The organism is Streptomyces sp. NPDC017890 (assembly GCF_044328675.1).
In the GTDB taxonomy this organism is placed as follows: Bacteria; Actinomycetota; Actinomycetes; order Streptomycetales; family Streptomycetaceae; genus Streptomyces.
This window is the reverse complement of record NZ_JBIRHU010000015.1, coordinates 114,587-217,766: the sequence shown is the minus strand read 5'-3', so window position 1 is coordinate 217,766 and position 103,180 is coordinate 114,587. Positions and strand designations below refer to the sequence as shown.

Genomic DNA, 103,180 nt, shown 5'->3' with positions numbered 1-103,180 from the left:
GTGGGTGGCGGTGGGGGGGGGGGGGGGGGTGCGGGGGGGGGGGGGGGGGGGGGGGTGCCCCCCCCCCCCCCCCCCCCCCCCCCCCCCCCCCCCCACGGCTCGGCTCAGACGTTGGTGAGGCAGAGCAGGAACTCTTCCCCGTCGCCCGTCTCCGCGTAAAAGCCGGTGGCGCCCTCGACCTTGCTACACGCGGACTCAGCGGTGAACTGCGTGTGGTGACCCTTGATCTTCTCAACGACCTTGGCCTCGGCGTCCGCGGAGGAGCAGTCCACCACCTCCATACGGTCTGAAGACGACGATGCGGACTTCAGGCAGTCACCCACGCCGGCCTGGTCGGCGTCGTCCCTGCTGGCGATAAAGCCGCCGACCGCCACACCGACGACGATCACAGCGATGACTATGTTCTTGATCGTTTTGAAGGTCAGCTTGCGGCGGGCCGGCTGCGGGGGAACCGGGGCGTACGGTGCGCCCTGTGGCGGGAACCCAGGCTGGCCGGCCTGCTGTGGGAAGCCCGGCTGGCCCTGCGCATAGGGATTCTGTCCCTGCGGCTGTTGCGGAGCCTGCGGCTGGCCCTGCGCGAACGGGTTGCCCTGGGGCGGCGGAGTGGTCACTGGGTCCCCCTGAAACTTAGGTACGTGTCGCGAACATGTCGCGAATAAGATGCACGTAAGCTATCGCCACGCACTGACATCTCCGTACTCGAGAGAGGCTTCGTGGCACTGATGTGACACTTACTGCCTCTCAAAGCGGGTTATAGCAGCAGTAACCGCTCCGTAGATCACAGTGACTGTCACCACCAGCGGCACCGAACGTCCGTCCGGCGGCAGCATCAGCGCGGCCACCCCGGCGGCGCCGACGAAGGCGACGTTGAACAGCACGTCGTAGACGGAAAAGATCCGGCCACGGAAGGCGTCGTCGACCGAGGACTGCACGACCGTGTCGGTCGCGATCTTCGCCCCCTGTGTCGTCAGGCCCAGCGCGAACGCCGCGGCGAGCAGCGGCACGGTGGTGAACGGCAGACCGAGTGCCGGCACCAGCACCGTGGCGGACGCCGCGCACACGGCCATCCAGCGGCCGGGCCCGAGCCGCCCCGCCGCCCACGGAGTGACCACCGCGGCCGCGAAGAATCCCGCGCCGGAGACGCCCAGCGCCAGCCCCAGCAGGGCGAGACCCTCGTCCGTGTCCGAGGTCAGGGCGTACCGGCACAGCATCAGCAGCATCACCAGCAGGGCTCCGTAGCAGAACCTCATCAGCGTCATGCCCGCCAGCGACCAAGCCGCTTCCCGGCGTGCGGGGGCCGCGAGGTGCCGTACTCCTGCCGCCAGGTCGCGTGCGGTGCCCACGAGCGCCGACGCCAGTCGGGGCGGCACGCGTGCGGGGTCGGGGCCCAGCAGCTCCTCGGCGATGCGCAGCGATGCCAGCGCTCCGCACAGGTACAGGGCGGCTCCGAGCAGCACCACGGCGGCATCGGAGTCCGCGAACACGAGGCGTACGACGAAGGCGAGGCCGCCGCCCGCCGTCGCGGCGAGGGTGCCGGCGGTCGGGGAGAGCGAGTTGGCGATCACCAGACGCTCGGCGTCGACCACGCGCGGCAGCGCGGCGGACAGGCCCGCGAGGACGAAGCGGTTGACGGCGGTGACGCAGAGGGCCGAGACGTAGAAGAGCCAGTCCGGGACGGAGGCGAAGATCAGCACGGCCGTCACCGAGGCCAGCGCGGCGCGCAGCAGGTTGCCGTACAGGAAGACCTGACGGCGGCGCCAGCGGTCCAGCAGGACGCCGGCGAAGGGGCCCACCAGGGAGTACGGGAGCAGAAGGACCGCCATCGCGGAGGCGATCGCGGCGGGCGAGGTTTGTTTCTCCGGGGAGAAGACGACGTAGGTGGCGAGCGCGACCTGGTAGACGCCGTCGGCGCCCTGGGAGAGCAGGCGTACGGCGAGCAGGCGCCTAAAGCCCTTCAGGCGCAGCAGGACGCGCAGGTCACGGACGACGGCCATGGGGCACAGCCTCACATACGGGAAAGGTCCCCGGATCATGCGACCCGGGGACCTCCGACGGACCGGAGTCCGCGCTTGTCAGCGCTCGACCTCGCCGGCGATGAACTTCTCGACGTTGGCGCGGGCCTCGTCGTCGAAGTACTGGACCGGGGGGGACTTCATGAAGTAGCTCGACGCCGACAGGATCGGGCCGCCGATGCCGCGGTCCTTGGCGATCTTCGCGGCGCGCAGGGCGTCGATGATGACACCGGCCGAGTTCGGGGAGTCCCAGACCTCGAGCTTGTACTCCAGGTTCAGCGGGACGTCACCGAACGCGCGGCCCTCCAGGCGCACGTAGGCCCACTTGCGGTCGTCCAGCCAGGCCACGTAGTCGGACGGGCCGATGTGGACGTTCTTCTCGCCCATGTCCCGGTCGGGGATCTGGGAGGTGACGGCCTGCGTCTTGGAGATCTTCTTCGACTCGAGGCGGTCCCGCTCGAGCATGTTCTTGAAGTCCATGTTGCCGCCGACGTTCAGCTGCATCGTGCGGTCCAGGATCACACCCCGGTCCTCGAACAGCTTCGCCATGACGCGGTGCGTGATGGTGGCGCCGACCTGCGACTTGATGTCGTCGCCCACGATCGGGACGCCCGCCTCGGTGAACTTGTCCGCCCACTCCTTGGTGCCGGCGATGAAGACCGGGAGGGCGTTGACGAAGGCGACCTTGGCGTCGATGGCGCACTGGGCGTAGTACTTCGCCGCGTCCTCGGAGCCGACGGGCAGGTAGCAGACGAGGACGTCGACCTGCTTGTCCTTGAGGACCTGGACGATGTCGGCCGGCTCCTCGGCGGACTCCTCGATGGTCTCGCGGTAGTACTTGCCGAGACCGTCGAGGGTGTGGCCGCGCTGGACCTGGACGCCGCTGTTCGGCACGTCGCAGATCTTGATGGTGTTGTTCTCCGAGGCGCCGATGGCGTCCGCGAGGTCCAGGCCCACCTTCTTGGCGTCCACGTCGAAGGCGGCGACGAACTCGATGTCACGGACGTGGTACTCGCCGAACTGGACGTGCATCAGGCCCGGGACCTTGGCCGCCGGGTCGGCGTCCTTGTAGTACTCGACGCCCTGCACCAGCGATGCGGCGCAGTTGCCCACACCGACGATGGCTACGCGAACCGAACCCATTCCGGTTGCTCCCTGTGTGTACGAGTGAGGCCCTGACTGGGCGCTCACGTGGCGGTGTCGCCGGGCGTATCCGGCCGGGGGTCGTCCCCGGACCGGGGCAGGCCGCCCGTCGCTCCAGATGTCTTGTCCTGTTGAGCGGTCCCCTCCGAAGCGGAACCCCGCAGGTCCCGCCCCGCCCGCTCGCTCTCGATGAGCTCGTTCAGCCAGCGCACCTCGCGCTCCACGGACTCCATTCCGTGGCGCTGGAGCTCAAGCGTGTAGTCGTCGAGCCGTTCCCGGGTGCGGGCCAGGGAGGCCCGCATCTTCTCCAGGCGCTCCTCCAGCCGACTGCGCCGGCCCTCGAGCACGCGCATGCGCACGTCGCGCGACGTCTGTCCGAAGAACGCGAAGCGAGCGGCGAAGGTCTCGTCCTCGTACGCGTCCGGGCCCGTCTGCGAGAGGAGCTGCTCGAAGTGTTCCTTACCGTCGGCCGTCAACCGGTAGACGATCTTGGCGCGGCGTCCCGTGAGGGAGGCGGCGGCCTCACCGACGTTCCCCGGTTCCTCGATCAACCAGCCGTTGGCGACCAGCGTCTTGAGGCAGGGGTAGAGCGTCCCGTAGCTGAACGCCCGGAACACACCCAGTGACGTGTTGAGCCGTTTGCGCAGCTCATAGCCGTGCATCGGGGATTCGCGGAGCAGGCCGAGTACAGCGAACTCGAGGATGCCGGATCGCCGGCTCATCGTCGCCTCCTCTCGTCCTTATGCCGCGCTGATGTATCGACTCGATACATCAGCACGATAGAACGAGCTTCCTCGTGCGACAAGAGGGGGACTGGTGAACGGGATCACATCGGGGATTCATCGAGAGCAAGTTGCCTGATTTGAGGTGAACTTCGAGTCTCGGGGGTTTTGACGGTGCGTAGTCTGTGCGCCATGCAGACCACCGGGAACCGAGTGACGTCTGGGGGCGTCCCTGTCCCTGGTGCAGTACGGGTGAATGCGGGAGGGGCCGCATCCGTACTTCGGGGGGACCGGAAAACAGCCGCCTTTACCAGGCGCGCAAGGGTGCGCCTGCCCGAGGAGTAGTCGTTCGATGAGCGAGCACCGTCGCAAACCGCCGCCGCCGCAGGGAGGCGGACGTGCCGCGGCCCGACGCGGCCAGTCCGGCTCGTCCTCCGGCCGCCGTGCGGCACCGCGAGGCGCCACAGGGTCTCCGTCCGGCTCGTACGGTCCGGAGGACGAGGGACGTCCGTACGGGAGCCGCGCCGAAGCACGGCGCGCGGCACAACGCAGTGGGGGCAGTCGCCGCAGATCGGCCGAGCCGCCGCACGGAGGCCGGCGGGCAGCTCCCGGCGGCCCAGGAGGGGTCGGCCGGGGCCGCGCGGCGGTGTCCGGCAAGAAGAGGGTGATCGATTACCCGCGCAGCGACAAGGACGGATGGCACCGGTGGGTGCCCTCCTGGAAACTCGTCTCTGGGTTGTGTGTCGCGTTCTTCGGCACCATGGTGGCCGCCGCGGGCATCGCCTACGCCATGGTGGGCGTGCCCAACATCGACGAGACCGCCACGGCACAGAACAACGTCTACTACTGGGCCGACGGCAGCCAGATGGTCGCCACGGGCGGTGAGCGCAACCGGCAGAGCGTCGACCTCGCGCAGATTCCCAAGGCGATGCGCAACGCCGTCATCTCCCAGGAGAACAAGACCTTCTACTCCGACAGCGGCATCGATCCCAAGGGCATCGCCCGCGCCGTGTTCAACATGGCCAAGGGCGGCGATACGCAGGGTGGCTCCACCATCACCCAGCAGTACGTGAAGAACGCGATGCTGAACGACCAGTCGCAGACGATCTCCCGCAAGGTCAAGGAGATCTTCGTCTCGATCAAGGTCGGTGCCGAGGAGCCGAAGGACAAGATTCTCGAGGGCTACCTGAACTCCGCGTACTACGGCCGCGGTGCCTACGGGGTCCAGGCCGCCGCGCGGGCGTACTTCAACGTGGACGCCGTCGACCTCAACCCCGGCCAGTGCGCTTTCCTGTCGTCGGTGCTCAAGGGCGCCACGTACTACGACCCGTCCGGCTCGACCTCGATCGACCCGGCCGCGACTCCCGAGGCCAACAGCGAGCGCGCCCAGCGGCAGATGCAGGACACCCTCGACAAGATGGTGGAGTACGGGCATCTGAGCCAGCAGGAGCGAGCCAAGTACACCGAACTTCCGGCCGTGCAGAATCCGCGGTCGAACTCGCAGCTGGGCGGCCAGATCGGCTACCTCGTCGACCTGGCCAAGGCTTCGGTCATCAAGACCGGCAAGGTCACGGACAAGCAGCTGGAGAGGGGCGGCTACTCGATCCACACGACCTTCGAGAAGAAGAAGGTCGAGAGCCTCGAGGCCGCGGTGCAGAAGGTCTACACGGAGAAGATCGACCCCAAGAAGCGCCCCGACAAGGACACGCACGTTCAGTTCGGCGGCGCGTCCGTGGATCCCGAAACCGGTGCCATCAAGGCTGTCTACGGTGGACAGGACGCGACCAAGCACTTCACCAACAACGCCGACGTGACCGGTGCCCAGGTCGGTTCGACGTTCAAGCCCTTCGTGCTCGCGGCGGCGATGAACTGGGGCGTGCGCGATCCCGACCTCGGGCCGACCCAGTCCCAGGACGAACGGACGATCGTCTCCCCGAAGAGCCTCTACAGCGGCAAGAACGACCTCAAGATCAAGGAATACGACGGGACGGTCTGGAAGGACGATAAGGGCGGGCAGTGGCTGCAGCGCAATGACGGCGAAGAGTCACTGGGTGATCCGCCGGACTACAAGATCGACCTCCGCGAGGCCATGCGGCTGTCGTCGAACTCCGCCTTCGTGCAGCTCGGCATGGACGTCGGCCTCGACAAGGTGAAGGAGGCCGCCATCGACGCGGGCCTCCTCGAGGACAGCCTGGCAGGCGCCGGCTACCCGTCGTTCTCCATCGGCGTCTCGTCCCCGAGTGCCATCCGTATGGCGGACGCGTACGCCACCTTCGCGGCCAGTGGCAAGCAGAGCGAGCCTTACTCCGTGACCAAGGTGACGAACAAGACCGGCACGGTCTACACGCACACGGTCAAGACCGAGCGGGTCTTCACGGCTCAGATCGCAGACAACGTCACGGACATTCTGAAAACCGTCGTCGACGAGGGGACGGGCAAGAACGCCCGGCTGCCCGGCCGCGAGGTGGCGGGCAAGACCGGTACCACGGACGGCAACAAGTCCGCCTGGTTCGTCGGCTACACGCCGCAGCTCTCGACCGCGATCAGCATGTTCCGCTACCCGGACGACGAGTCGGTCAAGGAGCGGAAGTTCCTGGAGATGTACGGAACGGGCGGCGAGAAAGAGATCCACGGTGCGTCGTTCCCGTCCCGCATCTGGAAGGACTACATGGAGGACGCGCTGAAGGACACGAAGCCGGCGAAGTTCCCGAAGCCGGAGCCCATCGGCGAGGTCGTCAACGACACCCCGCCGCCCAGCCCGTCTCCCTCCCCCTCGCCCTCTGCCTCCGAGACAGAGGAGGCGAGCCCCTCGCCGAGCCCGTCGCCCAGCGACACGCAGACCGGCCCCTCACCGTCCGCGCCGACTTCGACGTGCGGTATCTGGGACTGGAACTGCAACAACGGGAATGACGGCGGGAATGACAACGCCGGCAATGACGCGGGCGGTTCGGACGGAAGTGAGTCACCGTCTCCGTCAGCCAGTGAGACGGAGGAAGACGGCAACGGAAACGGGAACGGGAACGGGAACAGTCAGGGAAACACCATCTGGGGTTCGAGCGGTTAGCCGCGGAGTAGCCCGGCATGGGCGTTTCACGTGAAACGCCCGTAAGTTTCACGTGAAACAGGGGCCGCCGCATCCACGAGGGTGCGGCGGCCCCGGCGTATTCCCAGGCGCGTACGGCAGGATGTGCCCCATGCCCAGTGCAGAATCGACGCCAGCGAGCGTGCACGAGCCGGACCCGGTGTCGCCGACCAAGGAGGACACGGTCGCCGCGACCGGCAGCGAGCTGATCGGCGGCCCTCTCGGCCGACGTGCCCTGCTCGGGACGTCCTGGTGGACTCCTGTGCGGGTGATCGCACTCGTCGCGATCGGCATGTTCGCCCTCGGCCTGGTCCAGAAGGCGCCCTGTTACAACGGTGCCTGGTTCTTCGGTGCCAGCTCCCAGTACACACATGCGTGCTACTCGGACATCCCGCACCTCTATCAGGGGCGAGGGTTCGTCGACGGGCTGGTGCCGTACTTCGACAAGCTCCCGGGCGACATGGAGTACCTCGAATACCCGGTACTGACCGGCGTGTTCATGGAGGTCGCATCATGGCTCACACCGGGCAGCGGCACCATCCAGGACCAAGAGCAGTGGTACTGGATGGTCAACGCCGGGATGCTCATGGTCTGCGCGGTCGTCATCGCCGTGTGCGTGACCCGTACGCACGCCAGGCGCCCCTGGGACGGCCTGCTGGTGGCCCTCGCACCGGCCTTCGCGCTGACCGCGACCGTCAACTGGGACCTGCTGGCGGTCGCTCTGACGTCCGCCGCGATCCTGATGTGGTCGCGGGGGCGTTCGGTGGCCTTCGGAATTCTGCTGGGGCTGGCCACGGCCGCGAAGCTCTATCCCTTCCTGATCCTCGGCCCGCTGCTCGTGCTGTGCTGGCGCGCGGGCAAATGGCGGGACTTCGGAAAGGCCCTGGGAGGGGCGGCCGTCGCCTGGCTCGTGGTGAACCTGCCGGTGATGCTCTTCGCGTTCGACGGCTGGTCGAAGTTCTACACGTTCAGCCAGGAACGCGGCGTCGACTTCGGCTCCTTCTGGCTGATCCTGGTCCAGAACTCCGACAGCCCGCCCAGCACCGAGACCGTCAACACGCTGGCCACGCTCCTGATGGTGCTGTGCTGCGGCGGCGTCGCGGCGCTCGCCCTGACCGCCCCCAGGCGTCCGCGATTCGCTCAGCTCGCCTTCCTGATCGTCGCGGCGTTCATCCTCACCAACAAGGTCTACTCACCGCAGTACGTGCTGTGGCTGGTTCCGCTGGCCGCACTGGCCCGGCCGAAGTGGCGTGACTTCCTGATCTGGCAGTCGTGCGAGGTGGCCTACTTCCTGGGCATCTGGATGTACCTCGCGTACACGACCAGTGGCGACGCCCACAAAGGCCTGCCGACGGCCGGCTACCACTGGGCCATCGGCATACACCTGCTGGGCACGCTGTTCCTCTGTGTCATGGTCGTGCGCGACATCCTGATGCCGGACCGGGACCCGGTCCGGCGAACGGGCGACGACGACCCCTCGGGCGGTGTGCTCGACGGTGCGGAGGACGCCTTCGTCCTGGGGTCCGAGTCTCACTCACCGCAGCACACGGATCACTACGAGACGTCCCGGGTGCAGTGGGGTGCGGGGCAGCAGGCGGACGGTTCGCTCTGAGCGAACAGGCTCCTGGGGCGTCCCTGACGCCGTAGGCCATGGAGAAGGCCGTACACGGGAGATCGTGTACGGCCTTCTCGCTGTTGCCGGCTTCGACACCGGCCCATCCGTCAGCGGTCGAGGATCCGGTCGAACTGCGTAGTGGTGTGCCGCAGGTGGGCCACCAGCTCGTCACCGACCTTGGGCTCCGGCGCGTCCGAGGGCACGAACAGGATGGAGACCTGCATGTGCGGCGGCTCCGCGAACCAGCGCTGCTTGCCACCCCAGACGAACGGCGCGAGATTGCGGTTGACCGTGGCGAGTCCGGCCCGGGCGACGCCCTTGGCGCGCGGCATGACGCCGTGCAGCGCCTTCGGGGCCTCCAGACCCACACCGTGCGACGTACCGCCCGCCACGACCACCAGGAAGCCGTCGGAGGCAGCCTTCTGCTGCCGGTAGCCGAAGCGCTCGCCCTTGGCGACGCGCGTGACGTCCAGGACCGCACCGCGATACTCGGTGGCCTCGTGGTCCCCCAGCCACAGGCGGGTACCGATCCGGGCGCGGAAGCGGGTCTGCGGGAACTGCTGCTGGAGCCGGGCCAGTTCGTCCGCCTTGAGGTGGCTCACGAACATCGTGTGCAGCGGCAGCCGGGCCGCGCGCAACCGGTCCATCCAGCCGATGACCTCCTCGACGGCGTCCGAGCCGTCGGTGCGGTCCAGTGGCAGATGAATGGCGAAGCCTTCCAGCCGGACGTTCTCTATGGCGGCGTGCAGCTGCGGCAGGTCCTGCTCGCTGATGCCGTGCCGCTTCATCGAGGACATCACCTCGATGACCACGCGCGCGCCCACGAGGCCGTACACGCCGTCGATGGACGACACCGAGCGCACGACGCGGTCGGGCAGCGGTACGGGCTCCTCGCCGCGCCGGTACGGCGTCAGGACCAGCAGGTCACCGCCGAAGAAGTCCTTGATCCGGGCCGCCTCGTACGTCGTGCCGACGGCCAGCACGTCCGAACCCAGACGCGTGGCCTCGTCGGCCAGCCGCTCGTGGCCGAAGCCGTAGCCGTTGCCCTTGCAGACCGGGACCAGCCCGGGGAACTGCTCCTGCACGTGCTTGTGGTGCGCCCGCCAGCGCGCGGTGTCGACGTAGAGCGTGAGCGCCATGGCCGGACCTGGAACCTTTCTCGTGGCTGCGGTGTGCTGCGATGTGTCGAGGGGAAAGCCTGGGTGGAGCTGTGGAAGCTGTCACCGACGCTACTGGAGCCAGAGCGCCGGGCAGGGGCATCAGCGGCGCGACATGTAGATGTCGAGGGCCTTGTGGAGCAGCTTGTTGAGTGGGAAGTCCCACTCGCCGAGGTACTCGGCCGCCTGCCCGCCCGTGCCGACCTTGAACTGGATCAGGCCGAAGAGGTGGTCGCTCTCGTCCAGGGAGTCGGAGATGCCGCGCAGGTCGTAGACGGTTGCGCCCAGGGCGTAGGCGTCGCGCAGCATGGCCCACTGCATCGCGTTCGAGGGCCGGACCTCGCGACCGATGTTGTCGGAGGCACCGTAGGAGTACCAGACGTGCCCGCCGACGACCAGCATGGTGGCCGCCGACAGGTTCACCCCGTTGTGCCGGGCGAAGTAGAGCCGCATGCGGTTGGGGTCCTCATTGTTGAGGGCCGCCCACATGCGCTGGAAGTACGACAGCGGACGCGGCCGGAAGCGGTCACGCACGGCCGTGATCTCGTACAGGCGCTGCCACTCCTCGAGGTCGTGGTAGCCGCCCTGGACGACCTCGACGCCGGCCTTCTCGGCCTTCTTGATGTTGCGGCGCCAGAGCTGGTTGAAGTTCTTGTGGACCTCTTCCAGGGAACGGTTGGCCAGCGGAACCTGGAAGACGTAGCGGGGCTGCACGTCACCGAAGCCGGCGCCGCCGTCCTCGCCCTGCTGCCAGCCCATGCGGCGCAGCTTGTCGGCAACCTCGAAGGCGCGCGGCTCGATGTGGTCGGCCTCTATGTCGCGCAGGCGCTTGACGTCGGGGTCCTGGATGCCCTTCTTGATGGACGTGGCGTCCCAGCGCCGGATGATCACCGGCGGGCCCATCTTCACCGAGAAGGCGCCCTGCTGCTTGAGGTGAGCCAGCATGGGCTCCATCCAGTCCTGGAGGTTCGGCGCGAACCAGTTGATGACCGGGCCCTCGGGGAGGTAGGCGAGATAGCGCTTGATCTTGGGCAGCTGCCGGTACAGGACGAGACCGGCGCCGACCAGCTCACCGGTGCGGTCGTCGAACCAGCCGAGGTTCTCCGAGCGCCATTCCGCCTTCACGTCTGCCCATGCCGGGACCTGCATGTGACTCGCCGCCGGCAGACTCTGGATGTAGGCCAGATGCTGCTCGCGGCTGATGGTCCTCAGGGTCAGGCTCATTCGGGGCGCTCCTCGGGCTGGTGTGTCCCCATGGGTACAGGGGCTCCGGCTCTCGCGCGAAGCCTACTGCGCCCTGTGAGCGCCCCGTCCGGCGTACGGCTGGAAGGCGGAGGGAAGGGGGCGTCCGGTGGGCGGGCGGCGGCCCGGAGCCCGGTTTGGGGGCTCAGCCGAAGAGCCCGCCGTGGTAGATGCCGAAGTACAGGCCGAGCGCGGCCGCTCCGAGGCCCACCACCAGGCCGAAGCGCTCTCGTGTCGTCTCGGAGATGAGCTGGCCGTATCCGCCGGCCAGGACCCCGAGCAGCCCCGCCCAGGAGGTCAGGACGTGGAGCCCCCGGAAGTTCGCGGTGGCGAGGGCGAGGATTCCGAGCACCAGGGTCACGGCGAGCAGCGTGTCCTGGAGGGGGTGCGGTTTGCCGTCGGTGGCCAGCAGCCCGGTCCGGGGCTTGGCGGGTCGCATGATCTGTGCCATGGGGAACCTCCTGCCATAGGCAGTGTGTCTTCGCCCTTTACATCCGCTGAGTACCGATTGTGTCCCCTCGCAGCCGGATTTCAACCGCAAGCGGGTGGGCGGGTAGTCTGTATCTTCTGCACTGGTGTCTGCTGCCGCCCACCGGCCGGTCCACCTTCTCGGAGGAGGCCCGATTGTCAGTGGGTCCTGGTTTACTCGTTGATACCGGTGCCAACGCATCGCAACCCTCCTGCCACGGAACGACCGTGGCCGCTGAGTCCAAAGGAGGTGGGTTCCACATGCGTCACTACGAGGTGATGGTCATCCTCGACCCCGATCTCGAGGAGCGTGCTGTCTCCCCGCTGATCGAGAACTTCCTCTCTGTCGTCCGTGACGGCGGCGGAAAGGTCGAGAAGGTCGACACCTGGGGCCGTCGTCGTCTCTCGTACGAGATCAAGAAGAAGCCTGAGGGCATCTACTCGGTCATCGACCTGCAGGCCGAGCCTGCGGTCGTCAAGGAGCTCGACCGCCAGATGAACCTGAACGAGTCGGTCCTCCGGACCAAGGTCCTCCGTCCCGAGATGCACTGAGCTCCCGCTCAGCCGATCCCGGGATTCGAGTAGCAGCACAAGCAGCCAGCAGCAAACCCGCCGAGAGGTTCCCCCATGGCAGGCGAGACCGTCATCACGGTCATCGGCAATCTTGTCGACGACCCCGAGCTGCGCTTCACCCCGTCCGGTGCGGCCGTCGCGAAGTTCCGTGTCGCGTCGACTCCCCGCACCTTCGACCGCCAGACGAACGAGTGGAAGGACGGCGAAAGCCTCTTCCTCACCTGCTCGGTCTGGCGTCAGGCGGCGGAGAACGTCGCCGAGTCGCTCCAGCGAGGCATGCGCGTCATCGTGCAGGGCCGGCTGAAGCAGCGGTCTTACGAGGACCGTGAGGGCGTCAAGCGCACGGTCTACGAGCTGGACGTCGACGAGGTCGGCGCCAGCCTGCGCAGTGCCACGGCCAAGGTCACCAAGACCTCGGGCCAGGGCCGCGGAGGCCAGGGCGGTTACGGCGGTGGTGGCGGCCAGGGTGGCGGCGGCTGGGGCGGCGGCCCCGGCGGTGGCCAGCAGGGCGGCGGCGCTCCGGCCGACGACCCCTGGGCGACCGGCGCTCCCGCCGGTGGCCAGCAGGGTGGTGGCGGCCAGGGTGGCGGCGGCTGGGGCGGCGGCTCCGGCGGCGGTGGCGGCTACTCGGACGAGCCCCCCTTCTAAGCGGGCTCCACTCACACTTCTTGATCACACAGGAGAAACACCATGGCTAAGCCGCCTGTGCGCAAGCCGAAGAAGAAGGTCTGCGCATTCTGCAAGGACAAGGTCACGTACGTGGACTACAAGGACACGAACATGCTGCGGAAGTTCATTTCCGACCGCGGCAAGATCCGTGCCCGCCGCGTGACCGGCAACTGCACTCAGCACCAGCGTGACGTCGCCACGGCCGTGAAGAACAGCCGTGAGATGGCGCTGCTGCCCTACACCTCCACCGCGCGATAAGGGAAGGGTGACCGACTCATGAAGATCATCCTCACCCACGAGGTCTCCGGCCTCGGTGCCGCGGGCGACGTCGTCGACGTCAAGGACGGCTACGCTCGCAACTACCTGATCCCGCGGAAGTTCGCCATCCGCTGGACCAAGGGCGGCGAGAAGGACGTCGAGCAGATCCGTCGTGCTCGCAAGATCCACGAGATCCAGACCATCGAGCAGGCCAACCAGGTCAAGGGTCAGCTCGAGGGCGTGAAGGTTCGTCTGGCCGTCCGCTCCGGCGAGGCCGGTCGTCTCTTCGGCTCCGTCACCCCGGCCGACGTCGCTTCGGCGATCAAGGCTGCTGGTGGCCCCGACGTCGACAAGCGTCGCATCGAGCTGGGCTCGCCGATCAAGACCCTGGGCGCCCACGAGACGTCCGTGCGCCTGCACCCCGAGGTTGCCGCCAAGGTCAGCATCGAGGTTGTCGCTGCCTGAGCGTAGCTCTCGCTGAAGCGATGAGATGGGGCCGCATCTCCCGGTCGGGAGTTGCGGCCCCATCTTCATGGCCGTGAGACGCCAGGGTGCCTCGGGGGTGGTTTCACGTGAAACATCGTGTTTCACGTGAAACGGTCAGCGCGTCGCTCCTGTGACGATCCAGCGACCCGATCGCGTACGCAGCCACAGCGTCACCAGGCGCATCGTCATCATCAGGGTCATGGCCGCCCACAGGGCGGTGAGCCCGCCACCCAACGCCGGAACGAAAAGCGCCGCGGGAGTGAAGACAGCCAGGGTGATCAGCATCGCCCCTGCGAGGTACGGGCCATCTCCCGCACCCATGAGGACGCCGTCCAGGACGTAGACCACTCCGCAGATCGGCTGCGATACGGCCACGATCACTAGGGCGGGGAGGGCGGTGTCCTTGACCGCGGAGTCGCCGGTGAACAAGGGCAGGAACACCGGCCGTGAAAGCACCACGAGGACTCCGAGAACGACCCCAACCGCGACGCCCCACTCCACCATCCTGCGGCAGGCGTCGCGGGCACCTTGGGCATCGCCGGCTCCCAGGTAACGCCCGATGATGGCCTGCCCGGCGATGGCTATGGCGTCGAGGGCGAAGGCGAGCAGACTCCACAGGGACAGGATGATCTGATGGGCCGCGATGTCGGCGTCACCGAGCCGGGCCGCCACAGCCGTGGCGATCATGAGAATCGCCCGCAGCGAGAGAGTACGCACCAGCAGCGGCACCCCGGCCTGGGCGGAGGCCCTGATGCCGACAACGTCCGGACGCAGCGAGGCACCATGGCGGCGTGCCCCGCGGACCACCACCCAGAGGTACACGGCGGCCATGCCGCACTGGGCGATGACGGTGCCCCAGGCGGAGCCCGCGATGCCGAGGCCGGCGCCGTAGACGAGTACGACGTTGAGGACGGCGTTGGCGACGAAGCCGGCGATGGCCACGTAGAGGGGGGTCCGGGTGTCCTGCAGACCTCGCAGGACGCCGGTCGAGGCCAGCACGACGAGCATGGCGGGGATACCGAGGGCGGAGATCCGCAGATACGTGACGGCATACGGGGCCGCGGTGTCGGAGGCGCCGAAGAGCTCTACGAGGGAGGGTGCCGTGGGCAGGACGATGGCGATGACGGCGGCACCGAGCAGCAACGCCAGCCAGATGCCGTCCATGCCCTGGCGGATCGCGGACTGCAGGTCGCCCGCCCCGACGCGCCGGGACACGGCCGCCGTGGTGGCGTAGGCGAGGAAAACGAAGACGCTGACGGCTGTGGTGAGCAGGGCCGAGGCGATGCCTAGTCCGGCGAGTTGTGCGGTGCCGAGGTGGCCGACGATCGCACTGTCGGCCATGACGAAGAGGGGCTCGGCGACGAGCGCGCCGAAGGCCGGGACGGCCAGTGCGATGATCTCTCGGTCGTGTCGGCGCCGGGCGGTCCGGGAGCGCGCGGGGGCCTGTGTCATGAGCACCAATCTAATCGTCCACAGGTAAGAGATGCAAAGGTTTGTCACCCCTTACGTCTCGTCTCGCCGTGTGTACTTCTGGGCACGGTTCGAAGCGATCTTGACCTGAGTGGGAAAGTTTTTCTTCTGCACAGGGCGTGGATGGTGAAGGGGCAGGTCAGAGGTGTTTCGCAGATGAGAGCGAGGGCTTGTTCACAGGGCTGTCCACCGGGTCGTGCACAGGTTTCGAGGAGTTCTCCACAGCATCTGGCCGGTCGTCCACATGGCCTGTGGATAACCAGATTGGCTGACGGTGCCCGCAGGCCTACGGTAGTCCGGCGCCTGCTCCGTCCGTCGGCTCCTGAACCGTCACAAAACCGACGCGTCAGAACCGGAGTTGGGCGTCTTATTTGTCAGTGCCGTGCCGTAGAAATGAGGGCACGGCGAGGTCCGCTCGGCGGACGGGAGGAGGTGGCTCGGTGAGCATTTCCGAGCCCTTGGACGATCCGTGGGCCGACAGCGGTCCCAGTGATCGTCTGCCCGCTTCCCGCCGCCGCGGTGATGGGGGCCGCAGCCGCGAGGAGCAGCACGAACGCGGCCCGGACAATGCCGGGTGGGACGGCGGCGGGCCATCTTTCGAGCGGGTGCCGCCGCAGGACCTGGACGCGGAGCAGTCGGTCCTCGGCGGCATGCTCCTGTCCAAGGACGCCATCGCGGACGTCGTCGAGATCCTCAAGGGCCACGACTTCTACAAGCCGGCCCACGAGACGGTCTACCAGGCCATCCTCGACGTCTACGCCAAGGGCGAGCCGGCCGACCCCATCACGATCGCCGCCGAGCTCACCAAACGCGGTGAGATCAACAAGGTCGGCGGAGCCTCGTACCTGCACACCCTCGTCCAGACCGTGCCGACGGCCGCGAACGCCGCGTACTACGCGGAGATCGTGCACGAGCGTGCCGTCCTGCGCCGCCTGGTGGAGGCCGGCACCCGGATCACGCAGATGGGATACGCGGCCGACGACGACGTCGACGAGATCGTCAACCGCGCCCAGGCGGAGATCTACGCCGTCACTGAGCAGCGGACCAGTGAGGACTACCTGCCGCTCGGCGACATCATGGAGGGCGCGCTCGACGAGATCGAGGCGATCGGGTCACGCAGCGGCGAGATGACCGGTGTGCCCACGGGATTCACGGACTTCGACTCACTGACCAACGGACTGCACCCCGGCCAGATGATCGTCATCGCGGCGCGTCCCGCCATGGGTAAGTCGACGCTCGCGCTGGACTTCGCGAGGGCTGCCTCGATCAAGAGCAACCTGCCGAGCGTCATCTTCTCGCTCGAAATGGGGCGCAACGAGATTGCGATGCGTCTGCTGTCCGCCGAGGCCCGCGTCGCCCTGCACCACATGCGGTCCGGCACGATGACGGACGACGACTGGACCCGCCTGGCCCGCCGTATGCCGGACGTCTCGGCCGCTCCGCTCTACATCGACGACTCCCCGAACCTGTCGATGATGGAGATCCGCGCCAAGTGCCGCCGTCTCAAGCAGCGCAACGACCTCAAGCTGGTCATCATCGACTACCTCCAGCTGATGCAGTCGGGCGGCTCCAAGCGCGCGGAGAGCCGTCAGCAGGAGGTGTCGGACATGTCCCGTAACCTCAAGCTCCTGGCCAAGGAGCTGGAAATCCCGGTCATCGCGCTCTCCCAGCTCAACCGTGGACCCGAGCAGCGCACCGACAAGAAGCCGATGGTCTCCGACCTGCGTGAGTCAGGTTCGATCGAGCAGGACGCCGACATGGTCATTCTGCTGCACCGAGAGGACGCGTACGAGAAGGAGTCGCCGCGCGCGGGCGAGGCGGACCTGATCGTGGCCAAGCACCGTAACGGTCCGACGGCGACGATCACCGTCGCCTTCCAGGGTCACTACTCGCGGTTCGTGGACATGGCACAGACCTGATCCCCCGGTGCGGGGAAATCGGCTCGACGTGTGGTTCCCGGGCCGATGGACTGGGGGCATGACGACACCTCAGGAAGAGCTGCTCCCCGCCACCCGCCGGGCGCTGCTGCACCGGATCGCCGTGGCCCAGGCCGAGGGGCGCACCCCGTCGCTCGTCGCGGCGGTGGTCCGGGACGGGCGCACTGTGTGGCACGGAGCACGGACCTCGGTCGACGGCCACGGCCCGGACGAGAACGTGCAGTACCGGATCGGCTCGATCACCAAGACCTTCACCGCTGTCCTCGTCCTGCGGCTGCGCGACGAGGGAGTGCTTGATCTCGCGGACCCGCTGGAGAAGCACCTGCCGGGTACCGGAGCGGGCGAGGCCACGATCGCCGAGTTGCTGGCGCACTCGGGCGGGCTGGCCGCCGAGTCGCCCGCGCCGTGGTGGGAGCGGACGCCGGGCTCGCTGCGGCCCGAACTCGCCGACGTGCTGGGAGAGCAGCCGCTCCTGCACCCGGTGGGCCGTCGGCACCACTACTCGAACCCGGGCTACACGCTGCTCGGCGCGCTGGTCGAGAAGTTGCGCGGTGCTCCGTGGGAGGACGTCCTGCGGCGGGAAGTACTGGAACCGCTGGGCTTGGGCCGCACGGCCGGGAGCCCGCAGGCACCCCACGCCGGTGGCTGGGCGGTACATCCCTGGGCCGACGTGATGCTGGCCGAGCCCGCTGAAGACCTCGGGCGGATGGCCCCTGCCGGTCAGCTCTGGTCCACCACCGGAGATCTGGCACGGTTCGCCGTCTTCCTCGCGAGGGGGGACGACAGGGTGCTGAGCGCGGAGACAGTGCGGGAGATGCGGGCGCCCGCGGCGCCGGCCGAGGCCGCGGACGTCGTGGACGGCTCGGCGTACGGTCTCGGCCTGCAGATCCAGCGCTGGGACGGGCGGCTGCTCGTGGGGCACTCCGGCTCCCTGCCGGGTTTCCTGGCCAACCTCACCATCAGCGTGGAGGACGACGTGGCCGCGGTGGTGCTGACCAACTGCACGTCAGGCCCGATGCCGGCCGTGGTCGGTGCCGATCTCGTTCGCATCGTCGCCGAGGCGGAACCCCGGTTCCCCGAACCGTGGCGCCCGCTGCCGGAAGTCGACTCCTCTGTGCTGGAGTTGGCCGGGCAGTGGTATTGGGGAACATATGCATTCGCCCTGCGGCTGACGCCCGGCGGGGGAGTCTCGCTGGAGCCGCTGTCAGGCCACGGCCGCAGCTCGCGCTTCCGGGCGAACGGTGATGGCACGTGGACGGGGCTCGAGGGCTACTACGCCGGGGAGCTTCTGCGGGCCGTGCGGCGCACGGACGGGTGTGTGAGCCATCTGGACCTTGGGTCGTTCGTGTTCACGCGTCAGCCGTACGAAGAAGGGGCGCCTGTGCCGGGAGGGGTGGACCCGCAGGGGTGGCAAGGGATCGGCTAGGTATCTCGAGCAGCGCCGTGTGTGCCCTGTTTCACGTGAAACGGGGCACACGGTGGGACGCGCATGGCTGCGCCCTGCTCAGAGCTGGAGCTTGAAGCCCGTGTGCGAGGCCGAGAATCCGAGGCTCTCGTAGAAGCGGTGGGCGTCGGTGCGTGTCTTGTCGGAGGTGAGCTGTACCAGGTGACATCCCTGTCGACGGGACTCCTCGACCGCCCACTCGATGAGCTGGGTGCCCAGGCCGCTGCCGCGTTCGGCGGCGTCGATGCGGACGCCTTCGATGATCGACCGGGTGGCGCCGCGCCGGGACAGGCCGGGGACGATCGTCAGCTGGAGGGTGCCGACGACACGGCCGCCGCGGACGGCGACGGCCAGGCGCTGGTTGGGATCGGCGCTGAGCCGTTCGTACGCGGCCAGGTAGGGGCTCAGGTCGTCCGGTGACTCCCGTTGGGCGCCCAGGGGGTCGTCGGCGAGCATGGCGACGACCGCCGGGATGTCGTCCTCGGCGGTGGGTCGTATTTCAAGATCTCCCATGACCGCACCCTACGCAGAGGCGGCAGGAGAAGGTACGGCGTACGCCGGCAACGGCAGGCTAGGCGGGCACCGGTGACTTGAGGGTTTCCACGGCCCGGACCAGCGGGACCAGTTCGGGATTCGCGGCCGCCTTGTCGAGGGCCTCGCGCAGGGCGGCGTCATTGGTGGGCCGCGCCTCGTCCAGCAGCTTCAGCCCTGCCGCGGTGACGTTGGTGTAGATACCACGGCGGTCGGTGGGGCACAGGTAGCGCTCGAGCAGTCCGCGGTCCTCCAGCCGGGTGACCAGGCGCGTGGTGGCGCTCTGGCTCAGGACGACGGCGTCGGCGACCTGCTTCATCTGCAAATGCCCACCGTCGCCGTCGTGCTGCCGACTGAGTACGTCGAGCAGGGAGTACTCGCGCACGCTCAGGTCGTGACCGGCCTGCAGGGCGCGTTCGATGTGGGCCTCGATCCTCCCGTGCAGCAGGGAGAGGGCGCACCAACCCTGGGAGAGGGCGATGAGCGCGGGGTCCGTCGCTGTCATGTGGTTCCTCCGTCCCGGAGCGGCTGCAACCAGGGTAGACCAGGCCCGAGCTTGTTGGCGTTTGCTTGTAACCCGCGTCTGCAACTAATGTGAGCGACGGTAAAGCGCTCGTGCAACTGTCTGGGAAGGTGTATACCTCCATGCCTCTCGCGCTCCTGGCCCTCGCGATCGGGGCCTTCGGAATCGGAACGACAGAGTTCGTGATCATGGGCTTGCTGCCCGAGGTCGCGAGCGACTACGGGGTCTCCATCCCCACCGCCGGCTTCCTCGTGACCGGGTACGCGCTCGGCGTGATGTTCGGTGCCCCGCTGATGACCGTGCTCGGCACCAGGGTCCCGCGCAAACGGATGCTGATGCTGCTGATGGGCCTGTTCATCGCCGGCAACCTGCTCTCCGCCCTCGCCCCAGCCTTCTCCGTCATGCTGGCCGGCCGCGTTGTCGCCTCCCTCGCCCACGGCGCCTTCTTCGGCATCGGCTCGGTCGTCGCGGCCGACATGGTCGCCCCGCACAAAAAGGCCGGCGCGATCGCGATGATGTTCACCGGGCTGACCGTCGCCAACGTCGTCGGCGTCCCGCTGGGCACGCTCGTCGGACAGTCCGTCGGCTGGCGCGTCACCTTCGCCGTCGTGGCCGTGCTCGGCGTCGTGGGGCTGGCCGGCGTCGCCAAGCTGGTCCCCGACATGCCCAAGGCGGAGGGCGTGCGGATGCGGCACGAACTGGCCGCGTTCAAGAACGCCCAGGTCCTGCTGGCGATGGCCATGACCGTTCTCGGCTTCGGCGGAGTCTTCGCGGCCATCACCTACATCGCGCCGATGATGACGAACGTCGCGGGCTTCGCGGACGGTTCGGTCACCTGGCTGCTGGTCCTCTTCGGCCTCGGCATGGTCGGCGGCAACCTCGTCGGCGGCAGGTTCGCCGACCGTGCCCTGCTGCCCATGCTGTACGTCTCCCTCGGCGCCCTGGCCGTCGTACTCGCCCTCTTCACGCTCACCGCGCACAACAAGATCGCCTCGGCCGCGACCATCTTCCTGATCGGCGCCCTGGGCTTCGCCACCGTTCCGCCGCTGCAGAAGCGTGTCCTGGACCACGCGCACGGCGCCCCGACATTGGCCTCAGCCGTGAACATCGGCGCCTTCAACCTCGGCAACGCGCTCTCCGCCTGGCTCGGTGGCGTCGTCATCGCAGCCGGCTTCGGCTACACCGCCCCGAACTGGGTCGGTGCCGCGCTCGCCGCCTCCGCGCTGCTTCTCGCCTTCCTCTCGGCCGCTCTCGAACGGCGGGGCGGTGCCTCCGGCACGGTCGTCGCGGGCTCCGTGCCGACCGAGCAGCGGGCCGCCGCCGTCCACCGCTGAACGGACCCGGCCGTGGGGTAGTAGGAGTGGCCGTCCTCATACCGGGACTGCCGTCCCCCGTACCTCCGCGGTTCCCCTGGCCTCAACAAGCACTGAGGCACCGCATCACTCAGCACCACCCAAGGAGAACCTCCCATGAGCACCGCCGCTGTCGCCCCGCTGACCATTCAGGACGCCGAAGTCCTCGTCTCCGCGGCTCACCGCGCCGCCGAGGCCGCCGGGGGCACCGTCAGCGTCACCGTCCTCGACGCGGGCGGCCACCTGCTCGCTTTCCGGCGCGACGACCGGGCCGTACTGATCTCCGGGGAGACCAGTACCCGCAAGGCCTATACGGCGCTCCAGCTGAACACCCCCACCGCCGACCTCGTCGACGCAGTCCAGCCCGGCGGTCTCTTCCACACGCTTCCCACCGCCCTCGACCGGCCGTTGCTGTTCATCGCGGGCGGTGTGCCCGTACACCGCGACGGCCGGCTCATCGGAGCTATCGGGGTCGGTGGCGGCGCGCCCGAGCAGGACCACACCTTCGCCACGGCCGCCACGGAGGCCCTCGCCTGACGGCAGCCGCGTGCGTACGGAACCGGTTCCCGGGACCTCGCCGGGAACCGGTTCCGTCGTACCGAACGCCGTCGTTCCGAACGCCGCAGTATCGGACGCCGTCGCATCGCGAGATGCAGCTCGTCGTGCAGGGTTCAGCCCGCCGCCACCGTCAGCGGCGCGAACCGTCGGCTCCAGTCCCCAGGCAGCTCGGTGATCCCGTACGTCATGACCGCGTTGGGCGCGACGGAGGAGAGGCCGTGCTCCTTCACCCAGCCCAGCAGCTCTTCGTGGCGCACGTCGATGTCCGTGCGCAGCGGTCGGTCGGTGTGGGCGGCGAGGGAGCCGACGAGCGCCTTGGCCGTCTCGGTGTCGCGGGCGATCAGGGGGCCTACGACATGGGTATCCATATTGGGCCAGGCCGCGGCGTACCCGATGAGCCGGCTGTCCTCCTCGGCCACGCGCAGATGGTCGGCGAAGGCGGGCAGCCGCGCGATGATGTGGGTGCGGTCGGCGCCGAACACCTCTTCGTCGAGCCGGAGGATGGCGGGGAGGTCCTCGGCCGTGGCCGCGCGCGTGGCGATCCGCGGTTCCGGCCCGCCCGGAGCGAAACGCCCGCGCACCATCTCCACCCGGCCGGTGGCTTTGAAGCCGAGCTCCTCATAGAGCGGCTGGCCGTACGGGGTCGCGTGCAGGGTCAGGGGCGTGGGGCCGAGCGCGGAGACGACGTGGCGCATCAGCCGACGCCCGACGCCCTGGCGGGAGTGACGCTCGGCGACCAGCACCATGCCGATGGCGGCGAGGGAGGGACGCGCGTGCGGCCCGTACTCGGTGACGGTGCAGGCGCTGACGAGGCCGCCCCCCGGATCGTCGATGCCGTACCCCTTCCCGGCGGTGAGGAGGAACCCCCACTTGTGTTCCTCGCGCAGCCACCCCCGGTCCTCGGACAGGTCGGCGCAGGCGGTGAGATCGCGGAGCGTGAGACGGCGGATCGGCAGAGAGGCGAGGGAAGGTGTCGGCACGCAGGTCAGGCTGTCCGACAGCGGCCGTCCGCGTCCACCTCTTTCCGGTGGAACATGCGAGCTTTTGGCCATGTTGTGGCCGAGTGCTCAGTGGTCCGTCATCCGCTGGACGTCGGATCGGGCCGAAAGGCGGTTGCCGCCGCCGTCAGCCGAGGTCGGGTGCGTGCATGGCACGCACCCCCTCGATGTTGCCGTCCAGGAAGTGCCTCAGCGACAGCGGGACGAGATGGACGGATGCGATCCCGACCCGGGTGAACGGCACCCGCACGATCTCGTACTCACCGGTGGGCTCGTCGACCTCGGGGCCGTGGCGCAGGGCCGGGTCCATGGACTCCAGGTGACAGACGAAGAAGTGCTGCACCTTCACGCCTGTCGCGCCCTCGTCCTCGCCGATGTGCTCCACCGTGTCCACGAAACAGGGGACCACGTCAGTGATCTTGGCACCGAGTTCCTCGTGCACCTCGCGGTGCAGGGCGTCCACGACGGTGCTGTCGCCCGGTTCCACCCCGCCTCCGGGAGTGACCCAGTAGGGATCGACACCGGGTTTGGTGCGTTTGATCAGGATCAGGTGGTCGCCGTCCAGGAGGACGGCGCGGGCGGTGCGCTTGACCACGGGTCGGACGGTCATGGGAGAAATGTGGCCCGGCTGGTTCCACGTGAAACATTGCGGGAGTTCACCGTACGAGCCCGTAGGCTCAGTTCCAGTCGGCGGCCGCGCGCAGCAGCCCCTCATGGGCGCGGGTGATGTGTGGCATCGCCAACGTGCCGGTACGCACCACTAGGAAATACGTTCGCAGCGGCGGCACCGCCGGATCGTGCAGAGCGACGACATCGCCGCGCTCCAGTGCCTCAGCGCACAGATAGCGGGGAAGTACGGAGAGCCCTGCGCCGGCGATCGTGCAGGCGAGCACCGCACGCAGGTCGGGGACGACGACCGTGCCCGGAACGGCAGGGCGGGCGTCGAAGACGGACGCCCAGTAACGGGCGACAAAGGGCAGCGATTCATGCACCTCGACCACGGGAACGTGTTCCAGCGCGGGTGCAGTGGTGCGGGGGAGCTTTGCGGTGCCGGTCCGCTCCGCCCAGCGGGGCGCTGCGACCAGGACGTGCTCCTCGTCGCAGAGCGGAGTCGCAGTGAGCAGTGCGCCGCGTGGCCGGGCCGTACCGATGGCCAGATCATGATGCCCGGCGGCCAGTCCATCCAGGGTCTCCTCGGCGTTCCCGAACGAAGCGCGCAGGGCGAAGCCCTGTTCGTCCTCGCCGGTGAGCTCGGTGAGGACGGGAAGGGCCCGCTCAGCGGTGAACTCGGGCGGCCCGGCGAGATGCAGGGTTCTCAGCAAGGAGTCGTCGTCCACCCTGGTTTCGGCGATCTCCACCAGGGCGTCGAGATGCGGTGCGGTCTTGTGGGCGAGTTCGTCGCCGATGGTCGTCGGGGTCACGCCGCGGGCCTGCCGCAGGAACAGGGGGCGTCCGAGCTGCCGTTCCAGGGTGCGGATCTGCGAGGTGACGGCCGGCTGGGAGAGGCCGAGCAGAGCCGCCGCGCGGGTGAAGGAACCGGCTCGGTACACGGTCACGAACGTGCGCAGCAAGGCCAGATCCACGAAAACCCTCCCCCTCTTCTGTTACCTCCAGCCCTCCGGCCGCGCCCAACTATAAATATGTCGATAGGTCGCTGTCGCTACAGTGATTGGACACTGACGCAGAGTCAACTAGCCTTGACCACGCGGTTCTTCGCGCGCGGAACCGGAGGACGGTCCGAGCCACGAGGGGGGAGGCTCGGACCGTCCGCAGCACTCGGCCGGACACAGCGCGGCGGCTGTGCGGCAGCGGTCAGTCCGCGGATTCCTCCAGCGCACGCAGCAGATCAGCCAGCAGGTCCGCGGGATCCTCCGCGCCTACCGAAAGCCGGATGAACCCCTCCGGTACCGCGTCGCCGCCCCAGCGGCCACGCCGCTCGGCCGTGGACCGCACCCCGCCGAAGCTCGTCGCGCCCTCCACGAGACGCAGTGCGTCGAGAAAACGATCGGCACGCGCGCGCGTGGGCAGCGTGAAGGAGATGACGCACCCGTAGCGCAGCATCTGGTGCGAGGCGATCTTGTGGGAGGGGTCGTCGGGCAGCCCCGGGTACCGCAGCCCGGTGATCTCCGGCCGCCCCCGCAGGGCTTCGGCGACCTTGAGCGCGGTGGTGTCCTGGCGGTCCACGCGCAGCTGGAGGGTGGCGATCGAACGGTGTGCGAGCCAGGCCTCCATGGGGCCGGGGATCGCACCGACGATCTTGCGCCACCGCCGGACGGCGGTCATCGCCCCGGCATCACGGCCGGCCACGTAGCCCAGGAGGACGTCGCCGTGGCCGGTGAGCTGCTTGGTGCCGCTGGCCACCGAGAAGTCGGCGCCGAGCTCCAGCGGCCGCTGCCCCAGCGGCGTCGCGAGCGTGTTGTCGACGGCGACCAGGGCGCCACGCGCGTGGGCCGCCTCGACGAGCCGTCGGACGTCGCACACGTCGAGCCCGGGGTTCGACGGCGTCTCGATCCACAGCAGCTTCGCCCCGTCAAGGACGCCGAGCTGGGCGTCCCCGCCGGTCGGTGCGGTGCGTACCTCGATGCCGTACGCCTCCAGCTGGGCCCGGACCAGCGGCAGCGCCTGGTAGCCGTCGTCGGGCAGGACGGCCGCGTCACCGGCGCGCAGCTGTGAGAAGAGCACCGAGGAGATCGCGGCCATACCGGAGGCGAACACGAGGGTCTCGACGTCGTCCTGCCCGGGCGCCTCCAACTCGCCGATGGCGCGCTCGAGGTGGGTCCACGTCGGGTTCTCGTCGCGGCCGTAGGTGTACGGGCCGGTCGGCTCGCCCGGGAGATGGAAGTGGGCGGCGAACACGGGGCCGGGCAGGGTCGGCTCGTGCTTGACGGGTTCGGGCAGTCCGGCCCGCACCGCGCGTGTGCCGTCACCGGTGCCGGAAGGGGTCCCCGCCGCGCCCGTACCGGCCCCGTTGTTCGTAGCGGAATCGTTCATGCCGCCCGTCCTTCCATTTGCTCGCGTACCGCGGCGAGCAATCCCGTGCTCGCCGTCTCCACCATCTCAAGGCACTCCTCGAAGCCGTCCACGCCCCCGTAATAGGGGTCCGGTACGTCGAGGTCGTCGTGGTCGGCGACGGGGTCGTAGGACCGCAGGAGTCTTACCTTGGCCGCGTCCTGCTCCGTGGGTGCGAGGCGGCGCAGCGCCCGCAGGTGGCCGGCGTCCAGGGCGACGACGAGGTCGAGGCGGGAGAACCAGGACGGCTGGAACCGGCGGGCCGTGTGGTCGAGGCCGTAACCGTTGCCCTCCAGGACGGCCACGGTGCGCGGGTCGGCGCCCTCGCCCTCGTGCCAGCCGTCGGTGCCGGCGCTGCCGGCCTCGACCAGGCCGTCCAGCCCGGCGTCTTCCACACGCGCGCGGAAGACGGCCTCGGCCATGGGGGAGCGGCAGATGTTGCCCGTGCACACGAAGCAGACTCGGTAGGTCATCGTGGTCAGTCCTTGTCGGGCAGGAATGCGTTGAGCGCCCAGGAGACGACCGAGACGATCAGGCCACCCAGAACGGCGGTCCAGAATCCGTCCACGTGGAAGCTCAGGTCGAGCCTGTCGGCGACCCACGACGTGAGCAGCAGCATGAGTGCGTTGACCACCAGGGTGAACAGCCCCAGGGTCAGGATGAACAATGGGAAGGTCAGCACCTGCACGACCGGCTTGACCAGCAGGTTCACCAGGCCGAACACCAGGGCGACGACGATGAGCGTGGCGGCCTTCTCGCCGGTGCTGCCACCGGTCAGTGTGATCTTGTCGAGCAGCCACACGGCGACCGCGAGAGCGCCCGCGTTGGCGATCGTCTTGACTACGAAATTCTTCATGTGTCTGATCGTGGCAGACGCGATCGGAAACGAATGGTGAGGCAGGGGCGGACGAGGCGATGAAGGCATTCCGGCTGGACGAACTGGAGGCGGAGCGCGCCGCCAACGACGGTGCCTACCTGCAGTTCCTGCGTGAGCGGAACATGTCGGTCGGTCTGTACGCCCTCGACGCGGGCACGGCCGACCCTCAGCAGCCGCACGCGCAGGACGAGGTGTACTTCGTGGTGAGCGGGCGGGCCGCGATCACCGTGGGCATGGAGACCACCCAGGTCGCCCGAGGCAGCGTGGTGTACGTGCCGGCCGGGGTTGCCCACAAGTTCCACCACATCAGCGAGGACCTGCGGGTTCTGGTGGTCTTCTCTCCGCCCGAGAGCTGAGCCGCGCCCCCCGGGTTCCCTAGGGGATCGGTCAGGGGGAGACAAGGGATGCGAGGGCCCTGCCGGGGCCCTCGCGGCCCTAGCATCGACTGCAGGACTTCAGAGGACTCCCCGAGGGGCCCGGGCCGTCGAAGGACCCGGCACTCGACGGGCGGAAAGGTAAGGACGAGGGCGATGCGAGAGATCTTCACGGGACTGCCGTGGTGGGTTAAGTGGGTCGCGGTGCCGGTCATCGCCCTGGTCGTGTTCGGCGGGCTGATCGCCAGCGTGGTCGGTTTCGTGATCGGACTGCTGTTCAAGCTGCTGGTCTTCGTCGCCCTCGTCGGCGGACTGATCTACGTCGTACGCAAGTTCATGTCGAGTTCGTCGTCGCGTAGCGACTGGTGAGAGCCGCGGGGCACCGGTGGCGGTAACAGGAATCACCGGTTCCCTCGCGCGAGGGAAGTTTCCCGGACGGGCCGTCGGCGAGTGGTGACCGGCGAATAGAGTCCGGAAATCCTCGCGGGGGCGACCCCGCGAGGGGCGTACGCCCACCCGTGTTCCCCGCACGGGCTGCCCCCTCGCGTTCCGGGAGTGCCCCTTGGCCACGGCTGACACCGCAGTTGTCCCACCGCACGCAGTGCACGCACTGCCAGTACAGCCCCGTTCGACGCCTCGCACACCCCCCACGAATGCCTCCGCGGTCCCTCCGTCCGCGACCCTCATCGGATCCGTGCAGCGGGCGATGCGTCTCCTGGAGTGCGTCGCCGAACACGAGTACGGGTCCCCTGCCAAGCAACTGGCCCGTGAGGCGCGGCTGGCGCTGCCCACGGCGTACCACCTCCTGCGCACTCTGGTGCACGAGGGATATCTGCGCCGTGAGAAGGGCCTGTTCTTCCTCGGCGAGGCCGCCGAGCGGCTGAGCAGCAGCGGAGCCGAGCAGAAACGTCGCAGCACGGTGGCCGACGCGCTGGCGCACGTACGCGACACGGTCGGTGCTCCCGTGTACTACGCCACGTACCGCGACGGCGAGATCGAGGTCATGTGCGTCTCGGACACGCCGGGCATTCCGGCGGTCGAGGAGTGGGCGGACTTCCGTGAGACCGGGCACGCGCACGCCATCGGACAGTGCCTGTTGTCGCAGCTGGACGAGGATGCCCGCCGCGACCACCTGGACCGCTACCCGGTGCAGCCGGTCACGCCGTACACGGTGCGTGATGGCCACAGCCTGCTGAAACGCCTGGAACGCATGCCGCGGATGACGCCGGTGACCGAGCGCCAGGAGTACGCCCTGGGGACGGTCTGCGCGGCGATTCCGATCACTGTCGGCACCACGGCGGTGACGATGGCCATCTCCCTGCCACTCCAACAGGCGGACCGGCTGCTGCCCGCGGCGGACCGACTGCAGACCGAGGTGGGACGGCTTCTGGGGTTACTCGCGATCTCTATCAGTATCTGAAAACTCACTCCTTGTGATCTGGTGTGTACGTTAAGCAAGATGCCACCAGTGTTAGAGGTTTGATTCCCGGACAGTCGACGGCGAATGACGGGGTAGGCGATGGGCGAGTCCGTACAGGCAGAGGTCATGATGAGCTTTCTCGTGTCCGAGGAGCTCTCTTTCCGCATTCCCGTGGAGCTGCGCTACGAGACCTGTGATCCCTATGCCGTGCGTCTGACCTTCCACCTGCCCGGGGACGCGCCGGTGACCTGGGCCTTCGGCAGGGAGTTGCTGGTCGACGGAGTGGGGCGGCCGTGTGGTGACGGAGACGTGCGTATCGCGCCGGTCGATCCCGAGCCGCTGGCGGAAGTGCTGATCCGCCTTCAGGTAGGCAGTGACCAGGCGCTGTTCCGTTCGTCCGCGGCGCCCTTGGTGGCCTTTCTCGACCGGACCGACAAGCTGGTGCCGCTGGGGCAGGAGGGCGCGCTCGCCGACTTCGACACCCACCTCGACGAGGCGCTGGACCGCATCCTGGCGGAGGAACAGAGCGCGGGCTGAACCGTTACGGCAGCCCTGCAGCGTTGGCGTAACGCTTCGCCGGGCCGGCTGCCGATGCGTTCAGCGCTTACGCCGCCGGCCCCGCCCGCGTACGGGAGCCGTCGCACCGGCCCCCGGCGTCACCACGGCGGCCTGTGACACCGGTCGGTCGCCAGGCCGGTCGGCCGACACGACGAGTGCCGCGAGTGCCGTGGTGACCGGAACAGACGCCACCAGGCCGATCGAACCGACCAGCGTGCGCACGATCTCCTCCGCGACCAACTCGCTGTTGGCGACCGTTCCCACGCCGCTCTGCGCGATCGAGAACAGCAGCAGCAGTGGCAGCGCGGCGCCGGCGTAGGCGAGGACGAGCGTGTTGACGACCGAGGCGATGTGGTCGCGGCCGATACGGATGCCCGCGCGGTACAGCCCGCGCCAACCCATCGTCGGGTTGGCCTCGTGAAGTTCCCAGACCGCCGAGGTCTGGGTGACCGTCACGTCGTCGAGGACACCGAGCGAACCGATGATGACCCCGGCGAGCAGCAGGCCGCTCATGTCGATCGTCGGGTACAGGCCGTGGATGAGGCCGGTGTTGTCGTCCGTGTTCCCGGTGAGTGCGGCCCAGCCGATGAACAACGACCCGAGAAGACCGATCAGCAGCAACGAGATCAGGGTGCCGAGAACCGCCACGGACGTACGGGCCGACAGGCCGTGGCACAGGTACAGCGCGATCAGCATGATGGCGCTGGACCCGACGACCGCCACGACGAGCGGGTTCGAGCCTTGCAGGATCGCGGGCAGGATGAAGAAGTTGAGCAGCAGGAAGCTGATGGCCAGCGAGACCAGGGCCATGAGGCCGCGCAGCCGTCCGACGACCACGACGGCGAGCGCGAAGATACCGGCGAGCAGGGCCAGCGGGACCGTTCGGTTGATGTCGGTCACCGAGTACTGCAGGTCCTCCGGCGCGGAGGGCTCGTAGGCGACCACTACCTTCTGGCCCTCGTGCAACTGGCGCGACTGGTCCGGCTGCACGATCTCGGTGAACGTGCGGCCCTTGTCATCGCCGCTGTCGACGCGGATCGTCGCCCGCTTGCAGTCGCCGTTCGCCTGCTGCACCGCGGAGGAGCCCTCGGCGGTAGAGGTGTCGCCGGTCGGGGGGACACCCGATGCGTTGACGGACTGGCAGCTCAGCTCGACCACCTTGGTGACGGTGCCCTGCTGCGTCTGCCGGTCGAAGCCCACCCCGGTGCGCTCGTGCGGCGGTGCGCCGCCCGGCCACAACACCGCGAGCCCGACCAGTACCGCCGCGGCGAACGGGATGAGGACGGCGGCGATGACCTTCCTCAGATGCCGGGAGACGGGCGTCGCCGGTCCGTGACTGTGGGCGTGCGAGTGCCCGTGGCCGTCACCGGCACCGTGGCCGCCGCCCGCACCATGGCCTCCCCCGTGCCCACCGAAACCACCGTGGCCGTCACCGGCACCGTGCCCGCCGCCCGCGTCATGTCTGCCACCGTCCGCGCCGTGAGGGCCTGCGGGGGTGTACCCGGCTTCAGGGCGGACGTTGCTGTCCTCGGCACTCGGACCGCGGCGGGGCTCGTGCGGCGGAAACGGGGGCTGCTGCGGTGTGGTCACCGGCCGATCATCGCAAGAACGAGGGGGGCCCTCTGTTCACCGCGCCCGAATTGACGCTAGCGTGGAGGCACCTTTGTACACGCGGGAGCTCGGAGCACCGGGCTGAGAGGGCGCTGACCTCCGTCCCAGCGATGTTTCACGGGAAACGTCACCGAAACCGAGTGATGTTTCCCACGAAGCGTCGGCAGACGGAAGCCGCTGCGTCGACCGCCGAACCTGTTACCGGGTAATGCCGGCGTAGGGAGTAGGTCTCATGACCATCAAGGACGCACGCACGCCTGCCTCCACACAGAACCCCGCCCAGGAGGAATCCACGGAGGCCGGGAAGTCCATCGGCTGGCACAAGGCGTACGTCGAGGGCTCGCGCCCCGACCTGCGGGTGCCGGTTCGTCAGGTGCATCTCACCAACGGGCAGTCGGTCACCCTCTACGACACTTCGGGCCCGTACACCGATCCACTCGTCGACACCGACGTCCGCAGGGGTCTGCAGCCGCTGCGGGAGAACTGGATCATCGCCCGCGGCGACACCGAGGAGTACGCGGGCCGTCCCGTCCGTCCCGAGGACGACGGAATCAAGCACACCTCCCCGCGCGGCGGTCTGCGTAATCTCGACGCCGTCTTCCCCGGACGGCCGCGTCAGCCGCGCCGGGGAAGGGACGGCAACGCGGTCACGCAGCTCGCGTACGCACGGCGGGGCGAGATCACGCCGGAGATGGAGTACGTCGCCGTACGGGAGAACGTCTCGCCGGAAGTGGTGCGTGAGGAGATCGCGGCGGGCCGTGCCGTACTCCCGGCCAACGTCAACCACCCGGAGATCGAACCGATGATCATCGGCAAGAAGTTCCTGGTGAAGGTCAACGCCAACATCGGCAACTCGGCTGTGACGTCCTCCATCGAAGAGGAGGTCGAGAAGATGACCTGGGCGACCCGGTGGGGCGCCGACACGGTCATGGACCTGTCCACCGGCCGCAACATCCACACCACTCGTGAGTGGGTGCTGCGCAACTCCCCCGTCCCCATCGGGACGGTGCCGCTCTACCAGGCGCTGGAGAAGGTCGACGGCCGGGCCGAGGAGCTGACCTGGGAGATCTACAAGGACACGGTCATCGAACAGGCCGAGCAGGGTGTGGACTACATGACGGTCCACGCGGGGGTGCGTCTGGCGTATGTGCCGCTCACCGCGAACCGCAAGACCGGCATCGTCTCGCGCGGCGGCTCGATCATGGCGGCGTGGTGCCTGGCGCACCACAGGGAGTCGTTCCTGTACGAGAACTTCGAGGAGCTGTGCGAGATCCTCGCCGCCTACGACGTCACCTACTCTCTCGGCGACGGCCTGCGGCCGGGTTCGATCGCGGACGCCAACGACGAGGCGCAGTTCGCGGAGTTGCGCACGCTCGGGGAACTCAACCGGATCGCGAAGCGTTTGAACGTTCAGACCATGATCGAAGGCCCGGGCCATGTCCCGATGCACAAGATCAAGGAGAACATCGACCTTCAGCAGGAGATCTGCGATGAAGCTCCGTTCTATACGCTCGGCCCCCTGACGACGGACGTCGCGCCGGCGTACGACCACATCACCTCCGGCATCGGTGCCGCGATGATCGCCTGGTGGGGCACGGCCATGCTCTGCTACGTCACGCCCAAGGAGCACCTGGGCCTGCCCAACCGTGACGACGTCAAGACCGGCGTCATCACCTACAAGATCGCCGCCCATGCCGCCGACCTCGCCAAGGGACATCCAGGTGCGCAGGAATGGGACGACGCGCTGTCCGACGCCCGCTTCGAGTTCCGGTGGGAGGACCAGTTCAATCTGGCTCTCGACCCGGACACGGCACGAGAGTTCCACGACGAGACACTGCCGGCCGAGCCCGCCAAGACGGCTCACTTCTGCTCCATGTGCGGGCCGAAGTTCTGTTCGATGAAGATCTCGCAGGACATCCGGCGTGAGCACGGAGGCAGCAAGACCGAGATCGAGGAGGGCATGGCCCAGAAGTCGAAGGAGTTCGCGGCCAGCGGGAACCGGGTGTACTTGCCGCTGGCCGACTGAGGTCCGTCGGCACCGGCCTCACGCTGAGCCACCCGGCGTAGTGCAACGGGGTGGCTCAGCGTGAGCCGGGGAACGCTGCCTGTTCAGGAGGGCTCGCCACCCCGAACGGGTTGTCGATCACGTAACGCCAGTATCCGTCCGGCCCACGGCGAGCCATGTCTGTCGCGGTATCCCCGATGTGGACCTGGCCGCTGTGGGCGGCGGTGCCGGCGATGGCGAAGTCGACGATCAGTAGAGCCAGGTCGCCGACGACGTTTGTGTGGCGTGGGGTCACCTCGTGGCACTGTGAGGCAGCGGAACACTGGGGGGATGCGTCATGTGTCAAGCGAACAGCCCCTCGACATGGGTAACCAAACGGAAACCCACGCGTGGGACGCGGAGTTGGTACCGGAGGGACGAGGTCACACCCGTCGGCCGGACGCCGGTTGCCCGGTGGAGGTCGCCGTCGCCTGCCCCTCCCCACCGACGGGCTCGGCTGGGCAGACTGGGCGCATGACAGCCACCTCCCTGAGCAAGGGCGCCAACCTCGGCGTCGACTCCCCTGCGGTGCGCGTCGAACTCGTCTGGTCCGCCGGACCGGGTGTGCCCGAGGTCGACGCCTCCGCGCTGCTGCTCACCTCGGCCGGACGTGTGCGGGACGACGGCGACTTCGTCTTCTACAACCAGCCACGCCACGCGTCCGACGCGGTGGAGCACCTGGGCAAGCAGAGTGGGCACGGTGCCGGCGCGGGTGTCACGACCGACGCGGTCGCAGTGGACCTGCGCTCGGTGGAACCGGCCGTCGACCGCATCGTCCTGTGCGCCTCGGCAGACGGCGGAACGTTCGGCCAGATCCCGGGGCTGTCACTCCGGCTGCTGGACGCCGGGACCCGCACCGAGCTGGCCCGGTTCGACATCACGGCCGGAACGGAGACCGCCCTGGTCGGCGGCGAGCTGTACCGGCGCCAGGGGAAGTGGAAGTTCCGCGCGGTGGGGCAGGGGTACGCCTCCGGGCTCGCGGGGCTGGCCACCGACTTCGGTATCAGCGTGGACGACACTCCCCCGGCGGTCGCGCCCACCGGCTCGTCAACGGCAGCGACTGCCCCGCCGCCCACCCCACCGGCCCCCCTGGCACCGTCCGTACCAGCGGCTGCCGCCGCCCCGCCCACCGCATCGGCCTCGCCCTCGGCGCCCCCCGCCGCCGGCCCCCGCCTCACCAAGGGCGAGGAACACCTTCCTGTCGACATGCGCAAGCGGTTGTCCCTGCGCAAGGAACAGGTCGCGGTCAGTCTGACCAAGCACGGGGCGGCCGGTGTCACGGCGCGCGTCATCCTGGTCCTGGACGCTTCCGGGTCCATGTCCTTCCTCTACTCCAAGGGCGTGGTCACAGACGTCGTGGAGCGGATGGCCGCCGTCGCCGCGCAGTTGGACGACGATGGGGAGATGCAGGCATGGACCTTCGCCTCGAACCCTGCGCGTCTGCCCGACCTCCGCCTGGGTGAGCTGCCCGAGTGGCTGCGGCTGCACGTGCGCGTGGGGGAGATCAGCCTCTTCCGCCGAGGCAGGAAGAAGGGCCTGCACCCCGAGCAGGTCGACATGCGGGCGGTCGGCATCCAGAATGAGGAACAGAAGGTGATCGCCGAGGTCCGGGCCTACGTCCGGGACAACCCGGCGTCGGCTCCGACCCTGGTGCTGTTCTTCTCCGACGGCGGTGTCTACCGCAACGCCGAGATCGAGCGCGAGCTGCGGGAGGCGGTGGAGGAACCGGTCTTCTGGCAGTTCGTGGGGCTCGGGCGGTCCAACTACGGGGTACTCGAGCGTTTCGACACCCTGCCGGGCCGCCGGGTCGACAACGTCGGCTTCTTCGCCGTGGACGACATCAGCACCGTCCCGGATCCGGAGCTGTACGACCGCCTGCTGTCCGAGTTCCCGTCCTGGATCGCTGCCGCCGGCCGGGCGGGCATCCTCTGATCCGTTGCCCGCCCGGGCCGGTGGCTACTCGGGCTGGTGTTCCGGGCCGCCGAAGTCCGGGCTGCTGTAGTCCGGACTCGAGTAGCGCGGACGCGGACCTGCCTCGGGCCCGCTTTCGGGGCTCGTGAAGCCGGGACGGCCATAGCCGAGGTGCGGCATGCGGCTGGTCGGCGCCGCCGGCCCCGTACGGTGCAGTGCCGTCGAGCTCGGATCGGCGAGTGCCTCCCGCAGGAAGGGCAGGATGCCGCGTTCCAGCAGGGCGTCGTGCCAGGCGTCCCTGGCCCGGACCACTTCCTCGTCGAGTTCGCCGTAGCGGCCGGACTCTGCGGAGGGACGGTTGCGCAGCGCGGTGAGCAGCAGTCCCACCGCGGCGACGAGGATCGCCACCGCCGTCACGGCGCCGAACACCCATCCCGTGGTGAGCATGGTCTGCGCGAAGGTCTGTCCCGGGTCGAGCATCTTCAGGAGGTAGCCGACGAGCAGGAAGATCGCCGCCGCGGTGCCGGCCAGGACGGGCGCCAGGACGGCGACGACGGCGACGGCACCCGCGCCGCTCGCCTCGGCGACCTCGCCCATGGTGGCGGCCAGGCCCCCCGCGCCCGTACCCGGCTCGTCGGAGCCGGACTCGCGCCTGGACGACGACGGTGCGGACTGCGCCGGGTGGCGCAGTTCCTCGCGGACCTTCACGTAGTGCTGGTACTCGGTCGTTGCCGCCGCTGTGATGAGGGCGGTGGCGCTGAGTGCCATGGTGCGCAGTTGTTCGGGGTTGAGCCGCTGTCCGACGGCGGCGAGTTCCGGGCGGTGTGGTGCGGAGCGCAGCGCCTCGTCGAGGATCCGCTCGTACTCCTTGCGGTCCTCGTTCGGCAGGTACTGCGGAACGCTGTTCATGTGCATCCCCCGATGCTCCGTAGGGCTTGGGGCTCGCATGCCAACGAGCCGTCGGGCAGAAACGGAGGGGAGCCTGCTACGGATAAGCCGATGGTAGAGCCGTGACGGTGGCCGGTGACAGGGGGTTTCCAGAAATTGGGTGCCGGGCTGTACGGACACCGCCGCGCGCGACCTCGTGCGGGGAAGGGTCAGGCGTCGAGCGGAAGTTGCTGGACCAGCAGCTTTCCGGCCATGGTCACGCCGCCGTCCATCGCGATGGCCAGCCCGTCCGCGTAGACATGAGGTCCCTCCACCGCGGTACGGGTGTCGTCCTCGCCGTCCTCGGAGCCGACCTCGCCCAGCAGGTAGGGGATGGGGCTGTGGCCGTGGACGATCCGGGTGCCGCCGTAGGTGTCCAGCAGGGAGCGTACGGCGTCGGCGCCGCCCTCGTCGCGGAACGAGAAGCGCTTGGTGAACTTGCGGAACAGGTCCCACACCTCTTCCGCGTCATTGCGCGTGAGCGCCTCGCGGACGGTGTCGTTGACCTCTTCGATGGAGCGGCCGTAGTCGAGGTAGGTGGTGGTGTCGGAGTGGACCAGGAGGTGGTCGTCCACCTCTTCGAGGGCGTCGAGGCGGGCCATCCACTGCAGGTGATGGTCCTGCAGGCGGTCCATGTCGGTCTTCTGCCCGCCGTTCAGCAGCCAGGCCGCCTGGAAGGTGGCGGTGCCCGCGCCGGAGTTGACGGGCGTGTCACCGAACCGCTTGGCGCCGAGCAGCAGCAGCTCGTGGTTGCCCATCAGTGCCTTGCAGTAGCCGCCGGCCGCCGCGGCCTCGGCGGACAGCCGCATCACCAGGTCGATGACGCCGATGCCGTCCGGGCCGCGGTCCGTGAAGTCGCCGAGGAACCACAGGCGGGAGGTGCCCGCGCACCACTGTCCGGCGGCGTCGACGAGGCCCTTCTCCTGGAGGGCGGCCAGCAGCTCATCGAGGTAGCCGTGCACGTCGCCGACGACGAACAGCGGGCCCTGACCCGTGGCGGGCGGCTGCACCGCGACCGGTTCGGGATCGACGGTCACCTGGACCGTGTCACCCCGACGGATGACGGGCAGATCCCGTTGAGTGGGTGTGTACCCCTCCGGAAGAGTCTCCTCGTGCCCCTCCTCGGGAGGCGGCGCGGCCTCGCCCGCGCGCGTGCCGGTGGCGGCGTACGGAGCGGCTTCGTGGACGTACGCGGGCACCCGGAAGTCGCGTACCGTCGCCGTCCGCTCCACCTCGGGTCCCTGACTGGCCCCCTGAGTCATCGACCCCTCCACCATCGCGCCGCATCTGCACCGCTTCGGACTGCCTGGTCGCAGCGGCCCGCGGTGTGTGGGCCCATCATAGGAATGCGGATCGCGCTGTGTGATGACCCAGGGGTGGTGAATCAGGACAGGACTCCGTTTCACCGCGGCTTTCGCCCCGATTGGGCCCGGCTTCGCCCGTCCGCAGCGGCGGTCCGATCGTGCCTCGGACGCCTCGGAGATGCTGATGCCACACACGCACCGGGCGCCTCGGACGCGCCGGATGCCACACATGCACCGGGCGCCTCGGACGCGCCGGATGACGACTCCGACGACTTTGCCGTCGTCCCCTCGGGGACTGCCGCCGTTGCCGCGGGCCGGGCGGGCCGGCCCGCGGCGCCGCGCGTCCGGGGCTCCCTACTCGCCCTCGGGTGAACGCGGTGGGCTGACCGTCGTACGGGACGGGCGGCGCTGCGACGACGTACGCACGATCAGTTCGGTCGGTATCACCTGCTCGACCGGCTGGTCCGAGTCAAGCCCCTCGATGGCGTCGATGAGGACCTGGATCACCGCCGTGCCGATGCGGCGGGGTTTCAGCGACAGGGTCGTGATGGGTGGCTCGGTGCTCGCGTACACGGTGGATTCGCTGCAGCAGACCAGCAGCAGGTCCTCCGGGACGCGCAGCCCGTAGCGGCGGGCGGCGGCGAGCAGGTCGGTGCCGTTCGGGTCGAACAGGCCGTAGACGGCGTCGGGCCGGTCGGGGCGGGCGAGCAGCCGGTCGGCCGCGACCGCGCCGGCGCAGGGGTCGTGCGCCGGGTAGGCCTCGTAGACCGGGTCCTGGCCGACGCGCTCGCACCAGCGCAGGTAGGCGGTGGTCGACAGATGGGTGTACGTGTCGGTCGTGGTGCCGGTGAGCAGGCCGATCCTGCGGGCACCGGCGTCGGCCAGGTGGTCGAGGATGTCGAGTACGGCGGCTTCGTGGTCGTTGTCGACCCAGGCGGTGACGGGGAGCGAGCCGGCCGGGCGGCCGTCGGAGACGACCGGTAAGCCCTGGCGTACCAGTTCGCTGACGACCGGGTCGTGGTCGGAGGGATCGATGACGACGGTGCCGTCGAGGGCGACGTTGGACCACACGTCGTGACGGGAGGTCGCCGGAAGGATGACGAGGGCGTAGCCGCGGGCGAGCGCGGCGGACGTGGCGGCGCGCGCCATCTCTGCGAAGTACGCGAACTCGGTGAAGGTGAAAGGTTCATCCCCGTATGTCGTCACGGTCAGGCCGATGAGTCCCGACTTGCCGGTGCGGAGTGTGCGGGCGGCGGCCGAGGGCCGGTAGCCCAGTCGGTCGGCGACCTCGCGCACATGGCGCCGGGTGGCATCCGGGAGTCGGCCCTTGCCGTTGAGGGCATCGGAGACGGTAGTGATGGATACTCCGGCGGCGGCGGCCACGTCCCTGATGCCCGCCCGGCCCGGCCGACTGCCTCGACGTGAGGTTTCCGCGCGGCTCACCTGGTGCTTCCCTGCTGCTGTCATGGCGAGCCGATAGTAGGGCTCATGACGTGGGGTAGGGCGGACGCATATGCATGCGTTGACAGTCACGTTTCTGCATGATCGTTAAGCCTTAACGCCCTTGAAAAGCAAGCTACTTGGCACCACTCACCCCGTAACCTGACGTGTTGACCAGTGAGGGCCTGCCAAGTGGCAGATGTTGCGAGTAGGTCTCAACTCACCTGCACGGAGGATGCGCGCTACGGCGTGAGCCACCGGCGCGTAGATATATGTGAGGCGCGCCCCCTCAATCGTGCGCCTTCGTGTACTGATGCCCCTGATTCCCCTGATGCCGGTGTGACGTGGACGGTCCGGCCTCACCTATACGCAGCGACGCCGAATCCTCATAAGGTGAGAAGTATTCGATGCCGGTGATGGTCAGGAGGAGGACTGCGGTGAGCGAGACGAGCCCCAAGCTGCGTGCCGAGCTGGAGGGTATTCCCACCTACAAGCCGGGCAAGCCGGCCGCGGCTGACGGCCCGGTGGCCTACAAGCTGTCCTCCAACGAGAACCCCTATCCGCCGCTGCCGGGCGTGATGGAGACGGTGACGGCCGCGGCCTCGTCCTTCAACCGGTACCCGGACATGGCTTGTACGTCCCTGATGAACGAGCTGTCGGACCGGTTCGGAGTGCCTCTCTCCCACCTGGCCACCGGCACCGGCTCGGTCGGTGTGGCGCAGCAGCTGATCCAGGCGACGTCGGGTCCGGGCGACGAGGTGATCTACGCCTGGCGTTCCTTCGAGGCCTACCCGATCATCACGCAGATCAGCGGCGCGACGTCCGTGAAGGTGCCGCTGACGCCGGGCGACGTACACGATCTGAACGCGATGGCGGCTGCGATCACCGACCGGACCCGGCTGATCTTCGTCTGCAACCCGAACAACCCGACGGGCACCGTGGTGCGGCGGGCCGAGCTGGAGCGGTTTCTCGACCGGGTGCCGAGCGACGTGCTGGTGGTCCTCGACGAGGCCTACCGGGAGTTCATCCGCGACGCCGAGGTGCCGGACGGCGTCGAGATCTACCGTCAGCGGCCCAACGTCTGCGTCCTGCGCACCTTCTCCAAGGCGTACGGACTCGCCGGCCTTCGGGTCGGGTTCGCGATCGCACACGAGCCGGTGGCGGCGGCGCTGCGCAAGACGGCGGTGCCCTTCGGGGTGAGTCAGATCGCGCAGGAGGCGGCGATCGCCTCGCTGCGGGCTGAGGACGAGCTGATCGGCCGGGTCGGTTCGCTGGTGTGCGAGCGCACGCGCGTGGTCGACGCGTTGCGCGCGCAGGGTTGGACGGTGCCGGACACCCAGGCCAACTTTGTCTGGCTGCGGCTGGGGGAGCGCACGGTGGCCTTCGCCGACGCCTGCGAGCAGGCGGGTGTGGTCATCCGCCCGTTCCCGGGTGAGGGTGTGCGGGTGACGGTCGGGGAGAGTGAGGCGAACGACATCTTCCTGAAGGTGTCGGAGGAGTTCCGCAAGGAGCTGTAAAGCACTACGTACGCCTGGGCCGCCGTCGCGGCGGACCAGGACATTGCACGGGGCTCGCGAGGCGGCACTCCCCGCCTCGCGAGTCGGCGTGTGTCCATCCGGCGGCGCCAGTGCGTCGCCGTCGGTCCAGAAGGTGGCCGCGCCCGGTGCGGCGGCCTGCCGGGTCCGTTTCACGTGAAACCGGCACGTCCATGCCGAAACGCACCTACTTCGCCCCCATGGTGCCCCTGTCTCCGCACGGCGGATTCAACAGAACGTCGAGGTTCCTGCCAAGGGGTTGACGTCACAGGGCACCCCCCTTCCGGTGTCGAAAAGCTGTAGGTCATAATTGCTTGTGAATGTGAACGCGTTCACAAGCGTGTCCCGGTTGCGCCTGAGATAGGTGTGACATACACGCTCAAACCGCCGCTGACCACGGCGATGTGGCGATGTAAGGAGACTGACGACGTGGACATAGCTCTGGCGCCGGAGACGCTGGCGCGATGGCAGTTCGGCATCACGACCGTCTACCACTTCCTGTTCGTCCCGCTGACGATCTCGCTGGCCGCCCTCACAGCCGGACTGCAGACCGCCTGGGTCCGCACGGAGAAGGAGAAGTACCTCAGGGCGACCAAGTTCTGGGGCAAGCTCTTCCTGATCAACATCGCCATGGGTGTCGTCACCGGCATCGTGCAGGAGTTCCAGTTCGGCATGAACTGGTCCGACTACTCCCGCTTCGTCGGTGATGTCTTCGGTGCCCCGCTCGCTTTCGAGGCGCTGATCGCCTTCTTCTTCGAGTCCACCTTCATCGGCCTGTGGATCTTCGGCTGGGACAAGCTGCCGAAGAAGATCCACCTCGCCTGCATCTGGATGGTCTCGATCGGCACGCTGCTGTCGGCGTACTTCATCCTCGCGGCCAACTCCTGGATGCAACACCCCGTCGGTTACCGCATCAACGAGGAGAAGGGCCGTGCCGAGCTGACCGACTTCTGGGCCGTCCTGACCCAGAACACCACGCTCAACCAGGTCTTCCACAGCTTCTCGGCGGCCTTCCTGACGGGCGGCGCCTTCATGGTCGGCATCGCCGCCTTCCACCTGATGCGCAAGAAGCACATCCCGGTGATGCGGACGTCGCTCCGGCTCGGTCTGGTCACTCTGGCGGTCGGCGGTGTGCTCACCGCGGTCAGCGGCGACACCCTCGGCAAGGTCATGTACGAGCAGCAGCCGATGAAGATGGCCGCCGCCGAGGCCCTGTGGGACGGCGAGGAGCCGGCGCCCTTCTCCGTGTTCGCCTACGGAGACGTCGACGAGGGGCACAACAAGGTCGCTCTGGAGATCCCCGGACTGCTGTCCTTCCTCGCCCACAGCGACTTCGACTCGTACGTGCCGGGTATCAACGACACCAACAAGGCGCTGCAGGAGAAGTTCGGCCCGGGTGACTACAAGCCCATCGTCCCCGTCGCCTACTGGGGCTTCCGCTGGATGATCGGCTTCGGCATGGCGTCCTTCTCCCTCGGCCTGCTCGGTCTGTGGCTGACGAGGAAGAAGTTCATGCTTCCTGCCGCCCTGCGGACCGGCGAGGACGAGGTGCCCCATCTGGTCCTGCTGCGCAAGCCGCTCGGCTCGAGACTCTCCCGTCTGTACTGGCTTGTGGCCCTCTGGACGATGGCGTTCCCGCTGATAGCCAACTCCTGGGGCTGGATCTTCACGGAGATGGGCCGGCAGCCCTGGGTCGTCTACGGCGTGATGCAGACCCGGGACGCGGTCTCCCCCGGCGTCTCCCAGGCGGAGGTCATCACCTCGATGGTCGTCTTCACCACGCTCTACGCCATCCTCGCCGTCATCGAGGTCAGGCTGCTCGCCAAGTACGTCAAGGCGGGACCGCCCGAGCTCACCGAGGCCGACCTCAACCCGCCCACGAAGATCGGCGGCGATCCCCGTGACGCCGACAAGCCGATGGCCTTCTCGTACTAGGCCGAGGGAGCTGCACAGTCATGGAACTGCACGACGTCTGGTTCGTCCTGATCGCCGTCCTGTGGACCGGCTACTTCTTCCTGGAGGGCTTCGACTTCGGGGTCGGTGTCCTCACCAAGCTGCTCGCCCGGAACCGGGCGGAGAAGCGGGTACTGATCAACACCATAGGCCCCGTGTGGGACGGCAACGAGGTATGGCTGCTCACGGCGGGCGGTGCGACCTTCGCCGCCTTCCCCGAGTGGTACGCCACGCTCTTCTCCGGCTTCTACCTCCCCCTGCTCGTCATCCTGGTCTGCCTGATCGTCCGGGGTGTCGCCTTCGAGTACCGGGTGAAGCGACCCGAGGAGAACTGGCAGCGCAACTGGGAGACCGCGATCTTCTGGACCTCGCTGATCCCGGCGTTCCTGTGGGGCGTGGCCTTCGGCAACATCGTTCATGGTGTGAAGATCGACCGGGACCTGGAGTACGTCGGCACCGTCTGGGACCTGCTCAACCCGTACGCCCTCCTGGGTGGCCTGGTCACGCTGACGCTGTTCACCTTCCACGGGACGGTGTTCACGGCACTCAAGACCGTCGGTGAGATTCGCGAGCGGGCCCGGACGCTCGCGCTGCGGGTCGGCCTGGTCACGGCCGTGCTGGCCCTGGCCTTCCTCTCCTGGACGCAGGTCGACAGCGGGGACGCGAAGAGCCTGGTCGTCCTGCTGGTGGCCGTCGCATCGCTGGTCGCCGCCCTGTTGGCCAACCAGGCCGGGCGTGAGGGCTGGTCGTTCACTCTCTCCGGCGTCACCATAGTGGCCGCCGTCGCGATGCTCTTCCTGACGCTCTTCCCGAACGTCATGCCGTCCACGCTCGACGCGGACTGGAGCCTCACCGTCACCAACGCCTCGTCCAGCCCCTACACCCTGAAGATCATGACCTGGCTGGCCGTGGTCGCCACACCGGTCGTCCTGCTCTACCAGGGTTGGACGTACTGGGTGTTCCGCAAGCGGATCGGCACCCAGCACCTCGCCGAACCCGCGCACTGAGTCCGGGTGGGGTGTGTTTCACGTGGCACGGTGTCACGTTCCACGTGAAACACACCCACTGGACGGGAGGGCATGTTTCACGTGAAACCCATCGATCCACGTCTCCTGCGATACGCCCGCGCCACCAGGTTCTTCCTGACGGCGGTGGTCGTCCTCGGCGCCGTCGGCGCCGGGTTGCTCGTCGCTCAGGCGATGCTCATCGCCGAGGTGGTGGTGAGCGCCTTCCAGCACGGTATGACGGCAGCCGAACTACGCACTCCCCTGTTGCTGTTGGTCGCTGTCGCCTGTGGACGCGCGTTGGTCGGCTGGCTCACCGAGCTGGCCGCGCACCGGGCGAGCGCGGCAGTGAAGTCCGAACTGCGGGGCCGTCTGCTGGAACGGGCCACCGCACTCGGCCCTGGATGGCTGAGTGGACAGCGGACCGGTTCGCTGGTGGCGCTGGCCACGCGTGGAGTCGACGCCCTCGACGACTACTTCTCGCGCTATCTGCCGCAGCTCGGGCTCGCGGTGGTCGTACCCGTGGCAGTGCTGGCCCGCATCGTCACCGAGGACTGGGTCTCCGCGGCCATCATCGTCGGCACCCTGCCGCTCATCCCGATCTTCATGATGCTGATCGGCTGGGCCACACAGTCTCGGATGGACCGTCAGTGGCAGCTCCTGTCCCGGCTGTCCGGGCACTTCCTGGACGTGGTCGCCGGACTGCCGACGCTGAAGGTCTTCGGGCGGGCCAAGGCCCAGGCCGACTCGATCAAGCGCATCACCGGTGAGTACCGGCAGGCGACCATGAGGACGCTGCGGATCGCCTTCCTGTCGTCCTTCGCCCTGGAGCTGCTCGCCACCCTCTCCGTGGCGCTCGTCGCCGTCACCATCGGCATGCGGCTCGTCCACGGCGACATGGCCCTGTACGACGGCCTGGTCGTGCTGATCCTGGCGCCGGAGGCGTATCTGCCGCTGCGGCAGGTGGGGGCGCAGTACCACGCGGCGGCCGAGGGGCTCGCCGCCGCCGAGGAGATCTTCTCGGTGCTGGAGCGGCCCGCACCGGCCTCGGGGACCGGCCCCGTGCCGGCGGACGGCACCCTGTCCTTCGAGGGCGTGACGGTCCGCTATCCCGGACGTGCCGCGGACGCCGTGACGGACGTGAGCTTCACCGTCGAGCCCGGGGAGACCATCGCGCTCGTCGGCCCGAGCGGGGCGGGCAAGTCGACGCTCCTCAACGCCCTCCTCGGCTTCGTACGCACGGCCGGGGGGCGGGTCCGCATCGGGGGAGCCGACCTCACGACCCTCGACCTGGCACAGTGGCACGCCCGCGTCGCCTGGGTGCCGCAGCACCCGCATCTGTATGCCGGGACCATCGCCGAGAACGTGCGGCTGGCCCGCCCCGAGGCCGACGACACCGCCGTACGGCGAGCACTGCGGGACGCGGGCGCGCTGCAGTTCGTGGACGCGCTGCCCGAAGGGACGGGGACGGTGCTCGGCGAGGACGGGGCCGGACTGTCCGCCGGGCAGCGGCAGCGGCTGGCGCTGGCCCGGGCGTTCCTCGCGGACCGGCCGGTGCTGCTGCTCGACGAACCGACGGCCGCACTGGACGGGGCCACCGAGGCCGAGGTCGTGGCTGCAGTGCGAAGGCTGGCGGAGGGGCGGACGGTGCTGCTGGTGGTCCACCGTCCGGCACTGCTGGAGGTGGCCGACCGGGTGGTACGGCTGGAGGGGCCGGCAGCGGCCGCCGCGAGCGACGCCACCCGCGGGGCGTCCGCTGCCCGACGCATCGAGGAGGCCCCCGGAGTCACCGCCGCGCTCGCCCTCGACGCCCTGGCCCCCTCGCCGGACGTACCCGGCGGTGTACCCGACGGTGTCCTCGCCAGGGTGCGAGCGATGACCGCCGCCCGGCGCGGTCGGCTCGGCCTCGCGCTGCTGTTCAGCGCTCTGGCGCTCGGCAGTGCAGTCGGTCTGATGGCCACCTCCGGATACCTCATCTCGCGGGCCTCCGAACAGCCGCCGGTGCTGTACCTGATGGTGGCCGTCACGGCGACGCGCGCCTTCGGCATCGGGCGTGCCGTGTTCCGCTACGCCGAGCGGCTCGTTTCGCACGACGCCGTGCTGCGGATGCTGGCCGACACTCGGGTCGCCGTGTACCGGCGACTGGAGCGGCTGGCACCTACGGGGCTGCGCCGCAGCCGCCGGGGCGACCTGCTGTCCCGGCTCGTCGCGGATGTCGACGCCTTGCAGGACTACTGGTTGCGCTGGCTGCTGCCAGCCGCGTCCGCGGTGGTCGTCTCGGCCGCGTCGGTCGGCTTCACGGCCTGGCTGCTGCCGGAGGCCGGCGTCGTCCTCGCGGTCGGTCTGCTGGCGGCCGGAGTCGGGGTCCCGATGGTCACCGGCGCCGTGGCACGGCGGGCCGAGCGAAGGCTCGCCCCCGCCCGAGGCGTGCTCGCCACCCGAGTGACCGATCTGCTCACCGGCACCGCCGAGCTGACCGTCGCCGGCGCCCTGCCCTCGCGGGCCGCCGAGGCACGCCGGGCCGACGGCACGCTCACCCGGATCGCCTCGCGCGCCGCCACCGCCACAGCGCTGGGTGACGGGCTCACCGCGCTGATCTCCGGCCTGACCGTTGCGGGCGCTGCGCTCACCGGGATCCAGGCCGTAGCCGAAGGCCGCCTCGCGGGTGTGGCCATGGCCGTCGTCGTGCTCGCCCCGCTGGCCGCCTTCGAGGCCGTACTCGGGCTGCCGCTGGCCGTCCAGTACCGGCAGCGTGTGCACCGGAGCGCCGAGCGGGTGTACGAGGTGCTCGACGCCCCCGAGCCCGTACGGGAGCCGGAGACGCCCAGGCAGGCGCCCGCCTCGCCGTTCCCGGTCGTCCTCAAGGGGGTGGTAGCGCGCCATGCCGGGCAGGACCGGGAGGCCTTGACGGGGCTGGAGCTGACTTTGGCGGAGGGCCGCCGTATCGCCGTGGTCGGGCCGTCCGGGTCCGGCAAGACGACGTTGGCCCAGGTGCTGCTGCGGTTCCTCGACGCCGAGGCGGGCTCGTACACACTGGCCGGTGTCGACGCCTACGCCCTGGCCGGCGACGACGTACGGCGGCTCGTCGGGCTGTGCGCCCAGGACGCGCACCTCTTCGACAGTTCGGTGCGCGAGAATCTTCTGCTGGCCAGGAAGGACGCCACCGAGGGCGAACTGCGCGACGCGCTGGCTCGGACCCGGCTGCTGGACTGGGCCGACGGCCTGCCCGACGGTCTGGACACGCTGGTCGGGGAGCACGGGGCCCGGCTGTCCGGCGGTCAGCGGCAGCGGCTGGCACTCGCCCGGGCGCTGCTCGCCGACTTCCCCGTCCTCGTGCTCGACGAGCCGGCGGAGCACCTCGACCTGCCGACCGCCGACGCGCTCACCGCCGATCTGCTGGCCGCCACCGAGGGGCGTACGACGCTGCTGATCACCCACAGGCTGGCGGGTCTGGGCGCCGTGGACGAGGTGATCGTGCTGGACGAGGGCCGTGTCGTGCAGCGGGGGACGTACGCGGACCTGGCCGCGGTTCCGGGACCGCTGCGGGCGATGGCCGAGCGGGAGGCGGCGTCGGAACTGCTGGTGGGGGCGGAGTGACCGGCAGGCTCGTGCCGAGCCTCACAGAATTCTCATCGAATCCGACTTTCCGTAACAAAAGGGTCTCATTAGGCTCGGGTCATGCCTCCAGCACCGCCTCCCGGCTCCCCGCCGCCCCGCGAGGGGGTCTCGACCGAGCTCCTGGCCCGGGTGCCGAAACTGCTGGACGCGATGCGGTCCGTCGGCAGCGGACTGGAACTGCACTCGACGCTGAACCGGATCTGCGAGACGGCGGCCGACCTGGCGAACGCCCGGTACGCGGCCATCGGCGTCGTCGCCGAGGACGGTGACGGCCTCGCCGACTTCGTGCATCACGGCGTCGACGAGACGATCGTCCGGCGGATCGGCCACCTGCCCGACGGGCGCAAAGGTCTGCTGGGAGCCCTCATCCGTGACCCGGAGCCGGTCCGGCTCACGGACCTGCGCGAGGACCCGCGCTCGTGCGGATTCCCGGAGCACCACCCGCCGATGCGCAGTTTCATCGGGGTCCCCATCCGCGTACAGGGTGACGTCTTCGGCAACCTCTACCTGACGGACAAACGTGCCGGGGAGCCGTTCAACGACTACGACCTCGCCATGATCCGGGTTCTGGCCACGGAGGCCGGCATCGCCATCGGCAACGCGCGGCTGTACGAGGCCGCCCAGCAGCGGGAGCGCTGGATCGACGGATCGGTGGCCGTCACCACCGCGCTCCTGTCCGGTGACGACATCGACGACGCCCTCCAGGTCGTCGCCGAACAGGCACGCCGGCTCGCCGGAGCGTCGGCCGGCATCGTGCTGCTGCCGGCCGACGAGGGCGGCCTGGAGGTCGCGGCCGTGGCAGCGGAGCACCCCACGAACGCCCTGGGCGTGGTCATCCCGGCGGACAACGGCATCGTCGCCGAACTCCTCGCGGGACGCCCCGTCTTCGTGGACGACGCCGCCACCGACCCCCGCCTGGAGGCCGGGCCGGTGCACGCCTACGGGCCGGTCATGCTGCTGCCCCTGTGCCGGGACGGCCGGGTTCTCGGGTGTCTCGCCATGCCCCGCGCACCGGGGGAACACCCGTTCACCCGGACGGAGCGTGCGCTCGGCGACCGGTTCGCCGCGCAGGCTGCGCTGGCGCTGATGTTGGCCGATGCCCAGCGCGACCGGGAGCGGCTCGCGGTGTACGAGGACCGCGACCGCATCGCCCGGGACCTGCACGACCTCGTCATCCAGCGGCTGTTCGCCACGGGGATGGTGCTGGAGAGCGCCCAGCGCGCGTCGGCCGTGCCCGAGGTGCGCGACGGGGTGGGTGGGGCCGTCGACGAACTCGACGTCACCATCCAGGAGATCCGCTCATCGGTCTTCGCGCTGCGGCAGCCCGCCGAAGCCCCCGCAGGGCTGCGCACCCGCGTGTTGCGAGAGATCAGCACGGCGGCCGTGCCGCTCGGATTCACGCCCTCGCACCGGTTCGTCGGCCCGGTCGACACTGTCGTCGGCGACCTGACCGGCAAGAACCTCATCGCCGCGCTGCGCGAGACCCTGTCCAACGCATGCCGCCACGCCCACGCGACCCGGATCGAGGTGGTCGTCGACGCGACGGTCACCCTGCCGGACGGCCGGCGGGGCGTGCGGCTGACCGTCGCGGACGACGGTGTCGGCATCCCTGAGGGCGGCCGTCGCAGCGGCCTGCACAACCTCGAGCGCCGTGCCGAGACCGTCGGCGGCACCAGTCGGATCGGCCCGGGCATCGGAGAGGACGGCGGTGGCGCGACGGTGCGGTGGGAGGCGCCGTACTGAGCTCTGCCGGTGCCGGTTTGCCCCATGTGCAGCAGCCGTACTGAGCCGTGTGCAGCAACACGTCCCCCACTCGTACGACCTCGACGAGACCGTGCGCCCTTTTCCGGTCCACGATCACTGACATGCGCTCACGTCGCCGACATCCGCTGCTCGTTCCGGTGTTGCTGTGCGCGCTTGCCGTGCTCGCGGCCCGCCCCACCGACGCCACGGACGAGGACGGTGGCTCCGGCACCGCCTTCGGCGCGCAGGTGGCGCGGCTCTACGAGGACGCGGCCAAGGCCACCCAGCAGTACGAGGACGGCCGGCGCGAGGCCGAGGCGCAGCGGTCGAAGGCCCTGGAGTACGAGTCCCGTCTCGACCGGCAGCGGCAGAAGATCGGTGCCATGCACGAGGATCTGGGCCGTATCGCCCGCGCCCAGTACCGCGGCGGCGGTGGGCTCTCGCTCACCGCGCGGGTGATTCTGGCGGACGATCCTGACGAGCTGATGCGCCGTCAGCGCGCGGTATCACGCGTGGAACTGGCGGTCAACGAGGCCATTGGCAAGAGCCTGCGCGCCGAGACCCGGCTCGCTGCCGAGGAGGCCAAGGCGCAGTCGGCCTGGCGGACTCTGGAGGTACGCAACGCCGGACTGGCCGAACTGAAGAAGAAGATCGAGAGCAAGCTGGAGGCGGCGCGGTCGCGGCTGGAGGGACAGGCAAATGCCTCGGTCGCGGCCGGCTCGTGTCCCGGCGCGGTCCGTATCGACCAGCCGGACGTGCGCCTCGCCCGGTCCTGGGTGTCACCGGTGGAGACGTACGACCTGTCGGCGTCCTTCGGCAGCGGTGGGACACGGTGGGCGAACCGGCACACCGGCCAGGACTTCGCGGTGCCGGTCGGGACGCCGGTACGGTCGGTCGGCACGGGCCGGGTGGTGAAGGTGTCGTGCGGCGGCGCGTTCGGCATCCAGGTCGTGGTCCAGCACGCGGGCGGCTACTACACGCAGTACGCCCACCTCGCCGCTGTCACCGTCGACCAGGGCGACCGGGTCCGTCCCGGCCAGTGGGTCGGACAGTCGGGCAGCACCGGCAACTCCACCGGGCCGCACCTGCACTTCGAGGTACGGGTCACACCGGAGATGGGATCGGCGCTGGACCCGGTGCCGTGGCTGGCGCAGCGCGGCGTGCCGCTCTGACGACTCCGGACGCTCCGGTGGGCCCGGGCACCCTGCGGGCCGGTGGCTGCGGGATCGACCGCTACGGCAGGTCCCGCAGAATACGCTCGATCACGACCGCCACCCCGTCGTCGTTGTTGGCGACGGTCCTCCCCGACGCGGCGGCGATCACGTCCGGATGCGCGTTGCCCATCGCGTACGACTGTCCCGCCCAGGTGAGCATCTCGACGTCGTTCGGCATGTCACCGAAGGCGACGACCTCTTCGTGCGAAATGCCGCGCTCGGCGCAGCACAGGGCGAGCGTGCTGGCCTTGGACACGTCCGGCCCGCTGATTTCCAGCAGGGCGTTGGGGCTGGACCGGGTGACGTTGGCCCGGTCGCCGATGGCGAGGCGGGCCAGTGTGAGGAAGCCGTCCGGGTCCAGCTCGGGATGGAAGGCCAGGATCTTGAGAACCGGCTGGGCTGCGGCGCGACCATCCGGCGCCAGGATCTTCTCCGCGGGGGCGATGTCGTCGGGGACCTCGACGTGCAACTTCGGGTAGGCCGGTTCCTGATGGAAACCGTATGTCTGCTCGACCGCGTACGCCGTGCCGGGCGCCGCCTCACGCAGCAGCCGGACGGCGTCCAACGCGTTCTCCCGGGCCAGCTCCCGGACCTTCACGAACCGGTGCGCTCCGGGACCGCCGTGCAGGTCGACCACGGCGGCGCCGTTGCCGCAGATGGCGAGGCCGTGACCGTGGACGTGGGCACTGACGACGTCCATCCAGCGGGCGGGCCGGCCGGTGACGAAGAAGACCTCGATACCGGCCTTCTCGGCCGCGGCCAGCGCGGCGACCGTACGCGGGGAGACCGACTTGTCGTCGCGCAGCAGCGTGCCGTCGAGGTCGGTGGCGATGAGCCGCGGGTGAGTGGCGGCGGCCGGGGGGTCGGGCTGTCGGGTCGCTGAGGTCACCCGGCCATTGTCACGCATATGCCTGCACGATCGTGCGCGGGTCCGCACATCTGTGAGCTATGGCTCTATGGCTCTCAATCCTTCAGCTGTCCCAGTGCCTCCATGGCGATCCGCTCGAAGACCTTCTCGTCCGCCGTGAAGTCCGATTCGGGGATCGGCCAGTGGATGACGAGCTCGTTGAAGCCGAGGTCACGGTGTCGGCCGGCGAAGTCGACGAAGGCGTTCACGGACTCCAGTGGCCGACTCCGGTCCGGCGTGAAGCCGGTGAGCAGGACCCTGTCGAGCTCACGCACCTCCCGGCCGATTGCGGCGCAGGCGGCGGCCAGCTTGTCGGCCTGCTCCCGCAGCGCCCGGTCCGACTGCTCGGGAGTGCCGTTCTCGTACAGCTTCGGGTCGCCGGTGGTCACCCACGCCTGCCCGTACCGCGCGGCGAGCCGCAGCCCGCGCGGACCGGTCGCGGCCACCGCGAAGGGCAGCCGGGGCCGCTGTACACAACCCGGGATGTTGCGTGCCTCGTGCGCCGAGTAGAAGTCACCCTCATACGACACGGCGTCCTCGGTCAGCAATCGGTCGAGCAGCGGGAGGAACTCGGCGAACCGGTCGGCCCGCTCACGCGGCGTCCACGGCTCCTGGCCGAGTGCGGTGGCGTCGAAGCCGGTGCCGCCCGCTCCTATGCCGAGCGTGACCCGGCCGCCGGAGATGTCGTCGAGCGAGATCAGCTCCTTGGCGAGCGTCACCGGGTGCCGGAAGTTCGGCGAGGTCACCAGGGTGCCGAGACGCAGCCGCTCGGTGACGGCCGCGGCAGCGGTGAGCGTCGGGACGGCACCGAACCACGGCCCGTCCCGGAAGCTCCGCCAGGACAGGTGGTCGTAGGTGTAGGCGGTGTGGAAACCGAGCTGCTCGGCACGCGTCCAGGCCGAACGGCCGCCTTCGTGCCAGCGACGGTACGGAAGGATCACAGTGCTCAGGCGCAGACTCATGCCTCCGAGCCTAAGCGGCCGACCCGGGTTTCACGTGAAACACCCACCGGTCACCGGGCGCGACTGCTCAGCCACGGTGTGAGGAGGAGCATCGGCACGAACTCCTTGTGCGCGCGGTCCCCCGGCAGCGGCACGATCAAACTGCGTCCCTTGACGAAGGCGAGTCCACCGAATACGGAGCACAGGAACGCGGGGACGTCATCACGCGGGATATCGGGGAACTCCACGTCCTCGACGGTGATCAGGGCGTCACCCTCGGGGAAGATCCGGACGCTCACCCGGGGCACCCCGCCGAACTCGGCGAACGCCTCATGGGGGAGGGAACCGTCGGCGTCGGTGGCCACGCCCACGCCCGCGGCGCTGCGGCGGGAGGTCTGATCGGCGCCGATGTCGTCCGTGACCTCGATCTCCAGCGCATACTCCGCGGCGATGGCGCGGAGGGCGTTGACGGCGGCTTGGGTGCTGGGTAGCTGCTCCATGTCACCTATCACGCGGGCTCAACGCTGAGCGGAGAAGCGCAGATACCGCGGTGGCACCTTCTTCGTCAGCCAGACCCCGTTCTCGCTGACGTGGAAGACATGCCCGTCGCGGTGCATGGCAGCGGCGTCCACCGACAGCACGACCGGCCGGCCGCGGCGTGCGCCGACCCGCGCCGCGGTCTCGCGGTCCGGTGAGAGGTGCACGTCGTGCCGGTTCATCGGCCTCAGCCCCTCGGCGCGGATCGCGTCCAGATGCCGGGACACGGTCCCGTGGTAGAGGTACGGCGGCGGGGTTGCCGGGAGCAGGTCGAGGTCCACTGCGATGCTATGACCCTGGCTGGCGCGGATACGCGTCCCCTCGATCGCGAAGCGCCGCTTGTCGTTCGTGGCGACCACGTGGTCGAGCTCTTCGCGGGTGAAGCGGAAGCCGTGCGCCGCCGCCGCGGTGATCAGCGTGTCGATCTCGGCCCACCCGGCCTCGTCGAGCGTGAGCCCGATTCTCTCCGGCTGGTGGCGCAGGTGCTTCGACAGATACTTGGACACCTTGACGGTGCGTCTCTCGTCCATGTGTTCCTCTTGCATGGAACCAGCGTGCCGAGAGAGCCACGTGTCACGCGATCGATTTTGCCGAGCAGGTTTGATCCACAGTCAGGGGCAGTTATCCACAGGCTACTTGGGGATGTCTGTGGAAACTACAAGGGCGGCTTCACACGTGCGAGACGCCTCGATGCCCCCGGTGCGAACCGGGATATGAGGTGGGCGCCCCGCGCCTCCGGTGTCACCGGGACCACGGCCCTGTTGTGCACGACCGCCTCCAGTACGGCGTCGGCCACCTTCTCCGGCGGGTAGTTGCGCAGCCCGTACAGCCGCGCCGTGCGCCGCTGCCGTCGCTTCTCCTCGTCGGCGTCGACGCCGGCGAAACGCGCCGTGGAGGTGATGTTGGTGTTGACGAGGCCGGGGCAGATCGCGGTGACGCCGATCCCCTGACCGGCCAGCTCGGCGCGCAGGCACTCGCTCAACATCAGCACGGCCGCCTTGGACGTGCTGTAGGCGGGCAACGCCCGGGAGGGCTGGAAGGCCGCCGCCGACGCGGTGTTGACGATGTGGCCGCCCTGCCCGCGCTCGGCCATCTGCCGGCCGAAGACACGGCAGCCGTGGATCACACCCCACAGGTTGACGTCGAGGACCTTCTTCCAGTCCTCCGGTGTGGTGTCGAAGAAGGAGCCGGACAGACCGATCCCGGCGTTGTTCACCAGAACGTCCACGACGCCGTACTCGGCGGCGACCTTGGCCGCCAGCTTCTCCATGGCCTGCTCGTCGGAGACATCGACGGTCTCCGCCCAGGCCGCCGGCGCACCGGTCAGCCGGGACAGCTCCGCGGTGCGGGAGGCGGACTCTGCGTCCCGGTCGACGGCCACCACGCGCGCGCCGGCCTCGGCGAACGCCAACGCGGTCGCCCGCCCGATGCCGTTGCCCGCGCCGGTGACCAGCACCAGCTGCCCGCCGAAGCGGTCGGCGTGCTTCCCGCTCGTGTCCGGCCCGGCCCGTCCACCGTCGACGGCGCTGACGAACTGCGTGATCCAGTCCGCCAGCCGGTCCGGCCGGGTGCGCGGCACCCAGTGCTTGGCCGGCAGCGTTCGGCGGGTCAGCCGCGGCGCCCACAGCTCCAGTCCGTCGTAGAGCCGCTCCGACAGAAAGGCGTCGCCGAGGGGCGTGATGAGCTGTACCGGCGCGTGCGCGTAGGCGTCGTCGCGCGGCCGGCGGAGCCGGGGCCGGACGTTGTCCCGGTACAGCCATGCCCCGTGCGCCGCGTCCGACGGCAGGGACGGGGTCGGGTAGTCGCCGCCGGGTACCCTCTCGACGCGCCGCAGGATGGCCGGCCAGCGCTTGCCGAGGGGGCCGCGCCAGGCCAGTTCGGGCAGTACGGGGGTGTGCAGCAGGTAGATGTACCAGGACTTGGCGCCCTGGCCGAGGAGCTGGCCGACCCGGCGCGGGGTGGGATGCCTCAGACGCGTGTCGATCCAGTGCCCGAAGTGGTCGAGGGACGGCCCGGACACCGAGGTGAAGGAGGCGATGCGGCCTTCGGTGCGCCTGACCGTGACGAACTCCCAGGACTGCACAGACCCCCAGTCGTGGCCCACCAGGTGCACGGGCCGGCCGGGGCTGACGGCGTCCGCCACGGCCAGGAAGTCGTCCGTCAGCTTCTCCAGCGTGAACCCGCCGCGCAGCGGGCTCGGCGCAGTGGACCGGCCGTGGCCCCGGACGTCGTAGAGGACCACGTGGAAGCGGCCTGCGAGGCGGGTGGCGACCTCGGACCAGACTTCCTTGCTGTCCGGGTAGCCGTGCACCAGGACGACCGTGGGCCGCTGCGGGTCGCCCAGTTCGGCCACGCACAGCTCGACCCCGCCCGTGTGCACCCAGCGCTCGCGCGCACCGTCCAGCAACGTCATCGCTCCTCCTTCCGGCGCCGTACTCCCCCACGCCCGACGGAACGATCGTGGGGAGATCCCATGGCAGGGCGTCGCCCAGCCAGAAGGCGCTCTCCTCGGGACCCGCGGAGTCGGTGACGATCTCGGACGGGGGGCGGCACCCTGCGCAACCCCCGCAGCTCCGTGCGGATCTCCGCTGCCACAGCCGTCGTCATGCCACCCCGTTCCAGCCGGTCCGCGCGTCCGGCGCGGCCCGTGCCGACCGCGCTACTCGCTCGTCACGTGACGTCGCCGAATCTCCCAGTTGTTAGACCGGGCGTCAATAGGGTGGGATGCGCGGCCAGGGAGCCGTTCCATGGCTCTCAGGTACGGCATCCCCTACGGGCCCGTACTACTCGAGTCTGACTCCAAGACGGCTCTCCGGGCTGACGACTCGAGTGGCGGGCGTCACTACTGTCATGACTGTGACTGTGATCGCGACCGAAAGCCTGAGCAAGCGGTTCCCCCGGGTGACCGCGCTCGACCGGCTCTCCGTGGACGTCGGACCCGGTGTGACCGGACTCGTCGGTGCCAACGGCGCCGGCAAGTCCACTCTGATCAAGATCCTGCTGGGTCTGTCTCCCGCCACCGAGGGCCGGGCCGAAGTGCTCGGACTCGATGTCGCCACCAAGGGAGCCGAGATCCGCGAGCGGGTCGGCTACATGCCGGAACACGACTGCCTGCCGCCCGACGTCTCGGCCACCGAGTTCGTCGTCCACATGGCACGCATGTCCGGCCTGCCGCCCACCGCCGCCCGCGAACGCACGGCCGACACCCTGCGCCACGTCGGCCTGTACGAGGAGCGCTACCGGCCCATCGGCGGCTACTCGACCGGTATGAAGCAGCGTGTGAAGCTCGCGCAGGCGCTCGTCCACGACCCGCAGCTGGTCTTCCTCGACGAGCCGACCAACGGTCTCGACCCGGTCGGCCGCGACGAGATGCTCGGCCTCATCCGCCGCATCCACACCGACTTCAACATCTCCGTCCTGGTCACGTCGCACCTGCTGGGCGAACTGGAACGCACCTGCGACCACGTCGTCGTCGTCGACGGCGGCAAGCTGCTGCGCTCCAGCTCCACCACGGACTTCACCCAGAGCACGACGACCCTCGCGATCGAGGTCACCGACACCGACGAGCACCCCGACGGCACCCGCGCGGTGCGCGACGCGCTCGGCGCGCGCGGGGTGACGGTCCAGGACGGCAGCGGCCTGCCCGGCGCCGGTCACGTCCTGCTGCTCACCGCGGCGGGCGAAGAGACCTACGACCTGGTGCGGGACGTCATCGCCGACCTCGGCCTCGGCCTGGTGCGCATGGAACAGCGCCGGCACCACATCTCGGAGGTCTTCACGGACAGTGACGCAGAACGGAAGGAGGCGGTCGGCCATGGCAACTGAGCAGCCCGTAGCCCGTGCGGCGGGTGACCAGACCCGCATCCACAACATCGGCTACCGCAGCTACGACGGCCCCCGTCTCGGCCGCGCCTACGCCCGCCGCTCGCTGTACTCGCAGTCCCTGCGCGGCGCCTACGGCCTCGGCCGCTCGGCCAAGTCCAAGGTGCTGCCGATGCTGCTGTTCGTGGTGATGTGCCTGCCCGCGGCCATCATGGTCGCCGTCGCCGTCGCCACCAAGGCGAACGACCTGCCCCTGGACTACACGCGCTACGCGATCGTCCTGCAGGCCGTCATCAGCCTCTACGTCGCCTCGCAGGCCCCCCAGTCCGTCTCCCGCGACCTGCGCTTCAAGACCGTGCCGCTGTACTTCTCACGGCCGATCGAAACCTCCGACTACGTCCGCGCCAAGTACGCGTCGCTGGCCTCGGCCCTGTTCATCCTCACCGCCGCGCCCCTGCTGGTGCTCTACGTGGGCGCGCTGCTGGCCAAACTCGACTTCGCGGACCAGACCAAGGGGTTCGCACAGGGACTCGTCTCCGTGGCACTGCTCTCGCTGCTCTTCGCCGGCCTCGGCCTCGTCGTCGCGTCGGTCACCCCGCGCCGCGGCTTCGGCATCGCGGCCGTCATCGCCGTCCTGACCATCACCTACGGCGCGGTCTCCACGCTCCAGGCCATCGCGGACGTCCAGGGCAGCTCCGGGGCCGTCGCCTGGATCGGCCTGTTCTCGCCGATCACCCTCATCGACGGAGTGTCGTCGGCCTTCCTGGGCGCCACCTCGGCCTTCCCCGGCGGGATCGGCCCGAGCAACGGCGAGGGCGCGGTCTACGTCCTCGTCACCCTGGGCCTGATCGCCGGCGCCTACGGCCTGCTGATGCGCCGCTACCAGAAGGTGGGACTGTGACCACGCTGAACATCGACCACGTCTCCCGCTGGTTCGGCAACGTGGTCGCCGTCAACGACATCACCATGACGATCGGCCCCGGCGTCACCGGCCTCCTCGGCCCCAACGGCGCGGGAAAATCCACCCTCATCAACATGATGGGCGGCTTCCTCGCCCCCTCCACCGGCAGCGTCACCCTCGACGGCCAGCCGGTCTGGCGCAACGAGGCCATCTACAAGCACATCGGCATCGTCCCCGAGCGGGAGGCGATGTACGACTTCCTCACCGGCCGGGAGTTCGTCCTCGCCAACGCCGAACTGCACGGCCTCGGCGGCAGGGCGGCCGACGAAGCGCTCGCCACCGTGGAGATGGAATACGCGCAGGACCGGAAGATCGCCACGTACTCCAAGGGCATGCGGCAGCGGGTCAAGATGGCCTCCGCCCTCGTCCACCAGCCGTCCCTGCTCCTGCTCGACGAGCCGTTCAACGGCATGGACCCGCGCCAGCGCATGCAGCTGATGGACCTGCTGCGGCGCATGGGCGACGAGGGCCGCACGGTGCTGTTCTCCTCGCACATCCTCGAAGAGGTCGAACAGCTCGCCTGGCACATCGAGGTCATCGTCGCCGGACGTCACGCGGCCAGCGGCGACTTCCGCAAGATCCGCCGCCTGATGACCGACCGGCCGCACCGCTACCTGGTGCGCTCCAGCGACGACCGGGCCCTCGCGGCAGCGCTGATCGCCGACCCGTCGACCTCCGGCATCGAGGTCGACCTGGCCGAGGGCGCACTGCGCATCCAGGCCGTCGACTTCGGCCGGTTCACGGCCCTGCTGCCGAAGGTCGCCCGCGACCACGGCATCCGGCTGCTCACGGTCTCGCCGTCCGACGAGTCCCTCGAGTCCGTCTTCTCGTATCTCGTCGCGGCGTAGGAGGCCGAAGAATGTACGACCCCACAGTCGCCAGGCTCACCTACCGAGCCCTGCTCGGCCGCCGCCGGGCACTCATCCTGGGCGCGCTGCCCCTGCTGCTGCTCGTCATCGCCGTGGCGGTGCGCGCGCTTGCCGGAGCCGACGACCAGACGGCGGTGGACGTGCTGGGCGGATTCGCCCTCGCCACCATGGTGCCGATCATCGGCGTCATCGCCGGCACCGGAGCCATCGGCCCCGAGATCGACGACGGTTCGGTGGTGTACCTGCTGTCCAAGCCGATCAAACGGCCGACGATCATCTTCACCAAGCTGATCGTCGCCGTCGCCGTGACGATGGTCTTCTCCGCCATACCCACCCTGCTCGCCGGCCTGATCCTCAACGGCAACGGCCAGCAGGTGGCCGTCGCCTACACGATCGCCGCGCTGGTCGCCTCCATCGCCTACGCCGCGCTGTTCCTGCTGCTGGGCACGGTGTCTCGGCACGCGGTGGTCTTCGGGCTCGTCTACGCCCTCGTCTGGGAGGCGCTGTTCGGCTCGCTGGTACCCGGCGCCCGCACCCTGAGCGTCCAGCAGTGGTCGCTGGCGGTGGCCCAGAAGGTCGCCGACGGGAACTTGGTGACCTCCGACGTCGGCCTGGCGACCGCGACGGTGCTGCTGGCCGGGGTGACCGTGCTCGCGACCTGGTACGCCGGTCAGAAGCTGCGGTCGCTGACACTCGCCGGGGAGGAGTGACCGGGCCCCGGCCCTGACGGGGCCTTCACCTCGGCCCGGACACACTGGGCCGGGGAGAACACGGGGACGGCAGGGCGGGGAGGAGCCGGGATGGCGGGCCAGACACCTCAACAGGACGGCGCCGGACAGCCAAAAGACGGCACCGAGGGCGCCACCAACAGCATCGGGGACGAAGCCGCCCCCGAACGCACCACCGCACCCGACACCGAAGCCGCCGACGACGTCTGGGACGGCCTCGTCCTGGACGAGCGGTTCATACGCGACGCAGGGGCCTCCGAGCCCTCGGCCCGTGCCCGGTTGCTCGCCGCCCGCTGGCGCCGCGACAAGCCGGAGCCGCAGCCGTGGCGCTCCGACGAGCCGCCCGCGGGCTGGTTCTTCAGCAAGGGCCGACGCCGCAGGTGGCGTCGGCGCTGACGCCGCGTAGGTCCGCTCTTAATCGGTGGCGCCCGGCTTTCCGTACCGGCACTGTGGTGGATGCACGAGGCCGGAGGGTGCCGGCGCATCGGGCGGCCGCTTCGAGCACGCGAGACACCTCGCGTGGGCCGGCCGACGGGGGACGGCGGTGCCCTCCGGACCGTGGCGTCAGGGCCGCGGTCCGAGCGTCCCGGGGTCCGTGGTGTCAGCGTCCCGGGGCCGCGGTCCCAGCGTCCCGGGAGCACGGTCAGCGGCCCGGGCCCGGGGTCAGGACGACAACCGCTCCAGCACGACCGCGATGCCGTCCTCGTCGTTCGAGGACGTCACCTCGTCGGCCACGGCTTTCAGCTCCTCGTGGGCGTTGGCCATCGCCACGCCCCGGGCGGCCCAGCCGAACATCGGGACGTCGTTGGGCATGTCGCCGAACGCGATCGTGTCCGCGGCCTTCAGACCGAGCCGGCGCGCCGCCAGGGACAGGCCGGTGGCCTTGGACAGGCCGAGGGGGAGCAGCTCGACGATGCCCGCGCCGGCCATGGTCACCGTGACGAAACCGCCTGCGGTGCGCCGGGCGGCGGCGGCCAGTTCGTCGTCCGACAGGGTCGGATGCTGAATGTAGATCTTGTTCAGCGGTGCCGACCACAGATCAGAGGCGTCGGTGAACGGCACTGCCGGGAGGTGACCCGCGACCGCGTAGCCCGGACCGACCAGGACGTCGCCGTCCAGGCCGTCGCGGCTCGCCGCCAGGTAAAGCGGGCCGGTCTCCGCCTCGATCTTGGCCAGCGCCACTCCGGCCAGCTGGCGGTCCAGCGTGACCGAGGTCAGCAGCCGGTGCTCCCCGGCGTGGTAGACCTGCGCGCCCTGACCGCAGACGGCCAGCCCGTTGTAGCCGAGATCGTCGAGGATGTGCCGGGTCCACGGGACCGCGCGGCCGGTGACGACGATGTGGGCCGCGCCCGCCGCGGTAGCCGCGGCGAGCGCCTCACGGGTGCGCTGTGAAACCGAGTCGTCACTGCGCAGCAGCGTGCCGTCGAGATCGGTGGCGATCAGCCGGTAGGGAAAACCTCCGGCGGGCCCGGCGCAGGACTCCGTGGCGGAGCCGGCGGCAGTCACTTGGCCACCGGTTCCAGGACCTCCCGGCCGCCCAGGTACGGCCGCAGCACCTCTGGCACACGCACCGAACCGTCGGCCTGCTGGTGGTTCTCCAGGATCGCCACGATGGTGCGCGGTACGGCGCACAGCGTGCCGTTGAGCGTGGCCAGCGGGCGTACCTTCTTGTCCTCGCGGACACGGATCGACAGCCGACGCGACTGGAACTCGGTGCAGTCCGACGTCGAGGTCAGCTCGCGGTACTTGCCCTGGGTCGGAATCCACGCCTCGCAGTCGTACTTGCGCGCGGCCGAGGAGCCCAGGTCGGCCGAGGCGACGTCGATGACCCGGAACGGCAGCTCCAGAGACGTCAGCCACTGCTTCTCCCACTCCAGCAGGCGCTGGTGCTCGGCCTGCGAGTCCTCGGGGAGGACGTAGGAGAACATCTCGACCTTGTCGAACTGATGCACGCGGAAGATGCCCTTGGTGTCCTTGCCGTGCGAGCCCGCCTCGCGGCGGAAGCAGGGCGAGAAGCCGGCGTAGCGCAGCGGCAGGCGGTCCGCGTCGAGGATCTCGTCCATGTGGTACGCGGCGAGCGGCACCTCGGACGTGCCGACCAGGTACAGGTCGTCCTTGTCGAGGTGGTAGACGTCCTGGGCGGCCTGGCCGAGGAAGCCGGTGCCGGCCATCGACTGCGGGCGCACCAGCGCCGGGGTCAGCATCGGGGTGAAGCCGGCCGCCGTGGCCTGGGCGATCGCCGCGTTGACCAGGGCGAGTTCCAGGAGCGCGCCGACGCCGGTCAGGAAGTAGAAACGCGAACCGGAAACCTTGGCGCCGCGTTCGACGTCGATGGCACCGAGCAGCTGGCCCAGCTCGAGGTGGTCCTTGGGCTCGAAGCCCTCGGCCGCGAAGTCGCGGTGGGTGCCGTGCGTCTCCAGCGTGACGAAGTCCTCCTCGCCGCCGACGGGAACGTCGGGGTGGACGAGGTTGCCGAGCCGCTGGAGCAGCTCCTGGGTCGCGGCGTCGGCCGCATCACGCTCGGCGTCGGCCGCCTTGACGTCGGCGGCGAGCTGGCTCGCCCGCGTCAGCAGCTCGGCCTTCTCGTCTCCGGAGGCCTTGCCGATGAGCTTGCCGAGGCCCCTCTGCTCGGCGCGCAGCTCGTCGAAGCGGATGCCGGACGACCGGCGCCGCTCGTCGGCAGACAGGAGGGAGTCGACGAGCGCGACGTCCTCTCCACGGGCGCGCTGCGACGCGCGCACACGGTCGGGGTCCTCACGGAGCAGGCGAAGGTCAATCACGCGGTCAAGGCTACCGGTGCGCGGTGACGGCTCTCGACTCACTCTTGCTGATCGTGGGTCCTGGGTTCCGTTATGCGGAAATCGCTCCTTGTGTACACCTTGCGCGCACCCTGTTCCCGCATGTCGATCGAGGGTGGCCCACTCCCTGGAACGAGACAGGGGGCAGGTGGGGGGTTGACTGGGGGCTGACTGGATTTCCTTGTGGAGAGCGGGACTTGCGGGAGCTGTCCGCTCCCTGTCTGTCCACAGGAATCCCCAGCCCCGAGAAGTTATCCACAGGCTGTGCGAAAAATCTGTGGACTCACGGAAGCGGCCATTCTCAATTCCCGCGGCGCGCCGTCCAAACCCTTCATGCCTCCACTTTCGGGTGGAAACGGAGTGATCGTGTCACTCCAGAGGATGGAGGGTGAGGAACAGATGGACGAAAGGCGGCAGAAGCGCCTGTTGGTAAGCATGGTGCCGTAGGGGGACATAGCGACTGAATGCCACTTCGTTGTCGACTTGTCCCCAGGTCGAGAAGCGGACCTGTGGATAACTTCTGTGGATAACGAGATTATGCAAGTACGACTGGTGTGGCTGGCCGGTTCCGGCCGGTCAGAACAGCCGTCAGAACCGACCGTCCTGGCAACGCGCCACCCAGTCCGCCGCCGCGACGAACGCTTCGTCCGAGGTCCCCGGCCGGGGTGTGCCCACGTCCGTCGGCTCTACCTCCGCGCGCGGGTACGAGCCCAGATAGCGCACCTGGAGACAGGTCCGCTTCAGGCCCATCAGGGCATCGGCCACCCGGCGGTCGGAGATGTGCCCCTCGGCGTCGATGCAGAAGCAGTAGTTGCCGATGCCGGCACCGGTGGGCCGGGACTGCAGCAGCATCAGGTTGACGCCCCGGGTGGCGAACTCGCCCAGCAGGTCGCGCAGGCCACCGGGGTGGTCGTCGCGCTGCCAGAGCACGATGGACGTCTTGTCCGCGCCGGTCGGTGCCGCGGGCCGGGCGGGACGGCCCACGAGCACGAAGCGGGTCTGGGCGTTCTCCGCGTCGTGGATGTCCGCCTCCAGGACCTCCAGGCCGTAGCGGGCCGCGGCGAACTCACCGGCGAATGCCGCGTCGTACCGGCCCTCCTGCACCAGGCGGGCGCCGTCGGCGTTGGAGGCGGCCGACTCCCAGGCGACGTCCGGGAGGTGCCTCCTGATCCAGTTGCGTACCTGGGGCTGGGCGGCCGGGTGGGCGGTGACCGTTTTGATGTCCGACAGCTTGGTGCCGGGGCGGACCAGCAGCGCGAAGGTGATGGACAGCAGCACCTCGCGGTAGATCATCAGCGGCTGGCCGGCGACCAGCTCGTCGAGGGTGGTGGTGATGCCGCCCTCGACGGAGTTCTCGATCGGCACGAACGCGGCCTCGGCCTCGCCTGTGCGCACCGCGTCGAGCGCGGACTGGACGGACACGTACGGGACCAGTTCCCGGGTCGCCGTCTCCGGGAGGGTGCGCAGGGCGACTTCGGTGAAGGTGCCTTCGGGGCCGAGATACGCGTAACTGGCTGGCATGTCCTCACCCTAATGGGCCCGGCCAGGCCTGGTTCACGTGTCTTGGGCGATCCGTTCCCCGGGATGACGTCCGGACGGTTTCACCCCTCCAGCAGCCGCTGACCCACGTATTCTCCCTCCGCCGCTCCGCCGGGCACTGCGAACAGCCCGCTCGCCTCGTGCCGGATGAACTGCGAGAGCGCGTCCCCCCGGTCCAGTTTGCGTTGTACGGGTACGAATCCGCGCAGTGGATCGGCCTGCCAGCAGATGAAGAGCAGGCCCGCGTCGGGCACACCGTCCGCGTCGAAGCCGTCGTGGTACGAGAAAGGCCGCCGGACCATGGCCGCGCCGCCGTTCTGGTCGGGGCGGGTGATGCGGGCGTGTGCGTTGATCGGAACGATCAGGTTCCCGGCCTTGTCCGTCTTCTCCAGGTCCATCTCGGTCGTCTCGGTGCCCCCCGACAACGGCGCCCCGTCGGACTTCCGGCGTCCGATGACATCCTCCTGGGCCTTGACGGAGAGCTTCTCCCAGTCGTCGAGGAGCATGCGGATGCGGCGTACGACGGCGTAGGAACCGTTCGCCATCCACGCGTGTTCCTTCTTCCCGTTCTCCCCCGGCTTCTCGGACTGCTCGGGGACGAAGATCCGCTGGTCGAAATCGGCGTCGGCCGGCTTCGGGTTGCGAGTGCCGTCTACCTGGCCCATGAGGTTGCGGGCGGTCATGGGGTGGGCGGTGGCGCCCGGCGAGCGGTTGAAGCCGTTCATCTGCCAGCGGACCCGGGCGGCCGATCCGGCGTCCTGCTGAAGGGCGCGCAGGGCGTGGAAGGCGACCAGGGCGTCGTCGGCACCGATCTGCACCCACAGGTCGCCGTTGCTGCGGTTCTTGTCGAGGTGGTCGGAGGAGAAGTCGGGCAGCGGGTCGAGGGCGACCGGTCGCTGCTTCACCAGGCCGGTCCGGTCGAAGAAGCTGTGCCCGAATCCAAAGGTGACGGTCAGCGAGGAGGGCCCCGCGTCCCGGGCCACGTCCGTGTCACGGGTTCCGGCCGGGGCGCCCGCCATCAGCCGCCGGGCGGTGTCGGACCAGCGGCGCAGCAGCGCGGCGGCCTCCTTGCGGCCGGCGCCCGCCGCCAGGTCGAAGGCGATGAGGTGGCCGCAGGCCTGCATGGGAGTGGTGATGCCGGGCTGATGTTTCCCGTGAAACATCACCTGCTCACTGCCGAGCGAGGTGAGCGGCGTAGCCGCGGACGAGGGCGCGGCGGCGTAACCCGCGGCGCCGCCCGCCGCGCCGAGGACGAGACCGCTGGCACCGGCGGTGCCGAGCAACCGCCGCCGGGAGATGCCCTCGCGGGCGGTGGTGCTCTCGGAGCCGAGGGGCCCGGGACCGCCGGGCGACCCGTGGGTCGTCTCGGGAGTGCGGGCCTCCGGGATGGACTGGTCAGCCATGGTGCGGTTCAGCCGATCTGCGCGTTCTTGGAGACGGTCACCTGGTCGATGTCGGAGGTCCGCACGGTCACGGCGACCTCCCAGTCGCCGGCCATCGGGATCTGCACCCCGCTCGCCGACCAGTGTCCGGTGGTGATGTGGTCGGGGACGACGGGCAGCGGCCCGATGTCCTTGGCGTCCAGGGTGAAGGCGACCTTCACCTCGGGGATGTCGAAGGCGTTTCCGTTCGGGCGCTCGACGTAGAGGTGCATGTCGTTGGCACCCACGCGTGCGGGGTCGAGTTCGACCCGTATGACGCCCTTGCCGCTCTGGCCGCCGGTGTCGAAGGGCATGTCCAGGGTGACTACCCCGGTGGAGGGGGCGGACGGGGAGGCGGCGGACGGGTTGGCGGCCTTGGCCTCCTCCTCGGTCCGGCCCGGCTCGGTCTGGGTCAGGACGGTGGTGACGGTGAGCAGGACGACGGCGACGCCCGCCTCGGCGAGTACGGAGCGGCGCAGTCCGAAGCGGTGGGGGTTGGCGTCCCGTTGCCGCTTCTTCCGGGCGGCGTCCACGGCCGCGCGCTGCCGGGCGAGCTGAGCGGCGCGCTGCGAGGAGCCGGGGCCCTTCGTCGCTTCGGACGGCCGCGCGGAGTCCTTCGTCGCTTCGGACGGCCGCGCGGAGTCCTTCGTCGCGCCGGACGGCCGCGCGGAGTCCTTCGTCGCGCCGGACGACCGCGCGGGGGCCTTCGCCGTCCCCGCCGCCCCCTCGGCGGCCCCCTCGGCGGCCTCCTCTGCGGCCTTCTCCTCGGTCTTCGAGGCATCGGAAGCCTTCGTGGCGGCCTTCGCCCCGCCGGGGACCTTCCAGGCGACCTCCGCCTTCTCGCTCTTGCGGCCGGTGAGCGCGCCGACCTGCTGCCCCTCCCGCCGGCGGGCGATCTCGGGCACCGTGTCCGCCAGTTGTGCCGTCCATCGGCGAGAGAGGCAGGCGATGCCGACCAGCACCGCCACGAGCCCGATCTTGACGAGGAGCAGCTGGCCGTACCGGGTGTCGGTGAAGGCCGTCCAGGAGCCGAGCTGTCGCCAGGACTGGTAGGTGCCGGTCAGCACGAGCGCGATCACGCTGCCGAAGGCGATGCGCGAGAACCGGCGTACGGCGACGGCGGGGACCGGTGTGTCCGTGGGTGCCCGGTACAGGGTGACGAGAAGGGTGGTGAGCCCGCCGAGCCAGGCGGCCATCGCGAGCAGGTGGACGATGTCGACCGGCATGGCGATACCGGCCTGGAGGCCGACGGAGGCGTGCTCGGACATCGCCCAGGTCGCCGCGAGCCCGGCCGCGACGACGGCTCCGCCGACCGCGAGTCCGAAGGTGAGGTCCCGCTTCTCCTCGTCCTCCCGCTTGTCGTAGGCGCCGAAGAGCACGGCGACGAACAGTGCGGCCGCCGCGAGCAGCAGCAGCCGGGAGACCAGTGCGGCGCCGGTCTTGGTCTGGAGGACCTCGCCGAGCAGATTCAGGTCGAAGACGTCACCGAGCTTGCCGGTGCCGGTATAGGAGCCGCGCAGCAGGAGCAGCAGAAGCGTGGCGGCGGTGAGCGTGAGCCATCCCGAGACGACGAGCCGCTGCACCGCCCGGACCCCCGAGCCGCGCGGCCAGCAGGCGAGGACGAAGGCAGCGCCGCCCACCAGCACGGTGAACCCGGCGTACGACACGTACCGCCCCAGGCCGTACAGCCAGCCGACGGTCCCGCCGCCCGCCTTCGAGCCGTAGACGGAGACGGACGTCTCGGACGGGGCGCCGATGGAGAAGGTGTAGGCGCCGGCGACCGGGTGGCTGTCGGCGGACACGACCTGGTAGGTCACCGTGTAGGTGCCGTCGGGCAGCCCGGCGTGCAGTTTCACGGAGTATGTCGTGCCCCCCGTGCCGGACGGCTTGCCGTCGTCGACACGTGTGCCGTTGGGGTCGAACACGCGCAGCGAGTCGTCGTCCATGGAGACAGATTCGGAGAAGGTGAGCGACACCTGGGCCGGAGCCTTGCCGACCACCGCCCCCTCCTGGGGGTCGCTGCCGGTCAGTGCGGCGTGCGCGGAGGCCGGTCCTGCGCCGGCGAGCAGCGCGCAGGCCGCGGCCACAAGCAGCAGCACCAGGGTCCGGACGCGTGGGGCGATGGTCTGCGTCAAGGTGGTCCCTCCCTCAGTGTCCGGAGTGTGCGGAGTGCCCGGTGGGCCGGTACGTGGCGGCCTTCACGGGCAGCTTGACCGTGACCGGGTCGGAGTGGGCGAAGTGGAGTTCGACGGAGACTGTCTGTCCCTGCTTGGGCTGCTGCTTCAGCTTCTCGAACATCAGGTGGTTGCCGCCGCTTTCGAGCACGAGTTCGCCGTGGGCGGGGATCGGGAGGCGGTCGACCTCCCTCATCGTCCCGTCGACGGTTTCGTGCACGGTGACGTCACCGGCTCCGCTCGTGACCGAGGTCAGTTCGTCCTCGGTGTCGCCCTCGTTGGTGATGGTGAGGAAGCCCGCGGCCATCGAGTCGGAGACAGGCTGCGGTATGTAGGCGGCACCGACGGAGAGTTCGGCACCGGAGGACGAGGAGCCGGAGTCCGAGTCGCCGCAGCCCGCGAGGGCCAGGGCGCCGATCACCGTCACGGCGGCGAGGGCGGGGCGGCCTCTCACGGGTTCTCTCCCTTGATGAGCTCGGGGAGGTCCTTGGTGTAGTCCTCGACGGTGGCGTCCTCGCCGTACAGGACGTAGCCGGCGTCGGACTTCGGGGAGAAGGCGACGACCTGGGTGCCGTGCGCTGACACGATCTTGCCGTTCTTGTCCTTGGTCGGCGGGTCGATGGAGATGCCGAGGGTGCGGGCGCCGGCCTGGACGGTGTCGAAGTCGCCGGTCAGGCCGACGATCTGCGGGTCGATGCCCTTGAGCCACTTGCCGAGCGCGGCCGGGGTGTCGCGTTCCGGGTCGGTGCTGACGAACACGATGCGGAGCTTGTCCTGCTCGGCCTGCGACAGCTGCTTCTTGGCCACGGCGACGTTGTTCATGGTCAGGGGGCAGACGTCGGGGCAGTGGGTGTAGCCGAAGTAGATCAGGGTGGGTTTGCCGGCGGTCTGCTCGCGGAGGTCGTACTCCTTGCCCTGGGTGTCGGTGAGGACCAGGTCGGGCTTTTCGAAGGGCTTGTCGAGGACGGTGGCGGCCTTCTGGCCGGTGTCCTCGGAGACCACCGCGACGGGCTTGTCGCTGTCGGCGCCGCTGCCGCAGGCGGACAGGGTCAGGGAGGCGGCGGCGAGCAGTGCGGCCGCGGCGAACGTCTTCTTGCGCATAGAGAAATGTCCCAGATGTGAGGTACTCCGGTGCGCGCCGGGATCCGCCGTACCGACGGAGGGTGTCCGGCGCGCACCGGACGAGAGGGTGCGTGGGCGTTGTCACGCCGACGCACCGGGGCGTGCGTTGTTACGCCGACGCGCCGGAGTCGCGCCGACGTCCGGCCAGCACTCCGTAGGCGACGCCCGCGGCGCCGACCACGATGCCGACGATGCCGAGGACGCGGGCGGTGGTGTCGGTGCCGTCCCCGGAACCGGTGTCGGAGGAGGCGGTGGTGTCCGCGGGGGTGTTCTGCGCGGCCGCCTCGGTGCCGTCCCCGGCCTTCGCGCCCGACGAGCCGTGGGCATCATCCTCGGCCGCGGACAGCTCCAGCACGGGCGCCGGGCTCTCCGGCTCCTCCTGGCCCTCCTGCGGCACCTCGATCCAGCGCACGACCTCCTTGTTGTCGTACGTCTGGATCGCCTTGAACACCAGCTCGTCGGCGTCCTCGGGCAGCGCGCCGACGGAGACCGGGAACTTCTGGAAGTAGCCGGGCTCGATGCCCTTGCCGTCGGCGGTCCAGGTGACCTTGCTGACGACCTCGGTGATCTGCTTCCCGTGCGACTCCAGCGGCTTGGCCGGCTTGACCTTGGTGACCACTGCCTTCCAGCCGGGGACCGGCTGCGGCATCACGGACGCCAGCGGGTGGTCGGTGGGGAAGCTGACCTCCAGCTTGGTGGTGGAGGCGTTGTCGCGTTCGTTGGGGACCTTGAAGCCGACGACCGCGTAGCCGCCCTTGGCGGCCGTGCCCTCCGGCTGCACGCTGACATGCGCGAAGGCGGGGGCGGACAGGGCGAGGACGGCGATGCCGGAGACGGCGCCGGCGGCGGCGATACGAGAAGTCTTCATGGACGGAGCACTCCGCTTCGAGTGGGCCACCGGTGCTGCACCGGTGGCGGGTGACGGGAGGGGCGCGCGCACGCGCGCGTGCCGCACGACGGCGGCCCCTCCGTGCGGTGGCCGATGGGCCGGAGCGGGGTGGTGGTCGCGTCGTGTCAGGCGGCGAGGGCGAACGCGTCACCCGGCGGGCCGCGTCTGATCACCGTGTGCTGGAGCGCGGTGGTGCGGGGCCGCGGTGGCACCTGCCGGGCGGTGTGCGGCAGACGCGGGCCCGTCCCGGGAACACCGCAGAGCCCGGCGTGCAGGGCGCGGACCAGCGAGAGCGCCGCGCGCAGGGCGCGTACGAACGCGGCCTCGGCCACGGAGTGGGCCGAGTGCGCCGACAGTTCGACGAGCCGGGCCAGGGCCAGGTCCCCGCGCCGCAGCAGCCAGCCGGCGGCCAGGGCGGCGAGTACGTGGCCGAGCAGCATCGGCAGGGACGGCAGCAGCGAGGCCGTGGGGCCGGCGGCGGACAGGGCGTCGGCGGGCTGGTGGGCCGCGCCGGCGTGGACGTCCGGAGCGATCCGCGCGTCGGTGAGGATCCGCTGGGCCTGCGCCGGGCTGATCGCCGCCGCGGTGGTCCCGCAGACCAGCCGTGCGGCCTGCTGGACCAGTGAGGCGTCGGACAGCGGGCCGGATCCGCCGGTGGACGGGACGGCCGTACCGGACGCCGTGACCGTCGCGGCACCGTGCTGGCCCAGTCCGAACAGGGCGTGCAGCGCGGTCTGGCCGACGGTGAGCAGCGCCGCGATGCCGGACAGCGAGCGCTCGCGTCCGGCGAGGGGCGCGGCGACCACGACCGCCCCGAGGAAACCGGCGCCCAGCGACCACAGCGGAACGGTGGCGCAGGAGGCGAGGGTGTGCCCTGCCGCGGCCAGCACGACGCAGACCGCGGCGAACACCGCGGTCCGCAGGATCCGGAGATCGTTCCCGGAGCGCACCGTAGGCGGGTGGGGGGCAGTCATGGCGGGCTCATCATCCCACTGGCACCCCCCGCGCCGTACGGCAGGTCCACAAGATGCCGTACGACCGGGAGAGGGCCGAAAGGTCACTTTCTGGTGCGGGTCGCCCGACATACACCGATCGGCGGCAGGGACGCATCCGCCATATGGACGGTCTCATGGGGAAACCGCGCTTACGCCCGGGCGCGGGGGGCAATACGTAACGGTATGTCGAGCCGCGGCCGGGAGGCTGGAGCATGAGCATCTGGTGGTCCCTCCATTTGCGGCGCGAGGCTGCGAGTGTGCCCCTGGCCCGCCGCCTGCTGGTCGGCACCATGGAGACCGCGGGTGTCGACCCCGACATCTCGTTCGACCTCTCCCTCGCGCTGAGCGAGGCCTGCGCGAACGCCGTCGAGCACGGTGGTGACGACGAGCCCGGCGGACCCTCGCAGGCGTATCGCGTCACGGCCTACCTCGACGGAGAGCTGTGCCGGATCGAGGTCGCCGACACGGGCCCGGGGTTCCCCGCGGGCGCTCCGGGCCGACCGGGGAGAGTGGCACGCCCGGTGGCCGACGACGCCGAGGACGGCCGCGGTCTGTGCCTCATCCGGGAACTCGCCGACCACGTGCACATCGGCAGCAGGCCGGGCCGGGCCGGTGCCGTGGTGAGCTTCGACAAGGTCCTCAAGTGGCGCGAGGGCACCCCGCTGCTGGCGGTCTGACGGCGGCTCGACACGCAGTCGCCGCACGGGCCGCTGTCATCACGCAGGTCCCGGTGGCCCCGCCGCGCGAGATGCCGAACCGGCCGGCCGGCCGTCGGGTCGTCGACAGATGGGCTCCGCGGGGCGGCCTGCCCTCCCGTACGGCGTCCCGCAGCGCCCGTTCGAGCCCGGCCCGGTGCCCCCTTCCCGGCCTTCGGCCCAAGACGCAGGTCCACACCGGTGCCGGACCAGAAGTCGTCCGCGAAATGCCTCCCCTGGACGACCGGGCGCGTCACGGACCCGGGGAGGTCTTCCGCAGGCCCGGACACGTCGATGGCCGGGTACCCCGCGCGGTACCCGGCCATCGAACCGCGAGGATCAGCCCTTCAGCGCGGCCATCCACTCCTCGACCTCGTCGGAGTGGCGCGGCAGTCCGGCGGACAGGTTCCGGTTGCCGTCGGCGGTGACGAGGATGTCGTCCTCGATACGCACGCCGATGCCCCGGTACTCCTCGGGCACGGTCAGGTCGTCGGCCTGGAAGTACAGGCCGGGCTCGACGGTGAGCACCATGCCGGGCTCCAGCGTGCCGTCGACGTAGGACTCCACGCGCGCGGCGGCGCAGTCGTGGACGTCCATGCCGAGCATGTGGCCGGTGCCGTGCAGTGTCCAGCGGCGCTGCAGGCCGAGCTCCAGCACCCGCTCGACGGGGCCCTCGACCAGGCCCCACTCGACGAGCCGCTCGGCCAGCACGCGCTGGGACGCGTCGTGGAAGTCGCGGTACTTGGCGCCCGGCTCCACCGCCGCGATGCCGGCCTCCTGGGCGTCGTACACGGCGTCGTAGATCTTCTTCTGCAGCTCGCTGTAGCGGCCGTTGATCGGCAGCGTGCGCGTGACGTCGGCGGTGTAGTACGTGTGCGTCTCCACGCCCGCGTCGAGCAGCAGCAGGTCGCCGGAGCGGACCGAGCCGTCGTTGCGCACCCAGTGCAGGGTGCAGGCGTGCGGGCCGGCGGCGCAGATGGAGCCGTAGCCGACGTCGTTGCCCTCCACGCGCGCGCGGAGGAAGAAGGTGCCCTCGATGTAGCGCTCGCTCGTCGCCTCGGCCCGGTCGAGGACCTTCACGACGTCCTCGAAGCCGCGCACGGTGGAGTCGACGGCCTTCTGCAGTTCGCCGATCTCGAACTCGTCCTTGACCAGGCGGGCCTCGGAGAGGAAGACGCGGAGTTCCTCGTCGCGCTCGGCGGTGACCTTGTCGGTCAGGGCCGCCTCGATGCCGGCGTCGAAGCCGCGCACGACGCGCACCGGGCCGGTGGCCTCGCGCAGGCTTCCGGCCAGCTCGCGGACGTCGGAGGCGGGGATGCCGTACCGCTTCTCGGCCTCGGTGAGGGAGTGGCGGCGGCCGACCCACAGCTCGCCCTGGCCGTCGAGCCAGAACTCGCCGTTCTCACGGTCGGAGCGCGGCAGGAGGTAGATCGTCGCGGTGTGGCCGGCGTCCTCGGGCTCCATGACCAGGACGCCGTCCTCGGTCTGGTTGCCGGTCAGGTAGGCGTACTCGACGGAGGCGCGGAAGGCGTACTCCGTGTCGTTGGAGCGGGTCTTCAGGTTGCCCGCGGGGATCACCAGGCGCTCGCCCGGGAAGCGGGCGGAAAGGGCGGCGCGGCGGGCAGCGGTCTCGGCGGCCTGGGGGATCGGCTCCAGGTCGCGCAGCTCCGTGTCGGCCCAGCCGGACTTCATGTTCTCGGCCAGCTCGTCGGACACGCCGGGGTACAGGCCGTTCTTGCGCTGCTTGATCGGCTCCTCGCCCGCCGCGTCGGCGGCATCCTCAAGCACAGCTTCCGGGTGCTCCGAGATCTCCGGGTTCTCCGGGGTGAGCTCCTCCGCCACGGTCATCCTCCTTGATACGGCACTGGACCACCCCCCATCGTACGGTCGTACGGAAGGGGGCCCAGGGCCGAAGGGCCTGTTACATGGAGGCGCTACCGTCCGTTATGCGTGACGTGCGGGGTGTCAGTGCCCCGCTATCCGGACCGTGCCCTCTTTCGGGACCGTGCCTTCTTTCGGGACCGTGGCCTCTGTCCGGGCCTGCCTCTGCCCGCTGCCCGGGCCTGTCCGTGCCCTCTGCCCGGGCCTGCCCGTGCCCGCTATTCGAACCGGACGGCCAGCAGGACGACGTCCTCCTCGGAGTCCGCGTCGGCCTTCCCGTCCGGCAGCACCGTGCGCAGGACGTGGTCCGCGACGGCGCCCGGGTCGTGGCGCTTGCCCCGGGGCACGCCGGCCGCCGCCGCGTGCAGCCGGGCGAAGGCGCGGTCGGCCGGGTCGCCGGTGCGGTGCAGCAGTCCGTCGGTGTAAAGCAGCACCGTCTCCCCGGGTTCGGCCTGGAGTTCCACGCTCGGTGCCTCCCAGCAGGCGAGCATGCCGAGCGGCGCGGAGACGGAGGTCTCGACGAACTCCGTGCGCCGCTCTCCGATCAGCAGCGGCGGGCTGTGTCCGGCGCCGGCCAGGGTGATCCGGCGCAGTGCCGGTTCGCAGTAGCCGAACAGGGCGGTGGCCGAGCGGGCGGGCTCGGTGAGGCGCAGCAGCAGCTCCAGGTCGGACAGGACCGCGACCGGGTCCTCACCCTCCATCACGGAGTAGGCGCGGAGCGAGGCGCGCAGCCGCCCCATCGCGGCGACCGCGCTCGGCCCGGATCCGGTGACGGACCCGACGGCGAGTCCGAGCGCGGCGTCCGGCAGCGGCAGTGCGTCGTACCAGTCGCCGCCGCCGAGCGGGCCGGTGCGGTGCCGGGCGGCGAGCTGGACGCCGGGCACCCGCGGCAGGCGGGAGGGGAGCAGCTCCTCGGCCATCGTCGCCATGCGTGCGCGCGTGCGTTCGACCTCCAGGAGGCGGGCCAGATGCTGGCCGGCGTACCGGGTGTAGAGGCCGGCGAGGTGGCGTTGCCGCTCACCCGGCTGGGCGGGCTCGTCGTAGAGCCATACGGCGGCTCCCAGGCGCCCGGTGCGTTCGGCGGACAGGGGGAGCGCGTAGCTGGCGGCGTAGCCGAGGCGGGCGGCGACCTCGCGGTGGCGTGGGTCGAGGCCCTTCTCGCCGAACAGGTCGGGCTCGGCGATCCCGCCCTCACCGACCGGCAGACCGTCCAGAATTCGCCCGTGGGGCAGGGAACTTCGCGGGACGGTCTCGATGTGGCCGAGGTCGGCGCGGGCCAGCCCGAGGCCGACGGTGGTGTCCGGGCCGAGTCCGTCGGCCGGTTCCAGTGCGACGAGACCGCGCCGGGCGCCCACCAGGGCGGCTCCGGCGCGCAGTACTTCCTGGAGGCCCGCGGAGAGGGAGTCCGTACGGACCAGACGCTCGGTCAGCTCGTGCAGGGTCGTGAGGTCCGAGACCCAGCCGGCCAGCCGGTCCTGGAGCAGGTCATCGGGGGCGCGGGGTGTTGCCGAGACGTCCGTGGCGTCTGCGGTCTCCGTGGCGTTTGGGACGGTTGCCGGAGAGGTACCCGGTGCGACGGACGCGACAGTGTGTGCGGGAGACGGAACCGTTGAATCGAATCCGGCCACTTTCGCAGGGTGCGGGGTGTTCATGGCGCCCGGCCTTCCGACCGGCAGTTACTGCTCAAAAGCATCGCGAACCCCCATGTCATTCTGCGCCGCTAGCAGTGTCTCCACATGTACACGCACTCGTAAGGAGATGTCCAGCATTGTCCTGCTGGGATTACTGGTGTCCGCGGGGCGCGAGTAGCCTTCTTCGTGACCCCTTGCGGAAAAGCGAATTTGACTTGAAACTGCCCTACAGGACGCCTTGTTGCGGTCGACTGGGGGTGCTTTACGGAGCGTCACAGCGATCGTGATGGGTACGTACTCGGGGAAGGGCAGGGGTGGCTGGGGGCCACCCGGAACCTGGCAACGGACCCGGGCGTCCTATCCACCGACGACCGTGCCCCATCCTCCCGTGGCGGAGGCGGAGAGAAGAACGCGGGACGGCGAAACGCCAGACTTCGCCACCCCCGTGCCACGCCCGTGCTTTTGATGGACGCAGTGTGGACGGGACCGCCGCGGACGCAGTCAGTGCTCGGCCCGCAGGGGTTTCCCTTGCCCCTGGCAGTGACGCCCTCGGCAGTGATGCCTTCGGCGGAGGGATGCCTCCGGCAGGGGTGTGATGCGCCACCAGCTACGCACAGCGAAGAGATCGACACATGGTGTGATGTGACCACGGTGTTGCCAGGCGTGCAACGGAAAGGAACGAGCGCTCATGCGCGAGATCCTCGGAAGGCGACGCAGGCTCTTGTCCCAGCACGACGACGGGCGGCCTGAGCTGATCGGCGCGGCCCTGACCTACGCGACACAATGGCAGTGGCCCGTTCTCCCGGGCGTGGCGGCGGACCCGCGGGCGCGGTCGCGCTGCGGCTGCCCCGATGCCGAGTGCACGGTGCCCGGCGCGCATCCCTTCGACCCGGGGCTCCTCGCGGCCACCACCGACGCGCGAATGGTGCGTTGGTGGTGGACCAACCGGCCCACCGCGCCGATCATTCTGGCCACCGGGGGCAGCGCCCCGTGCGCCGTCTCCCTGCCCGCCCTGCCGGCCGCCCACGCCCTGGCCGCGCTCGACCGTGCCGGACTGCGGCTCGGTCCGGTCGTCGCCTCGCCCACCCGCTGGTCACTGCTGGTCAAGCCGTACTCCATGGAGCAGCTGGGCGAGCTGCTTTACGCCAAGGACTTCGTCCCCGGCTCCCTGCGCTTCCACGGCGAGGGCGGCTACCTCGCGCTGCCCGAGTCCGAGACCGGCGCGGGCACCGTCCACTGGGAGCGCGCACCGCTGCCCGGCTCCGCCTCGCCCTGGGTTCCCGACGTGGAGGCCGTGGTGGACGCGGTGGTCGACGCCCTCACTCGTACGGGTGTGAGTGCGCCCGAGTTGTAGGGGTGCCCGGCGCGCGCGGGAGTCCGCGCCCGCTCGTGGTCGTTATCGTCCGCCCCATGTCGCTTCATGCTGGCAAGCACCGCGCCGCCGGACCGGAACGTGCGGGAGGACCGCGCCGCGCAGAGCCGCGCGCAGAGCCGCGCCGCGCAGAACCTCGCCACGGGCGGCCGGACCGTCGGCGAGCCCGCCTGTACGGGCTCGCCGGTGTCGTGGTGTGTGCGGTCGTGCTGCCGTTCACCGCGGCGTCCGCGGGGCCCCCGGGCGGCAGGGGGGAAGAAGCGCCGGTCATCCGTATCCTCTCGCGGGGCGGAGACGGCAAGGCCCCCGGGGAGGCGGCCGGTCACGCCCCGGCCACGGCTGCTCCCACCCGTTCCCCGCTGCCCCATGGCGCGGCCACCGCCGTGCGCTGCGGCCCCGAGATCACCTCGCCCGAGGGGGTCGAGGCGCAGACCTGCGTCGTGGCTCGGGGGACGGAGACCTGGGCGCGGACCTACTACCGCAACGCGACCGGTCGCCCGCTCGAATCGGTGCTGATCCTCATGGGGCCCGACGGGCGCAGCGTGCGGACGCGCTGCTCGGTGGGTGCCGATGACGCGCCGGGCACCTGCGAGACGCCCAGGGAGCGAATCCGGGGCGGGGGGCCCGCGGCGTACACCGCGATCGCGGAGTTCGCGGGCCGGGCCGGCCACGGGCCGCTGCTGCTGCGCGCCGGCAGCAACCGTGACGACGGGAGGAGCCGTGACGACGGGAGGAGCCGTGACGACGGGAGGAGCCGTGACGACGGGAGGAGCCACGATGGCGGGAGGAGCCACGATGGCGGGAGCAACCGCAGTGACGGGATCGTTGGCCCCCATGGTCCCGTCGGCCCTGTCGGTCTCGTCGGGGACACCGGGAGCAGCGGAGGCGTGATGGGCAACTCGCCTGCGGAAACGGGGAGTTGACGAGCGACTGCGGTGCGTGTGCGACCGGGCGCATGGAAAGACCCGGTTGCTGGCGACGGGGGATGCACCAGCAACCGGGCTACTCGAACGGTAACAAGAGATCGGCGGTAAGCAAATTCGATCTCGTGTTTTCCGGTCACCGATTGGACTGTCTCCGCCAGGAGTTGTGACCGGAGTCACGCGGTCCCGGACCGGAGGCCCGGCTGGCCGGTCGGTCAGCCGGGGTGGCCATCGACGGCCGTGTGTCAGCTGAGGGTGACCTGCCGGTTGGTCAAGCCGCCGCGTGCCCGGCGCTCGTCCGGGGTGAGCGGGGCGTCCGTGGCCAGGGCCTCGGCGAGGCGCTCGGCGAACTCGGCCGCCGGCTTCTCGATGTCCTGGGCGGTGACCCCGCTCGGCAGGTCCCACACCGGGACGGTGAGCCCGTGCGCGCGGAAGGAACCGACGAGGCGGGTGCCCTCGCCGAGGGACGACCGGCCCGCTGCGTGCAGCCGGGCGAGAGCGTCCAGAAGCCGCTCCTCCTCGTGCGGCATGACCCAGCGCAGGTGGTTCTTCTCCGGCGTCTCGCACCAGTAGGCGGCGTCCACGCCCTGGAGCCGGACGGTCGGGATGGCCGCGGCGTTGGCCCGCTCCAGGGAGGCGGTCACCTCCGGCGTGGCGTTCTCCGGGTCCGGGACCCAGAACTCGAAGCCCGAGTGCACCGCCGGCTCGAACGTCGTCCCGGAGGCGAGCAGGTCCTGCAGACGCGGACCGTCGGCCGGGGCGCGGCGGCCCTGTACAGGGGTGCCCGGGGCGGCGGTCAGCGCCCGCTGGAGGGTGTCGGCGAGGTCGCGGCTGATGTCGCCCGAGGCCGTGTCGTTCTGCAGGCCGAGCAGGACCGAGCCGTCGTCGCGACGCAGGGCGGGCCAAGCCATCGGCAGCACCGTGGCAAGTGTGACGGACGGGACGCCGTCGGGCAGGCCGTCCTTGAGGAGCAGCTCGACCGTGGCCGCCGGCACCAGCTCGCGCAGGGCCACCCAGTCGCACTCGCCGGGCAGTCCTTCGAACGGGCGCTGCACCAGTGCGGTCGTGGCCTGTGCGGCGGCCCGGCCGTGGCAGGCCTTGTACCGGCGGCCGCTGCCGCAGGGGCAGGGCTCGCGGGCACCGACGACCGGGAAGTTGCCGTCAGCGTCTGCGGCGCGGGCACCGTCGGTGAGCTGCGGGCGCTTGGCCTTCGTCTGGGGGCGCTTCTTGGCCATCGTGGGTGTCTCCCGGTTGTGGCTCATCTCGTACGGGCGCGAGCCTAGCCGTTCCCACCCCGGCCGACGGGCCCCTGTGCACAACGGACCACCTGTGGACAACTCGCCCCGGCTTCCACCGGGCGCCCACCGGCTCCTCCCGGGCTCCCGCTGGGTTCCCCTGGGCGTCCACCGGCTCCTCCCGATTTCCCCCGCCTTCCCCTCGGCCCCCGGCTTCCCCCGGCTGCCCCTGGCTCCCTTGCATGCCCGTTGTCGGGTCAGCCCAGGTCGTCGAAGGCGTCCGCGAAGTCCAGGCCGGGGATCTCCGACACCGCCGGTGCCGTGATCCGGGTGGCGAAGTCGTCGCGGCGGTGCCCGGCGTCCGGGTCGTGCACGTCGTCGTGGACGACGACCCAGACCGTGACCTCACCGCGGATGCCGTCCCGTACGCCCCAGTCGTCGGCGAGCGCGGAGATGATGTTCAGCCCGCGGCCTCCGTGCGCGGTGACCGAAGGGGTCGCCGGGGCCGGGCGGGTCGGGCCGCCGCCGTCCGTGACCTCCACGACCAGCCGGCCGCCCGCGTCCACCTGCCACGCGGCGCGGACGTCGCCGTCTCCCGCCAGGGCGTCGCCCAGCGGACGGCCGTGCTTGCACGCGTTGCTCAACAGTTCGGAAAGGACCAGTACGGCGTCGTCGATGACCGCTTCCGCCACGCCGCCGCCGCGCAGCTGATCACGCATGCGGTGCCTTGCTTTCCCCACGCCCGCAGGGCCATGGGGCACGGCCATGCTCGACGACGTGGGCACCTCCTGTGCCACCACCAACGCCACCCCCGAGACCTCCTTCGCCCCACGCCACGGTGTGGATGCCCCATCGACCTGAGCCGGAAACCGGCCGGTCCCCGCCCAGTGACGCATTCGACATCGGCGGACACGCACCGAACGCGCCGGGGCACTCCCTGTAATCACATGGCTGGATCTCATCGGTGCGGCCGGGACCGGAGCGTGCGGCACAGCGCCCGCCGGGATGAAGGTTCCCGGACGAATCAGCGACCCAGGTGGTCCAGTACCGCGCGCGGCCGGTTGGTGATGATGGCGTCCACGCCCAGGCCGGCGCAGAGGTCCACGTCCTCGGCCTCGTTCACCGTCCACACGTGCACCTGGTGACCGGCCCGCTTCAGGCGCTCGATGTAGGCGGGGTGGTTGCGGACGATCCGGATCGAAGGGCCTGCGATCCGGACACCCGCGGGCAGCCGTCCGTCGCGCAGTCGGGGCGAGACGAACTGCATCAGGTAGACCGTCGGCAGGGCCGGCGACGCTGCCCGCACCCGGTGCAGCGAGCGGGCCGAGAAACTCATCACACGCACCGGAGAGTCGGCGGGCGAGGCCGGTGCGTCGAGTCCGAACCGCTTCAGGAGCACCAGCAGCCGCTCCTCCACCTGCCCCGCCCAGCGTGTGGGGTGCTTGGTCTCGATGGCCAGCTCCACCCGCCGCCCCGCGTCGGAAACCAGTTGGAGCAGTCGCTCCAGGGTCAGGACCGAGGTCTCCTCCCGGTCCTCGGGCCGGTGCTCCCAGTCCGGCTGCTCGTCGCGCGTCCGCCAGAACTCCCGGGTCCTGCGGGCGCCGAAGTCCAGCGCGGCCAGATCGGCCAGCTCCAGCGCCGACACCGCGCCGCGGCCGTTGGACGTACGGTTGACGCGCCAGTCGTGGACGCAGACGAGATGGCCGTCGGCGGTCAGGCGCACATCGCACTCGAGGGCGTCCGCCCCGTCCTCGATCGCCTTCCGGTAGGCGGCCAGGGTGTGCTCGGGTGCCTCCTCGGAGGCTCCCCGGTGGGCGACGACCTGAATCCGGTGCTGTCGTGCGTGGGTCACCGCGTCATGGTGCCACCGCGCGCGGGTAGAAGTGCCCTCGGAGTCATCGATGGCAGGTCCGTTTAGTCTTGGATGACCCATGTAAAGGTCGATCGTGGACCCACAGCAACCGCTTATGGTGCTCTGACGGCCCGTGGGAAAAGCTGATGGCATACGAAAACACCGCACATCTGCGTCGCGTCCGACCGTGGAGCAGCGCGTGAGCGTGGCTGGGCGCGCGCAGTGTGACCGAGAAACAGCCGTGGAACGAGGAGAGAAGCTGTGAGCACCGAGAACGAGGGCACCGCGGTACCCCCGGCCCCGTCCGCGCCTCCCGTACCGGTGGAATCTCCCGCAACCTCCGCCCAGTCGGCCGCGCCGAGCCCGGACCGGGCGCCGTCCCACCCGCCCGCGCAGCCGCAACCGCACGACGGTTTCGGACAGGCTGCCGCCGCTCCCACCCACGCACCGCACCAAGCCGCCCCCCAGGACCCGGCCGTCTCCCCTGGCCCGGCGGCCGCTCACGGTGCGGGCGCCGCCCACGCGCAGGCTGATTCCCATGGTCCGGCCGCTCCCCACGATGCGGCCGCGCCTCAGGGGCACAACGCCCCCGACGCCTCCTGGCCGCCTCCCCCGCCGCCGGGCACCCCGGCGTACGGCGGGGGAGGCGGTGGCGGCTTCGGCGGCGGTGGCTGGGGCTCTTCGTACCAGCAGCCCCCCGCGCCGAAGGCGGGCCGTGGCCGTGGCGGTGTGGTGGCCGCGCTCCTGGTCGCCGCGCTGGTGGCCGGCGGTCTGGGCGGCGGCCTCGGCTACACCCTGGCCAAGAACAACGACGGGGCCGGTTCCACGACGGTCTCCGCCTCCGACACCGGCGGCTCCGTCAAGCGCGACGCGGGCACGGTCGCCGGTGTGGCCGCCAAGGCGCTGCCCAGTACGGTCACCATCCAGGCCGAGGGCAGCAACGGGGAGGGCGGCACCGGCACCGGGTTCGTCTTCGACAAACAGGGTCACATCGTCACCAACAATCACGTGGTGGCGGAGGCGGTCGACGGCGGCAAGCTCAGTGCGACCTTCCCCAACGGCAAGAAGTACGAAGCCGAGGTGGTCGGCCACGCCCAGGGCTACGACGTGGCGGTCATCAAGCTGAAGAACACCCCGTCGGACCTGCGGCCGCTGCCCCTCGGGGACTCCGAGAAGGTGGCCGTGGGCGACTCGACGATCGCCATCGGCGCCCCCTTCGGCCTGTCCAACACGGTGACCACCGGCATCATCAGCGCCAAGAACCGTCCCGTGGCCTCCAGCGACGGCAGCGCCGCCAGCAAGGCGTCCTACATGAGCGCCCTGCAGACCGACGCGTCGATCAACCCGGGCAACTCCGGCGGCCCGCTGCTGGACGCGCAGGGCAACGTCATCGGGATCAACTCCGCGATCCAGTCCACGAGCAACGGCGGCTTCGGCACCGGCCAGGCCGGCTCGATCGGCCTGGGCTTCGCCATCCCCATCAACCAGGCCGAGTTCGTCGCCAAGCAGTTGATCAAGACCGGCAAGCCGGTGTACGCGAAGATCGGCGCCTCCGTCTCGCTGGAGGAGACGACGGGCGGCGCCAAGCTCACCGAACAGGGCGTCAACGGTTCCGAGCCCGTCGAGCCGGGCGGTCCCGCCGCCGGCGCGGGCCTCAAGCCCGGCGACGTCATCACCAAGCTCGACGACCGGGTGATCGACAGCGGTCCGACCCTGATCGGCGAGATCTGGACCCACAAGCCCGGCGACAAGGTCACGGTCACCTACGAGCGCGGCGGCAAGGAGCGTACGACCGAGCTCACCCTCGGCTCCAAGACCGGCGACGACTGATCCACGCCTCCTCGCGCCGACCACTCGCTCCCCTGCCCCGTGCCGCCGATCACCTGCGGCGCGGGGCAGGCCGCGTGAGCGGCCGTCCGAGAAGAACCCGGGTGCGCGCCTGCAGCGCCCGCAGCATGGGAAACCATGAGGCATGCGACCGGATGGCTGGCACCTCACCGAAGACGTCCACGACTTCCTCGCCCGAGCCGGAGACTTCCTGCGCTCACGGCCCGGCCCGCACGTCATGCAGCTGACGTGGGCCGAGCGAGTGCGGGCGCGCGGGGCGGAGGCGTTCGGTACCGCAGCCCCCGTGTTCGGCGTACTGGAGCGAGCGGGTGAGGCCCGCGCCACCTTCTACCGCCTCCCGTCCCGTGGTTACGGCCTCTCCCCGCTCCCGCCCGAGCAGGCCGACTCCCTCGCCGCCCGTCTGGCCGCTCTCAGGCACTCCGTCCCCTCCGTCAGTGCGGACCACGGCACCGCCACGGCCTTCGCCGAGGCATGGCAGCGGCACACCGGGGCGACACCGAGACTCCGTGACACACGGCTCCGTCTGTACCGCCTCGGTGAGCTCGTCCCACCAGAGCCGCCGCCGGCGGGACGAGGCCGCGTCCTGGGCGACCAGGACCTCGAGCAAGTCATGTTCTGGTGCCGCGAGTTCGCCAGGGCTGTCGGGGAGAACGCCTCCATCGACGCCGACACGTGGGCCGATACCCGCTTCGCCGACAAGCGCTACACGCTCTGGGAGACCCCGGACGGCACTCCCGTCTCCATCGCGGGCATGAACCCGGTGATCGGCGGCCAGATCCAGGTGGACATCGTCTACACCCCCGCCCACCTGCGCGGTCGCGGCTACGCGGGCGCCGTGACAGCGGAGGTGAGCCGGGCCGCATTGGAAGCGGGCGCGAACGACGTCGTGCTGTTCGCGGACCTGTCCAACCCCACCAGCAACGCCCTCTACCAGCGTCTCGGCTATCGCACGCTGACCGACTGGGCGGCGTACGACTTCACGGACTGCGCACCGTAAGCCGGTCGGGAGCAGACCTCGCGGACGGGGCGGCCTGGCCTGTGGGCGGGCCGCTGACCGGAGCGGTGCCTCCGGGGGCCGGACGCGGGTCAGCGGACCCCGTGTGGACCACGAACCCCGCGCGAGGCCCCGGGCCGGTACGCTGTACCCGCTCCGTCCCTGGTGGGCGGGGCGCAGGTGGGTTGCCCGAGCGGCCTAAGGGAACGGTCTTGAAAACCGTCGTGGCGCGAGTCACCGTGGGTTCAAATCCCACACCCACCGCAGTGATTGACGGCCCCTGACCAGGCGTTACGGTCGGGGGCCGTCGTGCTGGTCGGGCGGGTGGTGTCTGCGGAGCGGTGTCCTCGTCCGCGTACCCGGACGGAGCTGAGTACGTGTGCTCTGGTCGGCCGTGGGGTGGGCCGGAACGCTCGGCGTATGGAACAACGACGAGTGAAGCCCGTGCCCCAGTTGGTGTCGGGCCTTGTACTGGCCGGGGTGACGTCGGCCTTGTGGGCCGCCTGGCTCGGGTGGGACCAGCAGCGTGATGTGCGTGCCGACGGTGCGACGACGGGGCCGTACGAGGCGTGGCAGGTGATCGGGCTCGTGCTGTCTCTGCTGGTGCCGGTGTGCTGGGCGGCGTCCCGGCGTTACTTCGTCGGTGCCGTGCTCGGTGTCACCGCCGGGGCGACCGTTTCCTCCTGCTACGACTGGTCGGACGACGCCAGCGGCCTCTTCGCGCTCGGAGTGGGGATGGTCATGGTGGGGAGCTTCGTGGCGACTGCCGCGCTCGCCGCCGTGATCGCCTCGGTGAAACGAGGAGGCGGGGCTGTGACAGGGCTGTGACCGGAAGTGTGGCTTCCGCCACGGTCCGCGTGGGGCCGGGCTGGTGGGGTGGGGCGATGCGCATTCCCCAGCTCCGCACGCCGCTCGCGGTCTCCGGTGCTCTCGTGGCCGGTCTCCTGCTCAGCGCCTGTGGCACCCAGACCGCCGCGTCCGGAGCGGGAGGGAAGGACGGGCCGGGGGACCGGTGCGAGGCGGGGGCGTCCGGTGCCGGCGGCAGCTACAGCGCCGGCAGCAGTGACAGCGCCGGCGGTCGTGCGGGGTCCGGGCGGGAACAGGACGCGGTACGGATCGTCGGAATGGTCGAACGGGACGGTGGGACCGGCGCCGGGCCCGGCGGCGGGGTGAGTGCCTCGCCCGGTGTCCGGGGGAGCGAGCGGCCCGGCGTGTCCGTCACGGCGGACAGTCTTCCGGGGCCGGCGGGGACGGACGGTGGGTCGCCGTGCGTCGTCGCGTACTCGGTGACCAACGAGGAGACCGAGCCCTTCACCTACACCATTACGTTCTCCCTGACGGACGACCAGGGAAGGGCGATGTCGAACGTCGAGGAGACGGTGGCGTCCGTCGGGGCGGGGCGGACCGTGCGGCGCACGCTGGAGGACGTCGGGTACCAGGGGGACCAGCGCCTGGACGCGGAGCACGTGCGGATCCTCGGCGTGAAGCGGGTGCCCGCCGACGAGGCGCCCGCCCCCGCCGGTTCCTGCCCGTCGTCCGGGCTGCGTCTCACCGCCGACAAGGGGGACGCGGCCATGGGGCTGCGTGTCGTGGGGCTGCATCTGGAGAACTGCGGCAGTCGCCCGTACTCCCTGGAGGGTTACCCGGTGCTGCAGTTGCTCGACGAGGACCTGGAACCGGTCGACGGGATCGACATCCTGCGCGGCACCGATGACATCCCCATGGCGGGAGAGGGGGACGAGCCGCCTCGGCCGGTGACGCTGCAGCCGGGTGAGTCCGCCGTGTCGGGTCTGGCGTGGCGCAACACCACGCAGTTCGGTGAGGCGGTGACCGTGCCCTACGTCAGGGTCCGGGCCGAGGACGGTTCCGCTCCCGTGGTGGTCGCGCCCGACCTCGACCTCGGCACCACGGGGAAGCTGGGCGTCCGGGCGTGGGAGAAGGACGAGACGGGGAGCCGGGGCGCGCGGCCCGCGTACTGAACCCGGGGGCGCGCGGCCTGCGTACGGGGGCGGGTGGTCAGGCACGGTGGCCCGTCATGCGGGCCGCGGACGCGATCGTCGCGCGGGCTTCGCGTTCGGTCAGGCCGGTGGTGAGGGCCGCCTCGGCCAGGGGTGCCACGAGGGCGGGGCCGATGCCGTCCTCGTAGGCGCGGCAGGCGGCCCAGAAAAGGCGGGTGTTGCGCTGGCCCTCGTGGGCGGCGAGGACGAACTGGACGAGCCCCCGGCCGTGCGCCCCGGCCGTGCCCAGGGCCGGCTGGTGTGCCCGGGGTGGCGGGAGCAGAAGGCGCAGGAGCGCGGGCGGGCAGGCCGCGGGTGCCAGGTGGGCCGTGCCGGGCGCGGCGGTGTACGCGCCGTGCCGGGTGCGGGAGCCGGGGCCGACCAGGTAGCCGCCGGCGCCTCGGACGTCGATGCCGGGGGCGAGGCGGCCGGCCGAGTTGGGGACGACGGCGTCGGGCGGGCCGCTCAGCCAGAGATGGCGGCCTCCGCTGGGGGTGAGGACGACGACCGTGGGCGGGATCGTGAACAGGTGGTGCAGGGCCAGCTCGCGCAGGGCCGTCGAGGAGTCCGTCTCCGGCTTGGTGTCCAGATCGACGCCGATCAGATGGTGCGGGGGCAGGCCGCAGGCGATGCCGTAGCCCGTGGCCCAGGGTGCGGCGGCGAAGAGTTCGCGGATGCGGGCCGGGTCGGTGGAGGCGTCGTAGACCCCGTGGCCGAAGCGGCCGCACTCGCCGTGGCAGGGGGCCGGTGCCGGGTCGTCGCGGTGGGGGGAGCGCAGGGCCGGGAGCTTCGTCCGGGACAGGGGGATGACGGACAGGCCGCGTTCGGCGGCTGAGAGGGCGTGTGCGAGGGCCAGCGTCGTGGCCTGCCGGTCGGTGGTGGCCATGACTCTATGGTCGTACGTGTGTTCGAGAAAGGGAAGAGTGCTTGTGCGCGACGCGCCGGGGAGGGGTGGTGGGCGGAAGAGGGTGCGGGAACGCTTCACCTCTTGGGGTGCTTGAGGTGCAGCTGTCCCTACTGCCCTGAGCTGAGGCGGAAGGGGAGTGAAGGGGTTTATCTACTTGTCATCACGCTTGAGGGCGAATCAGGGCTTCCAGGGTGGTTCGCCGGTGATCCGGTGGGCAATTCTGATCACGCGACGTCGTCACAGCGTCGAGGCGGTCGGCCAACTGCCTTGGCAAAACCATTGGTTCGGTTCTCCTCAGCTCTACTCAGCTCCACGTCACGTACTTCTCGCGTTGTCGGCTGGAAGCCGGTGCGCCCTGGTTCTGGAGGAACAACATGGCAAGCATCCGTACCGCCCGCGTCGTGGCCGCTGTCGCCGCCCTCCCGCTCGCCGCCGCCCTCTTCAGCGGCGTGGCGACGGCGGACAACGGCGCCTTCGCGGACGACGGATCGAACGCGACCGCCTCCGAGGCCTACGCGGGCATTCTCGGCAGCGGCGTGGGTGACGACAACAGCGGCAACTCGTCCACCACGCAGCAGCAGGCGGTCGGCTCGGGGGCCTCGAACCAGAACAACACCGCGCAGGTCGACGGCTCCGCGTTCACGGCGATCAATCAGGGCAACGAGAACGTGGCCGTCAGCTTCGCCCCGCTGTGGTGAGCTGAGGGGCCGGCGCGGATGCGCTCCCGCGCCGGTACCTGAGTCGCTGTGCGGGTGAGCTTCATGGGGTCGCAAGGCGTCTGGGCGGCGGTACTTCGGTACCGCCGCCCAGGCGTTTTCGCGTGCGCGCCTCCTGATGCGCGCCCCGCGCAACCACCGAGAGACCCCCGCGCTCCGGGGAGCCCCCAGGTCCCCCTCCGGGGGTCCCAGGTCTCCCTCCCGGGGAGCCCCCAGGGCCTTCTCCCGGGAAGAGCCCCCAGGGGTGAACCCGCAGTACCTCTCCTCTCCTCGTCCACCTACAGGAGGTGGAGTCGGCACCACCCCTACAACCTGAGGCGGATCCGGTTTCGGGACCTGCGGCCGATCCGCCGCCCGCCTCCTCGCTCATAGCGTTGAGTCATGACCGCACCTGTCTGCACCAGTGCTTCGAACGCCGCCTCGGCCAAGGCTTCGGCCATGGCCACAGCCAAGGTCCCCGCCATGGTCGCAGCGCGGACGCAGACCTTCCCGTATCCGTCGTTCTCGTCGTACGTGAGGGCCCGCCAGCCGGTGCTGCTGCGTACCGCCCGGTCGCTGACGGCGAACCCGAGCGACGCGGAGGACCTGCTGCAGACCGCGCTCGCGAAGACGTACGTAGCCTGGGAGCGCATCGAGGACCACCGCGCGCTGGACGGCTATGTGCGCCGGGCGCTGCTGAACACGCGGACGTCGCAGTGGCGCAAGCGCAAGGTCGACGAGTTCGCCTGCGACGAGCTGCCGGAGCCGGAGCCCGTGCCCGGTGGCGACGACCCGGCGGAGCGGCAGGCCCTGCACGACGCGATGTGGCGGGCGATCATGAAGCTGCCCGCCCGGCAGCGGGCGATGGTCGTCCTCAGGTACTACGAGGACCTCAGCGAGGCCCGGACGGCCGAAGTGCTCGGAGTTTCCGTGGGCACGGTCAAGTCGGCGGTGTCCCGGGCGCTCGGCAAGCTCCGCGACGACCCTGAGCTGGGGTTTGTTCGGTAGCGAGCCGGTCTGCCGGACCGTCGGCGGGCGCCCCCGCCGGCCACCCGCCGGACAACGCGCACTGATCGATCACCCGGGAGTAGTGACATACCACGCGGTATGTGCGCAGAATCAGCGCAACCCTTACCGCCGCGTAGGCAATGTCGCCCCGGGAGGACACCGTGCTGAGCACGATGCAGGACGTACCGCTGCTGATATCGAGGATCCTGACCCACGGGTCGACGATCCACGGCAGCTCCCAGGTGACCACCTGGACCGGTGAGGGCGAGCCGCACCGCCGCTCCTTCGCCGAGATCGGCGCCCGCGCCGCACAGCTGGCGCACGCCCTGCGCGAGGACCTCGCGGTCCGGGGCGACGAGCGTGTGGCGACGCTCGCCTGGAACAACGCCGAGCACGTCGAGGCCTACTTCGCGATCCCCTCCATGGGCGCGGTCCTCCACACCCTCAATCTCCGTCTCCCGCCGGAGCAGCTGGCCTGGATCGTGAACCACGCGGCCGACCGCGTCGTGATCGCCAACGGCTCGCTGCTCCCCCTGCTGGCCCCGCTGCTGCCGCATCTGAGGACGGTCGAGCACGTCATCGTCACCGGCCCGGGCGACCGCTCCCTGCTGGCCGGGGCGTCCGTCCAGGTGCACGAGTACGAGGACCTGATCGCCGGGAAGCCGACCACGTACGACTGGCCCGAGCTGGACGAGCGCGCCGCCGCCGCCATGTGCTACACCTCCGGCACCACCGGCGACCCCAAGGGCGTGGTCTACAGCCACCGCTCCATCTACCTGCACTCCATGCAGGTCAACATGGCCCAGTCGATGGGGCTGACCGACGAGGACACCTCGCTGGTCGTGGTCCCGCAGTTCCACGTCAACGCCTGGGGACTGCCGCACGCCACCTTCATGACCGGCGTCAACATGCTGATGCCGGACCGCTTCCTGCAGCCCGCGCCGCTCGCCGAGATGATCGAGAGCGAGAGGCCGACGCACGCCGCCGCCGTCCCCACCATCTGGCAGGGCCTGCTCGCCGAGCTGACCGCCAAGCCCAGGGACGTCTCCTCCCTCACCCAGGTCACCATCGGCGGCTCCGCCTGCCCGCCCTCCCTGATGGAGGCGTTCGACGCGCTCGGCATGCGGGTCTGCCACGCCTGGGGCATGACGGAGACCTCCCCGCTCGGCACCATCGCCCGCCCGCCGGCCCACGCGGTCGGCACCCCGGAGGAGTTCGCGTACCGCCTCACCCAGGGCCGGTTCCCGGCCGGTGTCGAGGCCCGGCTCACCGGCCCCGGCGGCGAGCGCCTCCCCTGGGACGGCGAGTCCGCCGGTGAGCTGGAGGTCCGCGGCAACTGGATCGCCGGCGCCTACTACAACGGCCCGGGCGCCGAGCCGCTGCGTCCCGCCGACAAGTTCAGCGAGGACGGCTGGCTGAAGACCGGCGACGTCGGCACCATCTCCCCGGACGGCTTCCTCACCCTCACCGACCGCGCCAAGGACGTCATCAAGTCCGGCGGCGAGTGGATCTCCTCCGTCGAGCTGGAGAACGCCCTGATGTCCCACCCGGACGTCGCCGAGGCCGCCGTGGTCGCCGTCCCCGACGACAAGTGGGGCGAGCGCCCGCTGGCCACCGTCGTCCTCAAGGAGGGGACGAGCGTCGGCTTCGAGGCCCTGCGCGCCTTCCTCGCCGAGGACGGCAAGATCGCCAAGTGGCAGCTCCCGGAACGCTGGACGGTCATCGAGTCGGTGCCGAAGACGAGCGTCGGCAAGTTCGACAAGAAGGTGCTGCGCAGGCAGTACGCCGACGGCGGGCTGGACGTCACCCGGCTCTGACCGCCGGCCCGAGCGCGCGTACGCCGGAACGCTTCATCGGCCCGAGCGCGCGTACGCCGCAACGCTCCGTCGGCCCGAGCGCGCGTACGCCGGAACGCTCCGTCGGCCCGAGCGCGCGTACGCCGGAACGCTTCATCGGCCCGAGCGCGCGTACGCCGGAACGCTTCATCGGCCCGAGCGCGCGTACGCCGGAACGCGCCTGTGCCGCAATGCCCGTACGCCGGGTGGGGAATCCGAGACCCGGGTTTCCCACCCGGCGTACGCGCGCGCGTGCTCACGGCCGGTGTGCGCTCGCAGCGTCAGTTGGTCCCGATCCGCGAGAGCAGCTCGACGATGCGGGACTGCACCTCGCCGCTGGTGGAACGCTCCGCCAGGAACAGCACGGTCTCGCCCGAGGCCAGCCGCGGCAGGTCGGCCTGGTCGACGGCGGCGGTGTAGACGACGAGCGGGGTGCGGTTGAGCTGCCCGTTCGCACGCAGCCAGTCGATGATCCCGGCGTGTCCACCCTGGTGCCGCTCGACCCGCAGCAGATCCATCACCACCAGGTTCGGCCGGAACTGCCCCGCCAGCGTCACCGCGTCGGCGTCGCTCGCCGCCCGCGCCACCTGCATCCCGCGCCGTTCCAGTGTCGCGGTCAGCGCCAGCGCGATCTCCGCGTGCTCCTCGATCAGCAGCACGCGCGGCGGGTGCTGTTCGCTGTCCCGGGGCGCGAGCGCCTTCAGCAGTACGGCGGGATCGGCGCCGTAGGCGGCATCGCGCGAGGCCTGTCCGAGCCCGGCCGTGACCAGTACCGGCACCTCGGCCGCCACGGCCGCCTGCCGCAGCGACTGCAGCGCGGTACGGGTGATCGGGCCGGTCAGAGGGTCCACGAACAGCGCGGCGGGGAACGCCGCGATCTGCGCGTCGACCTCCTCGCGCGAGTGCACGATCACCGGCCGGTAACCGCGGTCGCTGAGCGCCTGCTGCGTGGAGACGTCCGGCGCGGGCCACACCAGGAGCCGGCGCGGGTTGTCCAGCGGCTCCGGCGGCAGCTCGTCGTCCAGCGGCTGCGGACGCGGCGGGTCCGCCACCTCCACGGCTCCGCCGGGTCCGTCCAGTGGCTCGGGCCCCTCGGCGGCGTTCCTGTCCGGCGCCCCTATGGCGTACGACCGGCCGGCGCCCTCGGTGACCGGCGCACGCCGGGGCTGAGTGCCGGCCAGGGAGGGCGGCTGCTCCTGTCCCGGTGCGTCCGGCTGGGGCTGCGGCTGCTTCTTCGGCTGGGCGGCGGTGGGCGGCTGGTCGGTCGGCGGATGCGGACGGGCCGACGGTTCCGAGCGCGTCGCGGCCGGGTCGGGCGGCGTGCCCAGCTTGCGGCGCCGGCCCGAGCCGCCCGGCTGATGCGGGGCGGGTGTGGCCGACGGCTGGGGGGAGGCGGGCAGGGGGGAGGCGGGCAGGGCCGACGGCTGCTGCACCTGGACCGCCTGCCGGTTGAACGGCACGCCCTGGCCCAGGGTCCGCACGCTGATCGCCCGGCCCTGGGGCGAGTTCGGGTCGACGGGCGCGGACGCCTCGGCGGGCAGGGGCTGCGCCGCGCGGGAGGCGGGAGCGTTCTCCGGCGGCAGCGGGGTGCCCCGGCTCGGTGTGGTGGCGGGGACGCCCTGCCGGGGCGTCGGAACGTGAGGCGCGGCGGGCGTGGGCCCGTTGGTGCCGGGGGCAGCCGTCGGGGCGGGGCCGGTGACGCCGCCGGGCGGTACGGGGGCGCCGGCGCCGGGAGCGTCCTGGGCCGCGGCGGGCCACGGCTGCGGTGCGGGCTGCGCGGGGCCGGCAGGCGCGGGGGCGGGCGCCGGTGCGCCCTGGGCGGGTACGTCCGGACCGGCGGGGTTCTGCGGAGGCACGGGGGCTCCGGGCACCGGCAGCGGCACCGCTTCCTCGGCCCACGGACCGGCCCCGGCCCCGGCCCGGCGACGCCGACCCGTGGGCGCTTCGGCCGGGTGCGGCTGCGGCGGGGTGTGGTCGTCGGCCTGGTCGTGGGGTGCGGCGTCGTGCCGGCCGTCGTCGAGCAGGGGGCCGCCGGAAGCGGCCGGGCCGGGTGCCTGAAGGGTTTCCGTCGCCCCGTGCGACTCCCCGTGCGATTCCCCATGGGGATCCTCGTGCGGCTCCGCCCCGTCGGACGGCCGGTCCGTACCGGCGGGCGGCAGGGCGAACACCTGGCGCGGGGCCGCTTCCTGCGCGGCGGCACGCTCGTTCGCTGAGGCCAGGGCACGGCGCCGGCGTCCGGTCGGCTGCGACGCGTCGGACGGGTCCGCCTCGCCGGCCTGCGCGGGCAGCGCGGGGGGCAGCGCCTGCTGCTCGCCGGCGTCCCGCCGCGCACGCCGACCGCCGGGCGCGGGCATGCCCTGCGGCGGTACGGTGCCGCCGAGACCCGTGTTGGAGGCCGCGGCCCCTCCGCCGTGCTCTCCGGCCATGACGACGGCGCCCTCGGACACCCCGTCGGTCGCTCCCGGGGGCAGAGCCTGCACGGCGGCACCGGCGGCCTCCGCGGGCCGCCCGCGGCGACGCCCGGTACCGCCGGACCCCTCGCCCGGCGCCGCCTGCGCGGGAACCGGAAGCGGGACGGACGCCCGGGCCTCCTCCTGGGCGTGCTGGTCCCCTACGGCCTGAGCCTGGTCCGCTACGGCCTGCTCCTGAGCCTGGGCCGCACGCCGCCTGCGACGCCCGGTCGGTGCGGCACTCCCGCCCTCGGTACCGGCGAGGGTCCCGTCGGCGGCCTCGCCCGCCGCGCCCGCGACCTCGCTCTCCAGGAACGCGTCGACGGACGCCCGCCGGGCGCGCCGCCGCCCGCCACCGGGAGCCGGCTCCTGAACGGCGAGGGCGTTGCCCGCCCCCGGAGTCCCCGCGGCACCCGTTACGCCCTCGGCGGAGGGCTGGACCTGGGTCTGGGCCGCGACAGCCCCGGCCCCGCCACCGATCGGCACCTCCAGTACGTACGCGCTGCCGCTCATTCCCGGCACCTCGTGCGTCTGGAGCACGCCACCGTGCGCCCGGACGATTCCGCGCACGATCGGTTCGTGCACCGGGTCCCCTCCGGCGTACGGCCCGCGCACCTCGATGCGTACGACCTCGCCGCGCTGCGCCGCCGCGACGACGACGGTGTTGTCCAGGTAGCCGCCCGTCGCCGACACGGGCGAGTTGCCGGTGGCGTCGACGCCCGCCACGTCCGCGACGAGATGCGCGAGCGCGGTGGCCAGCAGCCGGGGGTCGACCTCGGCCTCGATGGGCGGCGCGTGCACGGCGAACTGCACCCGGCCCGGCCCGATCAGTTCCACGGCCCCGTCGACACCGGCGGCGACGACGGCGTCGAGCATCGCCTTCGTACGGGAGACGTTCTCGTTGCCGACGTCGAGGCGCTGGTAGCCGAGGACGTTGTCGATGAGCGTGGTGATGCGTGAGTAGCCGGCCGAGAGGTGGTGCAGCACCTGGTTGGCCTCGGGCCACAGCTGCCCGGCGTCGTCCGCGGCCAGCGCGGCGAGCTCCTGCCGCAGCTCGTCCAGGGGCCCGCGCAGGGAGTCCCCGAGGAGGGTGAGCAGCTGCTCGTGCCGGGCGGCGATCGCCTCGTAACGGTCCTTCTCCCGCTCGCCGAGCGCGGCGTAGCGGTCGGCGTCCGCGGCGGTCTCCTCCGCGTGCTTCTCCCGCAGCTCCTCCAGTTCACCCACGTGCCGCTGGCGCAGCGCGGTCAGCTCGGAGGCGTGCTCCTCGGCGAGCCGCTCCAGCTCCTCGGCGTGCCGCTGCTCCGCCTCCTCGTGCTCCTTGACCAGGGCGTCGTAGGGGCGCCGGTCGGTGAAGGTCATCACGGCGCCGACGAGCTGGTCCCCGTCGCGCACGGGCGCGGTCGTCAGGTCGACCGGCAACTGGTCGCCGCTCTTGGAGAACACCACCTGCCCCCGCACCCGGTGCTTGCGGCCCGAGCGCAGGGTGTCGGCGAGCGGGGACTCGTCGTACGGGAAGGGCGAGCCGTCGGCCCGCGAGTGCAGGATGAGGGTGTGCAGCTCACGGCCGCCGAGGTCGCTGGCCCGGTAGCCCAGGATCTGGGCGGCGGCCGGGTTGACGAGGACGATCCGCCCGTCGGTGTCGGTCCCCACGACGCCCTCGGACGCGGCCCGCAGGATCATCTCGGTCTGCCGCTGCGAGCGCGCCAGCTCGGCCTCGGTGTCGACGGTGCCGGAGAGGTCGCGGACGACGAGCATCAGAAGTTCGTCGCCGGCATAGCCGTAGTTGTCGTAGGCCTGCTGGCCGGTCTCCAGGTTGGCGCTGGTGACCTCGACCGGGAACTCGGTCCCGTCGGTGCGTCGGGCGATCATCCGCGTCGGCTTGGTGCGCGCCCGCGGATCGACGTGGTCCGGCCGCCGCATGGACCCGGGGATGAGCCGTGAGTCGAACTGCGGCAGCAGATCGAGCAGCCCCCGCCCGACCAGCGCTGTGCCCGGAGCCTCGAACGCCTCCAGGGCGATGGTGTTGGCGTTGACGACGGTGCCGTTGGCGTTGACCAGGACCAACGCGTCCGGCAGCGCGTCCAGTATGGCTGCGAGGCGAGCAGCGCCTCGGGATGGCCTGCTGCTCACGAGACGCTTCCCTCCTGTTACCGCACTTGCCGACCGCCTGGGCCATCTTGCCAATCGGCCCGCAGCGTGTCACGCGAGGGAGTCTAAGGGTTGGGGGCGGGCGGGCGGTGTGGGATGCGAGGGAGGTCGCACGAGAAAGTGAAGTAGAACGTGTGACCGGAGGTCCTGTGCGCCGCTTTCCGGCGCCGCACAGGACCGGCTGCGACAGCCTCGGCTACCTCACTTCCGGCAGCAGCGGCACCATGCGGTCCCAGCGGGAGACGCCGCAGCCGTCGCGGCGGTCGTACGTCGCGTCGACGGGGCGTCCGGCCCAGGTGCCCGTGATGTGCGCGGTGGCGGGGCCGCCGTACTGCATGGTGCAGATGCTGCCCTCCGGGACGGGAGCGAAGACGTCCTCCCCCCACCGCGTGTCGCGCTCGGCGACGGCGCAGGCGCCGTCCGGGTCGGGGTGGCTGCCGCCGTGGGGGTTGCAGAACAGCTCGTACGTGCCGTCCGCGTCCGCGCCGGCGTCCCGGACGGTGATCGTCAGGTGATCGAAGCCCGGCACCTCATGGCCGGCGGCGGCGGCCGGGTGCGCGGCGGACAGGGAGGCCAGGGTGGCGACGGACAGGGCGGCGGCGCCGAGTAGGCGGGCGGCGGCGGAGAAGCGGGTGACCTGGAACATGACCGGACTAACGCGCCGGGCCGCCGGACGTTGCGCGACTGGGCCGTAAGGGCTTTGCCCTGCGGGCCGCCCGCCTAGTACCGTAGGGGTCGATTGGTGACAGCGCGCTCAACTGTGTCATCATCGGCACGCGCCACTCGCGCTCGCACGCGAGATGGTGATGTTGTCTGGAGGCGTCGCCTAGTCCGGTCTATGGCGCCGCACTGCTAATGCGGTTTGGGTCTTAAAGCCCATCGAGGGTTCAAATCCCTCCGCCTCCGCACCGATCACCGAAGCCCCGGCCCCACACGGCCGGGGCTTCGGTGCTGTCCGAGGTCTTTGGGCTCGTTTCCGCAGGTCACAAGGGGTGCGGCTAACGGATTTCACATGACGGCGGCAGTCATGTAATGTTCTTCCTGTCGCCGCAAGCGGGCCGAAAGGAACGGGAGCGGCGGTAAAACTGAACAAGACAAGCACTCGTAGCTTAACGGATAGAGCATCTGACTACGGATCAGAAGGTTGCAGGTTCGAATCCTGCCGAGTGCACATCGACCAGAGGCCCCGTGGATCACTCCACGGGGCCTCTGACTTGTGCCTCGCGGCTGCCCTCACGGCTGTGAGAGCGAGAGGCCGCCAGGTCCGGGTGCACGGGACGGTGTCCCGGCCCGGGCGGCCTGCCTCGCGTCAGGCCTTCTGCGCGGCCTTGCGGCGGCGGACCGTGAAGACCGTGCCCGCGCCGAGTGCGACGGCGGCGGCACTCGCGAGGGCGAGCGGTGTCATCGCGGAGGACGTGCCGGTCTCGGCGAGGTTGCCGGTGGTGCCGGTGGTGCCGGTTCCGGTGGCCGGGGCCGGCTGCCGGGAGGCGCCGCCCTGTGCGGAGGGGCCCGTGCCGGGGGCTGTTGCGTCCGGCCGCTTGTCGTCGTCCTCGCCGGGCTGCCCGGGCTCGGCCTCGTCGACCGCACCGGGCTCGCTGCCCGCGGGCAGGAGCTCGAACTCGTAGCGCTTCATCGGGCCGAGGACGCAGGGCCTGTACGCGTCGGAGGCGTCACTGGCGAACAGGGCGAAGGCGTCGGTGGTCCGGGCGACGGAGTCGATCCTCATCGTCAGCTTCACGTCGCTTTGCCCGCCCGGCGCGAGGCGGCCGATGGGGGCGATGTGCTCGGGCTCGTTGCCGTTGAGGGTCTGCCAGCCGGACCCCGTGGACCACTTCACCTCAAGGGGGCTCTTCTCACCGCTGTGTTCGCCGGACACGTGGACGAACGCCAGGGGGTCCACGGCCAGGGTGCGCTCGGTGCCGTTGGTCACGCGCAGGGTGAAGGAGACGGTGGTTCCCGCGACGACCTCGGACGGCAGTCCCGTCACGAGCGACGTCAGGCCGTTCTCGCGGACGCATTTCCCGGCGGTCTCGAGTGCCTTTTCGGCGGCTTCCCTGGCCTTGTGCGCCGCGTCGAGGGCGTCCTTGATCCGGCCGTACTCACGGGTGGCCGCCACCCGGGCATCGATCAGCGCGGTGCCGGCCTTCTCGGCCGTGGCGTCGGCCTCCTGCTGTGCCCCGACCGCCGCGGCCAGACCGGTCTCGGCGGCTTCGAGGGTCTTGCGTGCCTCGGCCCTGTCGGCGTCGCTCTCGGCCGCTTCGAGCGCGGTCCCGGCGTCCGTGACGGCCTGCTCGGCAGTGGCCCTGGCATCCGCCGCGTCCTTCGCCGCCTTGTCGGCGGCGATCGTGGCCGCCTTGAGCGGGTGAGTATCGGAATCCAGGGCGTCCAGGGTGGCCTTGAGGTCCTTCAGCCCCTTCTCCTGGGCGGTGACGGCGTCCTCGTACGCCTTCGCCGCGTCGGCGGCGGCCTTCTCCAGCTCCGCGTACGTCGGCTGGTTCTGTGTCCGCGCCGCGGACGTCCCGGCGGCGATCGCCGGAGCGGTGGTGAACAGTGCGACGGGCGTGGACACCGCGACGGCGGCGGCCACGGCCAGGGAACGGCGAAGCTTCACGGAGAGCCTTACTCGGAGGAGAGAGCGGAAGGGGTACGGCCGCGGAAAGGTGTGTGCGGACAGCCCGAATTGCCGGGAGAGTTTATCGCCGAGGTGAGATAAAGATTTTCGGTTTATTGCGGCTCTCGCTTATTCCCGAATATTCCCGTCCGGATGAACCGGACGGGCGGGGATGGTTGTTCACCGGGGTCCGGCTTTTTCTGTGACGTAAGTCACGCGTCCTCATCGCCGGGGTTTCGCGGGGGAGTTGACGGCAGCCCCTGGCGGTGCCATGGGGCGCGCGGTGTGTCTAGGGTGTGCGCATGCTGCGACGACGCATCTCCATATCCATCCGGCCGAGTCTCGGTGGGGGCATCCGGTGAACAAGCCGCTGAGGGCCGTGGCGATCTTCTGTGGGCTGCTGGTGCTCGGCCTGCTGATCCGCGCGAACTGGCTGCAGTACGTCCGGGCCCCGGAGCTCGCCTCCGACACCAAGAACCGGCGGGTGCAGATCGAGCAGTTCTCCACCCCGCGCGGAGACATCGTCGTCGGTGGCCGGGCCGTCACCGGCTCCGCCGAGACCGAGGGCACCGACCTCAAGTTCAAGCGCACCTACGCCGACGGGCCGATGTACGCGCCGGTGACGGGATACGCCTCGCAGGCCCAGGGCATGACGCTGCTGGAGAAGACCTACGACTCCATCCTGACCGGGAAGGACGACCGGCTGGCCTTCCAGCGGTTCGCCGACGTCGTCAGCGGAGAGGGCCGGCGGGCCGGCTCGGTGGTCACCACCATCGACCCGAAGGCGCAGAAGGCCGCCTGGAAGGGGCTGACCGCTCTGAAGGGCGCCCGGGGGGCCGTCGTCGCCCTGGACCCGGCGACGGGGAAGGTGCTGGCGCTGGTCTCGGCGCCCTCCTACGACCCGTCGGTGTTCGCGGGCGGCACCTTCAACGAGTCCGACCGCTTCGTGGCGCTCGACAAGCAGAAGAACAAGCCGCTGGCCAACCGCGCGCTGCGCGAGACCTACCCGCCGGGCTCCACCTTCAAGATCCTCACCGCGGCCGCCGCCCTGGAGCACAAGGTGGTCTCCGACATCGACGCGCGTACGGACGCCGAATCGCCGTACAAGCTGCCGCAGTCCACCAACAGGATCGGCAGTGAGGCGGGCGACGGGGTCTGCGACAAGGCGTCGATGAAGGTCGCCATGCAGCACTCGTGCAACAACGTCTTCCTGGACGCCGCGGCCGAGCTGGGCCCGGAGAAGATGCGGGAGACGGCGGAGAAGTTCGGGTTCAACGAGGACGTCTACTCCGACGACTTCGGCGACCTGCTCGCGACGAAGAGCCTCTACCCGGAGAACCTCGACCTGCCGGGCACCGCGCTCACCGGCATGGGACAGGGCAGCCTCACCAGCACGCCGATGCAGATGGCCATGGTCACCGCCGCGCTGGCCAACGACGGCAAGCTGATGCAGCCCTACATCGTCGACGAGGTCAAGGGCCCGGACCTCGGCACGCTGGAGAAGACCGAGCCCGCGGTGATGAGCGAGGCGGTCTCCGCCGAGACCGCGCAGAAGGTCCAGCAGATGATGGAGTTCACCGCCAAGGAGGGCAGCGCCAAGCGCGCCCTCATCGACGGCATCACGGTCGGCGGCAAGACCGGTACCGCGCAGCGCGGTGTCAACGTGGACGACGAGGTGCCGTACGGCTGGTTCGTCTCCTACGGCAAGAAGGACGACGGGTCCTCCGTCGCCGTGGCGGTCTTCATCGATCCGACCGACATGGACATCTCCCGTGCGGACATCTCCGGTGGCCGCCTCGGCGCGCCCATCGCCCGCGGCGTCATGGAGGCGGTGCTGAAGCCGTGACGATGCCGGGTACGGGGGCGGCGAGTACGGAGTAGTGGGGCGGGTGGCGGTGCGTCAGGCCTGCGTCGCGTCGTACGCCGCGCGGGCCTGCTCGACCGCCGCCATCCGCCGCTCCGTCCACCGCGCGAGGCCCCGGACCTGTTCGGCGGCCTCCCGGCCGAGGTCCGTGAGGGAGTAGTCCACGCGGGGCGGGATCACGGGCTTGGCGTCGCGGTGGACCAGGCCGTCGCGCTCCAGTGTCCGCAGGGTCTGGGCCAGCATCTTCTCGCTGACCCCGCCGATCTCCCGGCGCAGTTCGCTGAAGCGGTACGGGCGGTCCAGCAGCGCGATCAGGGCCAGGGTGCCCCAGCGGCTGGTGACGTGCTCCAGGACCAGGCGCTCGGGGCACATGGTGTTGCTTGCTGCCATGGCCGTACGTTACTTCGGTGCGGGCACTTTCGTCCGGTTAGTGAGCCGCCGCCGCGCGGGGAGGGGCTGACGCACACCGGCCCCGGCCCCGCCTCCTTCGCCGCCGAGCGCGATGGGGGCTACGTGCAGGGCGTCGGCAGCGGTGCCGCGTTGTCAGTGGTGCCGCCTACGCTCGACAGCGATGGCACAGGCATGGAAGTGCGCGGGGCTGCGGTGGGCGGCGGACGGTCCCGTGCTGACGTGGACCGGGGGGCGACGCAGTGCGCTGACCCGGGGCAAGCGGGTGGCCTTCGCGGTCGTCGAGGGGGGTGTGCGGACATGCGTGGGAGCACGGGGGCACGCGTGCCCGGTGCGGGCCGGTGTGCCGGGGCGCAGTACGGGGGTGCGGTGCGAGGAGTGCGCGCGGCTGGACCGGGCGCATTCCGTGGCCGCCGACACGATCGCGGACGACCCGCGGCCGTACCGCGTGTACCTGGCGTGGTTCGGGCCCGGGCTCGTCAAGGTGGGGATCACCGCGTACGAACGGGGGGCCGCCCGGCTGCTGGAGCAGGGAGCCGTCTGTTTCAGCTGGCTGGGCCGCGGGCCGCTGATGGCCGCGCGACGGACCGAGGAGCTGTTGCGGGCCGCGCTCGGGGTTCCCGACCGCATTCCGTACGCCCACAAGCGCGCGGTGCGGGCCGGATTGCCGGAGTCCGAGGCGGGGCGGGCGGCCGAGATCGCGGAGTTGCACGCGCGGGCGGTGGCGCTCGGCGGCTGGCCGGAGTCGCTGACGCCGGAGCCGTTCCGGGGGGTGGACCACGCGGGTGTCTTCGGGATCGAGGGCGCGGGCCGCGGGCCGGCCGCCGTGGGGGAGGTGGCCGAGCTGGTGGCGGGCGGGGCGATCGGTGGTGAGCTGGTGGCGGCCGCGGGGCCGGATCTGCATCTGGCGACGGAGCGCGGGGTCGTCGTGCTCGACACGCGGCTGATGACCGGGTGGGAGCTGGTGTCCGCCGAGGGGCAGCCGTGCGCCGTGCCCGTGCGGGAGCTGAGACGGGCGGCTGGAGTACAGGAGGGGCTGTTCTGACCTCGTCCGGTGCCTCCTGGTCCCCGGCCCGGCCGTCCGGGCTGCCGGAGAGCCGACCGGCCGTGGCCCACGGACCGCCTGTCAGGCCCCTGTGGGTTTCTCAGAGAAATCACAGCTTGGGGAAAGGGCGCTCTCAGAGCACCCCGACATCGTGTCCGTTATGACCACGACCTCGCCCCAGGGGCGCACCGAACTGCTGAGGCCGGACGGGAGCCCCGTCCGGGTGCTTGTAGTGGACGACGAGCTGTCCATCACCGAACTGCTGTCCATGGCCCTGCGCTACGAGGGCTGGCAGATCCGCAGCGCCGGGGACGGACACGGAGCCGTCCAGGCCGCGCGCGAGTTCCGGCCCGACGCCGTCGTGCTGGACATGATGCTGCCCGACATGGACGGCCTGAGCGTGCTCGGGCGGCTGCGCCGCGACCTGCCGGACGTGCCGGTGCTGTTCCTGACCGCCAAGGACGCGGTCGAGGACCGGATCGCCGGGCTGACCGCCGGCGGGGACGACTACGTCACCAAGCCGTTCAGCCTGGAGGAGGTCGTCGCCCGGCTGCGCGGGCTGATCCGGCGCTCCGGTGCCGCCGACCGGCGCTCGGACTCCGTCCTGGTCGTCGGCGACCTCACCCTCGACGAGGACAGCCACGAGGTCAGCCGGGGCGGTGACGGCATCCACCTCACCGCCACCGAGTTCGAACTGCTGCGGTTCCTCATGCGCAACCCGCGGCGCGTGCTCAGCAAGGCGCAGATCCTGGACCGCGTCTGGTCGTACGACTTCGGCGGGCAGGCCAACGTCGTCGAGCTGTACATCTCCTACCTGCGCCGGAAGATCGACGCCGGACGCGAGCCGATGATCCACACCCGGCGCGGTGCCGGTTACCTGATCAAGCCCGCGGCGTGAGCGGACGGCGACGACCGCGGCCGAGGACCCTGCGGACGCGGCTCGTCGTCGCGTCGGTGGCGCTGATCGCGGTGGTGTGCGCGGTCATCGGCACGGTGACCACGGTGGCGCTGCGGTCGCATCTGTACGACCAGCTGGACGGGCAACTGGACGAGGTGGTGGGCCGGGTGTCCGGCTTCGGGCCGCCCGGTGACCCCCAGGGCGGGGGCAAGGGCCCGCAGCGGATGGACCTCGACGAGTTCGTCACCCGCGGGCCGCAACCGCGCGGCACGATCGTCGCCGATGTGCGGGACGGCGTCGTCGTCGACGCCAAGTACGGCCAGGACTCCGACGACAGCACCGACCTCAGCGGCATGACGGCGGTCTCCCTCGGCACGGCGCAGCGGACCGCGCTGGCAGCCGCCCCCCGGGACGGTGACGAGCACACCGTCGAGATCCCCGGCCTCGGCGACTACCGCGTGGAATACCGCGACGGCGCCAACGGCAGCTACTACGCCGCCCTCCCCACCTCCGAGGTCACCGGCACCATCAGCACCCTGGTCCTCGTGGAGGCCAGCGTCACCGCCGCCGGTCTCGTCGCCGCCTCCCTAGCCGGGACGGTCATCGTCGGCGTCGCCACCCGCCCCCTGCGCAAGGTCGCCGCCACCGCCACCCGGGTCTCCGAACTGCCCCTGCACGCGGGCGAGGTGAACCTCGACGAACGCGTCCCGGAGTCCGAGTGCGACCCGCACACCGAGGTCGGCCGGGTGGGTGCCGCGCTCAACCGGATGCTGAACCACGTGCACGGGGCGCTGCACGCACGGCAGGAGAGCGAGACGCGGGTACGGCAGTTCGTCGCGGACGCCAGCCATGAGCTGCGTACACCACTCGCCTCCATCAGCGGGTACGCCGAACTCACCCGCAGGGGACGGGAACAGGTCGGCCCCGACACCCGGCACGCGCTCGGCCGCATCGAGTCCGAGGCCGGGCGCATGACCCTGCTCGTCGAGGACCTGCTGCTGCTCGCCCGCCTGGACGCCGGTCGGCCGCTGCGGTTCGAGCAGACCGACCTCGTACCGCTCGTCGTGGACTCCGTCAGCGACGCCCGCGCGGCCGGCCTCGACCACAACTGGCGGCTCGACCTGCCCGAGGAACCGGCACTCGTGTCGGCGGACGCCGCCCGGCTCCAGCAGGTGCTGGTCAACCTGCTGGGCAACGCCCGCAACCACACCCCGCCGGGTACGACCGTCACCGCGCGCGTGCGGCGGGCCGGCGCGTGGCTGTGCGTGGACGTCGAGGACAACGGGCAGGGCATCCCGGCCGAGTTGCTGCCGCACGTCTTCGAACGGTTCGCGCGCGGCGACTCCGCGCGGTCCCGGGCGACCGGCTCGACGGGCCTCGGGCTCGCCATCGTGCAGGCCGTGGCCACCGCGCACGGCGGTGGCGTGACGGCCGACAGCGTGCCGGGGCGGACGGTGTTCACCCTGCACCTGCCCGCTGCCCCGGCGCAGCCGAGCGTGCCACCGCACTCACAGGCACAGCACAGCCTCACCACACGGGTGCGACAGGGGACCTGAGAAGAGTCGGCCCCATGCGAACCGACTCTTCTCCCGGCTCCCTGCCGGCACGGGAGCATCTCCCGGCCGCAGGAGCCGGTACGCCCGTCCTGGACGTAGTGATCCCCGTCCACAACGAGGAGAAGGACCTCCGGCCGTGCGTCCTGAGACTGCACGAGCACCTCACGCGGACGTTCCCGTACGCCTTCCGTATCACGGTCGCCGACAACGCCTCCACGGACGCCACCCCGCACGTGGCGGCGCGGCTGACGGCGGAGCTGGCCGAGGTCACGTCCTTCCGGCTGGAGCAGAAGGGGCGGGGCCGCGCCCTCGGTACCGTCTGGTCGGCCTCGGACGCCCCGGTCCTCGCCTACATGGACGTCGACCTGTCCACCGACCTGAACGCGCTGCTGCCGCTGGTGGCCCCGCTGATATCCGGGCACTCGGACCTCGCGATCGGCTCCCGGCTCGCCCGCAGCTCACGGGTGGTGCGCGGCGCCAAGCGGGAGTTCATATCCCGCTCCTACAACCTCATCCTGCGCGGCTCCCTCCAGGCCCGCTTCTCCGACGCCCAGTGCGGTTTCAAGGCGATCCGCCGGGACGTGGCGCGGGTGCTGCTGCCGCTGGTGGAGGACACCGGCTGGTTCTTCGACACCGAGATGCTGGTGCTCGCCGAGCGGGCGGGGCTGCGGATCCACGAGGTGCCGGTCGACTGGGTCGACGACCCGGACTCCACCGTGCACATCGTGAAGACGGCGACCGACGACCTCAAGGGCGTGTGGCGGGTCGGCAAGGCCCTGGCCACCGGTTCGCTGCCGCTGGACCGGCTGGCCCGGCCCTTCGGCGACGACCCGCGCGACCGCGACCTCGAGGACGTACCGCAGGGGCTGGCCCGGCAGCTCGTCGGCTTCTGCGTCGTAGGCGCCCTGTCCACCCTCTTCTACCTGCTGCTCTACAGCGGCTTCCGCCACGTCGGCGGCTCGCAGCTCGCCAACGCGCTCGCCCTGCTCGTCTCGGCGGTCGCCAACACCGCCGCCAACCGGCGGCTGACCTTCGGGGTGCGGGGCCGGGGCGGTGCGGTGCGCCACCAGGCGCAGGGGCTGGTCGTCTTCGGTATCGGTCTCGCCCTGACCAGCGGTTCGCTCGCCGCCCTGAACGCGGCGAGCGCCGACCCGGACCACTCCACCGAGCTAGCCGTGCTGGTCGCCGCCAACCTCGCGGCCACCGTGCTGCGCTTCCTGCTCTTCCGCGCCTGGGTGTTCCCGGACGCGCCGCCCACGGCGGACGCGGCGCTGATCACGCGAACGCCGGGACACGGCCTTCCGGAGCCGTCGGCCGCGGGTTCTTCCCGCGCCTGGAGCGACGCGACCGTGCGGCTGCAGCCGGTGCGCCCCGCCGACACCGACCCGAGGGACGGACGATGACGACGCACCACGATCCGACGACGCACGCGGGGGACACGCGTCCCCCGGACGGCGAGGACTGGGCGCCTTTGCCGGCGCCGCCGCGCACGCCCGGACAGCCTCAGCAGCCCCGGCAGTCCCGGCTGCGAAGACTGTGGCGAGGCCGCCCCGGCGACCCCCGCTGGGTCCGGCCGGCCTTTCTCGGCCTGCTGCTCGCCACCGGTCTGCTCTACCTCTGCAACCTCGGCGCCTCCGGTTACGCCAACTCCTTCTACTCGGCGGCCGTGCAGGCGGGCAGCCAGTCCTGGAAGGCGTTCTTCTTCGGCTCCCTCGACGCAGCGGGTGCCATCACCGTCGACAAGCCCCCGGCCGCACTGTGGCCGATGGCGCTGGCGGTGCGGATCTTCGGGCTGAGCTCGTGGTCGGTCCTCGTCCCCGAGGTGCTGATGGGCGTCGCGACGGTCGCCGTCGTGTACGCCGCCGTGCGCCGCCGGTTCAGTCCCGCGGCCGGGCTGATCGCCGGTACGGTGCTGGCGCTCACGCCGGTCGCGGCGCTGATGTTCCGCTTCAACAACCCGGACGCGCTGCTGGCGCTGCTGATGTCCGTCGCCTGCTACCTCGTCGTCCGCGCGCTGGAGGACGGCCGGACCACGTGGCTGGTGTGGGCCGGCGCCGCGATCGGCGTCGCGTTCCTGACGAAGACCCTCCAGGCCTTCCTGATCCTGCCCGCACTCGCGCTCGTCTACGGTGTCTGCGCGCCGGTCGGGCTGAAGAAGCGGCTGGGGCAGCTCGCGCTGGCCACCGCCGCGATCGTGGTCTCCGGCGGGTGGTGGGTCGCGGTCGTCGAGCTGTGGCCGGCGTCCTCGCGGCCGTACATCGGCGGCTCGCAGAACAACAGCTTCCTGGAGCTGACCTTCGGCTACAACGGCCTCGGCCGCCTCAACGGCGAGGAGACCGGCAGCGTCGGTGGGGGCGGTGGCATGGGCGGCGGTGGCGGCGGACAGTGGGGCGAGACCGGCTGGGACCGGATGTTCAACTCCGAGATCGGCGGCCAGATCTCCTGGCTGCTCCCGGCCGCCCTCGTCCTGCTCGCCGCGGGGCTGGTCGCCACGCGGCGCACCGGCCGCACCGGCACCGCCCGCGCGTCCTTCCTGGTCTGGGGAGGGTCGCTGCTGATGACCACGGCCGTCTTCAGCTGCATGGCGGGCATCTTCCACCAGTACTACACGGTGGCCCTCGCGCCGTACCTGGCGGCCGTGACCGGCATGGGCGCGGCGACGCTGTGGGAGCGGCGCGAGCGGATCTGGGCGTCCCTGTGCCTGGCCGGCGCGGTGACGGTGACCGCGGCCTGGGGGTACGTCCTCCTCGACCGGACACCCGACTACCTGCCCTGGCTGAAGTGGCTGGTCCTCGTCGGCGGTCTGGCCGCCGCGCTCGGGCTGGTCTTCGCCGGGCGGCTG

87 protein-coding genes, 3 tRNA genes and 1 riboswitch (1 of these 91 only partly in view) are annotated in these 103,180 nt (G+C 70.6%); of the genes, 45 read left to right on the top strand and 45 right to left on the bottom strand.

What is annotated here, in order from left to right; genetic code table 11:
• Positions 1-104: 104 nt before the first annotated feature.
• From ACH4F2_RS21335 to ACH4F2_RS21320, 4 genes are all read right to left on the bottom strand, one after another.
• Positions 105-611 carry a hypothetical protein gene (locus ACH4F2_RS21335; RefSeq protein WP_398134274.1) on the bottom strand — a complete coding sequence of 169 codons (507 nt, stop codon included), beginning with the start codon at positions 609-611 and terminating at the stop codon, positions 105-107.
• 120 nt (positions 612-731) lie between these two features.
• Positions 732-1,994 (bottom strand): MFS transporter, encoded by a 1,263-nt coding sequence (locus ACH4F2_RS21330; protein ID WP_398134273.1) that lies wholly within the window; start codon positions 1,992-1,994, stop codon positions 732-734.
• A 78-nt stretch (positions 1,995-2,072) separates the two neighbouring features.
• Positions 2,073-3,155: an inositol-3-phosphate synthase gene (locus tag ACH4F2_RS21325; RefSeq protein ID WP_395577382.1), complete on the bottom strand. Its 1,083-nt coding sequence runs from the start codon at positions 3,153-3,155 to the stop codon at positions 2,073-2,075.
• Between the two features lie 44 nt (positions 3,156-3,199).
• Positions 3,200-3,877, bottom strand: a complete 678-nt coding sequence (locus ACH4F2_RS21320) for a helix-turn-helix transcriptional regulator (RefSeq protein WP_398134272.1) — start codon at positions 3,875-3,877, stop codon at positions 3,200-3,202.
• A gap of 664 nt (positions 3,878-4,541) precedes the next feature.
• Between ACH4F2_RS21320 and ACH4F2_RS21315 the strand changes: the two genes are divergently transcribed.
• Together ACH4F2_RS21315 and ACH4F2_RS21310 are read left to right on the top strand one after the other, a co-directional pair.
• Positions 4,542-6,941, top strand: a complete 2,400-nt coding sequence (locus tag ACH4F2_RS21315; protein ID WP_398134271.1) for a transglycosylase domain-containing protein — start codon at positions 4,542-4,544, stop codon at positions 6,939-6,941.
• A 130-nt stretch (positions 6,942-7,071) separates the two neighbouring features.
• Complete coding sequence (locus ACH4F2_RS21310; protein WP_398134270.1) at positions 7,072-8,571, top strand: glycosyltransferase family 87 protein; 1,500 nt, start codon at positions 7,072-7,074, stop codon at positions 8,569-8,571.
• A 110-nt stretch (positions 8,572-8,681) separates the two neighbouring features.
• Here ACH4F2_RS21310 and ACH4F2_RS21305 read toward each other — a convergent pair whose 3' ends face one another.
• The 3 genes from ACH4F2_RS21305 to ACH4F2_RS21295 form a co-directional block, all read right to left on the bottom strand.
• Positions 8,682-9,713, bottom strand: a complete 1,032-nt coding sequence (locus ACH4F2_RS21305; RefSeq protein ID WP_398134269.1) for an alanine racemase — start codon at positions 9,711-9,713, stop codon at positions 8,682-8,684.
• A 120-nt stretch (positions 9,714-9,833) separates the two neighbouring features.
• Complete coding sequence (gene femX, locus ACH4F2_RS21300; protein ID WP_398134268.1) at positions 9,834-10,955, bottom strand: peptidoglycan bridge formation glycyltransferase FemX; 1,122 nt, start codon at positions 10,953-10,955, stop codon at positions 9,834-9,836.
• Positions 10,956-11,118: 163 nt separating this feature from the next.
• Positions 11,119-11,424, bottom strand: a complete 306-nt coding sequence (locus ACH4F2_RS21295; protein WP_398134267.1) for a hypothetical protein — start codon at positions 11,422-11,424, stop codon at positions 11,119-11,121.
• A gap of 278 nt (positions 11,425-11,702) precedes the next feature.
• On the opposite strand from ACH4F2_RS21295, the gene rpsF reads away from it, so the two are divergent.
• From rpsF to rplI, 4 genes are all read left to right on the top strand, one after another.
• Positions 11,703-11,993, top strand: a complete 291-nt coding sequence (rpsF, locus tag ACH4F2_RS21290) for a 30S ribosomal protein S6 (RefSeq protein WP_077798159.1) — start codon at positions 11,703-11,705, stop codon at positions 11,991-11,993.
• 75 nt (positions 11,994-12,068) lie between these two features.
• Positions 12,069-12,662: a single-stranded DNA-binding protein gene (locus ACH4F2_RS21285; RefSeq protein WP_395577389.1), complete on the top strand. Its 594-nt coding sequence runs from the start codon at positions 12,069-12,071 to the stop codon at positions 12,660-12,662.
• Between the two features lie 42 nt (positions 12,663-12,704).
• A complete protein-coding gene (gene rpsR / locus ACH4F2_RS21280) occupies positions 12,705-12,941 on the top strand; it encodes a 30S ribosomal protein S18 (protein ID WP_003949403.1) in 237 nt (78 codons plus the stop codon).
• Positions 12,942-12,959: 18 nt separating this feature from the next.
• Entirely contained in the window at positions 12,960-13,406 is a 447-nt protein-coding gene (rplI, locus tag ACH4F2_RS21275) for a 50S ribosomal protein L9 (RefSeq protein ID WP_398134266.1), read from the top strand.
• Between the two features lie 135 nt (positions 13,407-13,541).
• Here the strand turns inward: rplI and ACH4F2_RS21270 are convergent, their stop codons facing one another.
• On the bottom strand, positions 13,542-14,879 hold the full coding sequence (locus ACH4F2_RS21270) for an MATE family efflux transporter (protein ID WP_398134265.1): 1,338 nt from the start codon (positions 14,877-14,879) through the stop codon (positions 13,542-13,544).
• Positions 14,880-15,337: 458 nt separating this feature from the next.
• Here ACH4F2_RS21270 and dnaB point away from each other — a divergent pair, with 458 nt between their 5' ends.
• Together dnaB and ACH4F2_RS21260 are read left to right on the top strand one after the other, a co-directional pair.
• Positions 15,338-16,816, top strand: a complete 1,479-nt coding sequence (gene dnaB, locus ACH4F2_RS21265) for a replicative DNA helicase (RefSeq protein WP_398134264.1) — start codon at positions 15,338-15,340, stop codon at positions 16,814-16,816.
• A gap of 58 nt (positions 16,817-16,874) precedes the next feature.
• Complete coding sequence (locus tag ACH4F2_RS21260) at positions 16,875-18,260, top strand: serine hydrolase domain-containing protein (RefSeq protein ID WP_398134263.1); 1,386 nt, start codon at positions 16,875-16,877, stop codon at positions 18,258-18,260.
• A 78-nt stretch (positions 18,261-18,338) separates the two neighbouring features.
• On the opposite strand, the gene ACH4F2_RS21255 is transcribed toward ACH4F2_RS21260, so the two are convergent.
• On the bottom strand, positions 18,339-18,791 hold the full coding sequence (locus tag ACH4F2_RS21255) for a GNAT family N-acetyltransferase (RefSeq protein WP_398134262.1): 453 nt from the start codon (positions 18,789-18,791) through the stop codon (positions 18,339-18,341).
• Between the two features lie 58 nt (positions 18,792-18,849).
• A complete protein-coding gene (locus ACH4F2_RS21250; protein ID WP_398134261.1) occupies positions 18,850-19,314 on the bottom strand; it encodes a MarR family winged helix-turn-helix transcriptional regulator in 465 nt (154 codons plus the stop codon).
• Positions 19,315-19,454: 140 nt separating this feature from the next.
• Between ACH4F2_RS21250 and ACH4F2_RS21245 the strand changes: the two genes are divergently transcribed.
• Positions 19,455-20,666 (top strand): MFS transporter, encoded by a 1,212-nt coding sequence (locus ACH4F2_RS21245; RefSeq protein ID WP_398134260.1) that lies wholly within the window; start codon positions 19,455-19,457, stop codon positions 20,664-20,666.
• Positions 20,667-20,801: 135 nt separating this feature from the next.
• Positions 20,802-21,221: a heme-binding protein gene (locus tag ACH4F2_RS21240; RefSeq protein WP_398134259.1), complete on the top strand. Its 420-nt coding sequence runs from the start codon at positions 20,802-20,804 to the stop codon at positions 21,219-21,221.
• A 134-nt stretch (positions 21,222-21,355) separates the two neighbouring features.
• Here the strand turns inward: ACH4F2_RS21240 and ACH4F2_RS21235 are convergent, their stop codons facing one another.
• The 6 genes from ACH4F2_RS21235 to ACH4F2_RS21210 form a co-directional block, all read right to left on the bottom strand.
• Positions 21,356-22,222 (bottom strand): GNAT family N-acetyltransferase, encoded by an 867-nt coding sequence (locus ACH4F2_RS21235; protein WP_398134258.1) that lies wholly within the window; start codon positions 22,220-22,222, stop codon positions 21,356-21,358.
• A 145-nt stretch (positions 22,223-22,367) separates the two neighbouring features.
• On the bottom strand, positions 22,368-22,850 hold the full coding sequence (locus ACH4F2_RS21230; RefSeq protein ID WP_398134257.1) for an NUDIX domain-containing protein: 483 nt from the start codon (positions 22,848-22,850) through the stop codon (positions 22,368-22,370).
• 67 nt (positions 22,851-22,917) lie between these two features.
• Positions 22,918-23,823 (bottom strand): LysR family transcriptional regulator, encoded by a 906-nt coding sequence (locus tag ACH4F2_RS21225; RefSeq protein WP_398134256.1) that lies wholly within the window; start codon positions 23,821-23,823, stop codon positions 22,918-22,920.
• Between the two features lie 229 nt (positions 23,824-24,052).
• On the bottom strand, positions 24,053-25,231 hold the full coding sequence (locus ACH4F2_RS21220) for a cystathionine gamma-lyase (protein WP_398134255.1): 1,179 nt from the start codon (positions 25,229-25,231) through the stop codon (positions 24,053-24,055).
• The gene (locus ACH4F2_RS21215) at positions 25,228-25,722 is read right to left on the bottom strand and encodes a low molecular weight protein-tyrosine-phosphatase (RefSeq protein WP_398134254.1); all 495 of its coding nucleotides are present in this window, start codon (positions 25,720-25,722) and stop codon (positions 25,228-25,230) included. The genes ACH4F2_RS21220 and ACH4F2_RS21215 overlap by 4 nt, the downstream gene beginning before the upstream one ends.
• Positions 25,723-25,727: 5 nt before the next feature.
• Entirely contained in the window at positions 25,728-26,105 is a 378-nt protein-coding gene (locus ACH4F2_RS21210; protein ID WP_398134253.1) for a phage holin family protein, read from the bottom strand.
• Positions 26,106-26,164: 59 nt separating this feature from the next.
• On the opposite strand from ACH4F2_RS21210, the gene ACH4F2_RS21205 reads away from it, so the two are divergent.
• The 4 genes from ACH4F2_RS21205 (at position 26,165) to ACH4F2_RS21190 (ending at position 28,457) form a co-directional block, all read left to right on the top strand.
• Entirely contained in the window at positions 26,165-26,482 is a 318-nt protein-coding gene (locus tag ACH4F2_RS21205; RefSeq protein WP_361158897.1) for a cupin domain-containing protein, read from the top strand.
• 174 nt (positions 26,483-26,656) lie between these two features.
• The gene (locus ACH4F2_RS21200; RefSeq protein WP_030042262.1) at positions 26,657-26,869 is read left to right on the top strand and encodes a DUF5326 family protein; all 213 of its coding nucleotides are present in this window, start codon (positions 26,657-26,659) and stop codon (positions 26,867-26,869) included.
• Positions 26,870-27,194: 325 nt separating this feature from the next.
• Positions 27,195-27,920: an IclR family transcriptional regulator gene (locus ACH4F2_RS21195; protein WP_398134252.1), complete on the top strand. Its 726-nt coding sequence runs from the start codon at positions 27,195-27,197 to the stop codon at positions 27,918-27,920.
• Positions 27,921-28,019: 99 nt separating this feature from the next.
• The gene (locus tag ACH4F2_RS21190; protein ID WP_398134251.1) at positions 28,020-28,457 is read left to right on the top strand and encodes an SsgA family sporulation/cell division regulator; all 438 of its coding nucleotides are present in this window, start codon (positions 28,020-28,022) and stop codon (positions 28,455-28,457) included.
• 60 nt (positions 28,458-28,517) lie between these two features.
• Here the strand turns inward: ACH4F2_RS21190 and ACH4F2_RS21185 are convergent, their stop codons facing one another.
• Positions 28,518-30,068, bottom strand: coding sequence for a YibE/F family protein (locus ACH4F2_RS21185; RefSeq protein ID WP_398134250.1), 1,551 nt, complete (start codon positions 30,066-30,068; stop codon positions 28,518-28,520).
• Positions 30,069-30,139: 71 nt separating this feature from the next.
• Positions 30,140-30,329: riboswitch (TPP riboswitch) on the top strand.
• Here ACH4F2_RS21185 and thiC point away from each other — a divergent pair.
• A complete protein-coding gene (thiC, locus tag ACH4F2_RS21180) occupies positions 30,322-32,115 on the top strand; it encodes a phosphomethylpyrimidine synthase ThiC (RefSeq protein WP_398134249.1) in 1,794 nt (597 codons plus the stop codon). It overlaps the preceding riboswitch by 8 nt.
• Positions 32,116-32,170: 55 nt before the next feature.
• On the opposite strand, the gene ACH4F2_RS21175 is transcribed toward thiC, so the two are convergent.
• Complete coding sequence (locus ACH4F2_RS21175) at positions 32,171-32,389, bottom strand: hypothetical protein (protein WP_398134248.1); 219 nt, start codon at positions 32,387-32,389, stop codon at positions 32,171-32,173.
• A 218-nt stretch (positions 32,390-32,607) separates the two neighbouring features.
• On the opposite strand from ACH4F2_RS21175, the gene ACH4F2_RS21170 reads away from it, so the two are divergent.
• The gene (locus ACH4F2_RS21170) at positions 32,608-34,065 is read left to right on the top strand and encodes a VWA domain-containing protein (RefSeq protein ID WP_398134247.1); all 1,458 of its coding nucleotides are present in this window, start codon (positions 32,608-32,610) and stop codon (positions 34,063-34,065) included.
• Positions 34,066-34,089: 24 nt separating this feature from the next.
• On the opposite strand, the gene ACH4F2_RS21165 is transcribed toward ACH4F2_RS21170, so the two are convergent.
• The 3 genes from ACH4F2_RS21165 to ACH4F2_RS21155 all read right to left on the bottom strand — a co-directional run bounded on the left by ACH4F2_RS21165 (position 34,090) and on the right by ACH4F2_RS21155 (position 37,742).
• Positions 34,090-34,959: a hypothetical protein gene (locus tag ACH4F2_RS21165; protein WP_398134246.1), complete on the bottom strand. Its 870-nt coding sequence runs from the start codon at positions 34,957-34,959 to the stop codon at positions 34,090-34,092.
• A 182-nt stretch (positions 34,960-35,141) separates the two neighbouring features.
• Positions 35,142-36,248 carry a Ser/Thr/Tyr protein phosphatase SppA gene (sppA, locus tag ACH4F2_RS21160; protein ID WP_398134245.1) on the bottom strand — a complete coding sequence of 369 codons (1,107 nt, stop codon included), beginning with the start codon at positions 36,246-36,248 and terminating at the stop codon, positions 35,142-35,144.
• 381 nt (positions 36,249-36,629) lie between these two features.
• Positions 36,630-37,742, bottom strand: a complete 1,113-nt coding sequence (locus tag ACH4F2_RS21155; protein WP_398134244.1) for a LacI family DNA-binding transcriptional regulator — start codon at positions 37,740-37,742, stop codon at positions 36,630-36,632.
• 410 nt (positions 37,743-38,152) lie between these two features.
• Here ACH4F2_RS21155 and hisC point away from each other — a divergent pair, with 410 nt between their 5' ends.
• The 6 genes from hisC (at position 38,153) to ACH4F2_RS21125 (ending at position 48,740) form a co-directional block, all read left to right on the top strand.
• Positions 38,153-39,232 carry a histidinol-phosphate transaminase gene (gene hisC / locus ACH4F2_RS21150; protein WP_398134243.1) on the top strand — a complete coding sequence of 360 codons (1,080 nt, stop codon included), beginning with the start codon at positions 38,153-38,155 and terminating at the stop codon, positions 39,230-39,232.
• Between the two features lie 447 nt (positions 39,233-39,679).
• Positions 39,680-41,185: a cytochrome ubiquinol oxidase subunit I gene (locus ACH4F2_RS21145; protein ID WP_398134242.1), complete on the top strand. Its 1,506-nt coding sequence runs from the start codon at positions 39,680-39,682 to the stop codon at positions 41,183-41,185.
• Positions 41,186-41,205: 20 nt separating this feature from the next.
• Positions 41,206-42,210, top strand: a complete 1,005-nt coding sequence (cydB, locus tag ACH4F2_RS21140; RefSeq protein ID WP_398134241.1) for a cytochrome d ubiquinol oxidase subunit II — start codon at positions 41,206-41,208, stop codon at positions 42,208-42,210.
• Positions 42,211-42,291: 81 nt separating this feature from the next.
• On the top strand, positions 42,292-45,804 hold the full coding sequence (cydD, locus tag ACH4F2_RS21135) for a thiol reductant ABC exporter subunit CydD (protein ID WP_398134240.1): 3,513 nt from the start codon (positions 42,292-42,294) through the stop codon (positions 45,802-45,804).
• An 81-nt stretch (positions 45,805-45,885) separates the two neighbouring features.
• Positions 45,886-47,568 (top strand): GAF domain-containing sensor histidine kinase, encoded by a 1,683-nt coding sequence (locus ACH4F2_RS21130; RefSeq protein ID WP_398134239.1) that lies wholly within the window; start codon positions 45,886-45,888, stop codon positions 47,566-47,568.
• Positions 47,569-47,690: 122 nt separating this feature from the next.
• Complete coding sequence (locus tag ACH4F2_RS21125; protein ID WP_398134238.1) at positions 47,691-48,740, top strand: peptidoglycan DD-metalloendopeptidase family protein; 1,050 nt, start codon at positions 47,691-47,693, stop codon at positions 48,738-48,740.
• Positions 48,741-48,801: 61 nt separating this feature from the next.
• Here the strand turns inward: ACH4F2_RS21125 and ACH4F2_RS21120 are convergent, their stop codons facing one another.
• From ACH4F2_RS21120 to ACH4F2_RS21100, 5 genes are all read right to left on the bottom strand, one after another.
• On the bottom strand, positions 48,802-49,689 hold the full coding sequence (locus tag ACH4F2_RS21120; protein WP_398134237.1) for a Cof-type HAD-IIB family hydrolase: 888 nt from the start codon (positions 49,687-49,689) through the stop codon (positions 48,802-48,804).
• Positions 49,690-49,745: 56 nt separating this feature from the next.
• Entirely contained in the window at positions 49,746-50,651 is a 906-nt protein-coding gene (locus ACH4F2_RS21115) for an LLM class flavin-dependent oxidoreductase (protein WP_398134236.1), read from the bottom strand.
• Between the two features lie 50 nt (positions 50,652-50,701).
• Complete coding sequence (locus ACH4F2_RS21110) at positions 50,702-51,130, bottom strand: hypothetical protein (protein WP_398134235.1); 429 nt, start codon at positions 51,128-51,130, stop codon at positions 50,702-50,704.
• 18 nt (positions 51,131-51,148) lie between these two features.
• Positions 51,149-51,697, bottom strand: a complete 549-nt coding sequence (locus ACH4F2_RS21105) for an RNA 2'-phosphotransferase (RefSeq protein ID WP_398134279.1) — start codon at positions 51,695-51,697, stop codon at positions 51,149-51,151.
• A 125-nt stretch (positions 51,698-51,822) separates the two neighbouring features.
• Entirely contained in the window at positions 51,823-53,580 is a 1,758-nt protein-coding gene (locus ACH4F2_RS21100) for an SDR family oxidoreductase (RefSeq protein ID WP_398134234.1), read from the bottom strand.
• Between the two features lie 437 nt (positions 53,581-54,017).
• Between ACH4F2_RS21100 and ACH4F2_RS21095 the strand changes: the two genes are divergently transcribed.
• The 5 genes from ACH4F2_RS21095 (at position 54,018) to ACH4F2_RS21075 (ending at position 57,943) form a co-directional block, all read left to right on the top strand.
• Positions 54,018-54,992: an ABC transporter ATP-binding protein gene (locus tag ACH4F2_RS21095; protein ID WP_398134233.1), complete on the top strand. Its 975-nt coding sequence runs from the start codon at positions 54,018-54,020 to the stop codon at positions 54,990-54,992.
• Entirely contained in the window at positions 54,982-55,890 is a 909-nt protein-coding gene (locus tag ACH4F2_RS21090) for an ABC transporter permease (protein WP_398134232.1), read from the top strand. The genes ACH4F2_RS21095 and ACH4F2_RS21090 overlap by 11 nt, the downstream gene beginning before the upstream one ends.
• Positions 55,887-56,798 (top strand): ABC transporter ATP-binding protein, encoded by a 912-nt coding sequence (locus ACH4F2_RS21085; RefSeq protein WP_398134231.1) that lies wholly within the window; start codon positions 55,887-55,889, stop codon positions 56,796-56,798. The genes ACH4F2_RS21090 and ACH4F2_RS21085 overlap by 4 nt, the downstream gene beginning before the upstream one ends.
• An 11-nt stretch (positions 56,799-56,809) precedes the next feature.
• A complete protein-coding gene (locus ACH4F2_RS21080; RefSeq protein WP_398134230.1) occupies positions 56,810-57,529 on the top strand; it encodes an ABC transporter permease subunit in 720 nt (239 codons plus the stop codon).
• A gap of 90 nt (positions 57,530-57,619) precedes the next feature.
• The gene (locus ACH4F2_RS21075; RefSeq protein ID WP_398134229.1) at positions 57,620-57,943 is read left to right on the top strand and encodes a hypothetical protein; all 324 of its coding nucleotides are present in this window, start codon (positions 57,620-57,622) and stop codon (positions 57,941-57,943) included.
• A 267-nt stretch (positions 57,944-58,210) separates the two neighbouring features.
• On the opposite strand, the gene ACH4F2_RS21070 is transcribed toward ACH4F2_RS21075, so the two are convergent.
• From ACH4F2_RS21070 to ACH4F2_RS21030, 9 genes are all read right to left on the bottom strand, one after another.
• Entirely contained in the window at positions 58,211-59,053 is an 843-nt protein-coding gene (locus ACH4F2_RS21070; RefSeq protein WP_398134228.1) for an HAD family hydrolase, read from the bottom strand.
• The gene (gene serS / locus ACH4F2_RS21065) at positions 59,050-60,327 is read right to left on the bottom strand and encodes a serine--tRNA ligase (protein WP_398134227.1); all 1,278 of its coding nucleotides are present in this window, start codon (positions 60,325-60,327) and stop codon (positions 59,050-59,052) included. The genes ACH4F2_RS21070 and serS overlap by 4 nt, the downstream gene beginning before the upstream one ends.
• A 606-nt stretch (positions 60,328-60,933) precedes the next feature.
• Positions 60,934-61,866, bottom strand: coding sequence for a prephenate dehydratase (pheA, locus tag ACH4F2_RS21060; RefSeq protein WP_398134226.1), 933 nt, complete (start codon positions 61,864-61,866; stop codon positions 60,934-60,936).
• Positions 61,867-61,946: 80 nt separating this feature from the next.
• Complete coding sequence (efeB, locus tag ACH4F2_RS21055) at positions 61,947-63,287, bottom strand: iron uptake transporter deferrochelatase/peroxidase subunit (RefSeq protein ID WP_398134225.1); 1,341 nt, start codon at positions 63,285-63,287, stop codon at positions 61,947-61,949.
• Between the two features lie 8 nt (positions 63,288-63,295).
• A complete protein-coding gene (locus ACH4F2_RS21050; RefSeq protein WP_398134224.1) occupies positions 63,296-65,440 on the bottom strand; it encodes a copper resistance CopC/CopD family protein in 2,145 nt (714 codons plus the stop codon).
• Between the two features lie 13 nt (positions 65,441-65,453).
• Positions 65,454-65,933 (bottom strand): copper chaperone PCu(A)C, encoded by a 480-nt coding sequence (locus ACH4F2_RS21045; RefSeq protein WP_398134223.1) that lies wholly within the window; start codon positions 65,931-65,933, stop codon positions 65,454-65,456.
• Positions 65,930-66,580, bottom strand: a complete 651-nt coding sequence (locus tag ACH4F2_RS21040) for an SCO family protein (RefSeq protein ID WP_398134222.1) — start codon at positions 66,578-66,580, stop codon at positions 65,930-65,932. The genes ACH4F2_RS21045 and ACH4F2_RS21040 overlap by 4 nt, the downstream gene beginning before the upstream one ends.
• Positions 66,581-66,710: 130 nt before the next feature.
• Positions 66,711-67,469, bottom strand: coding sequence for a YcnI family protein (locus ACH4F2_RS21035; RefSeq protein ID WP_398134221.1), 759 nt, complete (start codon positions 67,467-67,469; stop codon positions 66,711-66,713).
• A gap of 146 nt (positions 67,470-67,615) precedes the next feature.
• Positions 67,616-68,464, bottom strand: coding sequence for a hypothetical protein (locus ACH4F2_RS21030; protein ID WP_398134220.1), 849 nt, complete (start codon positions 68,462-68,464; stop codon positions 67,616-67,618).
• Between the two features lie 233 nt (positions 68,465-68,697).
• Here ACH4F2_RS21030 and ACH4F2_RS21025 point away from each other — a divergent pair, with 233 nt between their 5' ends.
• Positions 68,698-69,162: an ATP-binding protein gene (locus tag ACH4F2_RS21025; RefSeq protein WP_398134219.1), complete on the top strand. Its 465-nt coding sequence runs from the start codon at positions 68,698-68,700 to the stop codon at positions 69,160-69,162.
• A gap of 357 nt (positions 69,163-69,519) precedes the next feature.
• On the opposite strand, the gene ACH4F2_RS21020 is transcribed toward ACH4F2_RS21025, so the two are convergent.
• Together ACH4F2_RS21020 and ACH4F2_RS21015 are read right to left on the bottom strand one after the other, a co-directional pair.
• Positions 69,520-71,022 carry an aminopeptidase P family protein gene (locus tag ACH4F2_RS21020; protein ID WP_398134218.1) on the bottom strand — a complete coding sequence of 501 codons (1,503 nt, stop codon included), beginning with the start codon at positions 71,020-71,022 and terminating at the stop codon, positions 69,520-69,522.
• 257 nt (positions 71,023-71,279) lie between these two features.
• Positions 71,280-72,713: a PP2C family protein-serine/threonine phosphatase gene (locus ACH4F2_RS21015; RefSeq protein ID WP_398134217.1), complete on the bottom strand. Its 1,434-nt coding sequence runs from the start codon at positions 72,711-72,713 to the stop codon at positions 71,280-71,282.
• 667 nt (positions 72,714-73,380) lie between these two features.
• Here ACH4F2_RS21015 and ACH4F2_RS21010 point away from each other — a divergent pair.
• On the top strand, positions 73,381-74,046 hold the full coding sequence (locus ACH4F2_RS21010) for a bifunctional DNA primase/polymerase (protein ID WP_398134216.1): 666 nt from the start codon (positions 73,381-73,383) through the stop codon (positions 74,044-74,046).
• A 1,186-nt stretch (positions 74,047-75,232) separates the two neighbouring features.
• Here ACH4F2_RS21010 and ACH4F2_RS21005 read toward each other — a convergent pair.
• The 3 genes from ACH4F2_RS21005 to ACH4F2_RS20995 all read right to left on the bottom strand — a co-directional run bounded on the left by ACH4F2_RS21005 (position 75,233) and on the right by ACH4F2_RS20995 (position 78,074).
• The gene (locus tag ACH4F2_RS21005; RefSeq protein ID WP_398134215.1) at positions 75,233-76,222 is read right to left on the bottom strand and encodes a DUF5926 family protein; all 990 of its coding nucleotides are present in this window, start codon (positions 76,220-76,222) and stop codon (positions 75,233-75,235) included.
• A gap of 257 nt (positions 76,223-76,479) precedes the next feature.
• Complete coding sequence (locus tag ACH4F2_RS21000) at positions 76,480-77,118, bottom strand: ATP-binding protein (RefSeq protein WP_398134214.1); 639 nt, start codon at positions 77,116-77,118, stop codon at positions 76,480-76,482.
• Positions 77,119-77,246: 128 nt separating this feature from the next.
• Positions 77,247-78,074, bottom strand: a complete 828-nt coding sequence (locus ACH4F2_RS20995) for a glycerophosphodiester phosphodiesterase (protein WP_398134213.1) — start codon at positions 78,072-78,074, stop codon at positions 77,247-77,249.
• A gap of 261 nt (positions 78,075-78,335) precedes the next feature.
• Between ACH4F2_RS20995 and ACH4F2_RS20990 the strand changes: the two genes are divergently transcribed.
• The 5 genes from ACH4F2_RS20990 to ACH4F2_RS20970 all read left to right on the top strand — a co-directional run bounded on the left by ACH4F2_RS20990 (position 78,336) and on the right by ACH4F2_RS20970 (position 82,895).
• Complete coding sequence (locus ACH4F2_RS20990; protein ID WP_398134212.1) at positions 78,336-79,904, top strand: S1C family serine protease; 1,569 nt, start codon at positions 78,336-78,338, stop codon at positions 79,902-79,904.
• A gap of 142 nt (positions 79,905-80,046) precedes the next feature.
• A complete protein-coding gene (locus ACH4F2_RS20985; RefSeq protein ID WP_398134211.1) occupies positions 80,047-80,919 on the top strand; it encodes a GNAT family N-acetyltransferase in 873 nt (290 codons plus the stop codon).
• A 176-nt stretch (positions 80,920-81,095) separates the two neighbouring features.
• Positions 81,096-81,180: transfer RNA gene (locus ACH4F2_RS20980), tRNA-Ser, on the top strand.
• A 156-nt stretch (positions 81,181-81,336) separates the two neighbouring features.
• On the top strand, positions 81,337-81,744 hold the full coding sequence (locus ACH4F2_RS20975; protein ID WP_398134210.1) for a hypothetical protein: 408 nt from the start codon (positions 81,337-81,339) through the stop codon (positions 81,742-81,744).
• A gap of 56 nt (positions 81,745-81,800) precedes the next feature.
• On the top strand, positions 81,801-82,895 hold the full coding sequence (locus tag ACH4F2_RS20970) for a DUF4232 domain-containing protein (protein WP_398134209.1): 1,095 nt from the start codon (positions 81,801-81,803) through the stop codon (positions 82,893-82,895).
• A 37-nt stretch (positions 82,896-82,932) separates the two neighbouring features.
• Here the strand turns inward: ACH4F2_RS20970 and ACH4F2_RS20965 are convergent, their stop codons facing one another.
• Positions 82,933-83,799, bottom strand: coding sequence for a bifunctional DNA primase/polymerase (locus ACH4F2_RS20965; RefSeq protein WP_398134208.1), 867 nt, complete (start codon positions 83,797-83,799; stop codon positions 82,933-82,935).
• Positions 83,800-84,194: 395 nt separating this feature from the next.
• On the opposite strand from ACH4F2_RS20965, the gene ACH4F2_RS20960 reads away from it, so the two are divergent.
• From ACH4F2_RS20960 to ACH4F2_RS20950, 3 genes are all read left to right on the top strand, one after another.
• Complete coding sequence (locus ACH4F2_RS20960) at positions 84,195-84,518, top strand: hypothetical protein (RefSeq protein ID WP_398134207.1); 324 nt, start codon at positions 84,195-84,197, stop codon at positions 84,516-84,518.
• A 399-nt stretch (positions 84,519-84,917) separates the two neighbouring features.
• Positions 84,918-85,523 (top strand): SigE family RNA polymerase sigma factor, encoded by a 606-nt coding sequence (locus tag ACH4F2_RS20955; RefSeq protein WP_398134206.1) that lies wholly within the window; start codon positions 84,918-84,920, stop codon positions 85,521-85,523.
• 140 nt (positions 85,524-85,663) lie between these two features.
• On the top strand, positions 85,664-87,340 hold the full coding sequence (locus ACH4F2_RS20950; protein ID WP_398134205.1) for a long-chain fatty acid--CoA ligase: 1,677 nt from the start codon (positions 85,664-85,666) through the stop codon (positions 87,338-87,340).
• Between the two features lie 299 nt (positions 87,341-87,639).
• Here ACH4F2_RS20950 and ACH4F2_RS20945 read toward each other — a convergent pair whose 3' ends face one another.
• Positions 87,640-91,938, bottom strand: a complete 4,299-nt coding sequence (locus ACH4F2_RS20945) for a PAS domain-containing protein (RefSeq protein ID WP_398134204.1) — start codon at positions 91,936-91,938, stop codon at positions 87,640-87,642.
• A gap of 214 nt (positions 91,939-92,152) precedes the next feature.
• A complete protein-coding gene (locus ACH4F2_RS20940) occupies positions 92,153-92,602 on the bottom strand; it encodes an SSI family serine proteinase inhibitor (RefSeq protein WP_398134203.1) in 450 nt (149 codons plus the stop codon).
• 169 nt (positions 92,603-92,771) lie between these two features.
• On the opposite strand from ACH4F2_RS20940, the gene ACH4F2_RS20935 reads away from it, so the two are divergent.
• A tRNA-Ser gene (locus ACH4F2_RS20935) sits at positions 92,772-92,862 on the top strand.
• Positions 92,863-93,054: 192 nt separating this feature from the next.
• Positions 93,055-93,127: transfer RNA gene (locus ACH4F2_RS20930), tRNA-Arg, on the top strand.
• Between the two features lie 138 nt (positions 93,128-93,265).
• On the opposite strand, the gene ACH4F2_RS20925 is transcribed toward ACH4F2_RS20930, so the two are convergent.
• Positions 93,266-94,567 (bottom strand): hypothetical protein, encoded by a 1,302-nt coding sequence (locus ACH4F2_RS20925; protein ID WP_398134202.1) that lies wholly within the window; start codon positions 94,565-94,567, stop codon positions 93,266-93,268.
• Positions 94,568-94,925: 358 nt separating this feature from the next.
• Between ACH4F2_RS20925 and ACH4F2_RS20920 the strand changes: the two genes are divergently transcribed.
• Entirely contained in the window at positions 94,926-96,413 is a 1,488-nt protein-coding gene (locus ACH4F2_RS20920; RefSeq protein WP_398134201.1) for a peptidoglycan D,D-transpeptidase FtsI family protein, read from the top strand.
• A gap of 54 nt (positions 96,414-96,467) precedes the next feature.
• Here ACH4F2_RS20920 and ACH4F2_RS20915 read toward each other — a convergent pair whose 3' ends face one another.
• Complete coding sequence (locus ACH4F2_RS20915; RefSeq protein WP_398134200.1) at positions 96,468-96,821, bottom strand: winged helix-turn-helix transcriptional regulator; 354 nt, start codon at positions 96,819-96,821, stop codon at positions 96,468-96,470.
• A 181-nt stretch (positions 96,822-97,002) separates the two neighbouring features.
• On the opposite strand from ACH4F2_RS20915, the gene ACH4F2_RS20910 reads away from it, so the two are divergent.
• The 5 genes from ACH4F2_RS20910 to ACH4F2_RS20890 all read left to right on the top strand — a co-directional run.
• Positions 97,003-97,884: a DUF2797 domain-containing protein gene (locus ACH4F2_RS20910; RefSeq protein WP_398134199.1), complete on the top strand. Its 882-nt coding sequence runs from the start codon at positions 97,003-97,005 to the stop codon at positions 97,882-97,884.
• Between the two features lie 160 nt (positions 97,885-98,044).
• Positions 98,045-98,782 carry a response regulator transcription factor gene (locus tag ACH4F2_RS20905; protein ID WP_398134198.1) on the top strand — a complete coding sequence of 246 codons (738 nt, stop codon included), beginning with the start codon at positions 98,045-98,047 and terminating at the stop codon, positions 98,780-98,782.
• Positions 98,779-100,338, top strand: coding sequence for an ATP-binding protein (locus tag ACH4F2_RS20900; protein ID WP_398134197.1), 1,560 nt, complete (start codon positions 98,779-98,781; stop codon positions 100,336-100,338). Before ACH4F2_RS20905 ends, ACH4F2_RS20900 begins: the two co-directional genes overlap by 4 nt.
• Before the next feature lie 14 nt (positions 100,339-100,352).
• A complete protein-coding gene (locus tag ACH4F2_RS20895; RefSeq protein WP_398134196.1) occupies positions 100,353-101,741 on the top strand; it encodes a glycosyltransferase in 1,389 nt (462 codons plus the stop codon).
• Positions 101,738-103,180, top strand: the 5' portion of a protein-coding gene (locus ACH4F2_RS20890; protein WP_398134195.1) for an ArnT family glycosyltransferase. Its footprint extends 786 nt past the window's final position; the window shows 1,443 of its 2,229 coding nt (coding positions 1-1,443); it begins with the start codon at positions 101,738-101,740; its stop codon lies beyond the right edge, outside the window. The genes ACH4F2_RS20895 and ACH4F2_RS20890 overlap by 4 nt, the downstream gene beginning before the upstream one ends.

Coding starts and splice junctions, on each gene's coding strand:
- ACH4F2_RS21330 (WP_398134273.1), bottom strand. CDS start 1,994: ATGGCCGTCGTCCGTGACCTGCGCGTCCTGCTGCGCCTGAAGGGCTTT.
- ACH4F2_RS21325 (WP_395577382.1), bottom strand. CDS start 3,155: ATGGGTTCGGTTCGCGTAGCCATCGTCGGTGTGGGCAACTGCGCCGCA.
- ACH4F2_RS21320 (WP_398134272.1), bottom strand. CDS start 3,877: ATGAGCCGGCGATCCGGCATCCTCGAGTTCGCTGTACTCGGCCTGCTC.
- ACH4F2_RS21310 (WP_398134270.1), top strand. CDS start 7,072: ATGCCCAGTGCAGAATCGACGCCAGCGAGCGTGCACGAGCCGGACCCG.
- ACH4F2_RS21305 (WP_398134269.1), bottom strand. CDS start 9,713: ATGGCGCTCACGCTCTACGTCGACACCGCGCGCTGGCGGGCGCACCAC.
- femX (WP_398134268.1), bottom strand. CDS start 10,955: ATGAGCCTGACCCTGAGGACCATCAGCCGCGAGCAGCATCTGGCCTAC.
- ACH4F2_RS21295 (WP_398134267.1), bottom strand. CDS start 11,424: ATGGCACAGATCATGCGACCCGCCAAGCCCCGGACCGGGCTGCTGGCC.
- rpsF (WP_077798159.1), top strand. CDS start 11,703: ATGCGTCACTACGAGGTGATGGTCATCCTCGACCCCGATCTCGAGGAG.
- ACH4F2_RS21285 (WP_395577389.1), top strand. CDS start 12,069: ATGGCAGGCGAGACCGTCATCACGGTCATCGGCAATCTTGTCGACGAC.
- rpsR (WP_003949403.1), top strand. CDS start 12,705: ATGGCTAAGCCGCCTGTGCGCAAGCCGAAGAAGAAGGTCTGCGCATTC.
- rplI (WP_398134266.1), top strand. CDS start 12,960: ATGAAGATCATCCTCACCCACGAGGTCTCCGGCCTCGGTGCCGCGGGC.
- ACH4F2_RS21270 (WP_398134265.1), bottom strand. CDS start 14,879: ATGACACAGGCCCCCGCGCGCTCCCGGACCGCCCGGCGCCGACACGAC.
- ACH4F2_RS21260 (WP_398134263.1), top strand. CDS start 16,875: ATGACGACACCTCAGGAAGAGCTGCTCCCCGCCACCCGCCGGGCGCTG.
- ACH4F2_RS21255 (WP_398134262.1), bottom strand. CDS start 18,791: ATGGGAGATCTTGAAATACGACCCACCGCCGAGGACGACATCCCGGCG.
- ACH4F2_RS21250 (WP_398134261.1), bottom strand. CDS start 19,314: ATGACAGCGACGGACCCCGCGCTCATCGCCCTCTCCCAGGGTTGGTGC.
- ACH4F2_RS21245 (WP_398134260.1), top strand. CDS start 19,455: ATGCCTCTCGCGCTCCTGGCCCTCGCGATCGGGGCCTTCGGAATCGGA.
- ACH4F2_RS21240 (WP_398134259.1), top strand. CDS start 20,802: ATGAGCACCGCCGCTGTCGCCCCGCTGACCATTCAGGACGCCGAAGTC.
- ACH4F2_RS21230 (WP_398134257.1), bottom strand. CDS start 22,850: ATGACCGTCCGACCCGTGGTCAAGCGCACCGCCCGCGCCGTCCTCCTG.
- ACH4F2_RS21220 (WP_398134255.1), bottom strand. CDS start 25,231: ATGAACGATTCCGCTACGAACAACGGGGCCGGTACGGGCGCGGCGGGG.
- ACH4F2_RS21215 (WP_398134254.1), bottom strand. CDS start 25,722: ATGACCTACCGAGTCTGCTTCGTGTGCACGGGCAACATCTGCCGCTCC.
- ACH4F2_RS21210 (WP_398134253.1), bottom strand. CDS start 26,105: ATGAAGAATTTCGTAGTCAAGACGATCGCCAACGCGGGCGCTCTCGCG.
- ACH4F2_RS21205 (WP_361158897.1), top strand. CDS start 26,165: ATGAAGGCATTCCGGCTGGACGAACTGGAGGCGGAGCGCGCCGCCAAC.
- ACH4F2_RS21200 (WP_030042262.1), top strand. CDS start 26,657: ATGCGAGAGATCTTCACGGGACTGCCGTGGTGGGTTAAGTGGGTCGCG.
- ACH4F2_RS21190 (WP_398134251.1), top strand. CDS start 28,020: ATGGGCGAGTCCGTACAGGCAGAGGTCATGATGAGCTTTCTCGTGTCC.
- thiC (WP_398134249.1), top strand. CDS start 30,322: ATGACCATCAAGGACGCACGCACGCCTGCCTCCACACAGAACCCCGCC.
- ACH4F2_RS21170 (WP_398134247.1), top strand. CDS start 32,608: ATGACAGCCACCTCCCTGAGCAAGGGCGCCAACCTCGGCGTCGACTCC.
- ACH4F2_RS21165 (WP_398134246.1), bottom strand. CDS start 34,959: ATGCACATGAACAGCGTTCCGCAGTACCTGCCGAACGAGGACCGCAAG.
- sppA (WP_398134245.1), bottom strand. CDS start 36,248: ATGGTGGAGGGGTCGATGACTCAGGGGGCCAGTCAGGGACCCGAGGTG.
- ACH4F2_RS21155 (WP_398134244.1), bottom strand. CDS start 37,742: ATGACAGCAGCAGGGAAGCACCAGGTGAGCCGCGCGGAAACCTCACGT.
- cydB (WP_398134241.1), top strand. CDS start 41,206: ATGGAACTGCACGACGTCTGGTTCGTCCTGATCGCCGTCCTGTGGACC.
- ACH4F2_RS21130 (WP_398134239.1), top strand. CDS start 45,886: ATGCCTCCAGCACCGCCTCCCGGCTCCCCGCCGCCCCGCGAGGGGGTC.
- ACH4F2_RS21125 (WP_398134238.1), top strand. CDS start 47,691: ATGCGCTCACGTCGCCGACATCCGCTGCTCGTTCCGGTGTTGCTGTGC.
- ACH4F2_RS21120 (WP_398134237.1), bottom strand. CDS start 49,689: ATGCGTGACAATGGCCGGGTGACCTCAGCGACCCGACAGCCCGACCCC.
- ACH4F2_RS21115 (WP_398134236.1), bottom strand. CDS start 50,651: ATGAGTCTGCGCCTGAGCACTGTGATCCTTCCGTACCGTCGCTGGCAC.
- ACH4F2_RS21110 (WP_398134235.1), bottom strand. CDS start 51,130: ATGGAGCAGCTACCCAGCACCCAAGCCGCCGTCAACGCCCTCCGCGCC.
- ACH4F2_RS21105 (WP_398134279.1), bottom strand. CDS start 51,697: ATGGACGAGAGACGCACCGTCAAGGTGTCCAAGTATCTGTCGAAGCAC.
- ACH4F2_RS21100 (WP_398134234.1), bottom strand. CDS start 53,580: ATGACGTTGCTGGACGGTGCGCGCGAGCGCTGGGTGCACACGGGCGGG.
- ACH4F2_RS21095 (WP_398134233.1), top strand. CDS start 54,018: ATGACTGTGACTGTGATCGCGACCGAAAGCCTGAGCAAGCGGTTCCCC.
- ACH4F2_RS21090 (WP_398134232.1), top strand. CDS start 54,982: ATGGCAACTGAGCAGCCCGTAGCCCGTGCGGCGGGTGACCAGACCCGC.
- ACH4F2_RS21080 (WP_398134230.1), top strand. CDS start 56,810: ATGTACGACCCCACAGTCGCCAGGCTCACCTACCGAGCCCTGCTCGGC.
- ACH4F2_RS21075 (WP_398134229.1), top strand. CDS start 57,620: ATGGCGGGCCAGACACCTCAACAGGACGGCGCCGGACAGCCAAAAGAC.
- pheA (WP_398134226.1), bottom strand. CDS start 61,866: ATGCCAGCCAGTTACGCGTATCTCGGCCCCGAAGGCACCTTCACCGAA.
- efeB (WP_398134225.1), bottom strand. CDS start 63,287: ATGGCTGACCAGTCCATCCCGGAGGCCCGCACTCCCGAGACGACCCAC.
- ACH4F2_RS21040 (WP_398134222.1), bottom strand. CDS start 66,580: ATGCGCAAGAAGACGTTCGCCGCGGCCGCACTGCTCGCCGCCGCCTCC.
- ACH4F2_RS21035 (WP_398134221.1), bottom strand. CDS start 67,469: ATGAAGACTTCTCGTATCGCCGCCGCCGGCGCCGTCTCCGGCATCGCC.
- ACH4F2_RS21030 (WP_398134220.1), bottom strand. CDS start 68,464: ATGACTGCCCCCCACCCGCCTACGGTGCGCTCCGGGAACGATCTCCGG.
- ACH4F2_RS21025 (WP_398134219.1), top strand. CDS start 68,698: ATGAGCATCTGGTGGTCCCTCCATTTGCGGCGCGAGGCTGCGAGTGTG.
- ACH4F2_RS21015 (WP_398134217.1), bottom strand. CDS start 72,713: ATGAACACCCCGCACCCTGCGAAAGTGGCCGGATTCGATTCAACGGTT.
- ACH4F2_RS21010 (WP_398134216.1), top strand. CDS start 73,381: ATGCGCGAGATCCTCGGAAGGCGACGCAGGCTCTTGTCCCAGCACGAC.
- ACH4F2_RS21005 (WP_398134215.1), bottom strand. CDS start 76,222: ATGGCCAAGAAGCGCCCCCAGACGAAGGCCAAGCGCCCGCAGCTCACC.
- ACH4F2_RS21000 (WP_398134214.1), bottom strand. CDS start 77,118: ATGCGTCACTGGGCGGGGACCGGCCGGTTTCCGGCTCAGGTCGATGGG.
- ACH4F2_RS20985 (WP_398134211.1), top strand. CDS start 80,047: ATGCGACCGGATGGCTGGCACCTCACCGAAGACGTCCACGACTTCCTC.
- ACH4F2_RS20975 (WP_398134210.1), top strand. CDS start 81,337: ATGGAACAACGACGAGTGAAGCCCGTGCCCCAGTTGGTGTCGGGCCTT.
- ACH4F2_RS20970 (WP_398134209.1), top strand. CDS start 81,801: ATGCGCATTCCCCAGCTCCGCACGCCGCTCGCGGTCTCCGGTGCTCTC.
- ACH4F2_RS20965 (WP_398134208.1), bottom strand. CDS start 83,799: ATGGCCACCACCGACCGGCAGGCCACGACGCTGGCCCTCGCACACGCC.
- ACH4F2_RS20960 (WP_398134207.1), top strand. CDS start 84,195: ATGGCAAGCATCCGTACCGCCCGCGTCGTGGCCGCTGTCGCCGCCCTC.
- ACH4F2_RS20955 (WP_398134206.1), top strand. CDS start 84,918: ATGACCGCACCTGTCTGCACCAGTGCTTCGAACGCCGCCTCGGCCAAG.
- ACH4F2_RS20950 (WP_398134205.1), top strand. CDS start 85,664: ATGTCGCCCCGGGAGGACACCGTGCTGAGCACGATGCAGGACGTACCG.
- ACH4F2_RS20940 (WP_398134203.1), bottom strand. CDS start 92,602: ATGTTCCAGGTCACCCGCTTCTCCGCCGCCGCCCGCCTACTCGGCGCC.
- ACH4F2_RS20915 (WP_398134200.1), bottom strand. CDS start 96,821: ATGGCAGCAAGCAACACCATGTGCCCCGAGCGCCTGGTCCTGGAGCAC.
- ACH4F2_RS20910 (WP_398134199.1), top strand. CDS start 97,003: ATGGCACAGGCATGGAAGTGCGCGGGGCTGCGGTGGGCGGCGGACGGT.
- ACH4F2_RS20905 (WP_398134198.1), top strand. CDS start 98,045: ATGACCACGACCTCGCCCCAGGGGCGCACCGAACTGCTGAGGCCGGAC.
- ACH4F2_RS20895 (WP_398134196.1), top strand. CDS start 100,353: ATGCGAACCGACTCTTCTCCCGGCTCCCTGCCGGCACGGGAGCATCTC.